General features: G+C 30.2%; 97 protein-coding genes and 1 riboswitch (1 of these 98 running past the window's edge). Of the genes, 47 read left to right on the top strand and 50 right to left on the bottom strand.

What is annotated here, in order from left to right; translation table 11 throughout:
- On the bottom strand, positions 1-365 hold the beginning of the coding sequence (locus EQ921_RS13515) for a heavy metal translocating P-type ATPase (RefSeq protein ID WP_128332034.1). Its footprint begins 1603 nt before the window's first position; 365 of the gene's 1968 nt are visible here — the first part of the coding sequence; the start codon lies at positions 363-365; the stop codon falls past the left edge of the window.
- Between the two features lie 174 nt (positions 366-539).
- Here EQ921_RS13515 and EQ921_RS13510 point away from each other — a divergent pair, with 174 nt between their 5' ends.
- Both EQ921_RS13510 and EQ921_RS13505 read left to right on the top strand, forming a co-directional pair.
- Entirely contained in the window at positions 540-974 is a 435-nt protein-coding gene (locus tag EQ921_RS13510) for a hotdog fold thioesterase (RefSeq protein WP_128152461.1), read from the top strand.
- Positions 974-1987 carry a chorismate-binding protein gene (locus tag EQ921_RS13505; protein ID WP_128332033.1) on the top strand — a complete coding sequence of 338 codons (1014 nt, stop codon included), beginning with the start codon at positions 974-976 and terminating at the stop codon, positions 1985-1987. The genes EQ921_RS13510 and EQ921_RS13505 overlap by 1 nt, the downstream gene beginning before the upstream one ends.
- A gap of 308 nt (positions 1988-2295) precedes the next feature.
- On the opposite strand, the gene EQ921_RS13500 is transcribed toward EQ921_RS13505, so the two are convergent.
- From EQ921_RS13500 to EQ921_RS13485, 4 genes are all read right to left on the bottom strand, one after another.
- Positions 2296-2808, bottom strand: coding sequence for a DUF2867 domain-containing protein (locus EQ921_RS13500; protein WP_128332032.1), 513 nt, complete (start codon positions 2806-2808; stop codon positions 2296-2298).
- Between the two features lie 9 nt (positions 2809-2817).
- Entirely contained in the window at positions 2818-3342 is a 525-nt protein-coding gene (locus EQ921_RS13495; RefSeq protein ID WP_164875645.1) for a TetR/AcrR family transcriptional regulator, read from the bottom strand.
- A 177-nt stretch (positions 3343-3519) separates the two neighbouring features.
- Positions 3520-4581: a hydroxylase gene (locus tag EQ921_RS13490; protein WP_128332030.1), complete on the bottom strand. Its 1062-nt coding sequence runs from the start codon at positions 4579-4581 to the stop codon at positions 3520-3522.
- A gap of 215 nt (positions 4582-4796) precedes the next feature.
- Positions 4797-6050, bottom strand: coding sequence for a DUF763 domain-containing protein (locus EQ921_RS13485; protein ID WP_128332029.1), 1254 nt, complete (start codon positions 6048-6050; stop codon positions 4797-4799).
- Between the two features lie 199 nt (positions 6051-6249).
- Between EQ921_RS13485 and EQ921_RS13480 the strand changes: the two genes are divergently transcribed.
- Entirely contained in the window at positions 6250-6672 is a 423-nt protein-coding gene (locus EQ921_RS13480; protein WP_128152455.1) for an Rrf2 family transcriptional regulator, read from the top strand.
- 23 nt (positions 6673-6695) lie between these two features.
- Here the strand turns inward: EQ921_RS13480 and EQ921_RS13475 are convergent, their stop codons facing one another.
- Positions 6696-7268, bottom strand: a complete 573-nt coding sequence (locus EQ921_RS13475) for a hypothetical protein (RefSeq protein WP_128332028.1) — start codon at positions 7266-7268, stop codon at positions 6696-6698.
- A 189-nt stretch (positions 7269-7457) separates the two neighbouring features.
- On the bottom strand, positions 7458-8111 hold the full coding sequence (locus tag EQ921_RS13470) for a metal-dependent transcriptional regulator (RefSeq protein WP_128152453.1): 654 nt from the start codon (positions 8109-8111) through the stop codon (positions 7458-7460).
- 102 nt (positions 8112-8213) lie between these two features.
- On the opposite strand from EQ921_RS13470, the gene EQ921_RS13465 reads away from it, so the two are divergent.
- The 4 genes from EQ921_RS13465 to EQ921_RS13450 all read left to right on the top strand — a co-directional run bounded on the left by EQ921_RS13465 (position 8214) and on the right by EQ921_RS13450 (position 13071).
- Positions 8214-10253: a TonB-dependent receptor domain-containing protein gene (locus EQ921_RS13465; RefSeq protein ID WP_128332027.1), complete on the top strand. Its 2040-nt coding sequence runs from the start codon at positions 8214-8216 to the stop codon at positions 10251-10253.
- A 14-nt stretch (positions 10254-10267) separates the two neighbouring features.
- Positions 10268-10750, top strand: coding sequence for a thioredoxin family protein (locus tag EQ921_RS13460; protein WP_128332026.1), 483 nt, complete (start codon positions 10268-10270; stop codon positions 10748-10750).
- A 65-nt stretch (positions 10751-10815) separates the two neighbouring features.
- Positions 10816-11412, top strand: coding sequence for a WbqC family protein (locus tag EQ921_RS13455; RefSeq protein WP_128152450.1), 597 nt, complete (start codon positions 10816-10818; stop codon positions 11410-11412).
- Positions 11413-11433: 21 nt separating this feature from the next.
- Positions 11434-13071 (top strand): S8 family peptidase, encoded by a 1638-nt coding sequence (locus tag EQ921_RS13450; RefSeq protein WP_128332025.1) that lies wholly within the window; start codon positions 11434-11436, stop codon positions 13069-13071.
- Positions 13072-13155: 84 nt separating this feature from the next.
- Here EQ921_RS13450 and EQ921_RS13445 read toward each other — a convergent pair whose 3' ends face one another.
- The 7 genes from EQ921_RS13445 to EQ921_RS13415 all read right to left on the bottom strand — a co-directional run bounded on the left by EQ921_RS13445 (position 13156) and on the right by EQ921_RS13415 (position 20115).
- Positions 13156-14211: an ABC transporter substrate-binding protein gene (locus EQ921_RS13445; protein ID WP_128332024.1), complete on the bottom strand. Its 1056-nt coding sequence runs from the start codon at positions 14209-14211 to the stop codon at positions 13156-13158.
- A 2-nt stretch (positions 14212-14213) separates the two neighbouring features.
- On the bottom strand, positions 14214-16259 hold the full coding sequence (locus EQ921_RS13440) for a TonB-dependent siderophore receptor (RefSeq protein ID WP_128332023.1): 2046 nt from the start codon (positions 16257-16259) through the stop codon (positions 14214-14216).
- Between the two features lie 15 nt (positions 16260-16274).
- Positions 16275-17033 carry a uroporphyrinogen-III C-methyltransferase gene (locus EQ921_RS13435; RefSeq protein WP_128332022.1) on the bottom strand — a complete coding sequence of 253 codons (759 nt, stop codon included), beginning with the start codon at positions 17031-17033 and terminating at the stop codon, positions 16275-16277.
- Positions 17034-17044: 11 nt separating this feature from the next.
- Complete coding sequence (locus EQ921_RS13430) at positions 17045-17836, bottom strand: ABC transporter ATP-binding protein (protein WP_221410500.1); 792 nt, start codon at positions 17834-17836, stop codon at positions 17045-17047.
- Between the two features lie 7 nt (positions 17837-17843).
- Positions 17844-18794, bottom strand: a complete 951-nt coding sequence (locus EQ921_RS13425; protein WP_255424498.1) for an iron ABC transporter permease — start codon at positions 18792-18794, stop codon at positions 17844-17846.
- Positions 18795-18864: 70 nt separating this feature from the next.
- Complete coding sequence (tsaA, locus tag EQ921_RS13420; RefSeq protein WP_128332020.1) at positions 18865-19350, bottom strand: tRNA (N6-threonylcarbamoyladenosine(37)-N6)-methyltransferase TrmO; 486 nt, start codon at positions 19348-19350, stop codon at positions 18865-18867.
- 375 nt (positions 19351-19725) lie between these two features.
- Positions 19726-20115 (bottom strand): SRPBCC family protein, encoded by a 390-nt coding sequence (locus tag EQ921_RS13415; protein ID WP_128332019.1) that lies wholly within the window; start codon positions 20113-20115, stop codon positions 19726-19728.
- Positions 20116-20147: 32 nt separating this feature from the next.
- Between EQ921_RS13415 and EQ921_RS13410 the strand changes: the two genes are divergently transcribed.
- The gene (locus tag EQ921_RS13410) at positions 20148-20750 is read left to right on the top strand and encodes an NUDIX hydrolase (RefSeq protein ID WP_128332018.1); all 603 of its coding nucleotides are present in this window, start codon (positions 20148-20150) and stop codon (positions 20748-20750) included.
- A gap of 35 nt (positions 20751-20785) precedes the next feature.
- Here EQ921_RS13410 and EQ921_RS13405 read toward each other — a convergent pair whose 3' ends face one another.
- The 4 genes from EQ921_RS13405 to greA form a co-directional block, all read right to left on the bottom strand.
- A complete protein-coding gene (locus tag EQ921_RS13405; protein WP_255424497.1) occupies positions 20786-23761 on the bottom strand; it encodes a DUF5686 family protein in 2976 nt (991 codons plus the stop codon).
- 104 nt (positions 23762-23865) lie between these two features.
- Entirely contained in the window at positions 23866-24528 is a 663-nt protein-coding gene (clpP, locus tag EQ921_RS13400) for an ATP-dependent Clp endopeptidase proteolytic subunit ClpP (protein WP_128332017.1), read from the bottom strand.
- 68 nt (positions 24529-24596) lie between these two features.
- A complete protein-coding gene (locus tag EQ921_RS13395; protein ID WP_128332016.1) occupies positions 24597-24986 on the bottom strand; it encodes an HIT family protein in 390 nt (129 codons plus the stop codon).
- 19 nt (positions 24987-25005) lie between these two features.
- The gene (greA, locus tag EQ921_RS13390) at positions 25006-25476 is read right to left on the bottom strand and encodes a transcription elongation factor GreA (protein WP_128152439.1); all 471 of its coding nucleotides are present in this window, start codon (positions 25474-25476) and stop codon (positions 25006-25008) included.
- A 102-nt stretch (positions 25477-25578) separates the two neighbouring features.
- Between greA and EQ921_RS13385 the strand changes: the two genes are divergently transcribed.
- The 8 genes from EQ921_RS13385 (at position 25579) to EQ921_RS13350 (ending at position 32897) form a co-directional block, all read left to right on the top strand.
- The gene (locus EQ921_RS13385) at positions 25579-26019 is read left to right on the top strand and encodes a hypothetical protein (protein ID WP_128152438.1); all 441 of its coding nucleotides are present in this window, start codon (positions 25579-25581) and stop codon (positions 26017-26019) included.
- A gap of 53 nt (positions 26020-26072) precedes the next feature.
- A complete protein-coding gene (locus tag EQ921_RS13380) occupies positions 26073-26585 on the top strand; it encodes a thioesterase family protein (protein ID WP_128152437.1) in 513 nt (170 codons plus the stop codon).
- Positions 26585-27646, top strand: coding sequence for a thiamine-phosphate kinase (thiL, locus tag EQ921_RS13375; RefSeq protein ID WP_128332015.1), 1062 nt, complete (start codon positions 26585-26587; stop codon positions 27644-27646). The genes EQ921_RS13380 and thiL overlap by 1 nt, the downstream gene beginning before the upstream one ends.
- Before the next feature lie 98 nt (positions 27647-27744).
- Complete coding sequence (locus tag EQ921_RS13370) at positions 27745-28284, top strand: 30S ribosomal protein S16 (protein ID WP_128152435.1); 540 nt, start codon at positions 27745-27747, stop codon at positions 28282-28284.
- 3 nt (positions 28285-28287) lie between these two features.
- Entirely contained in the window at positions 28288-28803 is a 516-nt protein-coding gene (gene rimM / locus EQ921_RS13365) for a ribosome maturation factor RimM (RefSeq protein WP_128152434.1), read from the top strand.
- Between the two features lie 137 nt (positions 28804-28940).
- On the top strand, positions 28941-31133 hold the full coding sequence (locus EQ921_RS13360) for a zinc-dependent metalloprotease (RefSeq protein WP_128332014.1): 2193 nt from the start codon (positions 28941-28943) through the stop codon (positions 31131-31133).
- A gap of 106 nt (positions 31134-31239) precedes the next feature.
- The gene (locus tag EQ921_RS13355) at positions 31240-32193 is read left to right on the top strand and encodes an acetyl-CoA carboxylase carboxyltransferase subunit alpha (RefSeq protein ID WP_128152431.1); all 954 of its coding nucleotides are present in this window, start codon (positions 31240-31242) and stop codon (positions 32191-32193) included.
- A 62-nt stretch (positions 32194-32255) separates the two neighbouring features.
- Entirely contained in the window at positions 32256-32897 is a 642-nt protein-coding gene (locus EQ921_RS13350) for an HD domain-containing protein (protein WP_128332013.1), read from the top strand.
- 80 nt (positions 32898-32977) lie between these two features.
- Here the strand turns inward: EQ921_RS13350 and purF are convergent, their stop codons facing one another.
- The 4 genes from purF to EQ921_RS13330 form a co-directional block, all read right to left on the bottom strand.
- Positions 32978-34432 carry an amidophosphoribosyltransferase gene (gene purF / locus EQ921_RS13345; protein WP_128152429.1) on the bottom strand — a complete coding sequence of 485 codons (1455 nt, stop codon included), beginning with the start codon at positions 34430-34432 and terminating at the stop codon, positions 32978-32980.
- A 31-nt stretch (positions 34433-34463) separates the two neighbouring features.
- Positions 34464-35180, bottom strand: coding sequence for a phosphoribosylaminoimidazolesuccinocarboxamide synthase (gene purC, locus EQ921_RS13340; protein ID WP_128152428.1), 717 nt, complete (start codon positions 35178-35180; stop codon positions 34464-34466).
- Positions 35181-35194: 14 nt separating this feature from the next.
- Positions 35195-38911, bottom strand: coding sequence for a phosphoribosylformylglycinamidine synthase (locus tag EQ921_RS13335; protein WP_128332012.1), 3717 nt, complete (start codon positions 38909-38911; stop codon positions 35195-35197).
- A gap of 53 nt (positions 38912-38964) precedes the next feature.
- Positions 38965-39062, bottom strand: a riboswitch (purine riboswitch).
- 116 nt (positions 39063-39178) lie between these two features.
- Complete coding sequence (locus EQ921_RS13330) at positions 39179-39829, bottom strand: porin family protein (protein ID WP_128332011.1); 651 nt, start codon at positions 39827-39829, stop codon at positions 39179-39181.
- Between the two features lie 174 nt (positions 39830-40003).
- On the opposite strand from EQ921_RS13330, the gene EQ921_RS13325 reads away from it, so the two are divergent.
- Positions 40004-41014 (top strand): LLM class flavin-dependent oxidoreductase, encoded by a 1011-nt coding sequence (locus EQ921_RS13325; protein ID WP_128332010.1) that lies wholly within the window; start codon positions 40004-40006, stop codon positions 41012-41014.
- A 29-nt stretch (positions 41015-41043) separates the two neighbouring features.
- Entirely contained in the window at positions 41044-41823 is a 780-nt protein-coding gene (locus EQ921_RS13320) for a nitrilase-related carbon-nitrogen hydrolase (RefSeq protein ID WP_128332009.1), read from the top strand.
- A gap of 32 nt (positions 41824-41855) precedes the next feature.
- On the opposite strand, the gene rsmD is transcribed toward EQ921_RS13320, so the two are convergent.
- Positions 41856-42407, bottom strand: a complete 552-nt coding sequence (rsmD, locus tag EQ921_RS13315) for a 16S rRNA (guanine(966)-N(2))-methyltransferase RsmD (RefSeq protein WP_128152423.1) — start codon at positions 42405-42407, stop codon at positions 41856-41858.
- On the bottom strand, positions 42404-43177 hold the full coding sequence (locus EQ921_RS13310) for a DUF3822 family protein (protein WP_164875644.1): 774 nt from the start codon (positions 43175-43177) through the stop codon (positions 42404-42406). Before EQ921_RS13310 ends, rsmD begins: the two co-directional genes overlap by 4 nt.
- Before the next feature lie 268 nt (positions 43178-43445).
- Between EQ921_RS13310 and EQ921_RS13305 the strand changes: the two genes are divergently transcribed.
- Complete coding sequence (locus EQ921_RS13305; protein ID WP_128332007.1) at positions 43446-44807, top strand: trigger factor; 1362 nt, start codon at positions 43446-43448, stop codon at positions 44805-44807.
- A 473-nt stretch (positions 44808-45280) separates the two neighbouring features.
- On the opposite strand, the gene EQ921_RS13300 is transcribed toward EQ921_RS13305, so the two are convergent.
- Complete coding sequence (locus EQ921_RS13300) at positions 45281-45964, bottom strand: hypothetical protein (RefSeq protein ID WP_128152420.1); 684 nt, start codon at positions 45962-45964, stop codon at positions 45281-45283.
- 149 nt (positions 45965-46113) lie between these two features.
- On the opposite strand from EQ921_RS13300, the gene EQ921_RS13295 reads away from it, so the two are divergent.
- Positions 46114-46470: a hypothetical protein gene (locus tag EQ921_RS13295; protein WP_128152419.1), complete on the top strand. Its 357-nt coding sequence runs from the start codon at positions 46114-46116 to the stop codon at positions 46468-46470.
- Here EQ921_RS13295 and EQ921_RS13290 read toward each other — a convergent pair.
- The 3 genes from EQ921_RS13290 to metG all read right to left on the bottom strand — a co-directional run bounded on the left by EQ921_RS13290 (position 46467) and on the right by metG (position 50300).
- Positions 46467-47423, bottom strand: coding sequence for an endonuclease (locus EQ921_RS13290; RefSeq protein WP_128332006.1), 957 nt, complete (start codon positions 47421-47423; stop codon positions 46467-46469). The two genes, EQ921_RS13295 and EQ921_RS13290, sit on opposite strands and share 4 nt — an antisense overlap.
- A 118-nt stretch (positions 47424-47541) precedes the next feature.
- Positions 47542-48096 carry a hypothetical protein gene (locus EQ921_RS13285; RefSeq protein WP_128332005.1) on the bottom strand — a complete coding sequence of 185 codons (555 nt, stop codon included), beginning with the start codon at positions 48094-48096 and terminating at the stop codon, positions 47542-47544.
- A 167-nt stretch (positions 48097-48263) separates the two neighbouring features.
- Entirely contained in the window at positions 48264-50300 is a 2037-nt protein-coding gene (metG, locus tag EQ921_RS13280) for a methionine--tRNA ligase (protein WP_128332004.1), read from the bottom strand.
- A 286-nt stretch (positions 50301-50586) separates the two neighbouring features.
- On the opposite strand from metG, the gene EQ921_RS13275 reads away from it, so the two are divergent.
- The 6 genes from EQ921_RS13275 to EQ921_RS13250 all read left to right on the top strand — a co-directional run bounded on the left by EQ921_RS13275 (position 50587) and on the right by EQ921_RS13250 (position 54908).
- Complete coding sequence (locus EQ921_RS13275) at positions 50587-50892, top strand: CD225/dispanin family protein (protein WP_128332003.1); 306 nt, start codon at positions 50587-50589, stop codon at positions 50890-50892.
- Entirely contained in the window at positions 50793-51323 is a 531-nt protein-coding gene (locus EQ921_RS15025; RefSeq protein ID WP_128332002.1) for a DUF2752 domain-containing protein, read from the top strand. The genes EQ921_RS13275 and EQ921_RS15025 overlap by 100 nt, the downstream gene beginning before the upstream one ends.
- Positions 51324-51469: 146 nt before the next feature.
- Positions 51470-52396, top strand: a complete 927-nt coding sequence (locus EQ921_RS13265; protein WP_128332050.1) for a dihydroorotate oxidase — start codon at positions 51470-51472, stop codon at positions 52394-52396.
- 68 nt (positions 52397-52464) lie between these two features.
- Positions 52465-53082, top strand: coding sequence for a uridine kinase (gene udk, locus EQ921_RS13260; RefSeq protein WP_128152413.1), 618 nt, complete (start codon positions 52465-52467; stop codon positions 53080-53082).
- 7 nt (positions 53083-53089) lie between these two features.
- Positions 53090-53449, top strand: a complete 360-nt coding sequence (locus EQ921_RS13255; RefSeq protein ID WP_128152412.1) for a septum formation initiator family protein — start codon at positions 53090-53092, stop codon at positions 53447-53449.
- Between the two features lie 364 nt (positions 53450-53813).
- Positions 53814-54908: an AI-2E family transporter gene (locus tag EQ921_RS13250; RefSeq protein WP_128152411.1), complete on the top strand. Its 1095-nt coding sequence runs from the start codon at positions 53814-53816 to the stop codon at positions 54906-54908.
- Positions 54909-54914: 6 nt separating this feature from the next.
- Here EQ921_RS13250 and EQ921_RS13245 read toward each other — a convergent pair whose 3' ends face one another.
- On the bottom strand, positions 54915-55859 hold the full coding sequence (locus EQ921_RS13245) for a DMT family transporter (protein ID WP_128332001.1): 945 nt from the start codon (positions 55857-55859) through the stop codon (positions 54915-54917).
- Positions 55860-56179: 320 nt separating this feature from the next.
- On the opposite strand from EQ921_RS13245, the gene EQ921_RS13240 reads away from it, so the two are divergent.
- From EQ921_RS13240 to EQ921_RS13220, 5 genes are read left to right on the top strand one after another with little or no spacing between them, the layout of a single operon-like run.
- Positions 56180-58933, top strand: coding sequence for a TonB-dependent receptor plug domain-containing protein (locus tag EQ921_RS13240; RefSeq protein ID WP_128332000.1), 2754 nt, complete (start codon positions 56180-56182; stop codon positions 58931-58933).
- On the top strand, positions 58866-60200 hold the full coding sequence (locus EQ921_RS13235; RefSeq protein WP_164875641.1) for a DUF4876 domain-containing protein: 1335 nt from the start codon (positions 58866-58868) through the stop codon (positions 60198-60200). The genes EQ921_RS13240 and EQ921_RS13235 overlap by 68 nt, the downstream gene beginning before the upstream one ends.
- A 15-nt stretch (positions 60201-60215) precedes the next feature.
- Positions 60216-61409, top strand: a complete 1194-nt coding sequence (locus tag EQ921_RS13230) for a DUF4876 domain-containing protein (RefSeq protein ID WP_128331998.1) — start codon at positions 60216-60218, stop codon at positions 61407-61409.
- A complete protein-coding gene (locus EQ921_RS13225) occupies positions 61402-62937 on the top strand; it encodes a DUF6850 family outer membrane beta-barrel protein (protein WP_164875640.1) in 1536 nt (511 codons plus the stop codon). The genes EQ921_RS13230 and EQ921_RS13225 overlap by 8 nt, the downstream gene beginning before the upstream one ends.
- Before the next feature lie 15 nt (positions 62938-62952).
- Positions 62953-64089 (top strand): cytochrome-c peroxidase, encoded by a 1137-nt coding sequence (locus EQ921_RS13220; RefSeq protein ID WP_128331996.1) that lies wholly within the window; start codon positions 62953-62955, stop codon positions 64087-64089.
- A gap of 154 nt (positions 64090-64243) precedes the next feature.
- Here EQ921_RS13220 and EQ921_RS13215 read toward each other — a convergent pair whose 3' ends face one another.
- Positions 64244-64699 carry a DUF4268 domain-containing protein gene (locus tag EQ921_RS13215; protein WP_128331995.1) on the bottom strand — a complete coding sequence of 152 codons (456 nt, stop codon included), beginning with the start codon at positions 64697-64699 and terminating at the stop codon, positions 64244-64246.
- 78 nt (positions 64700-64777) lie between these two features.
- On the opposite strand from EQ921_RS13215, the gene EQ921_RS13210 reads away from it, so the two are divergent.
- The 6 genes from EQ921_RS13210 (at position 64778) to EQ921_RS13185 (ending at position 72579) form a co-directional block, all read left to right on the top strand.
- Positions 64778-65950, top strand: coding sequence for a class I SAM-dependent methyltransferase (locus EQ921_RS13210; RefSeq protein ID WP_128331994.1), 1173 nt, complete (start codon positions 64778-64780; stop codon positions 65948-65950).
- Positions 65951-66073: 123 nt separating this feature from the next.
- Entirely contained in the window at positions 66074-67420 is a 1347-nt protein-coding gene (locus tag EQ921_RS13205; protein ID WP_128331993.1) for a serine hydrolase, read from the top strand.
- A 103-nt stretch (positions 67421-67523) separates the two neighbouring features.
- A complete protein-coding gene (gene asnS, locus EQ921_RS13200) occupies positions 67524-68972 on the top strand; it encodes an asparagine--tRNA ligase (RefSeq protein WP_128331992.1) in 1449 nt (482 codons plus the stop codon).
- A 343-nt stretch (positions 68973-69315) separates the two neighbouring features.
- A complete protein-coding gene (rpoN, locus tag EQ921_RS13195; RefSeq protein WP_128152400.1) occupies positions 69316-70785 on the top strand; it encodes an RNA polymerase factor sigma-54 in 1470 nt (489 codons plus the stop codon).
- Positions 70786-70991: 206 nt separating this feature from the next.
- Positions 70992-71786 carry a thymidylate synthase gene (locus EQ921_RS13190; protein ID WP_128331991.1) on the top strand — a complete coding sequence of 265 codons (795 nt, stop codon included), beginning with the start codon at positions 70992-70994 and terminating at the stop codon, positions 71784-71786.
- Positions 71787-71844: 58 nt separating this feature from the next.
- A complete protein-coding gene (locus tag EQ921_RS13185) occupies positions 71845-72579 on the top strand; it encodes a hypothetical protein (RefSeq protein WP_128331990.1) in 735 nt (244 codons plus the stop codon).
- 520 nt (positions 72580-73099) lie between these two features.
- Here the strand turns inward: EQ921_RS13185 and EQ921_RS13180 are convergent.
- On the bottom strand, positions 73100-74707 hold the full coding sequence (locus EQ921_RS13180; RefSeq protein WP_128331989.1) for a DUF4139 domain-containing protein: 1608 nt from the start codon (positions 74705-74707) through the stop codon (positions 73100-73102).
- 253 nt (positions 74708-74960) lie between these two features.
- Here EQ921_RS13180 and EQ921_RS13175 point away from each other — a divergent pair, with 253 nt between their 5' ends.
- The 3 genes from EQ921_RS13175 (at position 74961) to EQ921_RS13165 (ending at position 78619) form a co-directional block, all read left to right on the top strand.
- Entirely contained in the window at positions 74961-76748 is a 1788-nt protein-coding gene (locus EQ921_RS13175; RefSeq protein WP_128331988.1) for a histidine kinase, read from the top strand.
- 57 nt (positions 76749-76805) lie between these two features.
- Positions 76806-77561 carry a LytTR family DNA-binding domain-containing protein gene (locus tag EQ921_RS13170; protein WP_128331987.1) on the top strand — a complete coding sequence of 252 codons (756 nt, stop codon included), beginning with the start codon at positions 76806-76808 and terminating at the stop codon, positions 77559-77561.
- A gap of 221 nt (positions 77562-77782) precedes the next feature.
- Entirely contained in the window at positions 77783-78619 is an 837-nt protein-coding gene (locus EQ921_RS13165; protein WP_128331986.1) for a hypothetical protein, read from the top strand.
- Between the two features lie 71 nt (positions 78620-78690).
- Here the strand turns inward: EQ921_RS13165 and EQ921_RS13160 are convergent, their stop codons facing one another.
- Positions 78691-80199 carry a YARHG domain-containing protein gene (locus tag EQ921_RS13160; protein ID WP_128331985.1) on the bottom strand — a complete coding sequence of 503 codons (1509 nt, stop codon included), beginning with the start codon at positions 80197-80199 and terminating at the stop codon, positions 78691-78693.
- Between the two features lie 174 nt (positions 80200-80373).
- On the opposite strand from EQ921_RS13160, the gene EQ921_RS13155 reads away from it, so the two are divergent.
- Positions 80374-81330 (top strand): acyltransferase family protein, encoded by a 957-nt coding sequence (locus EQ921_RS13155; RefSeq protein ID WP_128331984.1) that lies wholly within the window; start codon positions 80374-80376, stop codon positions 81328-81330.
- A gap of 452 nt (positions 81331-81782) precedes the next feature.
- On the opposite strand, the gene EQ921_RS13150 is transcribed toward EQ921_RS13155, so the two are convergent.
- Together EQ921_RS13150 and EQ921_RS13145 are read right to left on the bottom strand one after the other, a co-directional pair.
- On the bottom strand, positions 81783-82184 hold the full coding sequence (locus EQ921_RS13150) for a DUF3037 domain-containing protein (RefSeq protein ID WP_128331983.1): 402 nt from the start codon (positions 82182-82184) through the stop codon (positions 81783-81785).
- Positions 82150-82944: a HipA family kinase gene (locus EQ921_RS13145; RefSeq protein ID WP_221410499.1), complete on the bottom strand. Its 795-nt coding sequence runs from the start codon at positions 82942-82944 to the stop codon at positions 82150-82152. The genes EQ921_RS13150 and EQ921_RS13145 overlap by 35 nt, the downstream gene beginning before the upstream one ends.
- A gap of 117 nt (positions 82945-83061) precedes the next feature.
- Between EQ921_RS13145 and EQ921_RS13140 the strand changes: the two genes are divergently transcribed.
- Complete coding sequence (locus EQ921_RS13140) at positions 83062-84189, top strand: TonB family protein (protein WP_128331981.1); 1128 nt, start codon at positions 83062-83064, stop codon at positions 84187-84189.
- 105 nt (positions 84190-84294) lie between these two features.
- On the opposite strand, the gene EQ921_RS13135 is transcribed toward EQ921_RS13140, so the two are convergent.
- From EQ921_RS13135 to EQ921_RS13105, 7 genes are all read right to left on the bottom strand, one after another.
- On the bottom strand, positions 84295-85617 hold the full coding sequence (locus EQ921_RS13135) for a glycerate kinase (protein ID WP_128331980.1): 1323 nt from the start codon (positions 85615-85617) through the stop codon (positions 84295-84297).
- A 12-nt stretch (positions 85618-85629) separates the two neighbouring features.
- The gene (locus tag EQ921_RS13130) at positions 85630-86958 is read right to left on the bottom strand and encodes a GntP family permease (protein ID WP_128331979.1); all 1329 of its coding nucleotides are present in this window, start codon (positions 86956-86958) and stop codon (positions 85630-85632) included.
- Positions 86959-87284: 326 nt separating this feature from the next.
- Positions 87285-87638, bottom strand: a complete 354-nt coding sequence (locus tag EQ921_RS13125) for a hypothetical protein (protein ID WP_128331978.1) — start codon at positions 87636-87638, stop codon at positions 87285-87287.
- Between the two features lie 63 nt (positions 87639-87701).
- Positions 87702-88361: a YiiX/YebB-like N1pC/P60 family cysteine hydrolase gene (locus EQ921_RS13120; RefSeq protein ID WP_128331977.1), complete on the bottom strand. Its 660-nt coding sequence runs from the start codon at positions 88359-88361 to the stop codon at positions 87702-87704.
- Between the two features lie 27 nt (positions 88362-88388).
- A complete protein-coding gene (locus tag EQ921_RS13115; RefSeq protein WP_128331976.1) occupies positions 88389-90401 on the bottom strand; it encodes a DUF3857 domain-containing protein in 2013 nt (670 codons plus the stop codon).
- 115 nt (positions 90402-90516) lie between these two features.
- Complete coding sequence (locus EQ921_RS13110; RefSeq protein WP_128331975.1) at positions 90517-96417, bottom strand: alpha-2-macroglobulin; 5901 nt, start codon at positions 96415-96417, stop codon at positions 90517-90519.
- A 123-nt stretch (positions 96418-96540) separates the two neighbouring features.
- The gene (locus EQ921_RS13105; protein WP_128331974.1) at positions 96541-97431 is read right to left on the bottom strand and encodes an exopolyphosphatase; all 891 of its coding nucleotides are present in this window, start codon (positions 97429-97431) and stop codon (positions 96541-96543) included.
- Positions 97432-97659: 228 nt separating this feature from the next.
- Here EQ921_RS13105 and EQ921_RS13100 point away from each other — a divergent pair, with 228 nt between their 5' ends.
- Positions 97660-98550, top strand: coding sequence for a bestrophin family protein (locus EQ921_RS13100; protein ID WP_128152368.1), 891 nt, complete (start codon positions 97660-97662; stop codon positions 98548-98550).
- 3 nt (positions 98551-98553) lie between these two features.
- Here EQ921_RS13100 and ppk1 read toward each other — a convergent pair whose 3' ends face one another.
- The 3 genes from ppk1 to EQ921_RS13085 all read right to left on the bottom strand — a co-directional run bounded on the left by ppk1 (position 98554) and on the right by EQ921_RS13085 (position 104548).
- A complete protein-coding gene (gene ppk1 / locus EQ921_RS13095; protein ID WP_128152365.1) occupies positions 98554-100614 on the bottom strand; it encodes a polyphosphate kinase 1 in 2061 nt (686 codons plus the stop codon).
- A gap of 139 nt (positions 100615-100753) precedes the next feature.
- On the bottom strand, positions 100754-102247 hold the full coding sequence (locus tag EQ921_RS13090) for a hypothetical protein (RefSeq protein WP_128331973.1): 1494 nt from the start codon (positions 102245-102247) through the stop codon (positions 100754-100756).
- 171 nt (positions 102248-102418) lie between these two features.
- Complete coding sequence (locus tag EQ921_RS13085; protein WP_128152361.1) at positions 102419-104548, bottom strand: carboxy terminal-processing peptidase; 2130 nt, start codon at positions 104546-104548, stop codon at positions 102419-102421.
- Between the two features lie 103 nt (positions 104549-104651).
- Between EQ921_RS13085 and surE the strand changes: the two genes are divergently transcribed.
- The 3 genes from surE (at position 104652) to EQ921_RS13070 (ending at position 107917) form a co-directional block, all read left to right on the top strand.
- The gene (gene surE / locus EQ921_RS13080) at positions 104652-105425 is read left to right on the top strand and encodes a 5'/3'-nucleotidase SurE (protein WP_128331972.1); all 774 of its coding nucleotides are present in this window, start codon (positions 104652-104654) and stop codon (positions 105423-105425) included.
- Between the two features lie 150 nt (positions 105426-105575).
- Positions 105576-107273, top strand: coding sequence for an amino acid permease (locus tag EQ921_RS13075; RefSeq protein ID WP_128152357.1), 1698 nt, complete (start codon positions 105576-105578; stop codon positions 107271-107273).
- Between the two features lie 401 nt (positions 107274-107674).
- Positions 107675-107917 (top strand): hypothetical protein, encoded by a 243-nt coding sequence (locus tag EQ921_RS13070; protein ID WP_128152355.1) that lies wholly within the window; start codon positions 107675-107677, stop codon positions 107915-107917.
- Between the two features lie 97 nt (positions 107918-108014).
- Here the strand turns inward: EQ921_RS13070 and EQ921_RS13065 are convergent, their stop codons facing one another.
- From EQ921_RS13065 to EQ921_RS13050, 4 genes are all read right to left on the bottom strand, one after another.
- On the bottom strand, positions 108015-109082 hold the full coding sequence (locus EQ921_RS13065) for an ABC transporter substrate-binding protein (protein ID WP_128331971.1): 1068 nt from the start codon (positions 109080-109082) through the stop codon (positions 108015-108017).
- Positions 109083-109169: 87 nt separating this feature from the next.
- Positions 109170-109745, bottom strand: coding sequence for a hypothetical protein (locus tag EQ921_RS13060; RefSeq protein ID WP_128331970.1), 576 nt, complete (start codon positions 109743-109745; stop codon positions 109170-109172).
- A 109-nt stretch (positions 109746-109854) separates the two neighbouring features.
- The gene (locus EQ921_RS13055; protein ID WP_128331969.1) at positions 109855-110277 is read right to left on the bottom strand and encodes a hypothetical protein; all 423 of its coding nucleotides are present in this window, start codon (positions 110275-110277) and stop codon (positions 109855-109857) included.
- Positions 110274-110918 carry a hypothetical protein gene (locus EQ921_RS13050; RefSeq protein ID WP_128152347.1) on the bottom strand — a complete coding sequence of 215 codons (645 nt, stop codon included), beginning with the start codon at positions 110916-110918 and terminating at the stop codon, positions 110274-110276. The genes EQ921_RS13055 and EQ921_RS13050 overlap by 4 nt, the downstream gene beginning before the upstream one ends.
- Positions 110919-111463: 545 nt before the next feature.
- On the opposite strand from EQ921_RS13050, the gene EQ921_RS13045 reads away from it, so the two are divergent.
- Positions 111464-112528, top strand: coding sequence for a hypothetical protein (locus tag EQ921_RS13045; protein WP_128331968.1), 1065 nt, complete (start codon positions 111464-111466; stop codon positions 112526-112528).
- Between the two features lie 273 nt (positions 112529-112801).
- Here EQ921_RS13045 and EQ921_RS13040 read toward each other — a convergent pair whose 3' ends face one another.
- Together EQ921_RS13040 and EQ921_RS13035 are read right to left on the bottom strand one after the other, a co-directional pair.
- Positions 112802-113977 carry a hypothetical protein gene (locus EQ921_RS13040; protein ID WP_128331967.1) on the bottom strand — a complete coding sequence of 392 codons (1176 nt, stop codon included), beginning with the start codon at positions 113975-113977 and terminating at the stop codon, positions 112802-112804.
- 87 nt (positions 113978-114064) lie between these two features.
- Entirely contained in the window at positions 114065-115294 is a 1230-nt protein-coding gene (locus EQ921_RS13035; RefSeq protein ID WP_128331966.1) for a hypothetical protein, read from the bottom strand.
- Positions 115295-115343: the final 49 nt, after the last annotated feature.

Genomic DNA, 115343 nt, shown 5'->3' with positions numbered 1-115343 from the left:
ACTGCTTCCGGATACTGTTTTATATAAAAAGCACCCACAGATGCTAAAAACATCAATGATAATTCATTGAAAAAATCGTAGTGCCTGAACTCCTGTAACATTTCTTTAAAGACAGGGTAACCTACTGGTAAATAAGCCAGAATATACCATAATAATCGAAGCCATGAGTGAAAAAAATCAACCTGTAAATAATCCATTAGTACCGCTGCCAATAAAAGAACAGCACTGATTATTGCAGGTAAAAATAATTTCATTGTACTAATATCTTTATCTATACCATGGTCATGGGAATGTCCTTCATGACTATGAGAAACTTGCTCTTTTATATCTGAACAGCATGAACAGCTATGTTTTTTAACAGCCATATCTATTAGTTTTTTTGTTTACTCTACAAAAATATTATGAGTATGTTGCAACTCAATTGCAAATTTAATTTTTAATAAAAATACGTAATAATCTTAAATACTGACTGATGAATAAATTCAAACTTGTAAACTTAAATATTTTTACATTTGTATTGAATTTACAAATACATAAAAATGAGTAACGAGGAAATAATTCAACATTTAAATAATTCTTCTAAAGATACTTTAATGGAAAACTTAGGGATTGTCTATACGGAATTTACAGGTGATACGCTGACTGCCGAACTTGAAGTTACTTCAAAAGTTCATCAGCCGATGGGCTTTTTACATGGAGGTGTATCCCTGGCAATAGCAGAAACTGTAGGCTCTGTGCTTTCATTAACGACTATTGATCCTCAAAAATATTATGTGTTTGGAACTCAGGTTAACGGATACCATTTGAAAGCGGTAAGAACCGGAAAAATCAAAGCAATAGCTAGTTTTATCAACAAAGGAAACTCTTCGCAGGTTATAGAAATCAATATTTACAATGAAAATGAAAGGGAAACTTTCAAAAATTGTTACGTAACTATGATCAATCGAATCGTTCCTATTAAAGATTTTGACTAATGATAATCAATGATGTAATTAAAGATCACATTTGTTCTGACACTCCTTTTGCTTTCATTAGATTCCCTCAGGAAAGTAAGTTTTATCTTATCATCCCGGATGAAAAAGGAGCAAATAAATATATTTTTCATTCTTTTGATTCATCAAAAAATTATGAATTCCGTTTCAGTTTTTTAACTCCGTTAAACTATTCAGAATTATCTGATCTTAACGAAATTCATTTATCCGAAAGTCTAATTGATAATTCAACAATATCAATAGATAATTATATTCAATTAATTGATAAAGCAATATCTATATTGAAATTGGGAAATATGGATAAAATAGTTTTATCCCGCGATAAATGGATTTCAAACAGCTCTATTTGTCCTCTTAAATCTTTCAGATATCTGGCAGATCAATATCCTAATTCTTTTATTCATTTAAGCTACTGGAACAAAAATGAAGTTTGGCTTGGGGCTACTCCGGAAACTTTAGGATCTTGGGAAAATTCTGTTTTTACTACCATGGCTTTAGCCGGTACATTACCCGACAATGAGAGTTCCGAATGGCAAACTAAAGAAAAGGATGAACAGCAGTATGTAACGGATTATATTTTAAAGCAACTTAAAAAATTATCTGTTAAACCTCTTAATATTCGTGGACCGGAATCTCTTCATCTGGGAATTGTTAAACATTTAGTAACTTATTTTTCTTTTCCTTTAGAGGATAAACAAAAAATAAAAGATATAATTTCCGGCCTGCATCCTACTCCTGCCGTGTGCGGACTTCCTACTAAGGAAAGCAAAGAATTTATTTTAAATGAAGAATCTTATTCTCGTGATTTTTATTCCGGTTACATTGGCATTCAAACAGAAAGTTATGAAAAATATTATGTAAATTTAAGATGTTCTAAACTTTATAATAACGGAGCTTTACTTTTTGTGGGAGGCGGAATAACTGCTCAGAGTAATCCGGAAAAAGAATGGAAAGAAACCGAATTTAAAGCCAAATTTATCAGTGATAGTTTATAGTGAGCTTATATTCAGTAATCCAAACAAACTTAGTTTAAAACAAATTAATAAACATTTTTTTTGTTAAAACTTGACTTCTATTCATTGTTAGATCTTCCACTTTGAAAAATACCTTATATTTTGTAAACTTTGTTTTTCTCTAATATTTATTTTTAATTAGGCTGCTAAAGAGTATGATTAGCCAATGATACTTTACCATTAATTATATATTTTATTACTTTCAGAATAACTCTCACATTTTTTTACTCCGGAATTTTTTAAACGTAAATAATTAATATCTAAATTAGAATACCAGATAAGAAATATTTTTATTGAACTATGGATACTGCATTTTTTATCATACTTTTAACAATGATACAATGAAAAGGGTAAATAATATAAAAATATAACCGCCCCAAGAGATTATGAAAATTAACAAGTGTGGTAATTGTTAGTTTTTTTTTATCTCCCGTTTCAGATATGATTTTAGCAGAAAAATACATAACCAGATGCTTATCGTTCATACATAATAAAGTTTCATGTATAGATTTAGCGGGAATATTTATAAATCTATAATTTTCTCCTAAACGTATGCTTTTTGCCAGTTCAAGCTTATCATTTTCATTTCCGGGTTTAATACCCAAAGGTTTTACTAATATATCTCTTAATTTGAACATTTTTTTTATCCATTGAGGAGAATTAGTCCAAAAAGCTACCTGAATATCGTCGGGAGTTATATTTTTTTCGCTGAAAAATACGCACTGTAAAACTTCTGTATAGTCAGATGGAAGATATTGTGCTATCAAATCTTTTTCAGCTACTTTGCCTGTTTTGATTTTCATAGCTTAATGTTATATTTTATCATAGAATTTTTGTAATTGCTGTAGCTCTTCCTTTGTTATATCTGGAAATAACTGCTGAATACCTATAAGAGTTGCATATTCCAACATGGCTGCATGATCGGTATTTTCTTTTGATTCTCCTTTAATTTGTCTCAATTCTTTTAGAAATGATAATCTGGAACTGTCTACTTGCTGCAAATAAAATTTTACTATCGGATTTGAATAACTCCAACCTCGAATTACCTGCTCTTTTTTATGTGATGCATTTGCTACTAATTCTTTTAAATAATAATATTTATCTAAAAAATTATCTTTAGTATTTACTTTATTTATAAAAGATAAAGTATTTTCTTCTTTCCAGTATATCATTAAAGATTCTACGTAATTTTCTATATTTTTAAAATGGTGATAAAATGAACCTTTAGTGAGATTTAATCGTACACAAAGTTCCTCAATGGTTAATTTGTTAAACCCTTTTTCCTCTAAAACTTTTAACCCTTCTAGTAACCAATCTGTTTTATTTTTTTTCTTCATACATTTACATACCATTTAGTATGGTATGTAAATGTACAAAATATATATCTTAATTGTTATTTTTCATTAATTTTATATAATTTATTCTTGATAAATTATGTCTAAACTATTTAAAAAATTATTACTATCTATCGTTTATTATTGAATAATTTTACGCAATCTGAAGTAAAAAATAGTTTACAAAAGCAAACTATGCTGACTGGCAGTCAGAATATCCCTTAGTATTCTGTTGATTTCTGTAGTTGGATTAGAAGCTAAAATTCCGAGGTATGGATATAGTTGCAGAGCCGTTTCTCTTCCTTCTTTTACAATTTCTCTGCATATAATACTTATTTTACTAAGCAGCTCGTGCGATACATTTTCGGTTTTCTCTAATTCATTCCACGAGTCTTCAACATATTTATAAAATAACGCTCTTCTCTCCTGAAAGTTATGATTTGCATTTTTAAAAAATTGAGTTCTGAATTCTTTATGTAATGGTTCCTGAATAAAGTTGAAAATAGTTTCAACTAAATCAAAAAAATGTTTTTGCATTCCCAGATGATTAACAGCGAGAGTCAGCTCTGCAAAAGTTAAAAAGGGATATTTGTAAATTAAAAGATCGATGGAACGACATTCAGCTTTTATCAAAAAAGATCGTTCTTTTTTAACGAATAAATTTTCCACTGTATACGAATGACTGGCTGTAGCTATTAAACCTATAGTGTTCCAATCTTCAATAATTTTTACTTCTTCCGGAAAAAAAATAAAAGATTTGTAAATCGGTGTACCCTTATCGCAGGTAAGCATCTTTCCATTTTTTTTAATTTGACAATTGGCTGTAAAAACGTTTACGTGGGGTATTCCTGTTACATAACTCCATTTTCCGTTAATTAAATATCCGTCTTGACTTTCTTCAGCTACACCCCCTATTTTTCCACTGCCTCCGAAACAAACTTTAGGATCCTTAAATATATTTTCTGCCAGTTTACCGGATAAATATCCTACAAAAGCATTTGCACCGCTACACAAAGTCACTGTCCAGCCTAAACTTCCATCTAACTTTGCTATTATTTCCTGTAATTGCAGACCTTCTAACAAATTTAATTCTAAACCACCTAAATACTTAGGCACAAACAAATTAAACAAATTCTGAGAATAAATAATTTCTAATTGACTATCCGTCAATTTTCTTATTTTTTCAGCATTTACAGCTTCTTCTTTAAGTTTTCCCAGTACTTCTGCAGATAAAATTCCCATAATTTAGTATGTTTAAAATTCAACAATTAATAAAACAAAGGGAAACTATACAGTTAGATAAAATCCTTTATCAGCATTATCTGATAAGTGCACAAAAGAAATACTTTTGTTGGGTATAATCTCAGCCTGCAACTTTTAAGTTAAAGCACCCCATGGTTTCTATCAAAGTTAACATTTTTATTTAATACACAACTATAAAGGTATTCTAAGATTATTTAAAATAAACTCAGCTGATCCTTATCTATTTTTTTTGACTTTGGATTAAACCTTGTTTGGGTAATTATTTTTGAATTATCAGTATTCTTGACTGCATCTCCTAAAACTGTTTTCCCTCCATATTTCCATGAATCTTTTCTTTCTTTATGTATCCAATCTTTTAACTGATAATCTGGAATAAAGTTGTTTTCCATTTGCTGAGAAACCTTTGAAAGGTTTTTTAAAGCCTCCGATTTATCTTTTTCTCCTAAACGAGATTTGTGCAACGCTATATCGAATATTTCAATAGTTTCATCATAAATATTCGTTGGAACGGGAAAAGGATGACCGTCTTTACCTCCATGAGCAAAAGAAAAACGAGCAGGATCGGAAAATCTGGAAGGAGTACCATGAATAACTTCACTTACCAAAGTTAAAGACTGAAGTGTTCTGGGTCCTACGCCCTTCAAAAGTAAAAGTGATTCAATTGAAGAGACATCTGTTTCATGAGCAAGTACTAAAGCAGCTCCCAAACGTTTTAGATTTACATCCTTTTGAAGCACTTCATGATGTTCAGGCATAAGTAAAGAAATTTCCTTCATCAATTTATCCGGATTTTCACGAGTTAAACTCAGTATTCCTTCCTTAGTCTGTTTAGCATTTTGATCAGTCAAATTTAAGATCTGCCCCTGATTTTTTCCATATATAAAAGAATGAGGTGTTTCTGTAAAAGATTTTATATTAGAAGAAAGCCAGTGATATCTTCTAGCCATTTTTTCGTCAGGATTCATTCCTTGCTGTATAATAGACCAATCGCCTTCAGAAGTAACTACAAAAGAATGCAGATACAACTGGAATCCATCTTGCACGGCGGTATTATCTACTTTAGCTGCCAACTTACTATGGGTAATCAGCTCACTGCCATTTAACCCTGTTTTATAAGCAACATCCATCAACTCATCAGGAGTTTTTCTGGAAGATTTCCCTCTACCTCCACAGATATAAATACCTAATTCCGAAGAACGCTGATTGATAGATTTTTTTAAAGCATTCATTACGGAAGTAGTAATTCCTGATGAATGCCAGTCCATTCCTAAAACACATCCCAGAGATTGAAACCAAAAGGGATCACTTAATTTTTGAAGAAAGACTTTTTTTCCGTACTCCTGCACTATTGCTTCAGTAATTGCTCCGCCTAACAAGCACATTCTTTGAGCTAACCATGCCGGAACAGTACCGTAATGCAATGGTAAATCTGCATATCCTCTCTTCATAGTGTAAATTTACGTAAATGATTTAAAATTACTTAGTTATTTATCTGTAATAATTTTTCAGTAAACAATTTTCAATTAATCAATTAGTAATGAATTAATTAAAATAATTTTTAATAACATGATATATTTTATTTAATAAAAAGACCTATTTATCTTTTTATGTTTTATATTTGAAATCGGATTGATTATTACCATTCACATGTTCACAAAAACTAGCGAATACGCAATAAAGATTATGATATATCTCAGTAAAAATAGCTCAAGAGATCATTTGTGCCAGGTAGGAGAAATAAGCCAGGCATTAGATTCTCCGGAACCATTTACTGCAAAAATACTTCAGCAATTGACCAAAGTGGATTTACTAATGTCTATGAAAGGAAAAAACGGAGGTTTTACGTTAGGCCGAGCACCTGAAAAAATAAAAATATGCGATATTGTTGTTTCTATAGATGGAGAAAAGGCTGTTAAAAAATGTATTTTAGGCTTAAGAGATTGTTCCAGTGAAAACCCGTGCCCATTGCATCATAAATATTATAAAATTAAATCAGATATACGAGACAATATTCTCAATGTAGATTTATTGTATTTAAAAGATACCTTAAAAACAATAAATCTACAGTAAGCAGTTTTTTTATTGTTTAAAATCTAAAAATTGTATCCTATTCTGAACCCATAGTCCAGCATAGCTCCAATTTTAGTCTCCTTTTTTTTCTCAAATCTATCTAATGCAAAGTTATATTTATAATTAGATTCAGAATACATAGAAACTCCAGGTCCTGCATAGAGCTCATAAAAAAAGTTTTTAGCAAAAGATCTCTTAAGTCCGTAATTAAATGACAATGAACCTTGAGGATTAATTTTCCAATTGTTAGAAGAACTGGTTAGCCAATCAGGCAAAACCGTCAATTTCAGTGATAAATAATTACCTGAATTATTAGCTGTATTTTTTCCTTTTGAAGCTCTGGATTCAAAATTATAATAATAACGTCCTTCCAAGGATAATCTGGTAGTTAACATGTAGTCAAATCCTTCATCGTAACCGTTATAATTATAACCAAAACCACCTGAATAATCAATCGTTCCTAAAGCAGTTATCTTTTCAGTCAAGGCTTTTTCATATTGAATACCTACACCTATGACGCTAAGATTAAAGTTAACAAGATCAACAGCTTTTTCCTGCGCATAAGAATGAATCTGATTGACCAAAAGTAAGATCATAAAAAATGGCATTTTTTTCATATCAATAGTATCATATTTATATTAAGATTATAAATATAATAAATACTAATCAAATTTATTACATAAATTATAAAAAAAATATGTGATTATAGTAAGTTATCTATGAGTTTAACTTTTGCATATAAATCAGAAATTATATAAAAATCTTATCTTTTAAAAGAAATCTTTTTATTTCACTAATAATTTGTCAGCAACCAGACTACTAAACACCTCTGTTCTTTCAGAATTATCGATTTTTATGGTAACACTACCATCAAACGGTTCAACTGAAAGTACTGTAAGCAGCATACCCAGACTTAAATCTTTAGAATTAAGATATTTTAAAAAATCTTTAGACCCATTAACCACAGCTGAAAGTATTACTTTCTGTCCTTCTTTACATTCGCTTAATCTTTGGTAATTAAGCCATTCAATATTTCCTTCTTTATCTGGTATTGGGGAACCATGCGGATCATATTTAGGATAATCGAGCAACTCATCCATTTTATTAAAAAAAATTTCTGAATGAATATGTTCTATTTGTTCTGCAATTTCATGAACTTCTTCCCAGCTAAACCCCATTCTTTCGACCAGATACATTTCAGTCAGCCGGTGTTTTCTAAGTATTAATGCCGCTTGTTTTTTTCCCTTATCAGTAAGTCTCAAAGGTTTATAACTTTGATGATGAACTAATCCTTTCTCAGAAAATTTTTTCATCATACTATTTACGGTAGGCATTTTAATATTTAAATACTGACTTAAAGCAAGCGTAGATACTTCACCGTTGTCATCAGCAATACTGTACAAAGCCTTTAAATAATTTTCTTCTATATACGAGTACATACACAAATATAAAAATTAAATCCAAAAAGAAAAATTCATATTACAAAATAAATTTGTTAGAATCTTCTAATTTTATAATTTTGCAAAACTAAACAACATCTTATGAAAATAAAATTTATTTTATTATCCATGCTTGTGGTTAATATTTTACCCTCTCAAATTATTTCAGATTCAATATCTTCAGAAAATGAAAAAAATATTGACGACATTGTTGTGACTGGAACCATGAGAGAAGTGAGAAGATCGGACAGTCCTATTCCGGTTGAAATTATAACCTCAAAATTATTTAAAAAAAATCCTACTCCCAGCTTATTTGATGCTGTGGGTATGATAAACGGAGTACGACCTCAAATTAATTGTAATGTATGTAATACCGGGGATATTCATATTAATGGAATGGAAGGTCCTTATACCATGATTTTGATTGACGGCATGCCTATAGTCAGCGGTTTATCAACTGTATACGGATTAAGCGGAATTCCAAATAGTTTAATTGATCGCATTGAGGTCGTTAAAGGTCCGGCTTCCTCCTTATATGGTTCTGAAGCAATGGGGGGAATCATTAATGTAATTACAAAAAATCCGGCAAAAGCGCCATTAGTAAGCGCAGACGTCTTCGGAACCAGCTGGGGTGAATTAAGTGCAGATATTGGACTCAGATTAAAACCTTCTGAAAATTTGTCCGGATTATTGGGAATTAATTACTTTTTATATAATAATCCTATTGACAATAATCATGATGGATTTACAGACGTTACTTTGCAAAACCGGATTTCTGTTTTTAATAAGTGGAATCTGAAAAGGAAAGAAAATCGTAATGCCAGTATTGGTATACGATGGATCAACGAAGATCGATGGGGAGGACAGATGAACTGGAGTAAAAAATACAGGGGAAGTGATGAAGTATACGGTGAAAGTATTTATACTAAAAGAATTGAAATAATAGGAAATTATCAGCTCCCATTTACTGAAAAAATATATACACAATTTTCTTACAACTGGCATGATCAAAATTCATGGTATGGGGATACTCCTTACATGGCTACTCAACAAGTTGCTTTTGGACAAATTTACTGGGACAAATCCTTAAAAAATCATAACCTTCTATTGGGTGGAGGATTTCGTTATACTTACTATGATGATAACACTCCGGCAACTTTATCAGCAGACGGATTACATAACGCTCCGGCCAAAACTCCATTGCCGGGAATATTCATTCAGGATGAATGGAACATTAATACAAAAAATACTTTGTTGGTAGGTTACAGATACGATCATGACAAAAACCACGGAAATATTCACTCACCTCGGGTTGCCTACAAAATTTCACCTAATAAAAACAATACCTTAAGAGCCAGCTTTGGAACTGGATTTCGAGTAGTTAATATATTTACTGAAGATCATGCAGCTCTTACCGGTGCAAGAGAAGTTGTTATTGAAAATTCTTTGAAACCGGAAAAATCGTATAATGGAAATTTAAATTATGTTCTTAAAATACCCAACGAAAATTTTAACGTTAATTTGGATGTCACAGGTTTTTATTCCTACTTTACAAATAAAATTGTAGGTGATTTTGATACGGATCCTACAAAAATCATTTACGATAACTTAGATGGCCACGCCGTTTCCAGAGGTATTTCGTTCAACACTGACTGGAGTTTTACCTTTCCTTTAAAAATTATGGCAGGTGTAACTTTTATGGATGTTTATATTAAAGAAAATGACGAAGATGGTAGTAAAACAAAAATACAGCAACTTCACGCTCCCAAATGGTCTGGCAATTTTATAATTTCCTATAATTTCCCTAAAAGCCTGACTTTAGATTTTACCGGAAACTGGAACGGTCCTATGAGACTTCCTATACAACCCGATGATTATAGAAGAGAATACTCTCCCTGGTTCTGTATCGCCAATATTCAGCTGACTAAAAAATTTCATAACGGCATTGAAGTTTACGGAGGATTAAAAAATATTTTTAATTTTATTCCTAAAGATCCTTTAATGAGACCCTTTGATCCTTTTAATAAGGATGCTGACAACCCCGTAACCAATCCGCACGGATATACCTTTGATACTGCTTATAATTATGCTTCTTTGCAAGGTATCCGTGGTTTTGCAGGTATAAGATATAATTTATTTTAATTAAGACACTTACTATGGGCAAATTTAACTTTCTGAAAAAAAGAATTATAATTATTGGTTGTATAATGATAATGCTTTTGAACTTTTCTTCTGTAATGTTTGCCCAGATAAATTTTAAAAGCTTAGATTCCTTAGTTAATAAGGAATCTAAGCCTATAATCATTTATATACATACAGATAATTGTGCCTATTGTTCAATACAGGAGAAACAACTGCTGAAAGATAATGAATTAAAAAAGATTCTGTCAGAAAACTACTACTTTTTAAACGTAAATGCTGACTCAAAAGAGCCAATAACATTCAATCATCGTTTATTTAAAAATAATAACCGAATTCATGAGCTTGCGGAATATTACACTCCGGCAAATGAGACTGTTTCATTTCCCTGTTGGTTATTTTTTACACCTGATTATGAATTAATCTTTAAATATAATGGTTTATTAAAATCTGATGAGCTATTATTTCTTTTGCAATCAACATTTACACCTGTTCATTAAAAAAGAGGACTCATCAACAATCAATATTTCAAATTGTATTAAATTTGTTGACTTATAACGAATTTATGACTGTATTACCTATTTTTTACTTTGCTCCGGTTTCGTATTTTGCATTGGCTTTACAATCTGATAAATTATTATTGGAAAAATGGGAAAATTTCCCTAAGCAAACCTATAGAAACCGTTGTATAATACAGGGTGCTAATGGTAAACTTCCGCTTATCATCCCTACCGAACATACAGGAGCCAGAATATTTAAGGATATAAAAATATCATATGCTTCCAATTGGATGAATCTACACTGGAAATCTATAAAATCGTCCTACCAAAGTTCACCGTATTTTGAATATTATCAGGACAGCCTTAAAGAAATATTTGATAAAAAAGAAACCTATCTAATAGATTTTAATTTAAAAACGTTTCAATGGATCAATGATAAAGTAAAGCTAAACTTAGATTATGACTTTACTTTGGAGTACAATGAATTTTTTGAAGGCAAAGACGCACGGGAAACCTTTAATGCAAAAAAAGAGAGTACATTTCAAAACCAACCCTATATTCAGGTTTTTTCCGATCGATTTGAATTTATGAATGATTTATCTATTTTAGATTTGGTTTGTAACGTTGGCCCGAAATGTGATACTTATATTTCAAACATTTAAAAATACTAAAACATATAATTAATGAAAAAAGTAGTATTTAGCATTGCATTAGCATTTGGCTTATTTGTAAACAGCCTGTCTGCTCAGGCAACAGATTCTTTAACTTTAAAAAATTGGTATCATCAAAATTACGAAAAGACCGGAGTTTACGGAGTGGGTACCAATGATGCTATTGAATTTTTAAAATCCAAAGGTATAAAGCCCTCCTTTATTGTGGTTGGTGTTATTGACAGCGGAGTACAAATAGATCATCCGGATTTGAAAAAAAATATATGGGTTAATCCTAAAGAGAAGCCTAATAATAAAAAGGATGATGATGGAAACGGGTATATAGATGACATTCATGGATGGGATTTTATTGGTGGTAAAGATGGTAAAGATGTAGATCACGATACTATGGAAGCGACCCGTGTAGTTGCTAAATATGAAAAAATGTTCGAAAGTGCAAATAAAAGTACCAACGAAGCTAACATAAAAAAATATCCAAAAGAATATCAGGAATACCTGAGAGCAAAATTGGTTTACGACGTAAAATTAAAGGAAGCTCAAAAAGGAATGGATAATATTTCTTCTAATCAGGAGCAGATATCTCAGGTTGTTAGCACACTTCGCGATGCTTTAGGTAATAATACGATTACAGTTGAAAATGCTCAAAAATTGGCTAACCCTAATCTAAAAAGCTATGTCATGATGCTGGCTTCCGATAGTAGCGTAAGTGGCAAAACTGTTGACGAGTTTGAGAAAATAGCTCTTGAGCAATTTAAAGAACAAGCAAAATATTATGGGGATCAATTAAAATATATGCTTAATAAAGACTATGATCCACGTGCAATTATCGGAGATAATTATTCTGATTTAAAACAGAAAAATTATGGAAATAATGAAGTTGAAGGTCCGGATGCTTTACATGGTACACACGTTTCAGGAATTATTGCTGCCGAAAGAAACAACAATATAGGAATGGATGGAATTGCTGGGGATGTTGCTAAAATATTAGTAGTTAGAGCTGTTCCTGATGGAGATGAAAGAGATAAAGATATTGCTAATGCAATTTACTATGCTGTAGATAATGGAGCAAAAGTTATTAACATGAGCTTCGGAAAAGGATTTTCCCCTGACAAAGAAAGAGTTTGGGAAGCAATGAAATATGCAGAAAAGAAAGATGTATTAATGGTACACGCTGCGGGTAACGATAATAAAAATGTTGATATAACTTTTAATTATCCTACCAATTTCAAAGATGGTGAAAATACTTCTTTTGTAAATAATTGGATAACTGTTGGTGCTAGTACCCGATACAACGATAATTTAAAAGCTTCTTTTTCTAATTACGGACAAAGGGTAGATATATTTGCCCCGGGACTTGAGATTTATTCTACAGTAACAAAAAGCGGCTATAAATTTTTACAGGGAACCAGTATGGCTTCTCCGGTAGTTGCAGGATGTGCGGCATTACTATGGGCTTATTTCCCTAGCCTAACAGCTGCAGAAGTAAAAGACATATTATTGAAAACAGCAAACAAATCAAATGTACCTCTTTTATTAAACGAAGATGTTGATACTACATTTGATAAACTTTCCGTAACAGGAGGTGTTGTAGATGTTTACAAAGCTGTAAAATATGCGTATGAAAATTATCCTTCCAAAGCTGGAAAATAATTAAAGTAAATTATTATCATATTTAATACAAAAAAAGAGGCTTATAAAAAGCCTCTTTTTTTATAAATCATAATCATTAAACTTTTAGTTTGGCTGTGGATTAATTAGTTCCGCCGCTTCTTCTTCATTAAGATTGTAATGATAAAATTCCTTAAAATACTCCTGTGTTATTTTATTTAGATTTTGGGTATATACTTCAGGATACAATGTTTGTGAAAGCCATATTATCCCAATGAGTCGGTTGATTCCCGGAGGTCTGTCTATCCAGCCAAAAGGTTTCCACGGAACCTGATATACTTTGTTTTCTTTTACAGATTTTAAATCTTTCCATAACTTATCATGCCGAATATGCATATAAGAATCTTTGGAATCATAGTTCCCGGACCATACTAAGACTATGTCTGGATTCCATAAGTATATTTGTTCAATTGAAACTCCTGTCATCCCCTTTCCCGGTAAAATATCTACCTGAGCAACATTAATACCTCCCACCAAATCAATTAGCAAACTGTGAAGTGAGCCGGATGGATCGGTTTTTAAACCTTTATTCCCCTCAGCATAGTAAACTTTTTTTCTTTTATTTTCCGGAATTTGTTTTGCTTTTATAGGAATAGAATCTACGTAAGTTCGGATAAAATTATTTAATTTCTCTGATTTTTCTTTCTTATTTAAAACATTTCCTAAAAAAGACAAGGTAGATTTATAATTATGAAAGTCGTTATCCAACAACACCACAGGTATATTTACTTTTTTCTGAAGTTGGTCTGCTTTTTTTCTATTTTCTTCTGTTAACGCTTTTGAAAACAAGATAATATCTGGCTGTAACCTAATAATTTCTTCTGCATTTTCATTAATAACCAAAGGTTTATTTACATAAAAACCTTGGGTTAAATATTTTTTTTCAGAATCATTATAGTTAAAGACTCGATTAACAGGCAACAGTGTGTCAAAAGAATAGACTAACATTACAGAATGCCTGTCAATAAAAGCAGATTGTACGTTGACAGGTATTTCTACTTTACGACCCGCCATATCGGTTATTGTTCTTGTTATTTTTTCAGAATAAACTTTATCTTTTTTACAACTTATAAGTGATAAAAGAAAAAAAATAACAACGTAAATACCAAATTTAGATTTCATACTTAAAAATTATAAAGCAATGATGTAAAAAATGTACGTCCTTCCCGTGGATAATTTTTAGATAAATAATAATTTTTATCTAACAAATTTTTAGATCCGATTTCACCACTGAAACCTTTCCAAATTTTAGAATGTACCTTAACATTGACCAAAGTAAAACCTGAAATCGTCTCTCCACCACTCGTTATATATCTGTTGCTGTTAATCTCCATATCGAGATGCAAATATGCATCCCAGTTTGTTAAATTATACTTTCCGAACATAATAAGTTTATGCTTGGGAATGTTTGTATATTCTAAAGATTTATCCTTCTTATTTTTAAGTTCAATAAAGCTATAGTTAGCACCAACGTTTATATTTTTTATGGGACGGTAATTGAATGACAATTCTAATCCCTGGAAAACTGCTTTTCCCTGATTTCTATTTTGATATATTGGATTTCCATCTTCCTGTTTTCCTACAGTAATCTGATAAATAGCATTGCTTACATTGTTTCTATAGAAAGAAAGTTCATATTGTAAAGCTGAAGATACTTGTCCTTTATAATTAAAATCAAATATCCAACTGTATTCGGAACTCAAATCAGGATTAGGAATTTGCGAGCCAAAACGACTGGAATATCTTTCTTTTTGAGAGGCAAATCTGGATTTTCGAGATGCTGATAATGATATTTCATGATGTTCTGCGGGTTTGTATATTGTTCCCAGCTGATAATTGAAAGCATTGTCTGAACCTGTAGGAAAATCAAATAAAATATTTTTTTCTCCGGTTTCATAATGTGTTCCATAATCCTGAGCTTTTATATTATTTCTATAGTTATAACTTGCACCAGCTATAATAGTAAAGTATTTATTTAAATTAAATACATCTTCAATTCCAACTGATAAAGTATTGTCCAAATATTTCTGAATTGGCTCCCCCACTATTTCTTTTTGTCCGGTAGCTAAATTTTGAGGTATTGTGGCATTATGTTCTTTATGTGAATCAAACTTTTCGTGAAAAGATAATTTTAAAATATTATTTTTAAAATATTCAGTAGATAAATTAATTGAGCCACCCAACGAATAATCATCATATATACTGCGAAATGCTTTTTTGGTATTTTGCAGAAAATATTCATTATTATCGTATTGATTCATTTTATTATAATAGTTATCATAAAAACCAGTTAAACTTAAAGAGGTTTGGGCTCCTAAATACGTGTTTGAACGATAATAAATACTGTATTTGTTATATTGAGGATAATCCCTGTACATACTTCCTTCAACCGGAGGAGCTATATCCTTTTGTGCCTCCTGCATTATAAAGTTTAATGAATATTCATCAGTTTTATTGGGCATATATCCAACTTTACCACTTAGTTTCCAGTCTCTATATTCAGAATGGTTTCTTTTACCTCCACCTTCATTAGTACCGGGTTTAAATTTTTCTGATAACGAGTTGAAATTATTTTTTATGTGTGAAACATTTCCCAGAAAATAAAATTTATTTATTCTGGATCCTATATTTAGAGAAGTACTATAATTATTGAGGCCTTCTTTGCTGAATTTAATTCCGGAAATACCTGATATTTCTAATGGTTTTATGGGTTTTCTTGATATTATATTTATTGCCCCTCCCATAGTATTGGGCCCGTAAAGAACTGATGTAAATCCTTTAGAAACAGATATTTTTGCTATATCAAAAGTAGTGAATCTATTGATATCTACATTTCCATCATAAGGAACATAAATAGGTATTCCATCATAAAAGATAGGTGTCTGAAGCATTGAAAAACCACGAAGACTCAGGTTTCCTTCCCCTCTTGCACCAAACTCAGAAATGGTAACTCCGGGTAACAGATTGACAGCATCAGTCAAAGTGTTTCTATCAAACTCACGGAGTTGTTTTTCATCTACCTGATTGGTCAATATGCGCTTAGTTCCTTTTTCAATTACATTAATTTCTCCCAATTCAAAAACTTTTAATAAGGAATCTGAAGTATGATTTTGTGCCCATATAAACGTTGTTCCTGCACAAAATATTAAGGCTGATATTTTATTTTTCACATTTATAATTTTATGTTAGTTTTTATTTTGAATTATGTTTAGCTTATCATTCAATATTTTGACATGTTTTCCTATGAAAAAGACCATCGGCGATCGTAACTGGTTAGTTTCTAAAGTTCCCAAAAGTTCAGATAGATGGGTATAAATAGCTGTTTCTTCTGGCATACTGACTCTTGACACGACAACCACCGGAAGATTCTGATCTACATTTTCTTCTTTCATAATATTAAGTATACGAGTCAGATTTTGATTAGCCATATATAAAGCTATAGTAGTACCGTATTTGAAAAGCACGGTTAAATCTCTTATTTGTGCAAAATTTTCAGGAGTATCATGCGAAATGAAATGTACTAATGCATCGCTTTCATTCAATTCTGTTGTCGGAATTGAAAAAACTGATGAGGCTGCACCAGTTGCAGTAATCCCTGGTATGACATCAAAAGGTATTTTTCTTTCTTTCAAAATTTTAGATTCGATTCCACCGCTGTTAAACATCATTGAATCTCCGGAACGTAATCTGACTACCTTTTTTCCTTCCAAATAATAATTTTCCATTATATCAATCATTTTTTGAAAAGTCATGTCTTTTTCAACAAATTCAATTTTTGCTAGAAATCTTTGGTCTTCTAAAATACATTGATTTGCTAAGCAATCATATAAAATAACATCAGCCTGTTCCAGAATTTGTGTTGCCTGAATGGTTAATAAATCCGGATGTCCGGGACCTATTCCTACTATGTTAACCTTGTGTAATGTTTCTTTTTCTTTTTTCATTGTTTATAATTTCATGATTTATATGCTGGAATACAGATTTTTCTTTCTTTATCATTGTGCTTGAGATCTATAACATCTATGTCTACTCCATAAATTTGTTTTAATGTTTCATTTGTAAGTATATCATTACAATACCCTTGTTTCCATAAGGTACCCTCATGAACAACCAGCACATCGGCATCACACATAAAAGCATGATCAGGATTGTGCGTAGCCATAAAAATTCCCATTTTTTCGTTTCTAAGATTATTGACTTCCTGAATAATTTTTATTTGATTTCCAAAATCCAGACTTGAGGTTGGCTCATCCATTATCAGAAATGAAGGTTGTTGTGCTAAGGCTCTGGCAATAATAACCATTTGCTGCTCCCCTCCACTTAAATGGGTAAATATTCTGTTTTTTAGATACATAATATTTAGTTGCTCTAAACATGCATCTGCAATAATTTTATCTTTTTTGGATGGAGATGAAAACTGTGATAGATAAGCAGTTCGCCCAAAGAGTACAACCTCAAAAACAGAAAACGGAAATGGTAGTGTTTTAGCTTGTGGTATATAAGCGATATGTCTGGCTAGTTCATTTCTGTTCCAATGCGCTATATTTTTTCCGTTTATATTTATACTCCCGGAAAGCGTAGGCAAAATACCTAATATTGATTTAAACAATGTTGTTTTACCTGCCCCATTTTTACCTAACAAACACACGGTGCTATTTGTTAACAACTCTACATTAAGATTCTTTAATACAACTGATTTTTTATATCCTAATTCAGCCTGTCTTAATTCAATTTTAATTGTTTCCATAATTATTTTACCAGGCATTTCTTGAAGAAAATTTTAAAAGCACAAAAAATAAAGGAGCTCCAATTAAGGAAGTTATTATAGTCAGAGGAATTTCTAAAGATGAAATAGATCTTGATAAATTATCTATCCATAATAAAAATGTTCCTCCCAGTAAAAATGAAGCAGGGAGAAGAATTCTGTGATTTGGACCTGTAATAAATCTTGTCATGTGGGGAATGATCAACCCTATCCAACCTATTAGACCTGCAACAGAAACAATAGAAGCTGTAAGTAGAGAAGCACAACAAATGACTACTAGTCGTAAGCGGGAAGTATTAATACCTAGTGTCTGAGCCTCTTCTTCACCTAAAGACAAAATATTAAGCTTCCATGACACTAAAAATAATGGGATAAGAGAAATAGAAACTATAGGTAAAATGGTTTTAATTTCTTTCACAGTTATTTCGGAAAGACTTCCCATGAGCCAGAATGTTATATCAGGTAGCTTATATTCCGAATCAGCGATGTATTTTAATAATGAAATAAGTGAACCAAAAATTGAACTTATAATCATACCTGAAAGAACCAATATCAAGATTCTATTATTAAACATGGAAATATAACGGCTCAAAAACACCGCCAGTAATACTGAAAATAATCCTGCAATGAAGGCCGAAAATTGTATAGCCCATGCACTCAAAGATAAAAGAATTGCTAAAGAGGCTCCAAAACCTGCTCCGGAACTAACACCAAGAATATCCGGACTTACCATTGGATTTCTAAATAATCCTTGATACGCTGCTCCTGATACAGATAAAGCTCCTCCTGCTATTACAGCTCCTATGACTCTGGGTAAACGTACCTCAAACAACAACAGTGGTAAATTTTCATCCTCAGCCTTACCTGTAAAAGTATAAGTAAGTATATCGGTAACCGATATTGGATATCTTCCTATAGTAAATGATAATATAAAACTCAATACAAAAAAAAGTAATAGAAATATCAACAGAATTACATTTTTATATTTAAAATTCATGGTAGTCATTAAATTATTCAAATCTTTTATCAGATTTTTTTTTACTTATATCAATTTTCCCCACTTTATCCAGCCAACCATTTTTTACGTTGAATTGATTGTCATAATTTCCAAAAAATGGTTTTATATCAAGTAAAGGAGTTCCATCTAGCATATCAGCCCCTTCAAAATAAACACGATTATTTTCAATTTTTATCATTTTGACTATAGACAGGCCTATTCTGTTGGGGCGCTTAGGTGAACGAGTAGCAAAAACTCCTCTCGCAACTGTATCCATAAACGGAATTATTTCTAATTCATATTCTTGTATTTGATGAAGAAGATATATTAATATAAAGTGTGAAAAACCTTCTAAGTCCTTTAAGCCTTTTAAAAATTTTTCGTCAACAATAATGGTTCCTTGTATTCCTACTGCACCTGCTGGCTGTATTGGCATACCTTCTATTTTTTTATGTGGAGTGTTTATAACACCTAAAGATTCTAATAAGATATTTTTCATAGTTTTTATCAATATGACATTTTTGTCATAACGGTAATTTAATAATTTAATTCAGCTCTAAAACATTTTTTTTATTTATTCACCAATAAATATTAATTAAATTTATACATGAAGATAAAGACTATTCCAGATCATAATCTTTATTTTAAATATTATACATTAATTTCTGAATCCATAACAAATTCAGGGTTCAAATATAGTAATTTATAAATATATCAGGATATTTGTATCTGATTATCTTTTATTTGAATCTATTTTTAATTAATAAATAATAATTAATTGGTTTAAAAGACATTAGCATTTAATAAATATCTAAAAAAAGTCTTTTTTAATAAATAAAAAAGACTTTTAAAATATACTAAGATAAAATATATATTAAATTTTAGAAATTCCTTCAGTCAAAGATTTGATAAAATTTTTGAGTGGCTTTTCCACCATGGCAGAAATAAACATATTAAATTTACCCTCAAATATAAATTGAATTTCTGAGGAATTTTCTGAAAGAGATTGAATAAACAAGGAAAGATTAAAGTTAAGCGATTCTTTAGCTGATGTGAAAACAACTTTGGAATTAGGAATTCTTTCTTCTACTTTTAATCCTATTTCCGGCATACCTTTTAATGCAAAAACAAAACCATCTTCAGTAGCTTCAAATTTATCGATATTTTCCGGCATAAATTTCTCATATTCTACGGGCTGTGATGTAATCGCATAAACTTCTTCTGCAGATTTATTAACTAATGTTTTTTCTCCGGTTATATTCATTTTTTTGTATTTTTGAAAAAATCAGTTAACAAATGTACAAAATTTTTGTCAATGACAAGCTTCTCACTATCGGTAAAAAGGAAGTTAATGGAGCTGTAAACCTGCACTACAAAACAAAAACCACTTTTGAATCGGCTTTTGATCTTCTTTTTAACACTGATAAAGAGCATATTCATATTTATCATTCCAAAAAAAATAAAGTTTGGGAAAAATTTCAAAATTTTGCGCAACCGGTTTATGCTGCCGGCGGTATTGTGAGGAATAAAGATAACAACTACTTATTTATTAAACGTAATGGTCTATGGGATTTACCCAAAGGGCATGTTGAGAAGAAAGAATCGTTTGAAAATGCTGCTGTACGTGAAGTAGAGGAAGAATGTTCAATATCGGATCTTAAACTTGGTAAGTTTGCATCCGTTACCTATCATGTGTATTTTGATAAAAGATATTATTTAAAAGTGGTTTACTGGTTCCATATGAAATATAAAGGCACTGCAAAACCTAAACCGCAAAAAGAAGAAAACATTGAAATAGTAAACTGGTTTTCTAAAGATAAAATTCCTAAGCTTATGAAAAACACTTACGGCAATATTCGCGAACTAACTCAAAATCAAATATTAAATAATAAAAAATAATAAAAAAAGGGAAATTAAATTTCCCTTTTTTTTATCTAGAATGTAAACTGCATTCCTACTTTTACACCAAATTTACTTACTTCAGGCATATCCAAATAATTACCTCTCCAGTTAAAATCAACTCTAAATATACGTAAGTTGCCAAATCCTATATTTTCGACCCCAAATCCATATTCATAATATATATCTTTGCTAGGTGCCCTGTAAGCAATACTGGAAGCATTTAACGATTTTGCTCCATCAGAGATATCTCCCCAGGCTCCTCGGAAAAATACTACTTCTCTAAGTTGTAATTTTTTTAACAAGGGTATATAAGAGAAAAATCTACCGTTGAAATGATGCTCTACATGCAATGCTGAGTAAATATCCGTAACAAAATCATAGTAATCTAATTGTGAAAATGTATTAGGAATAATTCCGTAAGACTGGTTTCCTGGTAAAACTCCTAATAAAGAAACCGGAAGCTTGTTAAATATCTTACCAAATTCAAAGGTTACATTAGTTTTACCAATAGGACCCCAAAGTATTGGCTGAGAATATAAGAGCTGAAGTTTATCGTAATTGAAATCACTATCCAAAACTCCATTGAAGCCTTTAACATACTTTAAAATAATAGTGGGTGCTAAAGAGGTATGCTCATATCTGTCTAAACCGTTACGCGAATACTTAGCCCCAGGCCTAGCCATAATACTTAAAGTAAGATGGGTATCATATAATTCATTTTTTTTGTTCCCATTTTTATCATAATAACCAATATCGAATTTTTCAGGATTTGCTGATTTTATGTATTGATAAGAACCATCCAACCTGATTTGAAAGTTTTTCCAAGGCTCTATTGATAAGAAAGCATTAGTTCTATTAACAGAACTTAGAAAATCATTATCTCCTCTGGATATGATTGATGAGGAAGCAAAAGAACGGGTCATAACACCTTCATCTTCCGTTAAGGAAACACCTAATTGAGTTATATCTCTTTTAGTTCCTAAACCGACGGTAAACCGATTAAATTTATTAAACATATATCGTGCTTCAGCACCATATTTGAATTGTTGATCTTTAAATCCGTAAGCAGTATAACCTTCCACCCTCCACATATCATTTGGAGTAAAATAAGTTCTAGCACCCGCTCTTAGTCTTAAACCTTCCACAGTATTGAACCCAAAAGACTGATATAAATTACCTATATCTACTGCTTTACCAATATTTATATATCCAGATGATATAACTTGTACTCCGTCGACAATATTTCGGAAAAATTTAGTTTTAGAGACTTTATCAACCAATTCATAAGCTTTTATCTCATCTTCACCTAAACGCTCAGGTCTGTTATCTGCCCAAAAATCATCTTTTTTATTATAAGCCCCTTGTGATATAGGATCCCATTGCCTGTTAATCAAAGATTCAACCTCCGTTTCCGGCTGATCAAATTTATAGTTTTCATACGATATGGTACGCTTGGCAAACATTCCTTTAGTACCTTCTTTTTTGGATAGCAAAGACATATCCAAAACCGTATAATTTCTTAGAGGTATAAAAATTGAATCGTTTACATTATCATAACTAAGCTCCATGTAAATATCTTTAACGAAATTTACATTTATTCCGGATGTGGATTGCATAGTCACTTCCCGGACTGCATAGGTATTTTCGGTTATGTATAAGTCTCCTTTAAAAGTTAATTCATTATCTCTTCGGGGTCTGTATTTGATATGATAACAACTGACTCCTTCCACATCTTTAACTCCTACCAATAAATAATCGTAAACAGAAAATCCTATAGTTGCAACAGGGCTTGTAAAACCTTTGTTAAAAAAGTTTAAGGTATTATCATATATATTTATGTCTTTATATAAATTTTTAACTGTATTTGCAATGATGTCGTTGTTAGGAATTCCGGAAGCTTTATTTCCTAATAAAAATTCTTTTTCTTTTTTAGACGGAACGTTCTGCCCTACAATATCTGTTATAGATTCATTTATAAAAACTGGCAAATAGGTTTTACCGTTAATGACATCTAAAGTATCAATATCCGAAGAAGTAATATTTAACTTTTTAAATATCTTCTTGCTCATAAAAGTACTATCAACATTGTTTAAGTCAAACTCTATTTTTTCGTACTCTTTGTATTGATAATTTTTAAAATTTGTAAGCCCGTTAGTTCTTCTTCTTTTCCAAAGCTCATTTAAAATTCTATATGCCGGATTTTCTTTTTTAGGTACTCTCTTTTTTGGAAAAGCAACCACTTCTATAACTCCTAATGTTTGTTCGGAAGATTGGTTACCAGAAGTGTTGTTCGGTGTCTCATTGTTATCATTAACTGAAAATTTAATTTCCATATTAAGATTATCACCTTTTTCAAGGGCTACATACTTCAAAGGAAAATCAGAAGTAGTGATTCCTAATGAATTCACCCATTCATCTGACTCTACGTAAAAATACCCTTCCTTATCCGAAGAAGCGAAATTTTGAGTATTTCCTAAAATAATTTCAGCATCCGGTATAGGTTGTTGCGTATCTGCATTAATCAATCTACCGGAAATTTTCATTTTTATGGAATCGGAATCTTTTAAAAAAGGATTCGTTTCATTTCTGCTTTGTAATGAATCTGCAAGTATTGGAGATATGGATTTAATTTCCGTTTGTGTATTTGCTGTAGTAGTATCGGAATTCTTTGCAGGTGCAGTAATCTGAGGAGCAGTAAGAATATTTTTTAACTCATCGGAAGAAAGTCCAATGATTAACCCGTTATATTCCGTTTTTGTAATAGCAATTGTTCTTAAGGGTATATCTCCCATTTTAACCATTAAAGAATCTACCGGTAAGGGAGATTCAATTTTAAAATTCCCATTTTTATCGGAAATGGTTTGAATGGATGTATTTTTCAAAGAGATTACAGCTCCGGATACCGGACGCTGAATATCCGAATTAATTACTACTCCTGTGATTTTTACCTGTGCCATTAATGAACATCCGTAACACAGCGTAGATAAAAACAGTATTTTTTTTATCATCGAGTATATTTTTAAAAAAACAAAAAACTTTCGTTTGATTATTATAAAAATAAACGAAAGTTTCTGTTTAATATTATGTTATATAAATAAAGCAAAACAACGTATTATCGTTTGTCTAAAACTTCATCTATTAATCCGTATTCTTTTGCTTCGGCTGAAGTCATCCAGTAATCTCTGTCTGAGTCTTTTTCAATTTTATCAAACGGCTGACCAGAATGATTTGATAAAATATCATAAAGTTCTTTTTTTAACTTTAAAATTTCTTTTAAAGTAATCTCCATGTCGGATGCCTGACCTTGAGCCCCTCCTAAAGGTTGATGAATCATCACTCTAGAATGTTTTAGAGCGGATCTTTTTCCAGCTGCACCTGCGGTAAGTAATACAGCACCCATAGAGGCTGCCATTCCCGTACATATGGTAGCAACATCCGGTTTTATGATCTGCATAGTATCATATATTCCCAAACCTGCATAAACTCCTCCTCCCGGAGAGTTTACATAAATCTGTATATCTTTAGATGCATCTGTGCTTTCTAAAAATAATAACTGAGCAGTAACAATATTAGCTACCTGATCATCAATTCCTGTACCCAAAAAGATAATTCTATCCATCATTAATCTGGAAAAAACATCCATCTGTGCCACATTTAATTTACGCTCTTCAGTTATATAAGGTGTCATGGAAGAAACTACATATTGGTCTACTGTGAGACTATTAATTCCTTCATGTTTCACTGCATATTTTATAAATTCTTTACCTAAATCCATTTTTGTAATTTTAATTTTCTGGTTGAGTCAGCTATTTAGATAATCTAAAACTATACCAAACAGCGATTTTATAAATAAGATTTGATTTTGTCTGCTATATCTGAAAATTCGTCCGGAGAAAGTTCAATTTTGTCAAAAAACTGCATATCTTTGGGAGAATTCAAAGGCATTAAGTGAATGTGTGCATGAGGTACTTCGAGACCTTGTACAGCTAATCCTACTCTCAAACAAGGAACTGCTTTTTCTATCGCCTGTGATATTTTATAAGAAAATGTCATTAGTTCAGTATATTCATCCAAAGGCATTTCAAACAATTTATCCATTTCTTTTTTAGGCACTATAAGAGTATGTCCTTTTACAACCGGAAAGGCATCTAAGAAGGCAAAATGTTTATCATCTTCAGCTATTTTATAACAAGGAATCTCTCCTGCTATAATTTTCGAAAAAATACTGGCCATAACTTAACTAATTTACTTATTAATCTAAGGATATATCTAATATCTCAAAGTTAATAATATTTCCGTTTGGAAGCGTTATTTCTGCTTTTTCACCCACTTCTTTACCTAAAAGACCTTTAGCAATAGGCGTATTTACAGAAATTTTACCTGTTTTAAGATCTGTTTCCGTGTCAGGAACCAGTGTATATTTCATCTCTTGACCGTTTGCAATATTTTTTATTTTTACTGTGCATAGGATAGATACTTTTGAGGTATCCAGTTGAGACTGATCTATAATTTTTGAATTAGCGATTATATCTTTAAGTTTAGCTATACGCATTTCAAGCATTCCTTGCGCTTCTTTAGCAGCATCATATTCAGCATTTTCAGACAAATCACCTTTATCCCTTGCTTCGGCTATTTGTTGCGTTACTTTAGGTCTTTCTACTTGTTCTAATTGTTCAAGTTCTTTACGCAATTTTTCAAGCCCTTCTTTCGTTACATAACTCATGATACTTATTTTTTGTAATTTTGTATTAGTACATTCTAAAATAAAAAAATAACCCGACTTATTGGGTCGGATTATCCGTATGCAAATTTAACATTTTTTATTATGATTAAAAAATTATTTCCTTATATATTGATTTTCACATTAATGACTTGCTTTTCCGGTTGCGAAAATGGGAATAAAACTATTAGTTGTTTCCCCAGCTCCTCAATCAATGTGACTGTAGATCTTAATTTACCGCAATTTCAAAATCTCGCCAGTATTGGCGGATGGGCTTATATTGGAGCTGGACCCTTATCTGGTACCCGCGGATTAGTTATAGTAAGAAAAAATCAAAATGAGTTTATAGTTTATGATCGTAATGCTCCGCATATATGCCCTACCAATAACAGCACATTAGAAGTGCGTAGCGATATTTATCTTTACTGTCCTGAAGATGGGGCAAAATGGCTATTATCATCAGGACAACCTATGGAAGTTTCTGAACGTCCTCCTAAAATTTACCCTTCTCAATTTATTGGTAATGTTGTATATATAGCCTATTAAAATAATTTTTAAATCTTATTTTATTTCATTAAATTTGCTATAAAGCCTTTTCTATGGGAGTATTTATTGAAAAATTTAATGTACGCTGGTCTGATGTAGACGCCAATCAACACGTGGGAAATTCCACCTATATGAATTTTTGCAGCCAGACAAGAATGTCATTTTTCAATTCTCAGGGTTTTGGAATTCAACAATTAAATAAAATAAATTTATCTCCGGTTTTGCTCAAAGAAAATTTCGTTTTTTTTAAAGAAATTTTGGTAGATCAAACCGTATATGTTTCCTTAGAATTTACAGCAACATCCGAAGATGGAAATATATTCGAATGTCTTCACAATATTTACGATTCGGAAGGAATTATACATGCTTCTTCTAAGGCACAAGGAGTCTGGATTGATTCTTATAGTCGAAAAAGGTGCGCTCCTACAGAAGAATTAAAATCTATTATATTAAAGCTGGCAGATTCTGAAACTATTAAAATAATAACCATTGATGATGTAAAAGATCGGGAAAAACCTGTAAATTTACCCCCAGATTACTTGCTAAACAATTATTACCAACATTAATGCTAGACGATAAAAATTTATATAAAACACCAATTTCGGAATACGGAGAATTTGGTTTAATTAAACATTTGACTGAAAATTTTGAAAACATTAATTTATCAACTTCTCAGTCTATTGGCGATGATGCCTCTATTTTAGACGCTAAAAATAAAAAAGTTGTAATATCAACGGACCTACTGATAGAGAATGTTCATTTTAATTTAACTTATACCCCTTTAAAACATTTAGGATATAAATCCGTGGTTGTGGGTATCAGTGATATTGTTGCAATGAATGCTATACCAGAACAAATAATGGTATCTATAGCAATCTCGAACCGTTTTCCAGTAGAGGCCTTAGAAGAAATTTATTCAGGGATTCAGGCTGCTTGCAAAAGATATAGTATTGACCTGGTTGGTGGGGACACAGCCTCTTCTAACTTAGGTTTAGTCATTAACATAACTTCCATAGGATACGCTGATGAATCAGAAATTGTTTACAGAAAAGGAGCCAAGGCTAATGATCTGCTTATTGCCAGTGGAGATTTAGGAGGTGCCTATTTTGGACTCCAGGTATTAGAAAGAGAAAATACAGCTTTTAAATCGAACCCTAATTTGCAGCCTGATTTGGCCGGTTATTCTTATTTACTTGAACGGCAGCTAAAACCGGAAGCACGTACTGATATTAAGACATTATTAAAAGAAATGAATATACTTCCTACATCTATGATAGACATTTCCGATGGTTTAGCATCAGAAATTTTACATTTATCAGATCAAAGCAATGTAGGATTTACTATTTACGAAGATAAAGTTCCTATGGATAATCAGGTCATTACTACAGCTGAAGAATTTGGGATTAATCCTGTAACAGGAATTCTAAACGGTGGAGAAGACTACGAACTTTTATTTACCATATCTATAAATGATTTAGATAAAATCAAAAATAATCCTAATTTCAGTATCATTGGCCATGCCACTACCGAAAAAAATAATGTTCTGATAACAAAAGGAAATACTGAATCTATTCCTCTTACTGCTCAGGGTTGGGATGCTTATTTAAAAAAGAAAAATAAAATATAGCTAATGCATTTATTTAAATTAGGTTGTAATAACCAAACAAATTAGTATATTTGCAAACTTAAGATATAACCGGGACGGGTTCCCACAAAATTAAAAATATGGCAGTAAAAATTAGATTACAAAGACACGGTAAAAAAGGAAAACCTGTATTTCACATTGTTGTAGCTGACTCCAGAGCTAAAAGAGACGGTAAAAACATTGAGAAATTAGGTATTTATGTACCTACTACTAACCCTGCAACTATTGAGTTAGATGTAGACCAGGCAGTTAGCTGGTTAGAAAAAGGTGCTCAGCCTACAGATACCGCTAAAGCAATTCTTTCTTACAAAGGAGCTCTATTGAAAAAACACCTTAATGGTGGAGTAAAAAAAGGAGCTTTTTCTGCAGAAGAAGCTGAAAAAAGATTTCAAGCTTGGTTAGAAGACAAAGAAAAATCTATTCAGACTAAAAAAGACCATTTATCTTCTTCTCAGCAACAGGCTAAGAAAGATAAACATGAAGCTGAGAAAAAAGTAAGCGAAGCTCGTGCAGCAGCTCAACAAAAAGTTGAAGAGGCTAATGACGCTGAAGAAGTAGTTGAAACTATCATCGCTCAAGATGAAGCTGCTACTGAAAATAATGAAGAAACTCAAGCTTAATACATGCAGTTAAAAGATTGTTACTACTTAGGCACAATCACCAGAACTCATGGATTAAAGGGGCATTTGGTAGTCAAATTAGATACCGATGAACCTGAAGCCTACAATAATTTGGAATCGGTATACGTTGATTTTAATGGAATGCCGGTTCCTTTTTTTATTAATGAGTGTCAGCCCCTAGGTAACTTATCTCTAAGGATTAAATTTGAAGATTCATCCTTGGATATTCAAACTATGATCGGCTGTGACTTATACTTACCTTTAAGCACTCTTCCAAAACTTGATGGCAAACAATTTTATTACCATGAAGTTATAAATTTCAATATATATGATGATGCTCATCATCTAATAGGTTCAATTATTGAAATTAATGCCCAAGGTCCACAAGCATTATTTCTTGTCAGGCTATCTGAAGACAAAGAAATACTTATCCCAATTATTAATGATTGGATTATTGAAGTGCACAGGGAGGAAAAATATATTTCCATGAAATTACCGGAAGGAATTTTAGATCTATAAAGTAACCCAATTTTTTTTATTTCTTAAAATAAACACTCTTTTATTATAATTAACTTAATATAATAATATTTTTTAGCTGTACAATATTTTTATCAAAATATTTTATATCTTTATAAGATAATTAAAATATTATATATATGAAAACTATTATTCGCTTATTATTTTCATTAAACATTTTATTTTTGTTTAGCCAAGAGGTTATAATTTCAAATAAAATCAAAGAATTGCATTCAGAAAATAAAGAGTTTATTAAATATTCTTTATTTTCTGAAAATATTACTTCTCAAAAAAAAAGTAAGTTTAAAACTGTTTCTCCTGATGCTACTATCTTATCTCTACGCGAATTCCGGTTAGAACAATTGGTAAAAGAACAACCGGAACAGTTAGAAATAGAGTTTCCGTATAATGGAAATATGATTACTGTAGAACTGTATAAAACAGAGATATTAACTCCCGATTTCTCAGCCAATACTCATAATGGAGAAAAAATAAACTATACTCCCGGTACACATTACAGAGGAATTATAAAAGGAAATGAGACCTCTGTTGTATCTTTCAGTTTTTATAAAAATGAAGTTATAGGTGTATCTTCCAGCAATGAACTTGGAAATATTGAGTTAGGTAAAATTAAAAACAGTAACGATTATATTTCCTATTCGGATCATCATCTTAAAGGAGAAAATCCTTTTAGATGTGCAGCCGATGAACTGGAGGAAAATAAAGAATATTTAGCTAAAAATAAAAGTAAATTCAATAATCTAAAAACTGATCCCACTAATAATTGTGTAAGAGTCTATTACGAAATAGCTTATAAACCCTATGAACTTAATGATAGTAATATAGAGGCTACACTTAATTGGATAACAAGCATTCATAATAATATAGCTACTTTGTATGCAAACGATGGAATTAACATCACATTAAGTGATATTTTAATCTGGACAGAGCCAGATCCCTATACAGGAAATCATACTTATAATTTACAAAAGTTTAGAAGTACACGTCCTTCTTTTAAAGGTGATTTAGGTAATTTAATAAATTCACCACTATCAACCAGCACGGCTTATATGAACTCTCTTTGTTCCACCCATAATTATGCTTACTCTGGTGTTGATCTATTCTATGAAAATGTTCCTGCTTATTCTTCGACAATTTTAGCTATGGCCCATGAAATGGGACATTCTTTAGGTTCTCCACACACTCATGCATGTGCATGGAACGGAAATAATACGGCTATTGATGGATGTGGTCCCAAATATAGTGAAGAATATAAAGAAGGTGACTGTCCTAGAGGCCCCATTCCTACTAATAAAGGTACTATTATGAGTTATTGTCATTTATTAGCCAATATAGGAGTCGGTATTGACTTAAATAATGGATTTGGGCCTCAACCGGCTGAACTTATAAGAAATACAGTTGAATCAAAATCATGTTTAGGCTCAGATTGTACAAATGAATTTTATTGTAAAAAAACTATTGATGATATTTTTATAAATAACATAAAAAAAACATCAGCAATTGTTGATATAAAAGATAATTTTTCCTCACGCTGGAAATACCGTTTATATCCGTACCCTACAGCTCAAAATCTTGCCTTTATTAATTCCGACAAAAAAACCATACATTTAGATAATTTACAACCAAACAGTTATTATGTAATTGAAATTGGAAACAGTTGCGGAGATAAATTGATTTCAGAAACTAAAAAATTAATGTTTTTAACTGATGGTGATTATTGCAAGGAAGATAAATTTATTGCACCTAAAAAAGAACCAAACTTAGATTTTGTTAAAACTTTTTATCCTAACAATCCTGATGACAAATTATCTTTAACTTTTAATAATAAATATTTTCTTAATACTAACCACTTATACATATATAATGGAGAGACGACTTCCCATCCTTTATTCTATGATGGCATTTTAACTCAAAATTATTTTATAAAATATCAACGCTATGAATCTACAGCATCCTCAGGAGCTATTACTGTTAAATTTGAGAATAATGGTTCTATTTTTAAAGGGGAGTATTTTTTTTCGTGGGATGCTACTGTTTCCTGCTCTAAGTTGAATGTTGAAGATATATCCATTGAAAATAATTCATTATCCATCACTCCTAATCCAGTAAAAGATATTTTAAATTTAAGATTAAATGAAGGAATTAATAGCGTACATTTGTACGATTTATCAGGAAAATTAATCTTAACTAAATACTATAATAACGCAACATCATTACATTTAAATCTTTCTCATCTTACTCCAGCTAATTATATATTAGTTGTAAAAAATAAGAATGACAAATCGATTTCAGCCAAAATTATTAAAAACTAAATCTATGATTTATAGGAGGTAACTAATAAAATTGTATTTCGTTAAATGAGAGAAATTTTAGTATTATCATAAAAGTTATTATATTTAGCAACAAATAAAATCTAAAATGGAATATTTAGACTTTGAAATGCCTATTAAGGAACTTGAAGAACAACTTGAGAAATGTGTTGTTCTTGGTAAAGAAAGCGGGATAAATATAAATTCTGCTTGTAAGGAAATAGAAGAAAAAATTCAGACAACCAAACACGAAATATACGATCAGCTTACTCCTTGGCAGAGGGTACAGCTTTCCCGTCACCCCAACCGACCTTATTCATTAGATTATTGTAAGGCCATCACTGATGGTACTTTTATTGAATTACACGGTGACAGAAACTATGCTGATGATAAAGCGATGATAGGTGGTTTAGGAAAAATAGATGGTAAAACATTTATGATTATAGGCCAGCAAAAGGGTAAAAATACAAAGGAAAGACAATATAGACGTTTTGGAATGCCGAACCCTGATGGTTACAGAAAAGCTTTACGTTTAATGAAAGTTGCTGAAAAGTTTAATATTCCGATTTTAACTTTAATTGATACTCCCGGAGCCTATCCAGGTCTTGAAGCTGAAGAAAGAGGTCAGGGAGAAGCTATAGCTAATAACATTTTACAGATGTGTACTATTAAAGTACCAATCATCTGTGTAGTTATTGGAGAAGGTGCCAGTGGAGGTGCTCTAGGTATCGGAGTTGGAAATAAAGTATTTATGATGGAAAATTCATGGTACTCTGTAATATCTCCGGAAAATTGTTCTGCAATTTTATGGAGAAGTTGGGAATATAAGGAAAAAGCTGCCGAAACTATGAAACTTACAGCAAAGAATACTTTGGAACTAGGGATTATTGATGGTATTATCAAAGAGCCACTAGGCGGGGCTCATTATAGTCCGGAAGGAGCGTTCAAATCTTTAAAAGAAGAAGTATTAAAGGCTCATTCTGAATTGATAAGCATGAGTACTGAAGAATTAATTGAACATAGACAAAATAAGTTCATTAATATCGGAGTATATAGTGAATAAAAAATTGTAAATAAAATATAAGGCACTAATTTGTAAGGTTAGTGCCTTTTTAATTAAAGGTTATGGATGCAGATATCATATTGAACGAAGTTCAAGGTTACGTTAAAGATCAACTTTCGGGGGATAGTTCCGGACATGATTACTGGCATATTGAAAGAGTTGTAAATAATGCAAAAAAATTATTAAACAGTGAAAAGGCAGATGGTTTTAAAGTATTGATTGCTGCCTGGCTGCATGATGTTGGAGATTATAAATTACACAATGGAAAAGATAAAACTCAAGAAATTGTATTCCCCTTACTAATTTCTTTAGGTTGTACGACTAAATTTGCAGAAGAAATCATACAAATCATTGAAGAAGTATCATTTAAAGGTGGACATAATTCCCCAACTACCTCTATTGAAGCCAAAATTGTACAGGATGCAGACAGATTGGACGCTATAGGTGCAATCGGTATTGCAAGAGCATTTGCATACGGAGGTAGCAAAGGCAGAGAAATTTTTAATCCTGATGAAAAACCCGAAGAATATTTGTCTTCAGAAGCTTATCAAAAAAATAATTCAAGCACCTTAATGCATTTTTACGAAAAACTATTAAAACTTAAAGATTTAATGAATACAGATTCTGCTAAAGAAATTGCTCATGAAAGACACCGGTTTATGGTTATATTTCTTGATCAATTTCAAAATGAAGTTTCTCATTAATTTTCCAATATTAACATTATAAAAAAGCTATCGTTTTCACGATAGCTTTTTTCAATAACAAAAATTACAAATAATTTGACTTACAAAGCAGTTATATTTACTTTGCAGTTATCTTTATCAACCGGGTATTTTTCGGTAAAACAACCAAAACAATGATTTTTACTTCCCAGTATTTTATATAGATTTTCTAACGAGAGAAAATCTAATGAATTCACTTTTAAATAATTTCTTAATTCTTCTTTAGTTTTATTGGCGGATACCAAATGTGTTTTATCGGGAGTGTCTATACCTAAAAAGCAAGGAGCTATAATAGGCGGAGAAGCACTTCTGAAATGTATTTCTTTTGCTCCGGCTTCTTTTAATATTTTTACCAAACGTTTGGAAGTTGTACCTCTAACTATACTATCATCTATAATTACTATGCTTTTCCCTTCAATCTCTGAGTGTATGGGATTAAGTTTCAGGTTAACAATTCTTTCTCTCATTTCCTGAGTAGGCACAATGAATGATCTACCGATATATCTGTTTTTAATTAACACAGGCATGAAAGGAATACCGGAAGCTTTAGAATAACCAATAGCAGCGGGTACACCGGAATCAGGAACTCCAATTACTATATCTGCCTGCACCGGATTCTGTTCATATAATTTCATTCCACTTTCTACTCTTACTCTATGAACCTCAATATTTTCAATTATTGAATCAGGACGAGCAAAATAAATATATTCAAATGAACATATTCTTTGTTTAGTGTTTCCAAATATCATTTCTGAACGTAACCCGTTCTCATCTACTATAATCATTTCACCCGGAAGAACATCCCGGAAATATTGAGCTCCAACTCCATCTAAAGCACAGGATTCTGAAGCAAAGACATACGTATGCTCATCTATAATACCAATACACAAAGGACGTATTCCATTCGGATCTCTGAAAGCAATCAGCTTATTATTAGTCAACGTAAGCACAGAAAATGCACCTTTAATATTTTTAACGGCATGTTTAATTGCACTTTCAATTCCTTTATTTAAGTGTTTCTGAATTAACCTTAGCATTACTTCAGTATCGGACGTTGCCAGAAAATTTATTCCTTCTTCTTCTAATTTTTTACGTAAAGGATCAATGCAAACCAGGTTTCCGTTATGAACCAGAGAGAGCACCGTACGGTCATATTCATTTTTAGCAAAAAGCGGTTGATAATTATATCTTTTTTTATCCCCTGCAGTTGTATAACGGTTGTGCCCTATCGCAGCATTTCCTAAATAATCTTCCGTATTTTCAACAGACTTAAAAGCATCTAACACTAAACCACTTTGTTTTACAGTTTGTATTACACCCTCTTTTAATACTGAAAATCCGCAAGCTTCCTGACCTCTGTGCTGCAAAGCAAAAAGACCAAACTGAACTAAAGAAAAGGTATCAATGTTCCGGGTAGAATATACTCCGAAAACTCCGCATTCTTCTTCAGGGGAATCGAAAGCTATCTTTTCCGCTTTTCTGAACCTGTTTCTCTGATAATAACTAGTTGATTTCATTTTGCTTTTAGTATCAGGATTTAATATATTTTTAAGATAAAACTTCTTTTAATCGATTTAATATTTCGTGATAAGCATCTTCTACTTTACCCAAATCTCTTCTAAACCTGTCTTTATCTAGTTTTTCAAGAGTATCTTTGTCCCAGAGTCTACAAGTATCCGGACTAATTTCGTCAGCCAATAAAATTTCTCCTTTTGAATTTTTACCAAATTCTATTTTAAAATCAACCAAAATGATGTTCATTTTCAAGAATAAATCTTTCATCAAATCATTAATTTTATGAGTAATCTTATAAATCTGGTTTAACTCATCATAAGTTGTAACCCCTAATGCTACAGCATGATCATTATTAATCAAAGGATCACCCAATTCATCTTTTTTGTAACATATTTCAGTAATTACAACCGGAGATTTAGTCCCTTCTTCAATTCCTAAACGCTGAGCCATACTACCAGCAATATAATTACGGATAATCACTTCTAAAGGAATAATAGAAACTTTCTGAACCAATTGATCCCTGTCATCCATTTTTTTAATAAAATGAGTAGGCACTCCGTTTTCTTCCAGATATTTAAAGACTAAGGCTGTAATTTCGTTATTAATTACTCCTTTATCTGCTATAGTTCCTTTTTTCTGAGCATTGAAAGCTGTTGCATCATCTTTATAATGCACTATTACCTTATCAATTTCGTTAGTTGTATAAATTTGTTTGGCTTTGCCTTCGTAAAGAAATTCTTTTTTTTCCATTGTCTTTTCTGGTTTTATTTTTGGTAAAGTGATTCTTCGTAGCTGTTAAAATTATTTTCACTGAGTTTCCTGAAATGATTGACTCCATTTTTAAATATATTGTGATAATTAGAGTCCGGAACATTTTTCATAAGTCCCTCAGTAAATCTTTCTGGATGCCCCATTCTTCCGTAAATTTGACCACAACGGCTTATGATTCCTTCAATGGCATAAGTAGAACCATTAGGATTGAAAGGCATATCTGATGACGGGTTACCATCAAAATCAATATATTGTGTAGCTATTTGTCCATTTTCAAAAAGCTGATGAATGTTTGATTCATCCGCATAAAAACACCCCTCACCGTGTGAAACCGGAATAGTGTATTTTTCTCCTTTCATACCCTTAAGCCAAGGACTAGTATCAGATAATACTTTAACCGTAACCATCTGCGAAATATGTCTACCGATTTTATTATGGGTCAAAGTAGGTGATTCGGCTGTCAAATCCTGAATTTTTCCGTAAGGTAGTAATCCGGATTTTACTAATGCCTGAAATCCATTACAGATACCTAATATGAGCCCTCCCCTTTCCAATAATCGATGTACAGCATTTTTAATTTTTTCATCTTTAAGTATGGAAACCATAAATTTAGCAGATCCGTCAGGTTCATCTCCTGCGGAAAAACCGCCAGGTAACATCATAATCTGAGAAGATTCCAGTTCTTTTTCAAATTGCTGAATGGAATTGTTTAGTTTAGTTAAGTTTAGATTGTTGATTATAACTGATGTTACCTCTGCGCCTTCTTTTTCAAATACTTTTATACTTTCATACTCGCAATTAGTCCCTGGAAAAACCGGAATAACTACTTTTGGATTTTGTATTTTATCTTCTACTTTTTTTGACTCTGTGATTTTTGTTATTTCTGTGAATTTTGGTAAGTCAGCTGAATTTTCTGTTATTGAAGGGAAAACAGGTTCTAAGGTTGATATATATAGTTTTTTAAGATTTGATAATTGAAATTCCTGAGCGTTGATTCTTAATACTGGTTCTGCAATAACTCTTCCTATTTTTATTAATCCGGAATGATTAAATTCTTCCTGACTTTCAATTATTAAAGAACCAACCGGATAAATTTTATCATCAACACTTACTTCGACACCCAAATCGTTACCGAAAGCCATTTTAGCCAGCTCGATTGACGGATGAGCATTTTTTATTGTCTTTACAGAAACTATCTGTTTTGTAACTATTTTCTCGTGAATCCATGAGTAAGACTCCTTTAATGTTTCATAATCAGGAGTTTCATCATCTTGTATTTTATGTTCAAATATGTAAACCCAATTTCCTGACTTTTTAAATTCAGGAGAAATTATCGTATTTTTATTTCCTACAGCACAGGCAAATGAAATTAAGGTTGGGGGTACATTTATCTCTTTGTAAGTACCAGACATACTATCTTTACCTCCGATTGCGGCACATCCGAAAGCTAATTGAGCCTGTACGGTTCCTAAAAGAGCAGCCAAAGGTTTTCCCCATTTTTCAGGTTCGTTTCCTAAGCGTTCAAAATACTCCTGAAAACTAAAGCGTACATTTTTGTAGTCTGCTCCTAAAGCAACCATTTTTGCTACGGATTCAACCACTGCATAAGCTCCTCCGTGCAATGGACTTTTTTTAGATATTTCCGGAGAATACCCCCAGGTGGCCAGAGACACTGTTGAAGTTTCTCCTTTTATCAATGGAATTGTCTGTACACTTCCCTCGGCAGGCGTTAACTGATTTTTTCCTCCCAATGGCATCAAAACGGTTGTTCTACCTACTGTACTATCAAATTTTTCTACTAACCCTTTTTGAGAACAGTGTTGCAAAGAAGACAATTTTTGCCCTATATAGTCTTCTGTTAACAAAATCTGTTCATTTTTAAATACTGATTCTTCAATATTAACGGCAGCCTCATTTTTTTTAGAAGCACCATTGGAGTCTAAAAATTCTCTAGATAAATCAACAATTTTCTGTCCTTTCCAATACATCGTCAACGTATTGTCGGCAGTAACTTCTGCAACTTCAACTGCTAGTATATTTTCTTCTTCTGCTAATTGTATGAAAGTATTTACATCTTCAGCATCTACCACGACAGCCATTCTTTCCTGAGATTCAGAAATAGCAAGCTCTGTACCGTTTAAACCTTGGTATTTAACTGGTAGAACATCTAAATTTATTTTTAATCCATCTGCTAATTCACCTATTGCAACGGAAACTCCGCCTGCTCCAAAATCGTTACATTTTTTTATGAGTTGACAAACATTTTCGTTTCTAAAAAAACGTTGAATTTTTCTCTCCTGAACAGCATCACCTTTTTGAACCTCTGCGCTCATTGTATGGATGGACTTCTCATCATGAGCTTTAGAGGAACCGGTAGCTCCTCCTACTCCATCTCTTCCTGTTTTACCTCCGAGAACAATTATTTTATCTCCTTGTTCCGGTTTTTCACGCCTTACCCATTCTTTAGGAACTGCTCCTACTACCATCCCTACTTCCATTCTTTTCGCCTTATAGCCTTCGTCATAAATTTCTGAGACATGAGTAGTTGCCAGACCAATTTGATTTCCATAAGAAGAATAGCCGTCAGCGGCTCCTTTGGTTATTTTTCTTTGAGGCAATTTATTTGCAAGTGTATCTGAATAACTTTCTAATGGATTAGCAGAACCTGTTACTCTCATAGCCTGATATACAAATGCCCGTCCACTTAAAGGATCTCTGATAGCCCCACCTATACAAGTAGAAGCTCCGCCAAAAGGTTCTATTTCAGTTGGATGGTTATGTGTTTCATTTTTGAATAATAAATACCACGGTTCTTTTTTACCGTCAACATCTACTTGTATTTCAATTGTACATGCGTTTATTTCATCTGAAACTACCAAATCTTCCAGTTTTCCAGTTTTGTGAAAATATCTAGCAACTATTGTTGCGAGATCCATCAAGCATACTGGTTTATGTTCTCTACCCAATTCTTTTCTTAATGAAAGGTATTGGGAAAATATCTTTTCTAGAGTATCTTTAAATTTCCCGGTAAATTCTACATGATTCAATTCCGTCATAAAAGTAGTATGACGACAGTGATCACTCCAATATGTGTCTAAAACTTTTAATTCAGTTTCAGATGGATTTCTTTTTAACTTCTTAAAATGGTTCTGAATAAATTGTAAGTCATCTAGACCGAAAGCAAAGCTATTTAAATTATAAAATTCTTGTAATTCTGAGAAATTTTTATCAGTAAATCCATTATGAATTTTCACTTCATCTGGTTTATCCGAAGCTGTATATTCAAGTATAGATAAATCTTTTTCACGACTATCTACAGCATTAATCAGATATTTTTTTATCTCAGATAAATCTTCTATCCCTTGAATATCAAATAGCTTACCAGTACGCACTATACAGTCAGTATTCTTAGCAAGAATAGAAATCAGCTGCTGTGCAGAGTCGGCTCTTTGATCATATTGACCTGGAAGATACTCAATAGCAAAGTTTACATGTTTTGCAGGACATTGATCGTGACAAATGTCTGTCACCTTATCTGAAAAAATAGTATGCACTACTTTTTGAAAATCTTCTTGTGAAATATTAAATATATCGTAAATCAGATATACTTTTAGTGAAGTTATAGAATAAATTTCTTTTAATTCGTGAAACAAATTTTGACTTTCAAAATCAAAATCAGGTTTCTTTTCTATGAATATTCTTTTGTTCATATTCGGTTTTCACATCTCAAACAAAAGACAGGTACTACAAAATTCAACAGACAAAACAGGCCCATTTCATTTGTAGAGACAAATTTACGGTCTGTCGTAGAAACACCCATCCTTATTATGAGCTTATACAAATGATATTAATACACAAACTAACTTTTAGTTTATGCTACAAATATACGGGTAATTTTTAACCTATCATAAATTTTTAAAAAGATAATCTTAGGATAAAATAAGTAAGGATAATTTTATCCGATATAGAAATATTGTTTATTTAATTGCTCCAGAACTAGTCCCAAATAGGTATGATACTGAAAAAGCTAAATTTGAAACTGAATTTTGCCGGGGATAATTTTTGTACGCATCTGTTAAACCATAATTATACCTTGCACTTAATTCTAATTTTCTACGAAAAGTAATACCTGCACCTAAACCAAAGGAAAAATCAAATTTTGATACACCACCGTAATACAAATCATCTGAATCTTTATTTTTTTGTTTGACCAGAAAACCCAACTGAGGTCCAGCCTCTAAGAAAAATTCATGATTAGCAGTTCCTTTACAATTACATATTTTCTTTGAAGAAAATAGAAAATCAGCAAAATAATATTTTAACATCAACGGTAAATTCACATAATCCTGAAAATATTCAATGTTAATAACATCCCCATTTTTTTCTCCTTGCCATGAATAGAGTATTTCCGGTTGAAAAAAGAAATTGTTGTTTGCATCGTTAAAAGGTATTTGTGCAATTACTCCTAAAGCAGGCGCAAAATTTCTTGTTTCGGAAAATTCATGCACATCTGTCACGTTGGTAAATTGCAAATTACCTTTTACACCAATACGAATCTGTGAATAAATGTGTGAAGATAGTGAAGTAAGGCAAATCATAGCAATTAGTAGTCGCTTACTAATTTGCATGTTTTTTAGTTTTTTTAGTGTTAATGTAACATTAGTTAATGCACAAATTTAATTTTTTTATTTAAAATAATTTATAATAAAATATTTTTTTTTCAAACTTAGATACGATTTATTAATAATTCTATAATCTTAAATGTATTTTTAATTATTAATTTAAAATAGTAACTTTATAATATGAAAGTTAAAAAACTAAAATTGAGTATTTTGGATCAGGTTCCTATAAGAAAAGGAAGTAATCCTACAGAGGCTTTGAAAGAAACTACTCATCTCGCGTCATTTTCAGATCAACTTGGCTACACTCGCTTCTGGGTTGCTGAACATCATAATATATCATCTCTTGCCAGCTCTGCTCCTGAGATATTGATTGCACACCTTGCTAATCATACCAAACAAATAAGACTGGGATCCGGCGGTATTATGCTTCCAAATCATAGTGCACTGAAAATGGCTGAAAATTTCAGATTACTTGAATCCTTAGCTCCCGGTAGAATTGATATGGGTATTGGACGGGCACCCGGAACCGATAGGCTTACAGCATCCCTATTAAATCCTTCAAACACATTTAAAGAACAAGATTTTATTGAACAACTATATCACCTTGAAGCTTTTTTTCGAAATGATCATATTGCGGGTACGTTATTTGAAAAAATTAAAGCCACTCCTTATACAGAATTAATTCCCCAACTTTGGTTATTGAGCTCCAGTGGAGAAAGTGCCTTATTTGCAGCTCATTTTGGAATGAAACTTTCTTTTGCTCATTTTATCAACGGAAATGGTGGATATGATGCTGTAAGAGAATATAAAAAACAATTTCGTCCCTCAGCCCAATTAAAAGAACCTGAAGCCAATATTGCTATTTTCGCTTTTTGCAGTAATGACATTGAAAAAATTGAGCGTAACCGGGCTTTAATGGATTACCGATTTATAGAGTTGGAAAGAAAGGGAAATTTATCCCCGGTAAATTATGATGATATTAAGGATGAACATTATAATAGTCATGAAAAACTGCGCATTGAGTTTAATCGTAAAAGAATGGTTTTCGGAACTCAGGAACAAATTAAATCGGAATTAACCGAGCTTGCAGAAAATTACGATGTTGATGAGATAATGCTTATTACGTATACTGAAAACTTAGACGATCGATTAACTTCATATCAATTGATTAGTGAATGTTTTGATCTTTAAACTGATAATTGTAACTAATTAAATTAGCTATGCTTAATAAGAATAATCTTTCTTTAACTCTAGTAGAGTTTGCTCCTGAGTGGGAAAATGCAGATCATAATTTAAATTTTTTATCCAGACTTCTTCTTGGCACCGGACCTACAGACATCATCGTACTTCCTGAAATGTTTAATACTGGTTTTAGTATGAATTCTGCTAAAATTGCTGAATGTATGAATGGCAAAACTGTAAACTGGATGAAAGAGTTTTCATTAAATAACTCAAAAGCTATTTGCGGGAGCATTGCTGTTTTCGAGAATTATAATTATTTCAACCGGTTTATTTTTGTAAATAACGGGGAAGTTTGTGCCTGCTATGATAAGCATCATCTTTTTAGTTATGGAGGCGAAAACAAAAATTATTCGTCAGGTTCCAGACAAATTTATTTTAATTTCAAGGGTTGGAAAATATTTCCTACCATCTGTTATGATTTGCGTTTTCCTGTATGGAACCGAAATACGGAAAACTATGATTTATTGCTTAATGTAGCTTCCTGGCCTGATAATAGAATTGACGTATGGGACACTCTACTTAAAGCAAGGGCTATCGAAAATATGAGTTATGTATGTGGTGTTAACAGGACAGGTATGGATTTTATGAACCTAAATTATTCTGGACATTCTTCGGTTGTATCACCAACGGGGACACTTCTAAAACTAAATAAAATAAATAATTTCTTATTTCAACAATTAATCGAAAAATCAGAAATTCATCTTTGGCGGAATAAATACAAATTCCTAGATGACAGAGATTCTTTTAAATGGATATAAATTTAAGCGTATATTTCTTAAATCTTTATAGTCTATATTTGAGAAAAAAATGAAAATGTTATATTACCGTATTTTCTTGATTCGATGAAATTAGGATGTTCTGAAAAGTTTTTTCTAGTATTATGTTCAATTATAATTTGTCCATCTTCGGATAAAAAATTATTTAAAAACAGTGAATCTAATAATTTAATGTATTCTTTATCTTCAAATTCAAAAGGTGGATCTGCAAATATTACATCATACTTTTTAAAACTTGGTTTGCTGACAAAAGTAAAAACATTTTGTTTAATTACATTTACATTCTGCTTGATTTCCAGCTGTACTAATATATCCTGAATAAATTTAACATGCTTTCCGTTAATTTCCACTGAAGTTACATCTTTACATCCTCTTGATACAAATTCATAGTCCATGGAACCAATGCCTGCAAATAAATCAAGTACAGCGATTTCTGATATATGATATTGATGATTAATTATACTAAATAGAGCTTCTTTAGCAAAATCCGTAGTTGGTCTTACATCAAAATGCTTAGGGGCCGAAATTCTTTTTCCTTTTAACTTTCCTGCTATAATTCGTATCATATAATATCTAATGTAGTGAAATTTTCTCTTTCAAATTTATCATCTGTACCGGGTAAGACTTCTCTGAAATAAGTTGAAAACATTGTCTCCTTACCTAGTTTTTCTGAAATTGATCCGTAGTAATATAAAATAGATCGGGCTAACTTTGTATCAGTTATTTTAGCTACTGTTTTTAAAAAATAAATTATATCTATTATTGAAGAATACGGATATATATTATATAATATAAGTCCATTATTTTCTACAACAGCTAACTCGAAATATTCCTGATAAAAATTTATAAAATATCCGTTTCGTCTGTTTTGATCTTTTATTTTTGATAAGAATTTAAATCCTGTATGTGAAACTCTGATTTTATCTGAGATTCCAGAAAATAAATTTTCAATTTTTTCCTGATAATAGAAAACTAATACTAAATCATACTGAGGAACAAGATTGAAACGCAAACTCATATTAGGAGCAAAAGGAACGGTTTGATTTAAAAAAGATTCTGCCAGATTTTCCTCAAAATATTCTAAAGGTATTAATGTAAATTTTTCACTGAGAATGGACAGGTCTATAAAACTATATTTATGTTGAAAAAAATTTATTTCAGACAGCTTGTCCGATATTTTTTCAATATTTGTTATTAAATTAATACTTTCTGAAGGAAAAGTTTTTTTGTTAGTTTCGTGCTCAAGTGAAGACTCAATGTATGTAAACTTTTTGTATTCAAACAAAAATGAAACAGAGTTAAATTGAGTTATATTTATATTTTTTTTTGTTCCCAAAGTGTTTGTAATCTTAATTTGTCACTAAGCAAATATATAGTTAATCGCTTGGATACACAAAATTAAAAGTTTATATTTGAATTAACAACAGCTTATTAATGAGTTTTTAGTGTGACTAAATATGTGATTAAATATCGGAATTAAAAATTTCATATTTTGCAGATTTACAATGTCTTTACATTTTTGTAGCGAGTATCCAACATCCTATTAAAAATTTCCTTTTATTAAATACTTTTCGTAAATTTGCCGGCTCATAAACATGAAATAAATGAACGTTACACAGAACAAAATAGATGATTTAAATACTATCATTAGTATCACTATTAAACCGGAAGACTACAAACCTAATGTTGAAAAATCCTTAAATGATTATAGAAAGAAAGTAAATATGCCTGGTTTCAGGAAAGGAAAAACTCCAATGGGAATTGTAAAAAAACAGTACGAAGGAGCTGTTACATTTGAAGAAATTAATAAGGTTTTAAATACTGCTTTAAGTAACTTCATTTCAGAAAATAAATTAGCTGTTTTAGGACAACCGTTGCCTGTAACTAATAATCAACTGGATGCAAATGCCAATGAGATGACTTTTGAATTTGAAGTTGGATTGTCTCCTGATTTTACTGTAGATTTATCAAAAGCTACGGCTGATTATTATAAGATTGTGGCTACAGATAAAGAAATAGATGATACTGTTAATCGTATTCAGACTCAGTTCGGAGAAGTTATTGATGCTGATGCTATTGAAGAAGGAGGAAATTTTTCAGTTAAAATTTCTCAAAAGGATACTGAAGGAAATCTTGTTGAAGGTGGTATAGATACTACAGTAACTATTCTTGTAGACGATTTAAAGAACAAAGAAATTTTCTTAGGTAAAAAAAATGGAGAGAGCGTTGAAATTAAAGCTCAGGATTTATTCAAAGACGTTCATCAATTACAACATTTTTTTAATCTGTCTCATGAAGATGCTCATCATTTTAATGATAATCTAACTCTAGCCATTGAAAAAACTTCTACCCGTTCTAAAGCTGAATTAAATCAAGATTTATTTGATAAAGTTTATGGAAAAGATAAAATTTCTTCTGAAGAAGAACTAAGAAACAAAATTAAAGAAGAAATTGAAAATTATTACAAAAAAGAGTCTGATACAAAATTTATGAATGATTCTGTTGAATGGCTTTTCGAGAATATTAAATTTGAATTACCTTCTCAATTTTTAACAAAATATATTCAAAGTTCCGCTAAAGAGCCTATGAATGATGAAGAAGCTGCTGCTGAATATGAAAAATCTGAAAAAGCATTGCGTTATCAGCTTATTGAAGGAAAAATTTTATCTGACCATAATGTAAATATTCAATATGCGGATTTAGTAGAATTTACTAAGTCTCAAATGCAACAACAATTTGCTATGTATGGTTATGTTGACATTCCTGAAGATGAATTAAATAAATATGTTGCTAATGCAATGAAAAACGATGAGCATGTAAGACAGGCTTCAGGTAATTTAATACAACAGGAATTATTTAAAATATTTGATTCTCAAATCAAAAAAGATGAAAAAACAGTTTCTATCGAAGACTTTGACAAGGTTTTAAAGGCAGAACAAGAAAAAGCAGAATCAGCAGCTAAATAAATATTTAGTTCAAATAAAAAAAAATGATTTCATTGAAATAATGAAATCATTTTTTTTATATCCAAATTTTGAGTTTTAGAGTAAAAAAAAAAAAGCCACCCACAAATCTCAATAAAGGATGACTTTTTCAAATAAATATTCAATTAGTTGTATTCTCTTTTATAAATCAACAATATTTAAAGTTTTTAGTGTTATTTCAAATTTGTTATTCTTTAATTCAAATCTTTTAGTGCTGTAATTTTTTCAGTGTTATATAACCTCTTACTCAATTATTACATTACAAATGTATAGATATTTTTCTAATAATAAAAATATTTAGTGATTTTTTTCTATAAATATTTAAAAAAATATAGACAAAAAACATAACTGTTTAATAATCAACAAATTAACTATATCATAATTAGAAAAAAAAACGACAAAATTACTGAAATGTATTTTGTCGTTACTTTTAAAAGGAAATAAAAGATTATTTTCTATATCTCATAATTTGGATATGGATCTGATTTATTTAAAATTTCTTTTTGTCTTAATTCTAAAAGCCTTTTTCCATTATGGTAAACTCTACCCGTTAAACTTCTAATCCAGCCTTTCTTTTTAAGTGATGTAAGCACTTGTCCTAAAGTTTCGATATCTCTGTGAAGTTTTACTATTTCTTCTTTTCTCATAGTTTCATCTTCGACTAAAAAAACCAGTTCTTCTTCTAATTCTTCCTTAAATTTTTCTAATTCCTGCCTGATTTTCAATATTTCTTCAGTTGTAAAATAACCATCAAGAGACTCGAACTTTTCGCAAATTTTATCTATATGCTCTTGTTCTTCTTCCATAAGACCTAAAGGTGAATTTAATGATATTTCTTTCCATATAATATCCAGCCACTGTTTTAGTTTTTCATAAACATCGGATTTTTTTGTTAATAGAAAATTTTCATGTAAAGAAAATTTTCCTGGAATAGCATCTCCAAAAATATTATATTTTTCATTATCTTTTTTTTCCCTGAAATGATTTTTATCCTGAAAAGAAATTTTAAATTTTGGCTCTATTAAATATATAATGAACAAAGTATCCTGATTGACTTCCAGCTTAAAATCAACATATTCAAATTTATCATGCTGCTTTATAATTCCAATTATATTATCTAAGAAATCATCTTTAATCATTTATCTAAAAATTATTTTTTAAAATCCAAATATAAAAATATTTTTTTTATCTTGATAATTTTCTATATAATACTTTTTTTTTATCTTTGTATAAACTTATAAGAATATTTAATTTTCTATATTAATTTATGTTATTATTTTAATCAGAAATGAAAAGTCAACCAAAAACAACTATTGACCGATTGCTGGAATTTATGGAATTTAAAGGCCTCAATGACAATAAAATCACTAAACTGGCAGGTCTATCTGTAGGGTTAATCGGAAGAGCTCGTAGAAATAAATCAGGACTGCACACAGATACTATAGAAAAAATACTAAATACTTTTAAAGAGCTTAATCCTACGTGGCTACTAACCGGCATAGGAGATATGATTTTACCTTCGTTTGAAAAAACTGACAATACCTTACCTACAAATAATGAGGAATCATTAATTGATGAAATTTTTTCTACCCAAAGAGAAGTGATTGCATTGTTGAAAAAACAGTATTTTAAATCGGATATTTAATTTTCAATTTCAATTACCGTATATACTGGAAAATGATCACTATAGCCTCCTACATATCTGTTTCCTTGATAAGTTCTCCAAGGTTTGCCTATTTTTTTTCGTTCTGGTTCCTGTAGATATGAAGCATTATATATTTGGGATTTAATAATTTTTAAAGGACTTTCCTGAGCGTAAAATGAACTGGAAGTTAGGATTTGATCAAAAAGTAATCCTTTACCTTCGTAGTATAAACTAAAGCCTCCATTTCTGTATATTTCTTCAAAAGGATTGTAAAATTCACTTGTATGTAATTCTTCTATTTTTTTTTTGACTTTTAACTCTTCATAAATATAAGGGGCAATGGGATTTTCATTAAAATCTCCCATAATTATAATGTTAGCTTTTGAATCTGTTTCAAATATTGTATTTATTTTTTTACGTAGCTCTTGTAATAAATATATCCTTTTATCTCTATTGATATTATTATTTCTTTTAGATGGTAGATGAAGCACAAAAAAATACATTATAGTATTGTGAATTTTCCCTTTAACGTAGGTTATATCACGAGTAAAATCTCTGGAACCATTGTGATTTAATACATAAAAACGAAGAAAATCTTTTTCTTCAACCGTAAAAAATTCTTTATTATAGAAAAAAGCAGTGTCAATTCCTCTTTCATCTAAAGAATCTGTATGAACATATCCATAATTTGCTTTAAATGGAAATTCTTTTAACAAATCTTCAATAACTTTTTTATTTTCAATTTCACACAAACCAAAAAATGTTGGTAATCTGTCTGTCTCGTCCTCTCCTATTTTGCTTATAGCTTTAGCAATTCGCATCAGTTTATTTTGATAACGATTTAATGTCCAGGACTTATTTCCGCTGAAGGTATATTCAGAGTCTAAAATAGAAGGATCTCGATTTATATCGTATAAATTTTCAACATTATAAAAAGCTACTGTGTGAAGCATATATTTTTACAAATTATAAATAATTTGTAAAAATATTACTTCTCTTTTAACTTATACCTATATTATTTAAAATTTCGTGCAATAAAAGTTAACAAAAAAACTCCTGCTATGCTGAAACCTAAATCATAGAGAGCCAGCTTTTATATAATAAGTAAGGTTTAAATACATTATTCTCGGTTATTTTTATCATTTCTAACGGAATATATAAGCTAAAGTCTTTACGTTCCTCTTCTAATTGATTTAATAGTCGTGAAAATTGAATTCCAGATATCAATTTTTCTCCTAAAAAACCTGATATTAAAACCGATGTTTTATAAATTATATCTCTAGAACTATTTTCTGATATGTTACTGGATTTAGCAATGATATTTATAAACAAATCTTTTTTATTATTTAAAAGGTAATTAAAAAAATTACTGTTTAAATTTTGTTCTGTAAAAGTAGTATTGTAAATTTTTGTGGCATTTAACAAAATATTAAATTCTCCCATATGCTTTATTATATATTCAAGTTTTTTATCTTTTCTTTTTTCTATAATAACATCTAATATGGATGCAACAGATGATTGAATAGCTGATAAGACATTTGAATTGTCTTCTTTTAATGTTAGGGATGTTGTATAAATTATTTCAGGTGAAATAAATTCGTGTATTGAATTAAATAAATATTTCATAAAATGTTTTTTAGTGTTGATACAAAAAGACGATAAAAATCGATAAATCAGTATTCATTATAATAGATTTTATTAATTGTGCTGTTACTAAAATCTATAAAAAAAAAAGCCTCTGATATTCAGAGGCTTACTTTAATTTTTTTAAAAAATATTACATTAATTGTAATTTATTTTACAGTTTCACCATTGTTTGTTACATGTTCAGGAACTAAAAAAGTAAATTTTCCATCTTCTTTTTGTGTTAAAAGTAACATTCCCTGACTGACAATTCCTCTAATTTTTCTGGGAGCAAGGTTTACTAAAACAGAAACCTGTTTGCCTACTAATTCTTCCGGAGAAAAACTTTCCGCTATACCCGAAACTATAGTTCTGACGTCTATACCTGTATCAACTTTAAATTCTAAAAGCTTATCTGCTTTTTCAACTTTTTTCGCTTCAAGTATAGTCCCCGTTCTAATATCTATTTTTTCAAAATCGTCAAATTCAATTATATCTTTTTGTGGCTCGGCATTTAGGTTTGTCATTAAATTTTTCTTTTTAGAATCTTTCAGTTTACTAATTTGATATTGTATAGCTTCATCTTCAATCTGCTCAAAAAGAAGAGGAATTTTATTAATTTCAGAACCAGCCTGAAGAAGTATTATTCCTTCTTCTAGATTATCCCATTCAGTATAGGATAATTGTAACCCATCCATCATTTTTTTAGACGAAAACGGAATAAAAGGTTCGGAAAGCTGCGCTAAATAAGCAGCTATTTGAGCGGCAACAAACATAGTATCTGCTGTTTCTGCAATGTCAGTCTGAATAGTTTTCCAAGGTTGTCTTTCCTGAAAAAATTTATTTCCTAAATGTGATAAATTCATTAATGCATTTAATCCGTTTCTAAATTCATATTTTTGAATATATCCTGAGATTTCTTTTGCAGTTTCGGAGAGTCTTTTTAATTCCTGAAATTCCTTTCCTTCAGTTAAAGCCGGTATTTTACCATCAAAATATTTATTAATAAATACGGAAACTCTATTCATAAAATTCCCTAAATTATCAGCCAGTTCTGAATTGTTTTTAATTTGGAAATCTTTCCAAGTAAAGTTATTATCTTTAGTCTCGGGAGCATTTGCCAGTAATACATATCTCAATGTATCCTGTTTACCGGGAAAATCCTGTAAATATTCATGAGCCCATACCGCCCAATTTCTTGAAGTGGATATTTTATCGTTTTCTAAATTTAAAAATTCATTAGCCGGAACATTGTCTGGCAGGATATATTCTCCGTGAGCTTCTAACATTGCCGGAAAAATAATACAGTGAAAAACAATATTGTCCTTAGCTATAAAGTGTACAAGCTTAGTTTCTGTATCCTGCCAGTAAGGTCTCCAGTCCTTACCCTCTCTTTCCGCCCATTCTTTAGTTGATGATATATATCCAATGGGAGCATCAAACCATACATATAAAACTTTCCCCTCCTCACCTTTCAAGGGTACAGGAATACCCCAATCCAGGTCGCGAGTCATTGCTCTGGGTTTTAATCCATCGTCTAGCCATGACTTTACCTGACCATATACATTAGGTCTCCAATCATTTTTATGCCCTTTTAAAATCCATTCTTCCACGAAAGATTGATAATCGTTAAGAGGTAAATACCAATGCTTTGTTTTTTTTAGAATTGGCTTTTCACCACTTAGCATTGAATGCGGATTAATTAACTCATTTGGACTTAAGGTAGAACCACATTTTTCACATTGATCTCCATAAGCTCCCGGATTTCCACATTTAGGGCAAGTACCCACAATATAACGATCTGCTAAAAACTCACCGGCTTTTTCATCATAATATTGTTCAGATTCTTCTTCTGTAAATTTCCCGTTTTCATATAGTTTAAGGAAAAATTCCTGAGCTGTTTCTGTATGTACCGGTAATGTTGTTCTCGAATAATTATCATATGAAATACCTAATTCAGAAAAAGTATTTTTCATCATTTCATGATATCTGTCTACAATATCCTGAGGTGTAACCCCTTCTTTTTTTGCTCTTATGGTAATGGGAATACCATGTTCATCGGAACCTCCGATTAAAATAACATCATGTCCTTTTCTGCGAAGAAACCTTACATAAACATCCGCTGGAATATATACTCCTGCCAAATGACCAATATGTAAAGGTCCGTTTGCATAGGGAAGAGCTGTAGTAACAGTATATCTGCTCATAAAATAATAGTATGTTTAATTTGAATTTTTACTTGTTTTTTACCATGCAAAAATACAAAGTAAGAAGTTAGCAAAAAAAAATATCTTTATTTCTTAAAATTTTATATTAAACCCTAAAGATCATTATCTGCATTGTATATGCAATCTTGACGATATAATTATAATATTTAAAATGGGTGATTTATTTTCAATAATTTAATTATAAGAATCGAATAGTACACTTTTACATATAAAAATTTTCTTTTTTCAACAATAAATATATATATTAGCAAAAAAAACGTATTTTATGGATTCAAATTTTAATGATTCTCAACAATCACAATTTAATCAAGAAACAGTACCTGATAACAATTTGGTATGGGCTATTTTATGTACTGTTTTGTGTTGTCTTCCCTTTGGAATATATGCTATTATTTGCTCTACAAAAGTTAATAAACTTTGGTTAGAGGGAGATTATGAAGGTGCTAAAAAAGCTTCTGCTGATGCAAAAAAATGGTCCATTTATGGAGCAGTTGTAGGAGTTATTTTTATGATATTATACTTTATATTTATGATGGTGGTTGGTGTAAGCTCATTTTCAAGAGGTTATTAACTATTAAAAATATTTTAAAAAAATATAATCCAATTATAAAACTATTCCTGATACTTTGTCTAGGAATAGTTTTGCTTTCTTTATACTATATTATCAATCCTACGGACGGAGATTTCTTTCCTGAATGTCCTATTCATAAATTTACCGGTATATATTGCCCGGGATGCGGCTCACAAAGAACCCTTCATTTTTTATTGCATTTAGACCTATACAATGCATTAAAATATAACCCGTTAATAGTAATTCTTTCTCCTTTTCTTTTGTATATTTCATCGGTAATGATTTATAATTTTATATTTAATAAGCAGTGCAGGGTAAAAATATTATATAATAACACTTTTGTTATTTTCTTTTTTTCAATGATTCTAATTTATACAATTCTGAGAAATATTCCTTGTAAACCTTTTTGCTATTTAGCCCCCTCTTTCTGATAAAATTTTATTGTGAACATATAAATACGTAAGATTTTTTTATTGAAAAAAATATATCTATCGGATAAAATTAAAAAAATTATTCTACATTTTTTCACTTAAAATACTAGGAAAAATTCAGATATTTGTAAAAATTAAAATCAATGATATCTTTAGAAACTTCAATTTCCGATAAATCGTTTACTAATTGTTTAATGAATGCTTCAGGGGCTAAGTGTATGACTCTGGAAGAGCTAACAAATTTAAAAAACGCCCCATGCGGAACCTGGATAACTAAAAGTTGTACTATAAATCCACGGGAAGGAAACCCGTCTCCAAGATATGTTGATTTAGCATTAGGAAGTATAAACTCTATGGGGTTGCCTAATCTTGGTTTTGATTTTTATTTAAATTATGTGTTGGAAGAGCATTTAGATGGAAATGATGACTTGTTTTTTTCGGTTGCCGGACTTACTTTAGAAGAAAATGTGGAAATGTTGCATAAAATACAAAATTCTGATTTTTCAGGATGCGTAGAATTAAACTTATCTTGCCCAAACATTCCTGGAAAACCTCAGACAGGTTATGATTTTGAAAGAACTCATGAAGTTCTGACACAAGTTTTTTCATTTTATAAAAAACCTCTGGGTGTTAAACTTCCACCATACTTTGATATGGTTCATTTCGAAATGATGGCTGAAATACTAAATCAGTTTCCAATTAAATTTGTAACTTGTATAAACAGCATTGGAAATGCGTTATTTATTGATGATGAAGCAGTGGTTATAAAACCTAAAGGAGGTTTTGGTGGTATTGGAGGTGCTTATGTCAAACCTACAGCTCTGGCTAATGTAAGAATGTTTTATAAACTTTTAAGAAAAGATATTGCTATAATAGGTTGTGGCGGAGTAGAAAATGGAAGAGATGTTTTTGAACATATCTTATGTGGTGCATCAATGGTACAGGTTGGAACGCAACTTATGAAAGATGATATTTCCGTTTTTTCAAGATTATTAAATGAACTTGAAGAAATTATGAAATTAAAAAATTACCATTCCATTAATGATTTTAAAGGTAAACTTATTGAGCTTTAATTTAATTTCATATTATTTTGGAAAATTATCAATTGATTTATAACTTTATAAACAAATTATATCACTAAATGCTAACCATAGGTATTGCCGGAGGAACAGGTTCTGGAAAAACAACTGTTGTAAGTAATTTACTTAAACAGCTGGATTTTGACAGGGTAAATGTATTGACTCAAGATAACTATTATCATTCTAATCCTGATTTATCCTTTGAAGAAAGAACAAAACTAAATTACGATCATCCCCGTTCCATAGATTTTGAACTTTTAATTGAACAAATAAAAAAACTAAAAGCAGGTATGCCAGTGTATGAACCTGTATATTCATTCATTACTCACTCTCGAACAGAAGATTTAACTATCATTCAACCCAAAGAAATATTAATTGTTGAAGGAATTCTTGTATTAGCAAATAAAGAACTAAGAAAAGAATTTGATGTAAAAGTATTTGTAAATGCAGATTCTGATGAGCGGTTAATAAGAAGAATCAGAAGGGATATTCAGGATCGAGGAAGGGATCTTGAAGAGGTTATACACCGTTATCAAATGACTCTCAAACCCATGCACGAAGAATTTATTCAACCCTCAATGGCTTACGCAGATATCATTATTCCCACAATGAAAAAAAATACAGTTGCTATAGATGTATTAACCTCTGTAATACAAAACACTCTAAAAACAGTACATTAATAATTAAATGGCTCGAGAAAATAAAAAAATAGTAAAAGAAAAATCTATATTTGAAAAACACTGGTATACGAGCATATATGTTATTTTATCAGTAATTTTTATAGTTTGGATGATTTTTTTCGATACAAATTCTTATCTTACCCACAGAGAGTTAAATAAAGAAATTTCAAAATTAAGGCATGAAAAAGAGCATTATAAAAGCAAGCTGGATTCAGAATACATTCAATATAATAATTTAAAAAATAATAAAGAAGCCCGGGAAAAATATGCTCGGGAAAATTATTTTTTCAAAAAAAACAATGAAGATATATTTATTATAGTTACCAAAGAAGATAGTGTTAAACCTAAATTAAAAAGTCAGAACTAAATTAATTGATGAAATCTTTAAATTAAGACTACAATTATGTAACTCATAACTATTCAAATTATGGGGATGTCGGAATTTAAAGAAAAAATATTGAATTTGTTAGATGGATTAAGCAACTATATTTAGGTTTGATTGATTTATATCTATACATTAAAAATCTTTGTGAAAATTTCTGTAAATATACCTTGAATTAATGCTAAATTTGATAATCTCTTTAACTGATGTAATTATTTTTTTGTAATCAATTCTTTTCACATCAGAAATAATTATATACCAAAAAAAAAGAGTTTCAAACTAAAGAAAAATTAAAGAAATAATAAGACATCTGAATTTTTTAGATGATGTTCAATTTAATGTAAAATTGATGAATTATAAAGAAATTAGTAAGGGTATAATTAGTGCAGTAAGTATTATAGCATTCACTATTTTAATGTTTTTCCTGTTATGGAAAGTACGATTCGTTTTAGGATATATTTTTATTGCTTTTGCATTATCATTGATGGGTAGACCTATTATGTCATTTTTAAATGAAAGATTAAAAATTACTAAAACAATTTCTGCTTTTATAACTTTATTTTTTATGATTGGAGGTTTTACAGCTTTATTAAGCTTAGTAACACCTTTAGCTATAGAACAGGCAGGGAATTTATCTCTTTTAGATACTAATAAATTACAAGCTTCAGTAACTGAGCAGATTAAGTTTATTGATGAATCTTTAAAGAGTCGTCATATTTTTATATTTGATGATAACTATGCACAACTGTTAACTCCTAAATTTAATTTTAAGATTCATCAGGATACTTTACAAAGTGGATTTTCGATTTTAACAGAAATTGGAATATCTATTTTTTCAATCACTTTTATAACTTTTTTCTTTTTACGGGAAAAAGATTTATTCAACCGTATGATTATAGGCGCGGTACCTACTAATGATATAAAAAAAGTGATTCAGGTTCTTTCGAATATTAAAGATTTGCTTACCCGTTATTTTTTAGGATTATCTCTTCAGATTTTATCTATGTTCATTCTATACCTTATTATTTTAGGTTGTTTTGGAGTAGATAATATGCTGGTTATAGCTATGTTTTGTGCTTTTTTTAATCTTATTCCTTACTTAGGTCCAATGATAGGATTTTTAATAATTAATTTGCTTAGCATGAGTAGTATGTTTTATCTTGGAATGGATTTCAATGATCAGATATTGCCTAATATTCTTTGGATAAGTATTCTTTATTTAATTGCCCAGCTAATTGATAACGCTATATTTCAACCGTTAATTTATGCTAAAAGTGTAAAATCTCATCCGCTGGAAATATTTTTAGTGATGCTTATTGCCGGAATACTTTTCGGAGCTTTAGGTGTTATATTTGCTATTCCTGGATACACAGTTATACGAGTAGTACTTAAAAGCTTTTTCAACCGATTCAAAATTGTTCAGGCAATTACCAAAAATATGTAATTTCAGTTATATTTTTCTGGGGATAATTACTCTTCTTATATTTAAATTAAGATAGATAATAGAGCTTAATAAAATAATTACTGCTCCTATCTGTACAGGACTTAAAAAGTGCTTGTTGATAACTACATCAATAAAAACAACTGTTAGAGGATATGTTAATTCAAAAATCGAAGTTAACAAGGCTGGTGTATTTTTAAGACCTGAATAATACACAAAAATTTCTGTAACACCCCATAATGATGAAAATATTGCAAATACAAGTAAGTAGGGTGTATTAACAAATTGTTGTACATTATTTACCAGATTACCCGAAAAAACCACTACAACACCCATAATTATAGATGTAAATAAAAAGCGATAGAATGTACCGGTAAAAAAATCGTATTTATGCAAAACTTTTTTACCAAAAACTAGCGAACTGCCATAAGAAAATGCGGCAAGAACAGAATATCCTATTGCCTGAAAATTATTTTTTTCAAGCATCATCGGGCTGGAAAAGCCAAAAGCAAGAAAATAACTGGAACAAAGTGCAACGATAGCTACAATGAAAAAAATATATCTGGGTTTTTCTTTTAAAATTATCATAGACATTATTATTGCAAATACAGGCTGTAATTTTTGCAATAAAATAACAATACTTACTTTACTAAATCCGCTGAGCTGTAAAGCTTTAACTATAGATAATGTACCTACTGTGCCTCCTAAAAATGCTATAAGTAAAAAATAGATGTAATCATTAAAATTAAAAACTTTTAGCATTTTATATTTTTTGTAAAAAAATAGAGATAAAAGTAGTGTAGGAATAAAATGAGCTATAAATACAATAAACTTAACATCATAAAAATTAAATTTTTTATAATATAAACCTATTAAAATACCTCCATCAATTCCCAGCATAACTGATGCCAGTATTATGTATAGAGAACCTAAATATTTATTACTATTCCCCATCTAATCAAAAAAATGAGTGCAAAATTACTTCAAATATTTGTATAAAGATATTTTATTCATGTTTTTATAACACAATTTCTTACAATCAATCATTTTTCACAAAAAATAATTGTAACATAATTAATTAAATTCATATAAAAAAATATACAATACTATTTTTCTTATCATAATTAGAAATATAACCATTACCAGCTGTTATTAATATTATTTTTATAATTTCCTCATAAATTATTTCTTTTTAATTTTTTTTTAACATTATTAATGGTTTAGACAGTAATATTTATATATTTGTTAACTTTATTTAGACTAAATAAAAATTAATGTGTTATTTAAAATATATTTTATTATTCCTGTTTATATCAAATATATCTTTTGCTCAAAAAAAATATTTTGATATAGTATTTATAATTTATAACTACAATCATGAACCAGTTGAAAATGCAGTTATAACACTTACCGATACAGCTTTTAGCAAACATCATTTATTAACAGACAAACAAGGAAAGGCCAAAATAGAATTAATACCTGGAAATTATACACTTACTATATCACATCCACAGTATTTCACATACGAAGAACAAATAAGCTTTGTTCAGTCATTAATCAAAACAATACACTTAGACACCAAGGAAAACGAACTTCAAAATATAATTGTTACAGCCAAAGAATCTAAAGGTGTAACTACCCAATCAATCATAGATAAAAAAGCAATTGAACTTTTACAACCTTCCAGTTTTACAGATATACTGGAACTTTTGCCTGGAGGCATATCCAAAGATCCCGATCTTACTACTGTAAACCCTATACGTTTGAGACAAGCAGGCAGTGTTAGCGGATATAATACCAATTCTTTAGGAACAAGTTTTATTATTGATGGTTCTCCAATTAATACCAATGCAAATTTACAATATTCACCCGATCCAAGTCAAAGACTCAACGGGCAGTCGGATAATAAAAAAAGAACAACAGCAATTGGTATAGATATGAGATCTATTTCAACAGATGATATTGAAAAAGTTGAAATTATAAGAGGTATTCCTTCTGTTGAATATGGAGATTTAACATCCGGAGTAATAAATATTATTAGAAAAAGCGGTGGAAATAAACTGGAAGGCAGATTTAAAGCTGACGGTTTTAGTAAACTTTATTATATAAGTAAAGGAATTGATTTTGATAAATATAATTGGAGTATTAATACCAGTTTGGATTTGTTAGACGCAAAATCCGAACCCAGAAATAACTTCGAAACTTACAAAAGATATACGGCTTCTATACGGAGTAGAAAATTATTTTTATTCAATAATTCGGATTTGTGGTGGAATGTTAATCTGGATTTTACAGGTACAACCGATGAGGAAAAAAAAGATCCGGATACAGGATATGATAAAGTTGATCATTATAAATCTTCTTACAATAAATTAGGAATATCAAACTCATTAGAACTCAAATTAAAAAATAAGTGGATAAAAAACATAAAATTCATTTCATCTTTAAGACAAGAGACTGATAAAATAAATCAAATTAAATATGTGCAACTTCCTACAGTTGCAGCACTACCTGTATCAGAAATTGATGGTGAATATGATGGAATCTATCTTAATAAAGACTACATTTCAACGGTTAAGGTAGAAGGCAAACCTCTGGATATATTTTTAAAGCTGACATCCAATTTATCTGTATCTACCTCCAGAGTAAATCATGACATTCTTTTAGGTACCGAGTGGACATACTCTAAAAATAATGGTAAAGGTCAGGTATATGATCGCTACCTGCCACCTAATTTATCGATGGGTTCATATCCCAGAGCCTATAAAGATATTCCTGCTTTGGCTAAATTATCTTTTTTTGCAGAAGATAAAGCTAAAATCAGCATCGGTAATCATAACCTTATTTTAGCTATGGGTATAAGAACTTTCAAGATGACTAATATGAACAAAAGTTATAAACTTGCACGTTCATTTTTTTGGGAACCTCGCATGAACCTGCAATGGTCTCTTCCTAAATTGTTTATAAACAACAGAAGTTTGGATGTAGACATCACGCTCGGATACGGGGAACACAAAAAAACTCCTACTCTTAATATACTATATCCGGATTTATATTATGTAAACTACAACCAGCTTAACTACTATCATAACAACCCTGATTACAGAAGAGTTAATTTCCAAACCTATACTTTTTCTCGTGAAAATAGAGATTTGACCGTAGCTAACAATATAAAAAAAGAAATCCGTCTGGATCTTGGATATAATCAAAACAACTTTTCATTAACATTTTTTGAAGAAAGAATGACTTCTGGTTTTCGAAGCATGACTTTTTATAAACATGTTACATACAAACGATACAACACCGATGAACTTGATCATTCCACTATTACCTCTCCACCGGATTTAAATCATTTGAATTATGAATTGAAAAATGACTTTGCCACCTATAGTAAAACAGAAAATGGCAGTACAACGGATAAAAAAGGTATTGAATTTCAATTTTCATCTAAACGATTGGAAGCTATTAATACTCGATTGACTTTCAACGGTGCCTGGTTTCAAACTAAATACAAAAACAGTAAACCCATTTACAAAAGTCCGGATGCAATAGTTAATAATCAAAAACTTCCTTACGTAGGAATTTATAAAGATGATGAAGGGTATCTCATGGAATCTTTTACAACAAATTTTATAGCTGATACTTATATACCTAAGTTAAAAATGAATTTTATGTTAGCAATTCAATGTTCATGGTATAATTTAACCCAATACATGAAGAAGGATCGATATCCTTTATACTATATGGGCTATGACCAAATCATTCATCCTTATACAGAACAAGATAAAACTGATACTTATTTACAATGGCTTTACCGAAACCACAACGATCTTGACTCTCGTCGTGAACCACTTTCACTTGGAATAAATCTAAAAGTTTCTAAAAAGATGTATAATGAAAAAATTACGCTTTCTATGTTTGTAAATAAGCTTTACAGCTATAATCAAAAATATGTCATTTATGAGGTGGTTCAGAGAAGGACTTCCTCCCCCCCTTACTTTGGAATGGAAATTAATTTTAAATTATAATCTGATGAATAAAATAACATTAAAAAAAGGAATTCCTGTATTTTTCCTTTCAATACTTTTAACAGTTTATAACTGTAGCGGAGACGATACTTCATATGAAGCAGAACAAACTCAAACTACTATGAATCTGACTTACCCGGACCAAGTGGTAAGCTCTGCGTCAGGTGAATTTAAACTGACATTAAAAGAAAAAAACTCAGGTGCTATCTATACTTTTGAAAAAGAAAAAACAAAAACTATTACTAAAAAAGTAATCACTGGTACGTATCAGATAAACGTAGATGGATATATTGTTTCTGATAATGATACACTACAAATATATGGTCTCATTGAAAACACTTCTATCACACCAGCAAGTAGTCAAATTACCATCCCTCTACATTTGAAAGTAAGTTCAAAAGAAGGATATTTCTTAATCCAGGAGGTATTTTTTACAGGTACTGTATATCCCGTAACTGGAAAAGTCTACAATTCCGGAAAATATTTTAAAATTTACAACAATAGTAATCGGATACTTTATGCTGATGGGCTTTTAATTGCACAATCTCAATTTAATACGACATTAAAGCATAACATAACCCCTAATATTTTTTCTACTGATTTTCCGGTGCAAGCTATTTTGCAGCTTCCAGGCAAAGGCAGTGATTATCCGGTGAAACCAGGACAATCTATAGTTGTTTGTGATAATGCTATAAACCATAAACAAACCAATTCAAATGCTTATGACATGACACCTTCAGCTCTTATTGGAAAAGATGGTACCCAATATGTTTTTGAATATCCTAATACAGCAAATCCAGCTTTAGGTCAAGTGGATAATCCAGAAGTTCCCAATGCCCAGGTTATCTTTTCCACATTAAATTATAATATGTTTTTTTTACACAACGGAGGTGCTGAAGCTTATGCAATAGCCCGTTTAGATAAAAATACCACTCTTGAACAGTATTTAAGCCAATATAAATACGACTATTCATATGTAAATGCTGCAGGTACAATTACTAACAGATCAACCTACAAAATTCCAAATTCATGGATTACTGATGCTGTTAATGTCAGTATAGAAGGAAAATATGAATGGTTGGTAACTTCTACTTCTCTAGACAGAAGCTGGACCTATTGTTCATTAATTGCAAGCGATAAAACAAGATATGACAAATGTATTAAACGAAAAATACAAGGAAAAAATGATAAAGGAATAGATATTTTACAAGACACAAACAACTCACAAGAAGATTTTATTCCAAGAGCCCCACTATTTATTCAATAATTTAAATCTGATCAAATGAAAAAAATAAATACATTTTTAAACTATATACTTATACTTTTTTTTACAATATCCTGTTCTAACGATGATAGCTATGATGTTAATTCATCAAATTTAACCAGTGTAGAACTAAAACTTTTGATACCCGAAGATGAAAAAACCTATGAAATTGAAAATTTGGAGGTTTATTTTAAGGAAATCAATTCCGGGATTGAAACTAAAATAGAATCAAAATCTCTATCAATAAAAATAGATTTAAACAGCGGAAATTATAAAATTTCAGTGCAGGGATCAATTAAAAAAGAAAACAATCTGATAAAATTAACCGGAATTCAGGAATCCGTATTGATATCCGGAACCCATCAGATCATAACTTTGCAACTTTTAAAATCTATCATATCAAACAACGATTTATTAATTGAAGAAATTTATTATACCGGAAGTAAAAACTCTCTCACCGGAATTCCTTATTTTGGAGATAGATATTTTAAAATCTTTAACAACTCGGATCAAATTGTATATGCTGATGGTTTATTACTTGCAGAATCAGAGTTTACTACTAATGATAAAAAAGATTATTCTCCTGATATTATGAATGATGCGTTTGCTGCCGGAGGAGTAATCATTCTTCCCGGCAAAGGAAAAGAATATCCTATACAGCCTGGTACATCTATTATTATAGCTGAAAGTGCAAACAATCATAAAAGTATAAATTCCAACTACATAAATCTATCTTTTGCCAATTTTGAAATGTATAACCCTTATGATGATGAAACTGTTGATAATCCATTGGTTCCTAATACGGAATTTTTATTCAATTCTGTTTCCATTGATAAAAAAGGAGTAAGAAGTTATATAATAGCCCGGTTGCCGTCAACTGTTTCAAAAGAAAAATTTTTAACGGATTATAGATATCATTATACTTATAGTGAATGGGGATATCCAATGGAGGGTGATGCCATGTCTATACCTAATGACTGGATTATTGATGCTGTAAATTTAAGCAACGGTAAAGATCCTGACTGGATTTTAACCTCTTCTTCTCTTGATAATGGATGGACCACATGCAGCCTGCATGAAGGTGACGAATCCAGATATGGTAAAAGTGTAAAGAGAAAACCAATAGACTCTCAACCTATAACTAAACTTAAAGACACAAACAACTCTAAAGATGATTTTGAGGCTGTAACTCCCTCTTTAAAAAATGAGTAATATGAAGAATGCATATGTAAGCTTCCTGATTATACATCTTTTTATTTTTGGCCCGTGTTCAGGCCAGGAAATTGATAGTTTAAACATTATTTTACTTGATAAATACAATTTCAATTCCACTATTTTCAGAGATGAAATTGCTCTAAATCCTGCAAACATGTTTTATTTCAGGCAATTTTCATCTTCAGAAATATCTATAGATTACAACTATGAAAAAAAGAATGGATTTTACGATTACACAAAAGGAAGCGGAATCGAAGGAGTAAAATTTAATGCTGAATCATTTCAAATACTTACTCCTGACAAACATGTCGTATGGGGCAAAGCTTATTATTCAAAAGTAAATCAAAAAAATGTTACTTTTAATGAATCTTCAGATATAGAAAACATTTACCCATATATCTCTGCGGACAGTATTGGAGGTACTTTAAAAAGTGAAACCTATTTTTTTGAAGGAGGATATGCCTACCATTTCAATACAAACAAAATTGGTATATTGGGTAGATACAGGGCTCAGCTGGATTTCAGAGATGTAGATCCCAGACCTAAAAACCTTATTTCTGATCTCGATATTAAAGCTGGATATAGCAAACAGCTAACTAACCAATTTTTAATTTCGGCAAATATTGATTTTAAAAATTATAGCCAATCCAATGATGTGAAATTTGTTAGTGAAACTGGTCATCCTGTTTTATATCACATGCTGGGATTAGGAAATTACAGCTATCTTTTTACAGGTAATATTTATAACACCAATTATAACGGAAACGCTTATAAAGCTGGATTACAATTTTTTAATTACAAAAAAAGCAATTTTCTTTTCTCTCTTGCATTTGAAAAATTTAACAATGAAAAATCTGAAAAGGATAGTAATAACAAATTACCCATGTCGAAATTAAACAATAAAAAATATCAATTTAACCTGTATAAAAAATTTAATTTAACTCCATCTTCATCATTTAACATTCATATAAACGGATTCTTCCAAAAAAGAACCGGAATTGAGTATTATTATTCATCTAATGGGTCTGTTAAAGAACAAATTGATAAAAAGAAACAATATTTTCGAACACAAAAAGGAATTAAACTTATACTTAATTATGTATATAAAAAGTATAAGAGTAGCTATACAATCTCTTCTTTTACAGATTTTCAATCTGATAACGAGAAATATATTCGACCTTACTCTTCTCAAAAATTTACTTATCTGTTTTATGGGGTAAATCTGGGGTGGAATCAAGTTTTATCAAACCAAACACATTTGCTTTTTACGACAACGATAGGATGGAAAAAAACATTAAATCATGAAAATAAGTTATACACTTTGGGTCTAAAAAAAAGCTTAACAGAGCAGCTCAATCATGATTTTGATTTAAAAAAATCAGAATATTTCAACACTCAAGCTAATATTAAACTATATTTTAAAATTTCAAATGTAAACCTGTTTATTAATCAGACGTATCAATCTGAATTTTATACCGGTAAGCCAAATTATTTATACACTTCAGGTGTAGGAATACTGTTTTAATTTAAAAACTAACACATGAAAAACAATAAAACTTTCCTGTTAAAAATTGCTGCCATTATTTTTTCTCTAGGTATTTTTCTTAATCATACTGATCCGGAAGAAGATTTAAAAAATATAATAAATAGTTATAAAAAACCATTGGAAAACTGGCCTTCACCATTTGTAGACAAGGGTATTCCCTGGCAAGAATTTGAGCCTCTGGAAGTAGATTCTCTTTATTATGAAACCCAGGAAAAACCAGAGGTTATTTTAGGTAAGATGCTTTTTTTTGATCCCAAACTCTCATCATCTAATCAAATTTCCTGTAGCAACTGTCATGATCCGGAACTTGGATGGACTGATCACCGTACGGTTTCAATCGGACACGATCATCAGCAAGGAAAAAGAAATGCTCCATCGTTATATAATGCCGCATTCCGGGATAAATTATTTTGGGATGGTAGGGCTTCCAGCCTTGAAGAACAAATAGCTGGCCCTTTAGAAGCTCATAACGAAATGAATATCAGCAAAAAAGAAGTTGTAGAAAAACTATCTAAAATTAATGGCTATAAAAAATTATTTCAAGATGCTTACGGTTCAGAAAAAGTTACTTATGACAAAATAGCTAAAGCTATTGCTACATTTGAAAGAACTATTAAAAGCCAGCCCAGCAGATTTGATAAGTTCTTAAAAGGAAATTATTCATCACTTACAGATAAAGAAATATTCGGTATGCATATTTACAGAACTAAAGCCAGATGTATGAACTGCCATTATGGGAAATATTTAACCGATGAAAAATTCCATAATATCGGGCTAACTTATTACAAAAGAGAATATGAAGATTTAGGCTTATATGATACTACTAAAAATCCTTTAGACGTTGGTAAATTTAAAACACCGTCTCTAAGAGATTTATTACTTACACGTCCGTGGATGCATAATGGACTTATGGATGACTTAACCGGAATAATTAATATATATAATATTACCTTACGTATAAACAATCCATCTAAAGAGCAAAAACTCAAAGACCCTTTACATCCAGTAGTAGATACGCTTGTTGTACCACTATCTTTAAAAATTAATGAAATTGATGCATTAAAGTCTTTTCTTGAAGCTTTGTCAGGAAGCAGATATAAAATGAGTCGACCGGATTTTCCAAAAAATTAATATTTTAATATATAAAACATCTTTTTCATAATCCAAATAAATTTTTAACATTTTGTAAAGCCTGATTTTTCAGGCTTTATGAGTTTATCATACTATATGTAAAACAGTATCAGCAAATAATCACAAATATTTAAGTTTACATGACAACTTAATATTAAATTTCAAAGGCTTCTTTATAGGTATTCCAGAAACGATCTAAAGCAATAAGTCTAACTTTAAAAAAATCTATCACATCTTTCCAATCACTTTCTCTGAAAATACTTTTATTTTCAAAATGTATTCCTATTGTACATACGATCTTACCCTGTTCATCGTAAACTTTTTTATTCCATATCCAATCCTCTCCTACTTCATCTGCTAATAAACCGGAAAACATTTCGAACTTCTCATATAATAATTCTTGAATTGTCAAATCTTTTTGAGCCAGCTCTATATTAATCCAGGCTGATTTATTATCAAACTGGGTTCTAAAATATAAATCTTTAACTCCGGTCTTATAGTTTAACCAATTTATCCTGTTTCCTTCAGACGAAACCTGTAAAGCCATATATTGACCCAATGAAACCCAAAACTTTTTTTTTATTTGAAATGCTTCTTCTTTTGAATACATAAACTCGATCTTTGTAGTATCCCGCAAAATTATTAAATTATAACTAATTTTAGCAACTCTAATTATAATTGATACAACGTGATTAACCAGGAATTGTTAAATAAAAATGTACAAAAATTTATTACTGATAACCTAAGAGCTGATCTGGTTTCAATGCGTATGAAAAAATCTCCATTTACAGGAATATCATCATTGGAATTGACACAACAAATACAAGGAAAAAAAATAGCTGAATCTAAATTTCCCTTTCTTACTAAAAACGATGAAATTATTTATCCCCCTCATTTAAATTTAGAACAGGCCTCTTCAGAAATTACTGCAAAATTTAAACAAACTTTCATATCAGGTAAAAAAGGGATTGATTTAACCGGAGGAACTGGTATTGATAGTTTATTTCTTTCTCAATATTCTGAAATTTTTTATTACGTGGAACCTAGTAAGGAACTTCTTGAAATAACCTGTCATAATTTTCAAAAATTAAATAGAAATTTTATCCAGTCTTTTAATCAAACAGCAGAAAATTTTTTATCTGAAAATGATGAGTTTTTCGATTTTATATATATGGATCCTTCTCGTAGAGATTTTAATAAAAATAAGAAATTTTTATTAGAAGACCTGATTCCAAACATCATAGAACTTCAAAAGGATTTAATATCAAAATCTGATCAGGTCTATATCAAATTATCTCCGCTTATGGATATTCAACAAACCATTGAAAAAATTAATGTTTCTGAAATTTATCTCATTTCGGTTAAAAATGAAATGAAAGAATTATTGGTAAAATTAACTAAATCTGATAGGAAAGAATTTAACCCTACAATTCATTGCGTTAATTTAGAAAGTAATCAGCCAGATTTTTCTTTTCAATGGAATGATGAAAAAAATTCTGTAACCCCTATTTATAGTAATCCTGAACAATATTTATTATTTCCTAACGCTTCAATAATGAAAGCTGGAGCTTTTAAACTTATCAGTCATCAATTTAAATTGAAAAAATTAGAATCTAATACTCATATCTACACCTCGAATATAAAATTTGAAAATTTTCCAGGCAGAATTTTTTCAATAATAGATTCTAATTTTAACGTTAAAAAGTCAAAAATTAAAACATTTAACATTATTTGTCGAAATTACCCGATAAAGATTGAAGAAATTAAGAATAAATATAAGCTAAAAGAAGGTGGAGATAAATATTTGATTTTTACACAATCTTTAAAGAAAAACCTTTGTATTTTAGCAGAATTAAATTAACATAAAATATAATATTACATTTTTTAAATTGTTTTTACAATTTTATTAATAAAAAATTAACACTTTATATTATAACTTGCACACCTTTTAAAAAATTAACCTTTAGCTAAACTTTTATTTATAATGTATTATCTATCAAAAATCTTAGTAATTATTTCTGCATGGGCTTGCTTATTAAATTATGGTTGCAAAAAAGAACCTAAACAAAACGATAATAAAAATAACAAAGTTAATAGAGAATTACCTGGTTTTTATGATATAAACTTTAAAACTATATTTTCATACCAAGACAATCATAATGAACATGATGAACAGATAAAGAAAAAACTTAATGCATATTATAATCATCTGTGGAAGGACAAAAATTTAAGTGGAGGTATATTAGTAGCACGAGGTAATAATATATTGCTTGAAAAATATACCGGCTATTCAAATTTTGAAAAACTAACTCCCATTACTTCTACAACCCCTGTACATGTTGCATCAGTAAGTAAGATATTAACTTCTTTAATAATATTGAAACTGGTTGAAGCAGAAAAAATTCAGCTGGATCAAAAAGTCAATACCATTTTAACCTCATTTCCATATCCGGATATAACTATTGAGAATCTGCTTACTCACCGTAGCGGACTGCCGAATTACGCGTATCTGGCTGATGAAAGTAAATACTGGGATAAAAGCAAACGAATGACCAATTCTGATGTTGCCAATCTTTTTTCAAGTTTCGACCCTCCTCTCCTATCTAAACCGGGAACGCACTTTGCCTATTGCAATACAAATTTTGCTTTGCTGGCTTTAATTGCTGAGAAAATTTCAAAAAAATCTTTTCCTGAAACTGCCCGATTAATGGTTTTTGAACCTTTAAAAATGAATCATTCCTATATTTTTCAAGAAAAAGATATGGACAGAGCTACTCCTTCCTATTATCCTCAAGGAAAACCTTATGCCTACGATCATCTGGATTTAGTTTATGGAGATAAAAATTTATACACTACACCCAAAGATTTATTTAAACTGAGCCAAGCTATGTATGCTCCTAATTTTCTTCGAAAAGATCTATTAAACAAAATGTTTACCCCATATAGCAATGAAAAACAAGGGGTTAAAAACTATGGACTGGGTATGCGAATGATGATTTTTGATAATGGCAAAAAATTAACTTACCATACGGGCTGGTGGCATGGAAGCAATACTATATTTGTTCATTTATTGGATGAAAAAGTTACAATTATTGCTTTAGGTAATAAGTTTTCTAAAGTAATGTATTCTGCTTTAAGCCTTTCTTCTTTATTTGGAAATTATCCTTTACATAATCAGATTGCAGATTTAAATGAACATGATACAACAACTTTAAATACAACCAATAAAATTCTAGATACTCAGTCAACAGAAAGTAAGTTAATTACAGATAGCCTGCAAAAGGTAAAAAAAACAAAAAAATCAGAAACTGTAAAAAAATCTAAACTTTAGTTTTTTCATACTCTTACAACCCTGTTCAATACATTAGGCTATTTTTAGACAGTTTTACCCAAAAAATAATTATCTTTGCTTTCGTTTAAAAAATGAATTATAAATGAAAGTGTATAGTATTAAAGAACTGTTGTCTAAAGGTAAAGATGCATTACAGGAAGAAGTTATAATAAACGGATGGGTACGATCTTTTCGTTCCAATCAATTTATTGCATTAAATGACGGATCCGGACAAAATAACGTTCAAATAGTTATAGATTATAATAATTTTGATACAGATACTTTAAAACAAATCACTACGGCTTCATCCCTACGAGTGGAAGGAATAGTTGCTGAAAGTAAGGGTGCCGGTCAGGACATAGAAGTTATTGCTAAAACTATAAAAATATATGGATATGCACATCCGGACGATGTTCAGGAAACTATATTACAACCTAAAAAGCACAGTCTTGAAAAATTAAGGGAACAAGCGCATTTACGATTCAGAACCAACACTTTTGCAGCTGTGATGAGGGTTAGAAATGCTTTAAGCTTTGCAATTCATCAGTATTTCAATACTAATGGATTTTGTTATATTAATACCCCTATTATTACTGGCTCTGATGCAGAAGGTGCGGGAGAAATGTTTACTGTTACAAATTTTAATCTGGATAACCTGCCAAAAAATGAAGAAGGTCATACAGATTTTACTCAGGATTTTTTCGGCAAAAAAACTAATCTTACCGTTTCCGGTCAGTTAGAAGGAGAGACTGCAGCTATGGGCCTTGGCAAAATTTATACATTCGGTCCTACTTTTCGTGCTGAAAATTCCAACACTTCAAGACACTTAGCCGAATTCTGGATGGTAGAACCTGAAATGGCATTCTATGATTTAGAGCAGGATATTGATTTAGCCGAAGACTTTTTAAAATATTGCATTCAATATGTAGTAGATCACTGCAAGGATGATTTGGAGTTTCTTAATAAACGTTTTGAGGAAGAGCAGAAACAAAAGCCTAAAGAAGAAAAATCTGAACATAATCTACTTGAAAAATTGGACTTTGTTCTATCCAATAAATTTGTAAGACTAAGCTACACCGAAGCTATTGAGATATTAAAAAAATCCAAACCTAATCAAAAAGGAAAATTTAAATACCCGATAGAGGAATGGGGTGCTGATTTACAGTCAGAACATGAAAGGTATTTAGTTGAAAAACATTTTAAAACTCCTGTTGTATTATTTGATTATCCTTCAAAAATTAAAGCATTCTATATGCGTTTAAACGATGATAATAAAACTGTTAGAGCTATGGATGTTCTTTTTCCTGGTATTGGGGAGATTATTGGCGGCTCTCAGAGAGAGGAACGGATGGATGTGCTTAAAATGAAAATGGAAGAATTGAATATTGATGAAAAAGAACTATGGTGGTATCTGGATACTCGTAAATTTGGAACAGTACCGCATTCTGGATTTGGATTAGGGCTTGAAAGATTAGTTTTATTTGTAACAGGAATGGGAAATATTCGTGACGTAATTGCTTTTCCGAGAACTCCCAACAGCGCAGAATTTTAAAATATATTTTTTTTAATAAATTAATTAAAGAAGTGTTCAAAAAACACTTCTTTTTTATTTATTTTAAATCTTTTAGTATTGTATTTGTGAAAATCATGAAGAAATTTAAACATTTAGTATTTAACTTTCAAAATAATATATAATAAATAATTAATTTATTAGAAAAAAATACAATAAATAATTAAATAAATTAAAGTTAAATAATTTTTATTTTAGTAGATTAGGGATAAATTTGAAAAGGCACCAAAATTTTATTTTGCAAAAATTGTGCCTAAATTTGTATCTTATAATTAATTAGTGTAAATTTGAATCATCTAAAACATCTATATAAAAGATAAAATTTATGCTAAAACAGGATTTAAGGCTCAAACAATTATTAAAACTTTCTCCCCAGCAGATTCAGCTAATGAAGTTAGTTCAGCTTCCTACGCTGGCTTTTGAGGAAGCAGTTAAACAGGAAATTGAAGAGAATCCTGCATTGGAAGACAACTCCCATGAAGATTATTATGATTCTGCTGATCCTTATGAAACTTCAAGTGACTACGATGATTCCAACGATAATGAAATCATAGATGCCTCTGACATTAATATTGATGAATATTTAAGTGATGACGAAATTCCTAACTATAGAACACAGTCTAATAATTATTCTGATGACGATGAAGAAAGAGAACTTCCTTTTGCGCAATATGAGTCGTTTCATGAACATTTAAGTAATCAGTTGCATACTTTCCGACTTAATGAGGAAGAAAGCGAAATAGCCGATTTTATTATAGGAAATTTGGATGATGACGGATATCTTCGTCGAGAAATACCCTCTATAGTTGATGATTTAGCTTTTACTCAGGGAATTTATACAGACGTAAATACAGTGACTCACTTGCTCACTGGTTACATTCAAAAATTAGATCCCACCGGTGTAGGTGCAAGAGATTTGCAGGAATGCCTTTTACTCCAGCTAAAAACCAGAAATAAAACGGAAGCTTCTGAACTGGCTTATAAAATAATTGATGAAATGTTCGATGCTTTTACCAAAAAACATTATAACAAAATTCAACAAAAATTTTCCATATCCGAGGAAAAACTTAAAGAAGCTGTTTATGAAATTGAAAGATTAAATCCAAAGCCGGGTAAAGCATTTACTAATAATTCAAAAAATACGGAACAAATTATTCCGGATTTTACTATCAAAATTGTTAATGGTAAACTTGATCTTACTTTAAACGGAAGAAATGCTCCGGAGCTGAAAGTATCCAGAGAATATTCCGAAATGCTTGACACATATAAAAATACGGAAAATAAATCTCGTGAACAGAAAGATGCTGTTATGTTTGTAAAACAAAAACTGGATTCTGCCAAGTGGTTTATAGATGCAGTTAAACAACGCCAGCAAACTCTTTACATCACAATGAAATCTATCATGGATTATCAAAAAGATTATTTTTTATCCGGCGATGAGGAACAAATTAAACCTATGATTCTAAAAGATATAGCTGAAATTACTGGCTTAGATATATCAACTATTTCCCGTGTAGCCAATAGTAAATATGTGAATACTCCTTACGGAACATTACTTATAAAAGATCTATTTTCAGAAAGCTTGACCAATTCAGATGGTGATGAAGTTTCAACCCGAGAAATTAAAACAATTCTTCAGGAAGTAATTGAAAATGAAGATCCAAAAAAACCTTTAACTGATGATAATTTAATGAAGATCTTAAATGATAAAGGTTACAATATTGCCCGCAGGACTATAGCCAAATACAGAGATCAATTAAACATACCTGTAGCCAGGCTACGTAAAAAAATTTAAGTCTTTTTTGCAAATTTATATTTTGCTTTATTTCCAAAAGATAGTAACCGGTAAATATTTCATTTACCGGTTTTATTTTATAATTAAAATAATCCAGTATTCAGATTATTTAAAAATACATATCTCTTATAAACAAATATATTCATCAAGAGAATTATATTTTCAAACAAAATACTATAACTTTGCATTGTCGAAGAAATAATCGTATGAAAGCTTATCAAAATTTATTAAATTATATCCTGCAAAATGGCACTGAAAAAGAAGATCGCACCGGAACAGGTACTATTAGTACCTTTGGTTATCAAATGAGATTTGACCTACAGGATGGCTTCCCCTTAGTAACCACTAAAAAATTACATCTTCGCTCCATAATATACGAATTACTCTGGTTTTTAAAAGGGGATACAAATATTGCTTATTTAAACGAACATAAAGTTAAAATATGGGATGAATGGGCCGATTCAAATGGTGATTTGGGACCAGTATATGGTCACCAATGGAGAAGCTGGGGCACTCCAGGAGGAGCTCATATTGATCAAATATCAGAAATTATAAATCAGATCAATACCAATCCTGATTCCAGAAGAATTATTGTTTCTGCCTGGAACGTAGCGGATATACCCTCAATGGCATTGGCTCCGTGTCATGCTTTATTTCAGTTTTATGTAGCCGACGGTAAATTGTCTTTACAACTATATCAAAGAAGTGCCGATGTTTTTCTGGGTGTACCATTCAATATCGCTTCCTATGCTTTGCTTTTACATATGGTCGCACAGGTATGTAATCTGAAACCTGGAGAATTTATACACACTTTTGGAGATGTGCATATATATAAAAATCATATAGAACAGGTAAAATTACAGTTAACCCGAGAGCCTAAAACATTACCTGTTTTAAAAATTAATCCGGAAATTACAAATATATTCAAGTTTAGCTATGAAGATTTTTCAATTGAAGGGTATGATCCTCATCCGCACATTAAAGGAGAGGTTGCTGTATAACTTAAGTAACTTTGAGAACTTTATAATGATTAATTAAAAAACCTTATAATTTCATACTATGCCCAAATTTTTTTATCTATTCTTTGTCTTTTTATTTGCATCGTTGTTAACTAAAGGGCAAGTAGTATCTTTGGATGATTGGGACGAAATTGCGAAAACGGATGTACGTTTACTTCCCAAATATGGTAATATTAAAAAGAATAACGACCAAAAAAATATTGATTGGGAATTTATCAAAGAGGTTATGGAAATTGATGCTTTTAAAGGAAACCGTAACTTAGCTTCTGATTATTATATACAACTCGGTTTTGAACAGTTATCTAAAGATGATTTAAAAACTGCCATGTACAGATTTAATCAAGGCTACCTATTAGATTCTCTCAATTCAAATATATATCTGGGTTATGGTGCAGTTTTTTTAAAGGTTAAAAATATTGAAAAAGCTAAAAATGAGTTTCTGGCAGGTTTACATATTAATTCTGAACATCCGGATTTATTGGCTAACTATGCAGACTGTTTAATTCATCAGTATTTTCTTATTTCCGATTTTCCACTTAGTCAGAAACAAAGGGAGAATTCATTTCTTTACGTAGATTCCGCTCTGGACTACCTCAATCGTTCTTACCAGATAAATCCTAATAATTCTTTTACCTTAAGCAAATTAACCATGGCGTATTATATAAAAGAAGATTGTACTCAATCTCTTAAATTTTACGATGAGTATAAAAAAAGCAAGCAAAAATTTTTAGATTCTGAGTTTATAAACATATTAGAGAAGACTTGTATTAGATAGTTAATAAACTATTAAAAAAAATAGAAAAAAGACGACTTCGTTACATAAATCATAAACATTAAATTAATTTTACTTTAATTTAAAAACATTTAAAATCCTGTTTATATTATAAATATTGTAGTTATATATTTTTTTATACAATATATATTAGTTAATAAAAAATTATATCTTTTCCAGTATACGTAATTATATAGACAAATAAAAATTAAATTTTAAAAGATTTCTATATTTTTTTTTTATTATATCATTAATTTGTGTAATTTAGCAGTGTTAATATTTTCTTAATTTATTAGATAAGCTTAATATTAATTAAGTTTAACCTTAGACTAGAAAATATTAATTATGAATTAAATTGCATTTTAGTAAGTTTAATTTAAAAAGACTTATTTAAATCGAATACGTTCAAATAATAAGTTAACATTAAAAAATAATAAAGAATATTAATTATTAAAACTAACTTATTATTTCTCATAAATAAAGTCAATAAATTTAATTATTTATTGACTTTTTAAATTTTTACTTACAAGTTTAACACTTTATCTTTGTGATATTTTATTTTATAACTAACTCTTACTTTTTTAGTTTCATTGGGTTTCAGATTAAGTATCCATGTCAGTACCCCCAATTCTTTATTGTCATTAGCATGATCTGTTTCTAACAAATCAATAGTAATATCATTAGAACTACTTAGTGGATATTGATCTTTTAGTTGTACTGCTATTTCAGTATTTTTATTGTTACGAACTGAAATATCATAAGTAAATACACTCTCATTATACGAGGAAAATAGTTTGGTTGATGTTAATTCTTTAACCTTTTCTCTTTTAACATTGACTCTTTTATCTTTCCCAATGCTCAGATGCAATACATCTGAAATCTGATTGGGATCAATAATAGTTTTCCCAACATAATCTCCATTAATCGTAATATTAGCTTCTCCTCTTAAAAAGTAATAGTTGGAATACTGACTGACTTCGGCCATTAAATATACTTCTGAATCTAATTTTGGAACTGCATAGTATTTATATGTAGCAGGCATTGAGTTTTCCGCCAAACGAATATTATATGGTTTCCCATTAGACGCTATAGTATATGGGATATCGGCATCAAAAGAGATATTTAATTGGTTTTCATTTATACTTGTATTTATATTGTATTCTTCGTTTTTTAAATTAGTCTCACCTATTATAGATTGAATTGTATTTAACTTCATAACCTGATCTTTAAAAGCCCTTTGTAAAGATTTTAAATATTCACTGTCTACATATTTTAGTATCCAGGCTTTAAGAACTGGTGCTTGATTGTATAAATCAGGATTCCCACTTGAAAAAGTAAGTTTAACATTATCCCATTCAATTCCGGTTTTTTGAGCAACTACTGCTTTATAAACCAAATTTATTGGCTTATTGGTTTCTTTAATCTCCAAATCATACATGGGATACCAAGAAGCATTACTTGTTAAATATTTAATACCAACCGACACAGTTTCAGCTTTTGATGATAATAGTTGGATAATTAATTTACCAGTTGATTTTTTATTTTGCTCTTCTGGATTTAATTTTCGTTTTTTTATTAATTTATCTAAAGTCAGAACATATTGTTCTTTTTGTCTGTCTATTAAAAATATTTTATCATTTAATTCGATTCTTTTCGTATTATAATAATCTATAAGTTTTATTAAACCAGGTACATCCAGTTTAATTCCTTCAGTAGTTGATATTTCATACGTTGCTTTGTTTTTATCTAACAATTCAATAGTTTTTAAATAAGTAGATTTGGTGATATCTAATTTATCTACTATATCCTCTATTTCTTTAATGCTATCTTGAATTTTCATTACCGCATCATTGCTCTGATTATATTCTTTTCCATAATCTGTAGTATATTGTACTGAAATTATTGATGCATTTGATGATGGAGATAACTGGATTGATTCCTCCATCAATTCATTGGAAATATTATTCACTACTATCTCAGATATTCCTTCGGGTACATCTGTTTTAATTGTCTGGTAAATTTCTGCTACGTTATAATAAACATTTACTGATTTTACCGTAGCCTTTGTAAAAGTATTCTGGCCGTACATTAATGCTCCTGTCATAAAAAATAAAATTTTTAAATATTCCATAATTTTAAATTATTAAAAATTGTTTTACTATTTTAGTATATCAATATATTTATCTCGATTCTACAGATAATTTAACTTAAAATTATTCAATGAAAGAGATTTAAAATAATTTGATAACAAAACAAAACTATTAGTTTATTTTTTCCTTTTTATGCGCTAATGGGTATACTAGAGATATGAATGGGTGAAATGTTAAAATAAAATGATCAAATTTATTTTAATTTACATTGAAAAATATATATATTAAATAATTATGAATTTAAAACTCATATTTTTTATTACTATTTTAGGATATTTTAATTTTAGCTACTCTCAGGATTCCTTATATCAAAAAAAGTTATTAAATGAATCTGCTAAAAAATTATCTAAAGTATTAACGAACAATTCCGATAATAATCGAATTGCAAATGAATATGAAAATCTAGCTAATGAACTTGAAAAAACTAATGATTATGCAAAGGCTTTAAATTATCTGGAAAAAGCTAGAAATCTATATTTAATTAATAAAAATAATATTAAAGTTTCTGCTATAAGTAGAAAAATGGCTCATATTCTTGAACTAAATAAAGATAATACTAAAGCTATTAATAAATATGAAGAAGCCGGAAAATATTCCTCAGACAATATTACACAGAAACTAAATATTAATGATGTAAACCGATTAAAAGAAACCGGGAACCCTATGGCTCAAAAACAATTAATTTTAGATAATATCGTATTAGCTGAAAAAGGAAAGTTATTTGAAGAGAAAGTTAATTCCTTACAACAACTCGCTAACATAAATCTGAAAGAAAAAGAGAATAAAAATGCTATTGTAAATTTAGAAAATGCTCTTAAAAGTACTACGAACAGTAAAGAAGCTTCCAAAATCAAAAGAAAAATATCTAATATATATTATATTGATAATCAAATAAATAAATCTATTGAAATAAATTTATTATTATTAGAGGAAGCTCTTAAAGATAAAGATACTCAAACAGAGATTGAACAAAGAAAAATTTTATCAGATTTATATATTAAATCCGGGCTAGTTGCAGAGAGCGAGAAACAGCTACATCAAGCATTTGAAATTGCTATGCAAACTGGAAATACTATCGAGGCGGGAAACTGTGCTGAAAAACTTATATCTATCTTTAAAACGCAAAATAATTATAAAAAAAGCTATGTATTATTTAGTGATTTTCTCTCAAAATTACCACAGCTAATTGCTATAGACAGTTCTTTAGTTGACAACAAATTATTCGAAGTAAATGAAACAAAAATTCATCAGCTCGAAAAAGAAAAAGTCTTAAAAGATAAATTAATTAAACAAAAAAACCTGCTTACTTATATTTTGACAGGAATTTTAGTGCTTGTATTTATTTTTACTTTTTTCATAATCAAAACACTATTTTCTATTAAAAAAAAGAATAAAAAAATTGCATTACAATCTTTGAGACGAGAGATGAATCCTCATTTTATATTTAACAGTTTAAATAGTATTAATTTATTTATATCTGAAAATGATGAATTAAAGGCTAATAAGTATTTGACTTCATATTCTAAACTTATGCGTACAATAATGGATAATTCAAATAATGATTTTATTAAGCTTAGCCTTGAATTAGAATTAATTAAAGAATACCTTGATTTGGAAAAGCTTCGATTTTATGATAAATTTTCTTACAAGATAAATATTAGCCCAACATTAGATACTGAATGTATATACATTCCCAATATGATAATACAGCCTAATCTGGAAAACTCTATCTGGCATGGATTACGTTATAAAGAAGGAAAAGGTTCAATAATCATTACTTTTACTTTAAAAGATAATCAACTTGAAATTAAAATTCAAGATAACGGTATAGGTCTATCAAAAAGCAAATCTCTTAAAACTGAGAATCAAAAAATATATAATTCAAGAGGATTAAATAATATTATGGATCGCATTAAATTGTTAAATGATTTACACAATAGCAATATTCAAATTAATATTTATGAAAATGAAGTACTTACAGGTGTAACCACAGAAATTACAATACCATTAATAAAGAAATAAGTATTCTACACAATAAATTAATGGCTAAATTTTTTTAATATAATAAAACTTTATACTATGATTTCGACTATTGAAAGTGTTATTGTTGAAGATGAGATATCAGCTCAGGAAGTTTTAAAAAACTATTTGTTTAAATACTGTCCACAAGTTAAAATTACAGGTATTGCAAAAAATTGTTCAGAAGCAATATCATTGATACATGAAATTAAACCTAAATTGGTATTTCTGGATGTAGAAATGCCGTATGGAAATGCTTTTGATGTTTTAGAAGCATGTAAAGAACTAGTTTTTGAGACTATTTTTGTTACAGCCTTTTCAGAATATTCATTAAAGGCATTAAATCAGAGTGCTGCTTATTATCTTTTGAAACCAATAAGTATTGATGAGCTTATACAAGCCGTTAATAAGGTACAGAACCAAATCATAAACCAGGAAATTTTCAACCGAAATAAGATTATTGTAGAAAACTTTAAAGAATCTAAACTAGAAAACCATCAAATTATACTTCCTACATTGGAAGGTTTTGAAATAATTAAAGCCGGAAATATTTTACGTCTTCAAGGTAATGGCAATTTTACTGATATTTACCTGTTAGATGGCAGCAAAAAAATGGTCTGCAGATTTTTAAAACATTTTTCAGAAATTCTTTCCTATCCTTTTATAAGGGTTCATAAGTCACATATAATCAACTGTAATTTCATTAAATCATATCATAAATCTTCGGGAGGATATATAACTTTAAATGATTTAACTGAAATTGAAGTATCATCAAGCTACAAACAATTTTTTCTAGATTTATATAAAACCAAATAATACTATATACAACTAAATATGATAGTTAAAAAATTGAGAGCATAGAATATTTATTACTAATATATTTTTTATTTATAGCTGAAAAAATTTATATTTAATTTTTTAATTATCTCTTAACTATTTATTATAATATATTTTTATATCAAAAATAAAATAATTTTGATTTATATTATAATAAAAAATTAATATATTTAAGCATTTAATTAGTAAAATAAATTAACATGAAAAAAACTTTATTCGTAAGCACCTTTTTGGTGTTTACAACTATTCTGTACAGCCAGGTAGGAATTAACACAGACTCTATCACTCCTGGTGTTATGCTGGATATTAACGGAAGAATCCGTATAAGGGATTATTCATCCCCCACATCTGAAAATTCCAGATTTAAAAGCTCCGAACCTACGTATACCAAAATAATGGTTATGGGTGAAAATGGCCTCGTCAGTGCTCAATATAGCTATAAAGTATTGAGACAGAGTGACAGTACAATAATTAATATTGTAAAAAAAAGTGTTGATATAACTAATCATATAAATAATCTGATTGATGCTAAAATTAATTCGGAAAAGGGTCTGAGCTACGTAAGAGGAAGAGGAAATACAAAAACAGCCATTTTATCTGGATCATTAAACCTATTTCCAAACTGGAAAAAAATAGCTTTTGACTTTGTCGACCTGGATAATAATAACGACTATAACAGCACCAATTCTCCAGATTCCGAAAGTTATTGTTTTACTGCTCCTATGGATGGTATTTATGATATTTATGTACAATACGAACTAAATACACTATTAAGTGCACAAAGCATAGGGGTAGGAATTTTTAAAATTGATAAAAATAACGTTCTTACTCTTTTAGCAGAAAATACATATCAAAGCATAAATATAAGTTTGTTAGCTTTAAATGTGGATGTTTCTCCTCCTACCAGACAAACAAAAACATTAGTCAGGCTTGAACAGGGAGATAAAATTTTCTTTGCACTACAATCCACTGTAACCATCAACTTACTAAAAAATTCATCTACAAGTACCTTTTTTACTATAAGCCAGGTACGCTAAACAAAAAGCAGGATTACAATAAGTAATCCTGCTTTTATTTCATTTTAACAGATATTCTATATACCTTATATTTAGTAATATTTTATCTCAGTCACAGAAAAACCATATCTATTATTTTCTACCTCTGAAAGCTTGAAAGAAATAACTTTTCTTTGTTTACCGCGTAAAGTTTCCAATACATTCCTTATTGTTTTACTTCTTAATAACTTTTCTCCGTTAACCTTTTTAAAACATTGAGTTTCAGTAATAATATCTTTTTGATCATTAAAGGAATATTCACATTCTATATCATTATTACGTAAAAAACCGGTGTTGACATTATCTGAATCATAAAAATATTCAATCGGCATCTGCTCATTACCTTTTTCATCCTTAAAATACTCTTTTACTAAATTCCCTTCTGAATCATAATCATAATATACCGTGCTATTGTAATCATTGTTTTGATAAACTTCTTTTTTAATCACATTATCTTCAGAATCATACGTATAAAGGCATTCTTCAGTTGTACCAACCTTATAATCAAGCTTTACCGTTTTATATGGCAGGCCGTTTTCCTGATAATAAAAAAAGGTATCATTTAACTGATCTATATTCTGCACAACCATTTCGTTTTTAAAATAATTGACGTACTGATTTTCATTAATCATACAGTTCTGTTTGGCTATTGCAATCCCTTTTTTATTGTATTCGGTAAAAGTACATTTACTTCCTACTACAGAATCTTGTTTCATATATTTAACACTTTTCAGTGAGCTTGCATCGTACAATGTCTGGCTGGAAGTCTCAATAGGAAAAATATGCCCATAAGAACTTTTATTCAGATTTTTATACTGAAAATTTCCCTCAAAAAGAGAAATCATACTCATGTTATCTTTTTCTAAATCATTAAGCTCTATAAGCTTATTATCTACTATAGGTTCATACCAATTCTGACTAAAAAAATATTTAGCATCCGATTCTTCTGAAAAACGATATCCATACCTGGCTAAAATTTCCTTTCTCATTAAACTCAATTCTTTCGGTTTTTTATCTTTTAAGTCATCATACCCTAAACGAATAAAAGCTGTCTGTGGATATTTCCCGGCAAACTCCTCCGGAGTTATATCCACATCATCATCATTAATTCTACATGTGGTTACATTGTTTTTACCTGTAGAACACATCATTATTTTAATAGGAGGTTTAGATTTTCCATAATTAACCTCTTTTTCTTTTAGATATACAAAGGAAAGTTTTTTAAGCTGATCTGATGAAAATTTACCATTTTCAATTTTTATATTAGTCAGGTTCTCAACCTTTCGATGAAGATCCCCTCCTTTTTTACTGTTAAAATCCAGAATTACATATTCACTTATTCCTTGTGCATACGTTTTACCTTCTAAATTTAAAATTTTGATAAAAGTACTTTTCGTGTCATTTTTAAATTGGAAAATTTTATTAATACGAATGCTGTCTCCAACATTTTCATCAATTAAACTTACATCTATTTTCTGACCACCTCTTACATATACTTTCTTTTCCTGTGCAAAAAGATGAATTTGCATCAGACATATTAAAACAAAAATTATATTTTTCATAAAAAATAAGTTTCTTTATACAAAAATACATAAAAAGTTAAATGATTTACATTTTAATCAGCTATGATAAATATTTCAAATAAGACGTAACCATTATTTTTTGTGTTTTGTAATAGGATTTTTGTAATATTGTTTCTCATTTAAAAAAATATAATTTATATTAAATATTAAAACTTGAAGAGAAATTTAACTTTAGACTACTATAAAATCATCCTGAGCATATTGATTATATACCTACATTTTATAATTCCTATAATATACGATAATCAACATTATTCAGAATATATGTCAAAAATAAGTTATTTTTTTATTTGGCAATTATCTGGAATAGCTAAATTAGGTGTACCAGCTTTTTTTATTATTAATGGTTATTATTTATCTATTTCAGATGATAAAAAGACTTTTAAATACATCTTTCGAATATTTAAACTTTATATTGTATGGACATTATTTTATCTCCCGTGGATGCCTTGGAATGATGAACCCAATAAGCTTCTGCTTATTTTAAATCTTATATTCGGTTTTTATCATTTATGGTATTTATCTTCTCTGATTGGAGCTATTTTGATTCTTTACTTAATCTGTAAATGCACAAAAAATGTTTATATAATAGTAACTATAATTAGTATTCTTTTTATTACCGGTTATCTTATCCAGCTTAAGTTTGGAGCTGGAAACTTAGTATTGGTTTATATTTTCAGGAATTCTCTTTTTTTTGCTCTACCTTATGTTACATTAGGATTTTTAATACGTAAAATAAATATTAAAAATTATAAAATAATATATTTGTTAATTATACTGTGCCTTATTTTATTAATTATAGAAACGTATTATTACACAACTCTAGTTCAGTATTACGATATCTATTTATCTGCATTCATATTATGTCCTTTAATTTTTATTCTCTTATTGAACAAAGGCAAAATTAAAACCGTGGATAAAGAATATAAATTAAATGATTTATCCTCTGCTATTTATTATATACACCCTGCCATACTTCTACTAACAAACAGACTTATATCTATAGATAATCAAAATTTAATTTATTGGCTCCCTTTCCTTGTAATTACAATAATATTCTTTTCCTTTACCATTACAGGAGTAAATAAAATATTTAAATTTTTCTTATAGCAAGTATATAGTTAAAAATAAATACATATTATATATATACGATTAATTGTATACCAATATCAAATTAATAATTGAAATTTATATCTTTACGTTTAGAAAAAATAAAATTTTATCATATTATTCTTTTTATTTTAAATTAAATTATTATTTTTGCTTTATGGTAATCTTATTTAAATAAATTAGATTATTATGTTATTTCCAATAATAACTGTTTAAACCTTTAAAAACCTTAGGTCTTGTTTATTTTAAACAAGGCCTTTTTTATTAAATAATTTGTAACAAAAAGTGTCTTTACTATTTATAGTTTAATTGAGCATTTACTTAAATTATTATTAAAATTTATAAATAAAATGACTATATTTGAATACGAGAGTAAATTGTTGTTTAAGGCCAACTCTTAGGGTTGTCCTGAAAAGTTAAGTCTTATAATTAAAATATAAGACTTAATTTTTTTATAAAACTAATTCTGAAAATAAAATATCAAGAGTTTTTTCCAGATTCTCAGAAAATCCGGGATGTGGCCTAGAAGTTTGAATTGTTGTACTTCTTACAGAAGTTAGCCATCTGAATCTTTCAGGGACTGATAACTGAGCAATTTTTCCTCCTTTTCTATTTCCTTGACTAATTAGTTCGAATGCATGCAACATAGAATAAATTTTGCTTAAGTCTAATTTTTCTATAGTTGAAAAATTCTTTATTCTTTCTTCGTTTACCTGATATTTAATTCTGATATACCCTGTTTGCTTGGAAAATAAAATTACACCGATATTTATAAATTCTTCACGTTCTACTAAAGGTAAAAAACGTATGGTCGCATATTCATATAAGTGCATTTCTTGATTTTTTTGCTTCATTTATAAATACTTCTGAATTAGATAATCTACTGGTAAGAAATTGTAAATACGTATTTCTTATGTCTTCTTTTGTCTCAATTTCATCATCCCAATCCAGCCAGGAATCAGGTAAAAGGGAGAGTATTTCTGTAAAAACATTTTCACTAAGAGCTTTTTTGTACTTTTCGTTTACTGTTTCCAAACAACTTGCATAAGGAAGTAATACATGATCTTTAATTTGAGGAAATGAAGTTATTGCAAGTTTTTCCCAGTTAATCCAGGAATGATGAAAGTATAGACCTGCTCCTTGATCTATTAGCCATAATTCTTTATGCCACATCAGCATATTCGTATTTTTGACCGTTCTATCTATATTAGTTAAAAAAGCATCCAACCAAACTATTTCAGAAGCAAGTTTCTCATCAACTTTAAATGCTGCCGGATCATAGGTAAGAGCACCTGATAAGAAATGTAAACCCAGATTTAATCCACGACTTGCTTTTAGTAAATCCTGTATTTCCTCATCTGCCTCTGTTCTTCCAAAAGCTTCATCCAGATTGGCAAAAACAATTTCGGGAACACGTAAACCCAAATACCGGGCAATTTCTCCACCAATTAGCTCTGCAATTAAGGCTTTACTGCCATGTCCTGCTCCTCTGAATTTTATAACATATTTAAAACCATCATCTGCTTCTGCCAAAGCAGGCAACGAGCCTCCCTCTCTTAAAGGTGTTACATACCTGCTAACATTTACTGTTCGTACATCCATTTTACTATTCATTTAGTGATTGTAAAATTACATTTTTCTTTTTTATGTATAAATGTGTAGATTCTAAGAGAGTACTAATGTTATAAAACGATTTATATTTATAATTTTACTAATAAATTAAATTTACTTATGAGATTATTACACTCTTTTTTTCTTGCCTTATTGCTTTCCTGTATAACTTATGGTCAAAAGAATACTTTTGATAAGTATGATGTTATAATCAATTATAATTCTAAAAAAGGAAAATACGGACTTATTACTCATAAAGATAAAATAATAATTTCTCCTACGTATGATTATATTAAATATTTTGCTGATGAACAGGTTGCTTTAGCAAAAAAGAAATTTAAATGGTGCTTTATCATTCTCCCCGCTAAACAAAAAACATTTCTTTCATATGAAGAAATTAAACATTTTAATGGTCCTCTTTTTATTGTAGTTAAAAAAGGAAAATACGGGTTAATAGATAAATATGGAAAGGAGGTTTTATCTCCTTTTTTGGATAAAATTTACAATCCTTCTTATGGATTAGCTATTACCAAAAAAGATAATTTTTATGGATTGTTAAATCTCAATGGAGAAATTGTTGCTTCAGCGAAATATGATAATATTCAATTATTAGATGATACTTCTTACCTAATAGTTGTAAACAACAAATTTGGAGTAATAAAAGAAAATGGTTCTATTTCTATTAATCCTCAATTTGATAATATATATAGTTTTAATAAAAATCTATACCGTTTTATAAATGGAGGAAAGTACGGACTGATCAGTAAAGATGGGAAAGTGTTTGTTCCTGCAAAATACGATCTAATATTTTATAATGAAAATAATGATACTGCTTACGCCTCTTTAGATGATGAGACAGGAATCATTTCTTTGTTAGATGGTAAATTTACAAATATCAAAGATATCCCTAGTTCAATACCCATGGTTAATATTCATGATAAAAATAAAGTTTTTACTGGAGTTGCAAATTTAGAAGGCACCAAGGCTTTTCAAAATTTTATAGAAATGAATTTAAATTATCCTATAAAAGCTATTGAAAAAAAAACTAAGGGTACAGTCCTTGTCAAGTTTGTAGTTGAGAAGGACGGAACTATTTCTAATATTAAGATAATTAGGGATATTGGAGATGGGTGTGGAGAAGAAGTAATAAGAGTTTTAAAGCTAATAAAAAAATGGAAACCCGATACAGATAATGGTAAAGCTGTCCAAACTCATTATAAAATCCCTATCCGTTTTAATACTTATTAATTACTAATTTATTTTAACTTCAATACAAAAGCCCCCTGGAAAATATTTCAGAGGGCTTTATACACAAAAGATTTGAAAAAATAATTGAACTTTAAGATTCTAAATCTATTGAGCATTTATCAATACTACAATCAAATCCATAACGTTAGTAAGTGTGGAGCCAGTGACTACCTGTCCTCCAACTTCTTTGAAAAAATGATAGGAATCAAAATTCTCTTTATAATAGTTTATATTTACTTTTTTTCTACCTGCATTTTCAACGGTTGTATAATCAACAATGGCTCCGGCTGCATCAGTAGGTCCATCATTTCCATCAGTACCTGCAGAAAGAATAGTTATTCCTTTTTTACCGGATAATAATATGGTTGCACAAAGTGCCAGATGCTGATTTCTTCCACCCAGCCCTTTTCCTTTTACCTGAACAGTAGTTTCTCCTCCATAAAGTAAAACTTTTCTTTCCCCTTTAAGCAGTTGCTTTTGTACTTCCAATGATTGGTTAACAATTTGCTGAGCTGCTAATTCCGCATCTCCTTGTAATTCAGAGGTAATAATTTCTGCATCCAGACCAAGTTCTAAACATTTTTTATAAGCAGCCTTTAAAGCCAGTGTATTACTACCTATAATAAAATTGTGTACATTTTGAAATAAAGCATCTCCTTCTTTAGGAGTTTCCTCTACTATTCCTGCCAATCCCTTTTGAAGATAGTCTTTCAAGGAAACAGGTATTTCCTGTACCAAATTATATTTTTCAAGAATTTTCCATGCATCTGAAAAAGTTGAATGATCTGCACTAGTAGGGCCAGAGGCTATAATATCTAAAGAATCACCTATTACATCTGATAAAATTAAACTTACTAAAGTTGCTGGAAATGCTGTTTTGGCTAACTGACCGCCTTTTACCTTAGAAAGATGCTTACGTACCACATTCATTTCATGTATATCTGCACCGCTGATCAATAAAAGCTGGTTAAGTTTTACTAAATCTTCGGGTAATGCTCCTTCGGGACAATCAGCCAACAAAGCAGATCCTCCTCCGGATAATAAACAGATTATTAAATCTTCTTTCTTAGCCTCATCTAATATTTTTACAATTTCCTGAGTAGCCTGAAATCCATTTGCATCCGGCACCGGATGACCTGCTTCTGTTATTTGACCATATTGAAGATCACACGAATGACCATATTTAACTATAATATGCTCTGCAGATATTCTCGACCCTAATTTTTTTTCTATTTCTTTAGCCATTAAAGCACTTGCTTTACCTGCTCCAATTATATAAATGTGTTTGAAATTAGAGAGGTTAATCGTTAAATCCGATACGTGCATACGCTCATTTTTAATCCTTACGGAATTCGTAAGCATATGATCGGGTAAAACACTTTTAACTCCTGAATCAAATATTTTTTTTACTATAGTTTTTGAATCCATAAAATCTTAGTTTTAAATTACACACAACGATACCAGCCAAATACAAATAAACACAGTGATTCCCATAACAAGAGTAGCTGATGTATATACTTTTAGTGAAACATCCGTATCAATTTCAGAAAATTTAGTTACTACCCAAAAATATGAATCATTAGCATGGGACACTACCATTGATCCAGCTCCCATGGCTAAAGTAGCAAATAATCTACCTAGTTCCGAGCTTAATCCTAAGGATACCAGCATAGGTTCTACAAAAGATGCGGCTGTGATTATTGCAACGGTAGACGAGCCCTGGGCTGTTTTTAAAAAAGCGGCTATAATAAAAGGAATTAAAAGTCCCAAACCTTTATCTCCTAAAATTTTTCCAGCCTCGGTTCCTATTCCGGTTTCTTTTATCAGTAAGCCAAACATTCCTCCTGCTGCCGTAATAATTAAAATGGGACCAGCTTTCTCAATTGCTGATTCAAACACTTCATTTAATTCATTTATTTTTTTATTTTTTAATAAGAACAGTGAGCATATTACCCCTATGAGCAATGCCCATACAGGTTGCCCCAATGTATGAACTATCTTTAAAATCAAATTTTGATCTTTAAATTCAAATATTTTCAGTAAAGAAGAAACAGCTATTAAAATTAATGGCATTACTATCGGAAGTAAGGATAAAGTAACAGATGGTAGTTTATCTACTGAAACTTCTTCATTTTCATCAGCATGATACGGTTTATATCCTTTACCTTGTGTCATAAATTTTATCCAGAAATAAGCAACTAAAGCTCCGGGTATTGCAAATAAAATACCGGCAAGGATAAAATAACCCATATTTACTTTCATAGATTCGGAAGCTGCCAATGCTCCGGGATGAGTGGGTACCAGACAATGAACGGCAAATAGAGAACAACCCATAACTGCAGCTATAAAAGGCATTGATATTTTAGTTTTAGCACTGAATGATTTTGCCAATCCACTTAAAATAATGTATCCTGAATCACAAAATATAGGCAATCCTGCAATAAAACCTGTTAATCCCATGGCAGCAGGAGCTTTATCTTTTCCTGTTTTCGAATAAATGTAATTTGCAATACTTAATGCTCCTCCACTCTTATCCATAACTATGGCTACAATAGCTCCAAATATGATCAAAAAACCAATGGACGCCATTGTGGTTCCAAAGCCGTCTTTTAATGTTTTGAGAATATCAGTATCAGGTAATACCGTAACAGCAAGAAACAATGATACCAGAAAAAGTGAAACGAAAGCATTCAATTTAAGCTTTGAAGTAAGATAAATAATAGCAATTAAACTAAAGAGCACAACAAATGTAACAGCAATTAAACTCATAAATTTATTTTTGTAGTTAGAATTTTAATCATTACATAATGATTTCTTAAAAATACTATTTATTTTTGTTTTATGTTGTTTTAGAGGTATGATTTTTTCACATACGAAAGCTATCGAAATTTGATTTTTTGATTTATATAATTTTTTGAAAACTTACAACTTTACTCGTTGTTGGAAAATAAATTTATTTTTACATAAGATATAATTAAATCAATACAGCATATTGTCTATTAAAAGGCTTTAATAAAATTAAATATATTTATTTTATCTGTACTAATATAATTGACACAAATTTCTTTATTAAGAAAGCATATTTTTCAAAATTTTCATGATATCCAGCTCAACATCTGTTTTATTTTAGATTTGTCAATATCTCTATTTGACCATCCTTCTTGAGCTACCATTCTTTTTATAACCCAAGGTTTGTATACTTTTTTTAGTCTCCAATTTGTGATATGATTTGCAGGAATAATTATTGTAATATTTTTATTACATTTTCTATGTTTACCTAAAACTTTAATTTTTTTGTATCCATCTCCCCATTTTTCAGGAAAACAATATACTCTAGTTCCTGAAGAAAAGTGTTTAGAACCCTTTTCATTATCTCTAATATTTTCTTTTATATTTCCAACCAGACACCAGATAAACGGCTGTAGAAAATTTATTTTCGCATCGTTCAATTTGCCTGATTTTTTAAAAAATGATATAATTTTCAACACTATATATTGTGGATAAAAAAATTATTATTGATAAAAATAAACAATGTTTAGTACATCGGATTGAGACATAGCTCCCGGGTTTATACCCCATTCTCCTTCTGGAACTGGAATTCCCAAATTTTTAAAATGAGAAATCCAAAAGGAATTAAATTCACCGTTTTTCGAAGACTTAAAAGTCATTTTATTTAATGGAAAAACAGCGATATGATTGTTTGCACAATAAAGAACCTTATAAATTAATTCTGAACAATAATATTGATCATTTGAGAGATCAAAAGCGTCATCGTATTCTTTACCAACGAGTTGTAAAGCTTCTTGAATTGCCTGAGGAATAATTGGTTGATACGTTTCTTTTAAACGACCTACAACAGATCTGGGAGGACAATTTATTTTTTCTTCAGGTACTAAATAATCTTTTAATGCTGTAACACGAACTTTTGGATGCGTTGCTTCAATAACAAAAACTTCATGTGAATAAGGGTTTATCCATACCATTCCGACATGTGTAAAATTATACCCATCTATTCCTTGAGTTACTTGCTTAATTGCTTCTCCCATACCGTTATCACAGGATTCCTGAAAAATTAAATCTCCATTTTGAAGCTCAAAAAATGCATCAGGTTTAATCTGTGAAAAAGAATTGACATAAATAATAAACAATAAAATAAAAAAATATCTGTACATTTTAAATTTTATATTGTTGCTGAATGATTATTTTTTGAATAATGAAAATAATCCATTCATAAATCCCTGATTTACAATATCCAAACCTAAACCGAAATTACTATCTGCTATGGTTTCATGATCTTTACGATAGCTTTCAAATTCATCTGGCTTTAATTCTAAATTTGTAACAACATTAGATTCTATAGTTACTGTTCCGCCATTTTTACGAATATTTTTTTTGCAGGTATAGTCCAAGTATTTATTGTGTATTTCTGCTTCCTGTATGGTGTATTTTTCTTTCGTATCAATCTTTACATCTGTTTCAATTGAAATTTCATATTTTTCAGAGTCTGCACCTATCCAGAATGGTATATCTTCATGAACATAATCTCTTACCTGATTTTTAACTATATTATAATCAAAATACATTAAAAACCGGTTATTTTTACTGTTTACATAGTACGGATCAGCTATATCTGACTGATAGCATATTTTAAATTCGTTTGCATCTTTGTCATCATTAATAATATCTATAGATGCTGTCGTGAATATTTTTCGGGGATCTGTTCCTTTACGATCGTTAACATAATTAAGCGTATAAAATAAAAAATTATTCCAGCTATCAATAACTTCTCTTTTATTGGTATTTTTAAAATATTTACGCATCATGTTTGCTCTATTACCCCAATATTTTGTATTTATAATTATATTTCCTTTATTTTGGGATACCTTAAATTCAACAGTTTCTTCAATGCAGTATTTTTTAAATTTATGAGAAGTCCTGGTTTTAAGATCCTGATCAGGATTTATTTCCAAATAATATTTGAAATATAAAAATCCACGGTTTTCAATAGTTCCGTATTCATCTCTCGTTGTTGCATCTATAAAATATTCTTCTCCTTTGTAATTTACTTTCACTATAACATGATTGAATGTAAGTAATGAAGGCAAATAATTTCTAAAATAAAAATCTACATTGTAATTTATTAAAATAACTGACGATTCTATATCCAGATAATCCAAAATATTTTTTAACAAAACGCACTTAGCCTTGCAATCTCCTTGCTTAGTGAAGTATGTAATTTCCGGTTCCTGAGGTTTGTGACCGTTCATATCAACTGCATTAAAGATATAATTGATATTATTTTGAACATAGTCTATAGCAAACTGTAGCTGTTTATCCTTATTATCTAATAAATTTAATTTCTCAACCAGCTCCGGAGCATATTCTTCCAATTTCTTTTTTTCATAAACTTCTTTGTAAAAAGGATAGATATAATTGGATAGTTCTTGCCAGGTGCTTTGGGTTGACAGATCAATAAATGGAAATATCTGCCGGCTTGAATCTACCGAATTAAGATAATCGGTATGATAAAATTCATATTTCTCCCCTTTATTAATGCTTACTATCTGATTAGATTCCAGAGTATTCTCTTTATTTCTGAAATAATTCTTCTTTACCTCTACCGTTTTTTCACATTCATTGATAAAAGTAAATTTATATTGTCCATATGCCCAGTACAAATCCGGACTTACCCATATATATCTGAAAAATTCTTTTTTAATAAAATCTTTATCTGTTAATATTTTCCGCTTTGTGTCTTCTAAAATTAAAACATCATACAAACGTAAATCTTTAATTGTAATATTAATTTTTTTCGCACTGCTTATTACTCCACCTCCACTATTATTTTCGTCGTCGAACTCTTTGATTTTAAGATCGGGTATTTTATCTATTAATTGTCCCTCTCTGATAACACTTATGCGATGTATTACATATTCCTCATTTTCATCAAGATTAACTTCATAAATCGAAGCTTTATCTAAATTTGCTGATTCGTTTAAGGTATATATAACACAACAATATTCGGAAACTTCTTCTTGACTGGCATAAACAACTTTATCCAGAAGATAGCAAAAATCTCTACCTTCATTTAACCATTTTCTTGAAAATTCACTATCAACTACAAAAGACTTGATTTCATCATCCGTAAATTGTCTGGCCCATAGTGATGGTTTTCCTATTTTGTAATTTTCATTTCCTACTGAAGGTTCCATAGTTTATTATTTATATTGCAAAATAAGTATAAATCTCTGAATTATTGAAGTTTTGTTTAGTTTTTAATAAAAAAATGCCTGAAAATTCAGGCATTTTTTAATTTATTGTATTAGTCTATTGAATATCAATACGTATACCTTTACTATGGGCAGACATTTCTGGAGCATACATAGATTGTAACTGAGTAATTCCATTAGAAAATTCTCCTTTATTATTGGCGCGTACATCATATTCAAAAACATAGGTTCCTTTTCTTAGATATTCAAAGAAAAAGTTAGTTGCTGCATCTCTGGTACTTTCATAATACCCGGCTCCATTCTGAAATTTATATCCGGAAAGTACGTTTACTGGCTCAAATCCTGAAGCTCTCATATCTTTAATGTGAATATACTGTATATCTCTGTCAACCTTGATAATCAATTTAACTGTGACTAAATCTCCAACTTTAATTGATTGTTTATCTGAAATTTCTTTTAGCTGCTGACCATTATCTGTATTTACTTTTAAAAATAATTGCTTCTGCATTTTTATATTTGAATCTGCCTGAGTTATTTTATCCAAATTTTCAAAATATTGCCAATATAATCCTCCCCAAGCTACTCCCGGAGAAGTTTTTTCTATTTTTACCAATCCCATTTCTGAATTTATCTGATCTGCATTCCATGATTTTTTGATGTATCCGGATGCTTGTTCGGCTGAAGTATCCTTAGATGGTACAAATTGGGTGTTTCCTACAAAAACGTTTACTCCTTCTTCTGCATTAGACCAGTCTTTTCCAAAATTCATCAAGGCATATACTGCATTTGTAGTTGCTTTTGTTGAATTCCATGAGTGAGTCTGACGGTTTTTCAATAGCCATACTTTCATTTCTTCCACCAATTTAATGTCCTGAGGAGTTATTTCTGCAAAAGCTTCTATTACTTTTGTCTGCGATTCTACCGGTGTCTGATACCAATGCCATCCCGGAACATTACTTTTCCAGTACATTCCCATTTCATCGGCTTCTACAGAAGTTTCTTTAAGATTTTTAATTACGATCTGGGCAGAGTTTTTATAACCGTATCTGTTTAGTACTATTGCTGTCATTGCTTTGTTTTGCATATCATAGTTAGTAAAATAAACAGAAATATCTTTATGGATATCACTTAGATATTTTGATATTTCAACAGGTAATTTATATTGGTCTTTCCAAAAACTTCTTACATAATAATAGTGCATTAAGTCTTTACCATCAATCTTATTTTTATTTTTCTTCTGTTTTTTTATGTATTCTATGGTTTGACTATCTGTATACTGAATTGCTTTTTGTATTATATTCTGAAGATTACCATTCAGATATTCTGACGATTGGTTTCCTAACATATTTTTTAACTGTCCAAAACCTAAAATTATAGTTTCTGTGATATATGAACTGGAATTTCCTCCTTCAAACCAGGCAAAGCCTCCATCGGTATTCTGACGTCTTATCAGTTTATCCTGAGCTTGTGTATTTTCCTGTGACATTTTATTTAGATCAAATAATAAAGCAACTCTCTTTCTTTGTTCTGTTTCATCTTCAGCATTACGTACCCAAGGTGTTTCCTCCAAAAGAATATTTTTCAACTCCTGATTTTTTTCCAGATTTGATAGATTTACACCTTGTAAGTTCCAATTATCAAATACTTTTTTAATTTTTGGTGAAGAGTTTATAATATAGGTAGAGAGGATATTTCCATACAATCTGCTGAATAACTGCTCTGAACATTCGTATGGATATTCTCTCAGGTAAGGAAGTGAGAAAACAGCCAGCCAAAGAGGGTTAGTTGTCATTTCCATACTTAAATTAAAGTTCTGTAATGTATTGGATTTATTATCCAATAATTTGTCAAACTTAAATTCTTTTTTCTGATTTTCTTTGATATATATAGGAAGTGTTTCGGTAACCAGCATTCGATTGGTTAATACAGGCAAAACACTTTCTTCTCCATCAGAATAGTTTCCTGATGTAGCTACAATTCGATAAATAACAGCCGGAATATCTGCCGGAACTTTAATCTTCCAACTTACTTCAGTATTATCGGAAGACTTTAAACTAAATAGCTGCTGAGATTGCTGATTAAAAAATTCTGTATCAACTGGTTTGTTGGTTACGGCATCAAATAAAAACAATTGAGCATGCCCGTTTAAGTTTTTATCTGCCAGGTTATTGATTTTTGTACTTATTATTAGTTCATCTCCTTCTCTTAAAAAACGAGGGACGTTTGGAACTACCATTAACTCTTTTTGGGTTTGTGTATAAAACTGGGCCGTTCCCGAATATAGATCCTGAGTGTGTGCTAAAATTAGTAGTTTCCATTGAGTAAGAGCTTCTGGTGAAGTAAAACTAAACTTGACTTCACCATTTTTATCCGTATATAAATTAGGGAAAAAGAAAGCCGTTTCTCCTAAATTTGTTCTCGCTTTTATCGTTTCAAGTTCATTTTGTTTTAAATTTTTTCTCCCAGTATTTGAAACATCAAGATTAGCTTCTAAATATTCCTGATTTTCAGATTGTTCAGCCAGAGGTGCCATGCCAACATCGTCAGTTGTCATAATTTTAGATGAAACAGGACTTGCCGACATTCTTACAAGCTCTAAACCATTCATAGCGTTTCCAAAAACTATGGATATATCTTTTAAATCCGTTTTTTGAGGATATTTATAGCTACGATAGTCCACCTGCTGGCATAAACTTGAGTATACCGGATTATATCCGATTATTCTATTATTATGGTATAAAATTCCATACGCATTATAGGACCATGGGGAAAATGTAAATGAGTTAGATTTAAACTGATCTAATGATGCATCATAAAGAGTTGCAAGAACTTCAGCTGTAATCTTATCTTTATCTTTTCCACTTATTGTAAGCTCCCAGGTTTCTTTTTCTCCAGGTCTTATTTTATCTCTGAAAACTTTAGTTGAAATTTTCAGATCTTTGGGTTCTTCTGTTACATTTATCTGAAATGCAGAGGCTTTATAACCATTTTCACCAATCAAATATGAATATGCAAATAATCCATTTGTTATTAACTCCTTTTCTGCTATAAGTGTATAGGTTGCTTTACCATTTTTAATAGGAATCACTTTGTGTAAAATCCATTGTCTTCCGCTCTCTAAATGAAGTACAGCTGTTGCTTCTTTCAGATTGGAAATAAAATTGATTTCAATTTTTTCTCCCACTTTAAAACCAGGCTTGGATGGTAATACTGAATAAAATATATTGTTTGCAGATTTTAAAGTATTATTTTCCCGGATTTCAATAACTTTTTGAGTCTTAATTGAGTCCTGTCCGAACATAGTATAAGCTTGCACTAAATAAAAACCATGAGCCAGCGAACCTGATAATTTGATCGAATCTGATTGATGGGTATCGAAATTATAGACTACTGATTTGTCTTTTTTCCAGAATTGAGGATTTTGTTCTTCTTTAGAATAAGGTAAATAAGGAAAATACTGATTAAACAAATTAGGATCATATAGCTGATAATCAGGAACAAAATCTACTTTATTCGGCAAAATAATTTTTGAGGGTGACAGTAGTCTGGTTACAGTAACTTTTCCCTGAGCAGGAGATTTTCCCCCGTTTAGATTCATAGAGCTTATACCAATACTAGTAAAATCTTTTTGTAGTGATACTTCCGGAAGGGTAAGAACTAATTTTTTAGGTAAATCGCCTATTGTAACTCTGGATTCTCCCGTATGCGTTTCTCCGTTAACATCCGTTACATCCGCATAAAGAATATAGGTATAAGTTCTGTACTCCTTCGCTTTTTTTAATTCCTTGGATTTTGCTAAAAATGAAATTTTAAAATTTCCTTTGTCATCAGTTTCTGTTTCTCCTTGTTCTATAGTTTCCGGTTGAGAACGATAAGGGATAAAATAGCCTCTGAAATATGGGAAAATTTCTTCTCGTTCAATTCTATATACTACTTTAGATCCTGAAATAGGAACTCCGGCAAATGAAAGAGCCTTACCCTCGATTCTTACCTTATTATCCAAAGTATAATCTCCTGCCAACGGCTCTATAGTTACTTGAAATTTAGGTCTTTTATACTCTTCAACTGATATATTTTGTGTATTAAAGCCATAATCGGATTCTAGAAAATAATTACCTGTAATACCACCTTCGGGTATAATAAACTCCCCAAAAACACTCCCGTACTCATTAGAGACCAACTGCAACGATGCTACTTTTTCAGAGTTTACATTATGCAAGGATATGGTAACTTGTCTATTGCTAGCTATAAGAGATTGTTCTTTTTTCTGGTTATATAAAATAGCTTTAAAGTATACTTTTTGCCCCGGACGGTAGATTGCTCTATCGGTAAAAATAGTACTTTTTTTAGTGATGGTTTCTTCATCTTCATCTGATTTACTTCTCCATCCGTAATAACCTGAATTAATTTCAATAAAAGAACCGGATTCCGGATTCAATAGATATCTGTTGTTATAATTTTGAGCTTTCAGTGTAAAAAATCCATCTGTATCGGTTTTTACATTTTCGGATTTTACAAGTTTTTGAGAATTTTCCAAGCTATAAATAGAAACAGATAAATTTGATAAAGGTTTTCCTGTTTTCCGATTCAGCAGCTGGAACAGAGATACCGATATTTCATTTAATCTCACCATGGTCCAGTCGTGTACCATAAAATATATTTTTTCCGGATGTACGTCATTTTTATCTTTTTTTGTAAAATCCGGATAGAACGAATATTCAAGCTCATAATTTCCCTGAGGCAATCCATCTAGCTTAACAACCGTTGAATGGGATTCATAATCATCAAATGTTTGTAACTCCCATACTCCTTCTCGAATTTGTTTATTGCCTGTATAAGAAAAAATCCCATTATTTTCAATTACCCAATCATCTTCTTTCTTATTTTCATACTCTTTCAAATCAGCTTTACGTATTCTATAGTAAATTTTACTAACGTTAGTAGCTCCGACCTTAAGCGGAATATATTCATCAGGTAACAATTCAGGATCTAAGGTCAGGTTTACTGCCTTTCTAGTAATGCTTTCCTGAAGACTTTTGCAATTAGTATTCCAACGGTTTTTATGGGATAGATTTATATTACTGCATATTTTCAATGCTTTCTTTTTATCTGAACCCACAAATAATTGAGCTGCTGAATAATACAAATAAGATGAATATTCTTCAGCAGAATATAATTTAGCCAGTTCAATTAAATCATTGGCTTTTTGTTCTAAAGTTCTATCAGAGCCGGATAATTCTGTTATTTCTATTCTTTTAAAGTTTAAATAGGCAGATTTATCTGTATCATTTTGATGAAATTTTAATAAATCAGAAATAAGTTCCTGCTGAGTTTTTTTTAAAGAGTTATTTTTCGAAACAGAGTTGTAATATATAGCATCCCGATTGTTTTCGCCAAGTGCTTTTATATAACGACTCATTAAAACATCATATAATGTAGGATACAGGTAAAGGTCCTGATCCGTAGTTAGCAATCTCTTCCAATTTTCTGTTTTCTGATTTTGCAATAGCTGTTTGTTTTGAATTGACTGTTTATATAAACTCAAACTTTCTAACTCTAATTGCTTTGGACTCCAAGTACTTATATCATCAGATTTTGTTTCTGCTTCAGTTATATTTTCTTTACTTCCTTGTGTATTAATCTTGTATTTATAATATGTTTTTGCCAATAATGATTTTAAGATGTCCTTAGCTAACTCCGATGAAGAGTTCATTTCTGTTTTTAATTTTTGTATAACTAAATAATAAGGATCTTCCCATTCGTTATCTTGTGTAACCGATAGTATTTCACATTGTTTGGAAAGTGAACTGATCATCTCTACCACATTATTATCTTTTTTAGCCTGAACATAAATTTCATCTAATTTTGGCTGCAAAGATTTAAATTCTCCTTTTTGGGATAATTTATTTATTTCTTTCCATTTCTGGTCGTAATCAAACTTTTGTGACATAGCAATATGTGTTACCAATAAAAGTGTTAATAAAAGAATACGTTTCATATTATTTCAGTTATATATCAAAGTTAAACATTTATCTCTTTTACTATAGATTAAAAATTTTTAATATTCCATAAATAAAATGTATGTTTATAAAAAAAGCCGGAATATATCCGGCTTTTTTAACTATTGATTTTTATTTCTTTTATACATAAGGTTAATCATTCCATCAGCAGCACCTATTTTGGGAATATGTACCCGGGTAGCATGTGCATATTTCATCACTGAATCATAAATGAGTAAAGCAGGCACAATAACATCTGCACGGTCGGGCTTCATATTAAATGTTTCAATTCTTTCCTCGTAACTAAGATTTTTTAATAATTCATATTGTTGATGAATATATGAGTGAGAAAGAAATTTCCCTTCTTTTTTGCCTGAATTTTTAAATACATAATTAATATTCCCTCCTGAGCCTATCAACTCTACATGTTTATCTGCAGTAATTTTAGTAACCCAGGGTTTTACGGTCTCGTGTAAAAAATTCTCACTAATTTTGCCGTCCAATAATCGCACAGTACCTATTGGAAATGACTGGCTGTTTAATACTTTTCCTTTATTTAGCAAAGAAATTTCTGTGCTACCTCCACCTACATCAACAAATAAATAAAAATGATCGGACTCTAAAAAATTTTTAAGTTCTGAACTAAAAATGATTTTTGCCTCTTCTTCACCTGATATCACTTCTATTTCAATACCACTTTTTTCTTTTACAGCTTCAATAACTTCTTTTGAATTTTTAGCTTCTCTCATTGCTGAAGTAGCAAACGCTCGATAGCAGTCTACATTATACACATTCATCAGTAATTTGTAAGCCGTCATAGCCTCCGATAGCCTGCCTATAGTCTTCTCGGAAATTTTTTCATTAGTAAAGACATCTTCTCCCAATCTAACAGGTACCCTTACTAAACTGGTTTTATTAAATGTTACCGTGTCCTGTGTTTCGTAGATTGTGTTTATTAACAATCGAACGGCATTGGAACCGATATCTATAGCGGCATAGGTATAAATATTCATTACTTGGCTGAATTTTAATTGTTACTATATTAAACAAAGATAACGAATAGTTATATATTCTTTTCATAAATTATAATATGGGTATGTTTTTTGTATTGACTTTAATAGATTAATGTTTTTATTTTATTTTGATAAGTTCCGCTTTCTAATAAACAAATATTTATTCATTTATCAAACAGTATTTAGCAACTGAAGAACTATTTATAATTATACACTTATCTATCATTCATGCTTTTAAATAAAAGAATTCCCTTTTCCTATATTGTCAGTAAGATAAAAATGGAAATTATTTATGTATTTATTGTGGGTTGTATTTCTCACTATTTAACTATTACATTTTTTCAATCATTACCTAAAATGCCTTTAACAATACCTGCGTTTCTGGGGACGGCTATTTCTATTCTGTTATCATTTAAAATGAGTCAGTCTTATGAAAGGTGGTGGGAAGCCCGGAAGGTTTGGGGCGCAATTGTCAATGATTCCCGAAGCTGGGTAATTCAGCTTCAGACTTTTATAGAGAAAGATGAACCTGCGGTACATCAAATGGCTTACAGGCAAATCGCCTGGTGCTATTCTTTGGGACAAACATTACGTGGATTAGATCCTATGAGTAACCTTAAAAGATATATTTCGGAAGATGATATTTTACGTTTACATAAACACAATAATATACCATTGGCTATTATCCAACTAAATGCACAGGAAATTAAACGTTTACGTGAAAATCAAAAGACTGATATTTTTAGCCATAAACAATTGGATAACACCTTAGTACGTCTTTGTGACTCTATGGGTAAAGCTGAAAGAATAAACTCGACAGTTTTTCCTGTCACCTATCGTAAATTTTTACATTTTGCCATCTACGTTTTCGTAATAGTACTTTCTATCTCTTTAGGTGAAATTAATGCTATTTTTGAAATACCTTTATTAATTATTATTTCATCAATTTTCTTTTTGTTGGAAAAAACGGCTTATCATCTTCAGGATCCGTTTAAAAACCGCCCCAGTGATACATCTGTAACCACCATTGCTCAAACTATTGAAATGAATATAAAAGATTTATTAAATGAGGGGAAAACTGAAAAACCAGAACCAAAAAACGATTTTTATATTCTCTGATTCTTATTTATTCAATTCTTTAATATATTCATAAATAGTTTCCTGAGATCTATTTTTCTTTTTTCTGTTTTTCTGATATGGCTCTTCCAGACCTTCTTTGATAAGTCTGCCTTTTACATTGTCTTCGAATCCCAGTTCAAAGGTGTGCATAATTTCCTGTTTGTTTTGAGCATTTAGTACTGGACAGGCGACTTCTACCCTATGATCTAAATTTCGTGCCATTATATCGGCAGATGAAATGTAAACCATATCGTCTCCTCCATTCTTAAACCAATACATACGCGGATGTTCTAAAAATCGATCTACGATACTTACAATTTTTATATTTTCACTTAATCCGGGAATTTGAGGAACAATGGAACATATTCCCCTGATAACCATTCTCACCTCTACGCCGTTTCTACTCGCCTCATATAAGTGATCAATAATTTCTTTATCACAAATACTGTTAACTTTCAAGTTAATCTGTGCCGGTAATCCCAGCTGTTTATTCTTTATTTCTCTTTTAATTCCTAATATTAGTTTCCTTCTGATTCCCCAGGGACTTACCGCTATATCTTTATAATGCTTGACCAGATAGTTTGCATTAAAAAAACTAAAAACTTCATCTACCTGATTAACTATACTTTCGTTGGCTGTAAAAAGAGTAAAATCTGTATAAACCCGAGCTGTTCCTTCATGAAAATTACCAGTAGAGATAAAAGCATATTTTTCTGCTGCTCCTCTTTGTGGATCTCTTTCGACTATTCCTATTTTAGAATGTACTTTGAGTCCGGGAACTCCGAATATTACTTTTACTCCTTCCTCCTGTAAAGCTTTTGACCATTTAATATTATGTGCTTCATCAAACCTTGCTCTTAGTTCCAAAACAGCTGTTACTTCTTTTCCATTTTTAGCAGCATTAATTAATGCGCTTAAAACCTGAGAATTATCCGCCACTCTGTAGATGGTAATTTTAATTTTCCTAACTTTCGGATCAATAGCTGCTCCTCTCAAAAATTTTAGAAAAACGGAATAATCATAATAAGGTGCATATAATAAGGTATCTTCTTTAGCAAATGCTTTAAAGTAATTATTTTCGTCTTTTAGAATCTTAGGTATTACCGGAACTATTTTTTTGTATTCCAAATCTTTCCTTCCTAAAGTAGGAAATTTCATGAAATCTTTTTTGTTGTGATACTTTCCGCCGGGAGCCAGGCTGTCATATTCATCCAAATCAAACATCCGTTTAATAAACTTCAATGTTTTTAAATCTATGGTTTTATCATAAACCAGACGAACCGGAAGACCTTTATGCCTTTCTTTTAAAGCCCCTGCAACACTTTCCATGAAACTTACCTGCACATCGTTATCTATGGATAAATCTGCATCTTTAGTCAATTTAATAGATTTTGCTTCAATGGTTTCAAATTTAAAAAACTGAAAAATATCTTTCAGGTGATAACGTATAACATCATCTAAAAATATAACATGATGCTTATCATTGATATCCGGTAAAACTAAAAAACGGGAGAAACGATCAGTTGGAACTTCGATAAGAGCATATTGCCGGTTATCATTTTTCTTAAACATGGTAACTATAAGATAAAAAACGTTATCTTTTAAATTAAGTGTCTTATCTCCTTCTTTCCAGTAAAGGATGGTGAGTGCATGACTTAGTTTATTTTCAAAGAAGTCCTCAACAAAAGGTTTTAAGGTATCAGGCAATGTTTTATCATCGACAAGTAAAGTCTTTTCACGTGCCAGCTCTTTAATTATCTGTTCGTACAGCCTGTCATATTTTTGTTGCTGATGGGCTACCGTCTGGTTAATTTCTTCAAGCAATTCGGTATCTGTCTGCTCTTCTACAATATTGTTGTATTTACGGTTAAACTGAACCATTCTGGCAATATATGCATATCTGACTTTGTAAAACTCATCCAGATTATTTGAATAAATACCTAAAAAACGTAATCGCTCCAACAAAGGATTTTTTTTATCCATTGCTTCCTGAAGAACTCTTGCATTAAATTTTAACCAGCTTATTTCTCTATTTATATATCTGTTATTCTCCGCTCTTTTCATAGCCCTTAATCGTTTATAATAGGTATAAAATTACAATTTATTTTATTCAAAGGAGTTATTTTATACTTTTATTTAGGTCGTACAGGCAATTCTTAACAATTTTGGAAAATATATGGTGATGAGAATTCTTAAACTATTTTTATTCAGCCATTCGTTTATATAGATAATAATCTCTTCCTGAAGGTTTTAATTTATATATTTTGTCTAAAATATAATTATCGGAATGCGAAACGGATGAGATATGAAATTCTTTAATTAATTTGTATTGTGATGATACAGCAGAATCTATTCTGCCTTTAAACATAGGCTTGTTATCTTCCAGAATATAATCCGGCTTTAGCTTCCTAAGAATAGTCTGATCCACATTAGGATCTCCTTTTTTAAATTCCTCAGATACTCTTTTGTCGACCAATCCTACATAATCTATTGCTTTAAGTTTAGAAAAATAAGGAATATAGCCGGCTGGCTCTAAATAAATTGTTTTTGTTTTGTCTGGTTCAATACTATCAATATAAAGTCCTACTTTTCTATTATAATTCCATTCTCCGTGACCGGTAGCAATGGAATGTACGGCTTGATATGAAGCCATGGGAATGAAAAATATTATTAAATACGACAGGGTTTTAAATGTCGTGGGTTGATAAACGAAAATTATGATAATCGGTATGAATATAAATATTTGAGGATTCCAGTAATACCAGTCGAACCAACTGTTAGCAAAGCCAAAAACCAATATACGAACCACTGCGTAAGTATATAATATGTATAAAACAAAAAGTTGCTGTTTAGTTATCTTTTTTGAAATTCTTACCAGACACAGCAAAGACAGAACCAATGTGATAATGAATACAAAATTAAATTGAGATATTGAAGACGGAATTTTAATTACTGAGAAAAAATTCGTGTTTTTAAGCATTTCATCGATTCTGATACCTATACCATCTACCGGTTTTGCATAGGCTAATTTTTTTGCAACAATTGTATTATTTATTATTTCATGAAAATAAAAATAATTAAATCCTACTATGCTGATTATACTTAAAACTCCACCTAAAATAAAGTAATAATTTATTTTCTTATATTTAACTAGATCAAAAATAAAAGTGATCAACATAAACAAAGCCGCATCTAAACGAGTCCATAGTATTAATAAGGGGAATAAAACAAAAGCCCAATTCTTTCTATTTACTAATGCATATTTTAAAAATAAAGTGTATAAAAAGAAAAGAAGTCCAAACTCCATGCCTATTGTAGATATTTTTAATGCCGGAGGTAAAAAATTAACAAAAAGTATAAAAAGTATTTTAGATTTATCTTCCTTTAATAAAAGATCCGATAGAATTTTGGTTCCGAATGTAAATACTATATTATTGAATATCAATAATGGATAGATGAAATTATCTGAAAAAATATATTTGAATATAACACTGACTAATACGTATAAATGAGTAGTAGATGCCGATATTCTTTCAGCTCCGTTATATCCGTATACCCCATAATCCAATATGTTTTGGGCCACTCTCCAGGTAATAAATGCATCTTCCTGAATGTGTCGGGTCAATAAAAACAGTAATTTGAAAATGATTATGGCTATAGTGCATAATAAAACACTATTCTTTATTTTGTTGTACATGCTCGCTTAGTAAAAGACAAAAGTATTATTATTTATTAAAAGTACAAAACTCACTCGTTTATAAGAACATATATTTTACATTAAAAAAAGAATTAACGGGAATATATATGTAAAAAACGCCTGTTTAAACTTATTTAAACAGGCGTTTGTATGGATAAAATACTTATATCGTTATTTTGATTTTATCATGTCATTCAGGACATTAACAGATTCTTTCAGATTAAAATCTTTTTTCATGCCTTTATACCAGTCTTCTCTTTTTGCTTTTAAAACCGTATCGGATTTAAATTTGACCAACTCATACGTAGGTGCTTCCACTTTCAATTTAGCATCAAAAGTAGTTTCTTTTTCATATTTTTTCCCTTGCTCTCTTCTCTTATTCATTTCCGTCATGAATTTTTCATATTGCAAAGGTATTTTTTCAATTTTATCTAATTCCTGAGTCCATTTTCCAGCAGACTCAATCGAAGCTATATATGAATTACCTTTTAACCTTTCATTACTTCTGGCTTTTAAATACTCATAGTTTATTTTAGGAGTTCCCTGCCATTCTGTATATTTCGTAGCTGTAATCTGATCCCAAGGTAAGGCATAAGGTTGCGATTTTTCAAAAATATCCGAATAGGACATCAATCCGGGTATTACAATATCTGAATTAACACCTTTAAGCTGGGTAGAACTACCTGTAATTCTATAGAATTTTTGAATGGTAACTTTTAAAGCTCCGTATTTGTCATCGGCTAGGCTAAACCGGTCTAAAGGAAATATGGTTTGAACTGTCCCTTTACCGTAAGTTTGAACCGGCCCGACAATTATGGCTCTTTTATAATCCTGCATAGCACCCGCAAGGATTTCTGAAGCTGAAGCAGAAATCTCGTTAGTCATCATAACTAAAGGTCCGTCCCAGACAACATCTTTTTCTTTGCTATCCAATACCTTTATCTTACCGTTTGAATCTTTTATTTGTACTACAGGACCATTTCCTACAAAAAGACCGGTAATATCTACAACTTCTGATAAAGATCCTCCACCATTACTTCTAACATCCATAATCAGACCTTTGATATTTTGTTTTTTTAATTCGTTGATTTCTCTTTTAATATCATCTGAACAGTCTCTTCCTTTAGAGTTGTTTTCTAAGTTGACATAAAATTCAGGTAAATATAAAATTCCGTATTTATTGCCGCTTTCATCGGTAATAACAGCACTTCTAACAAAAGTTTCCTGTATTTCTATTTCTTCACGTACGAGGGAAATTATTTTAGTTGTACCGTCTTTTTTCTCAACGGTTAAAACTACAGTAGTTCCTTCTTCCCCTCTTATTAAACGAATTGCATCGTCCAGCAACATTCCTACTACGCTTACCGGATTCCCTTTTTTTCCTTGTTGGACTTTTATAATCTTATCTCCGGACTCAATCTGTTTAGATTTCCAAGCAGGCCCTCCTATAACCAGGTCTTTGATTGTCGGATATCCTTTATTATCCTGTAAAGTGGCTCCAATTCCTATGATTTTACCACTCATAGTAGTGTTGAAGTTATCTTTATCTTTTGGAGAAAAGTAAGTCGTATGCAAATCAAATACTTCTGTATAGGAATTTACGAATATTGAAAATAAATCAGATTTTTTTCTCAGTTTAATCTGGCGAAAATATTCAGTAAGATTCTCCTTAATTTTTTTAGTAGCATCAGCTTTGATTTCATCCTGAGTTTTTACCTTTTTTATTGCACCGGTAAGAGAATCTTTTATCTCTTTATTCTGAGAGATGCTATCTTTATTTTTTTGAGAGTTAAACATTTCCTGAAGAATGCTGTACTTTATATAATTTTTCCAGTACGCTTTAGCCTGTGACTGGTCTGCGGGAAACTCTCTTTTCTTTTCGTCTGTTATATAATAATCATCTTCTGTAAATGTAATAGGAGCATTAAATATTTCATTTACATATCCTTCGGTTTCATTAATTCTTTTATAAAGACGATCAATAGTTAAATGAAAAAAAGAAACATCCGTATTAATGAACATATCGCTCATTTTATTCTGATATTTGTTAAACTCATTAATATCCGATTTTAAAAAATATCGTTTAAATGGATCCAAGTCTTCCATGTATTTTTTGAAAACATCTTTCGAGTATTCTTCGTTAAGGGATTTAGGCGCATAACTTGTATATAAAAGAGTTTCTTTGACTCTTTTAAAAATTTCCTTTTCCCTGTCGTCCTGAGATGAAGAATTGAAACAAAATACGAGAAGGCTCATGGAACATAGGGACAGAAATATCCAAGTTTTTCTTAAATTTAACATCTTGAAATCTTTTTAGGAATTAAAAAAAATAAGCTCAAAGGTAAGATTATTTTTAATATAAAAATCTTAGTTTTGCTTTAATTTGAAAAAAACAAAAAAATAAATGAAAAAGCCTTTAATCTTAGTTACGAACGATGATGGAATAACCGCTCCGGGGATACGAGAGTTAATTGATATCATGAACGGAATCGGCGAAGTTTATGTGGTAGCACCCGATAAACCACAAAGTGGTATGGGACATGCTGTAACTATACATTCTACATTAAGAGTTGAAAAAATAATTATAGATAAAGGACCACAAAAAGAATGGGCTTGTAGCGGAACTCCGGTCGACTGTGTAAAACTGGCGATGGATCAATTGCTTCCCAGAAAACCCGATTTATGTGTTTCCGGTATCAACCACGGTTCCAATTCTTCTATTAATGTTATTTATTCCGGAACCATGTCTGCTGCTATTGAAGGCGGAATTGAAGGAATACCTTCGGTAGGTTTCTCACTTTGTGATTTTTCATACAGTGCTGATTTCAAATCTTCCAGAAAGTATATCGAACTCATAGTTAAAAACGTACTTGATAGTCCTATGCCTGAAGGAGTGGTATTAAATGTCAATATTCCAAAGGCTGAAGAAAAAGAACTTAAAGGAATAAAAATTTGTCGTCAGGCAAATGCTCTTTGGGAAGAGGAATTTGATAAGCGTATCGACCCTAAAGGTAAAACTTATTATTGGATGACCGGTAAATGGGTAAATCATGATAAAGGTGATGATACTGATGAATGGGCATTGGATAATAATTATATCAGTATTGTTCCCGTTAGATTTGATTTAACTGCATATCATGCTTTAGAAAAAATCAAACAATGGAATTTTATCATCTAAGCTAGCATATTTTTAATTTTTTATATCAATTAACTAAAAATTATATCTCATTTTTCACTTAGGTGTAAAATGTATTAAATTCTGTTAATAATTACGAATCAGAATTATTTTTTTTTATAATTTAGCCACCGTTTAAAAAATTACATACATATGCTATTTAAGAGAAAACCTATTGAACATATTATTGATGAAACAGGTTCTAAATCAAGTTTAAAAAGAACGCTGGGAGCCACAGCTTTAATTGCTTTAGGCGTTGGTGCTGTAGTAGGAGCCGGATTATTTTCCGTAACCGGAAAGGCTGCCGGCGATTATGCAGGACCCGGCATTATGATTTCCTTTATTCTGGCAGCCATCGGCTGTGCATTTGCCGGCCTTTGTTATGCAGAATTTGCATCTATGATTCCGGTAGCCGGAAGTGCTTATACGTATTCTTATGCTACCATGGGAGAATTTATTGCCTGGATTATCGGCTGGGATCTGGTGCTTGAATATTCGGTAGCTTCTGCTGCGGTAGCTTCTAGCTGGACAGGATATTTTAACCAGTTTTTTCTAAGCTTTAATATTCATCTGCCTCCTGAATTGCTAAAAACTCCTTTTGAAAGTGTAACACTTGCTAATGGTGATGTTGTTCAGGGAATCATCAATCTCCCTGCAGCCGTCATAGTTTGTCTGATGTCTTTAATATTAATGCGTGGAACCAAAGGTTCTGCTTTATTCAATAATTTTATTGTTATATTAAAAGTTGCTATTGTACTTATATTTATAGCCTTAGGCTTTCAATATGTTAAACCTGAAAATTTAAGTCCTATTGTTCCTCCGAATACTACAGGTACATTTGGAGAATTCGGATGGTCGGGTGTTTTCAGAGCCGCAGGACTCATGTTTTTTGCCTACATTGGTTTTGATGCTGTTTCCACAGCTGCACAGGAAGCTAAAAATCCCAAAAAAAATATGCCTATCGGTATCTTGGGTTCTTTATTAATTTGTACTATATTATACGTAACGTTTGCTTATGTAATGACAGGTGTTGTTAATTACACGGAATTTGGAAAAAATGCAAATTCAGATTCTTTGGCTCCTGTGGTCACTGCTATCAGACACATGGGCACAATAGGCGCTGACGGAACAATTATTCCGGCATATCCCTGGTTAAATGTTTTTATAGTGGCTTCGGTACTTTTGGGTTATTCCTCCATTATTCTGGTAATGCTTTTAGGACAAAGCCGTGTTTTCTTTTCTATGAGTCAGGATGGATTAATACCTAAAATGTTTTCCGATGTACATCCTGAATATAAAACTCCAATGAAATCCAACACCATCTTTATGATTTTTATAAGTATATGTGCTGCTTTTATACCCGGAGATGTGATTAGTGAAATGACCAGTATCGGTACACTATTCGCTTTTGTTCTAGTTTGTATTGGAGTTGTCGTGTTGCGTAAAAAAAATCCGGATGCTCCCCGCGGATTTAAAACCCCTTGGGTTCCATTAGTACCTATTCTGGGTGTTCTATCTTGTCTGGGACTGATGGTTTCTTTACCGTTAGACACCTGGATCAGATTGGTTATATGGATGATTATCGGTCTTGACGTATATTTGTGGTACGGAATCGTTAAAAGTAAAATGGCGGTTAACGATACACTTTCTGACAGAGCTCAAAGCTATAGAATAACTTCAATTACAGGTCTGGTTCTTTGTTTTATATTAGGAGGCCTTACGTATGCTCACCACATTTGGGGTGATGGTAAAGATTTTATCCTTGTTTATTCATCAGCCATCCTTTGTATTTTGAATTTTTTCCTTTACATTTACTATATTCTTAAAGCCAAAGCTTTGGTTAAAAATTAATGAATAAGTATGGGAGTTGTTATTGGAATATGCATTTTTGCTATTTTGGGACTGATTTTATTTTTTTTTCTTGATAGCAAAAAATAATTTAGAGATTTAGTTTATTTATTTTTAAATATACTTTAAGAAAGTAATTAAAATAGTAATTAAGTTAATTATAGTTAAACTATTTAGACTTTTTTATGATTTATTTTAATTACTTTCTTTATTTTTTGTTAATTCTGTTAAATATCAAAAAATAATAATTGTACTTATCAAAAATAAAACACTATCAATCAATCAATTATACAATTTTAACTTTCTTATTATCTATACCGACATCTAAATCTATGGTATAATTATTGTTTTTACATAGAAGTAATAAATTATTTTTAACCTTAATAGATCAAATGATGAGCACCATGGACATAAGTAAAATAGACAATGAGATCAGTGTTTTTAAAAAAGCAATTGTAGAGTTCGCAGAAACGATAAAAAACGAGATACAGCTTAATAAATTTATTGAAGAATCCAGAAGTTATATACAATTTCTAATCACATATTACCTTCGTTTAGGACGTTTAGAATCCGTCAATGAACAAATCAACAGTCTCGATTTAGCACTTTTGGATGAAGTAGAAAGAATTAATAAACGAATAAAATAATATAATAACATATTATAAAAAACCATTTTCCTTAAAAGGAAAATGGTTTTTTTTTATCTAAATATCATCCGAATTAAATTAAAACGCAGTAAGACAGCTATTCCAGTTTTTTAATATATTCAAATTGATACTCAGGGATTAATTGAGGATGTAAGATTTTAATAATATCAGCTAGTATTCTATCAGCATATATAGTTCCTGATTCGTAATAATCATTTGCTTTTAACTTATTTTCTCTTTTGTTAAAAATATATATTTGATTATTTTTATAAGCATCAAACCATTCGTAATTTGAATTAGAGGCCAGCATTTCTTTTTTTGTAGAATAATTACTGGCTCCTATCCAATAATCTGCATTTTTTGCTTTACTGAAAACTTCTTCAAAACTTAACGGAATACTGCCCGAGTCGGAATTATCTTTCCAAATATAATCAGCACCTGCATCTTTAAAAAGCTCGGCTATAAAACTTTTGCCTCCTGCCATATACCAGGTGTCTCCATACATCATTCCCGTTAAAACCGAAGCCTTTTTATCTTGTATTTCTACCTTATTTTTTAACGTTATATAATTATTCTTTATTTTATTATACAAACTATCAGCTTTAGCCGACTCAGAATATAATCTTCCAAAAAGTTTAAGATATTCTGTCTTTCCCAAAGGATGCAATTCCAGATATTCTTCAATATAAATTACTTTAATTCCCTGCTTTTTAAGCTGGTTTAAAACCTTCTCATAGGAATGATTGTGAGTGGTAAAAATAATATCGGGACGTATAGCCATAATTTTTTCAAAGTTTAAACCGGCATCATTTCCTATATCCTGTATTTTACGATTTACAATTCCGGCATTTATTTCAGTATTATAAAAATAGTGGGGAGAGCATACTCCCGCAATAGTATGAAGTTTTCCTAATGCCTGAATATAGGCAGAGGCCGATGTATGGGTAATAACACATTTAGTAAGCTTAAAATTTACCGGCAGTAATACTTTTTCACCTGCTGAGTAAATTTCAATCTGATCATTTTTATCCTGAATTGAATAATTTTTTGCATATTCATTTTTTTGATTCTCAGAAATATGATTATTCGACTTTTTACAGGAAAAAAATGTAAAAGCTATTATTAGTGCCAGAAATTTATACTTAAAGTTTATCGTATTCGTCATGTGATTTTATTTAAAATTCAAAAATACATCAATTTTAATTAGCTTATAAAAACGGATGTTTTGTTTTTTACTAGTTTTAAAAAAATATCAGTTCAGCTTATTTTTTATTTTAATTTTAATAAATATATTATTTCCTTTATTTTTACTACTATCTCTGTCTCTGTTTTTGTCCCTTTTAGCTTCTCTTCCTCTGTCTCTGTTCTTATCTCTCTTTAAATCTCTGCTTCTATCCCTGTTTTTATCACGGTTATTGTCTATATTTTTGCCTCGATTGGCATCCCGGTTATTGTCTACATTCGTCGTTTTACTTGTATCCAGATTCAAAGTTCCATTTTCTGCAGTTGTTTCCTGCTCCATTTCACTCTGCGGTTTATCAGATGTTATGGAAACAGGTTTCGTTATAAATATTGAATCTTTTTGCTGAAAAGGATAACTTGTATCCGATTTTTCTATACAGGTTTCCGGTTGTTGTTCTTTTATGGTGATGGATGTTGAATCAATTTGTATACTATTACCTTCTGAATAGCTTAACTGAATTTTGAAGTTTTTCAAACCCGATGAATTATTGTCGGAATTGGTTTTAGTTTTTGTTGCTTGTGCATATAAAATACTATTAATGCTAAGGAAAATCATGCTTAAATACATGCATGCAAAGTTTTTCATGATAATTATTTTTATCACAAATATAAAGTGAGTATTCCCTAATTTTTTTTTCTAAAAATTTACTACTCAATAAAAATAAACAAAAACCTAATCTTCATGCATTTATAAACTAAAATGCTAAAGATTTTGCCCAAACATACCAGTCGATAGCCACCCACTGACCCGAATCTCCCCTGTACCAGATCGTATAGTTATTCTCTTCGTCTTTTTCCCAGGTTACTTCTTTAATCGGCACAGGCTTTTCCCTGTCTTTTCCTTTAAAAATATTATATAATCCTATTCTGAATTCATTAATTAATACGATATCGTTTAATAAGAAATCTTCTTCTTCTATAGGCTTATATTTATGTTTTATTTGTTCGAGTGACCAGTCTTTTACTTCTTCAACATTAATATATTTATGCTGCAACTTATTTTTCCCCCTGGTTTTATTCTCCTTTTCCTTCTTTTTATTGTTGTTGAAAACAGAAACCCGGTGTTCCCGACAGCCTAAAACTATAATTACGAATAAACAAACATATAAAGCTTTCATAAAAAATAAAATATGGTGTTTACTAAATCACTGTTTAATTGAATCAACACATAATCAATATGTCGAAGACGCAATTGTTCTCCGATATTTATAATACTATAATAATCCGATTTAAATCCCGGATTCAAGCTATAATCTGTTTGATAAGATTCAGAACGAGGTAGTTTAAGATTACTTATATTTCCCAGTGTACGACCAAACATATGCGCTACAGGCAACTGCTGGTATTTAACGCCATTTCTTACCCTAGTTACAATTTTAGTATCTTCCGTATCCAGATTAATCACCCGTGTATTCCAGTCTATAGAACTTTTTTCAAAACCGCCGGGCGCTATTTTTTTTACATTAACAAACCAATGGGGATTATCAGACACCCATTTTATATCGAAATTAACGACAAAAATAGTATCTTTATGTCTCTTAGCAAAATCAGATTTACCTTTAACCTTTAATTTATAAAATCCCCCCCATTTTTTCCAAACAATATTGTCTATTAATTCATGAAATTTTCGTTTTTCTTTCATGGTCCAAGGTGATAAATCACTTAGCCAATTATATTGCCATCTTTCCTGCACCAGAATACTTTTCTTACCTTCATCTACGAAGATATCCATCCTTTCTGTTTTCTTACTAATAGACATAATTAAAAATTAAATAATAAATAAAAACCACACAAATATACTAATTTTATCTTTTAAAAAACTAAAAAAAAGATTTATAAAAATTTAAATGAGATAAATTGTTTAATTATCATTACAATTTTTGGTATTTAATAAATATTTTTTAATAAAAAATCAATCTGACTAACTCATTAAAAGAATAAAGAACAACATAACCTAAATAAAACATTCAAAATAATATAATTTTTTTTTATTATAAAAAAAAACAATAAAATTTAAAATTATATTAATTTTTATATATGTACTTGTTTTTTTATAGATATTAAAAAAATATTGTTACTTTTGCTCATTATTATTTTTCATCAAAATAGAATTAATTTGTTTATTATTTATATTTAAAAATTATTTTATTTATAATATTTATGCATTTGTTTTTACAAACAAAACATTATATGTAATAATGTTATAATTAATATTTAAGATATATTATAGAAAAATTACAATCATTCATATTTTTGAAATAATATTCGATTATTAATTTTATCAACATATATAATTTAATATTTATGAAAAAAAAGATCATTATTATCACAATGTCACTTTGCTTTAATTTATTTTTTGGTCAAGTAGGGATTGGAACATCCAATCCAGATTCTTCAGCTCTTTTGGATATCAGTTCTAGTAATAAAGGAATGCTGATTCCTCGTATTGCACTAACTTCTAATACAGACCAAAGTATTGTCGGAGGCAACGCTGCAACCGGCTTAATGGTTTATAACACAGGAAGTAATACAGGGTTTCCTATTGAAGGATTTTTTTTCTGGAACGGTGCTTCCTGGAAAAAACTTGATGATAGTGAAATAATAACACCTTCTATTAGTGACCTGCAATGTACAAGTGCAAATCTAACACCCATGGAACTTACCAGCGGAACACCTTATACAGGTACCTTATCCGTTCCCTATATAGGTGGTAATGGAGGTTCTTACAACACTGGTAGCCGCCTGGGCCCTGTAAACGGCTTATATTATACTCTACAGGAAGGTAAATTAGCTATAGGAAATGGAGAAATTAAATATTTAGTAGAGGGTACCCCGACTATTACATCTCCCACCACTATGGACTTAAATATTTCATTTTTAAATAAAAGCTGTAAGGCTACTATTGGGGGAACAAATAAAATACAGACTATCAAATATGCACGTACCAATGTATCACCCATTGATGCTAATACACCTACCAATTCTGTAACTAGTATTGGAAATATAAGAGTTAGATATAAAGCCGTAACTCCCTCAGCTTCAAACATCGAATTTTCTCCTACCGTTGCAACACATGTTAGTTTTATATATCATAAAGCTGGTGCTGGTGGTATCAATTTAGAGAATTATGGTCAAACAGCTTCTGTTCCTGGAATTTGGTACAGCTTTGAAAAATTAAGCAGTTCTTCAGGAAATGCTACAGCCGATTTAAATGCTCAAAACAGAGACGTAGGATATGCTATAATTGTTCTGCATAATACCAAAGAGGTATACAGAGTTAGTATTAATGCTAATGGAGATATTGCTTCCAGTGGTGGAGTTCCTGCTGTTACCTCCGGAGTTACTTTGTTTGTTGAACAATTGGAATAATAATACAATTATTTTACTATAATTTACGCTTAATTAATCTCTTGCCTCTAATTGCTTTTTTGATTAGAGGCTTTTTTAGTAAACATATTTTGACTTGTTATAAGAATAAGATTGGTTTAAGAACTCACAATCATCAAATTCAATTTCTTTATTTTAATGCTATAGCATAATTTTCTAAAAAAATTTATAAATTTCGCTCGCAATAGCAGGTTCTTGTCTTTTTACTTTCTCTCCGTTCTACTTATAAATGATGGTTTCTGATATTGCACTCTATTAATCTGGGGAACCTACTCCATCAAATTCTTCCGCATATTCAATTAAACTTTTCAAATGAGGTAAATTGTAATAGTTATTTAAAACAAATTCTTTTTTTAGTTTTTCCCAGTCTTCTTCTGAACTATTATAAAAATAAGAACCTAGCATATTCCACCTTCCTCGATTAGTGGTTCCTAAAAAACTATATTTTCTAAATAATTGATCGTAGGTATTGGCAGCATAAGCAAATATTTTATACTTTTCTTTTTCATTAAATATTGACGTTTCTTTATCATTATATGGATTAAATAAAAAATAAGTATATCTATATAAAGCTTCAATATAATCAGTTTTTTGTTCTGTTGTTGTTTCCTCAATATATTTTAATATATCCTCCCGTATTTCTAAATTACCCTTACAATCTTTAACAAAAACATTATTTTTAACAAAATCGCCGGCTTTGGAATAGTTTTTTTCCATGACCCATTTTAATAACTTTTGATCATTTGTATATCCAAAAGTGGTCACTAATGATTCCATAAAATATTCATCATTAGAGATTAACCAGGCAAATTGACTTTGATCATCGTTAAATAAATATTTATTGCGAGATATTAATAATTGTTGATTGAAACGTCTTTGATTCGATAAATCTTTTACTTCTCTCCATAACTTAAGATTAATTTTATAGTCATCTTTAACAAAAGATTTATTTATTTTATCTTCTACTAATGCTGTTTTAGGGTAATCTTTTTGATAATCAATTAACTGGGGGAGTAATAATATAGGAAAAATAATTTGTTTATTGGGTATAACACATATTTGTGCAGATGGAAAATCAAAAATATCATGATTAAGTTTAGTATTTATATTACATTTACCTTCAAGAGTATTGATATAAAAAGGATTTATTTGTTTTGCACCAAAAATCTTTGTTATTTTCTCATTAAATTCATCCTGATTAGCTTTATAGCCATTATTGTCTAATATTTTTCTGATTACAGTAGATTCTACATTAACATCTTCTTCGGTAAATATATAGCCTGTAGGAATATCTGTAACCTCATTTTCTGCCGAAGCACCATATTCTAATTGTTTACTCAGTATTTTTTCAATATTGACTTTCTCTTGTCCTTGACTAAAAAATAAGGACAAAGTGAAAAAATACACTAATATAAATAAACAAATTTTCATTTTGAATATGTTTTTGAAGTACCTAACTTTATAACTACATTCTGCTCTAACAACGCCAGTAAGATAACCTTTAGTGATTAATTTCTACTAATCTGGATCTGCAGGTTCCCAAGGGCATGGAGTTATTGCTAATTCCGCTTTTAAATTGGGTAATCCATAATATTTTTGACTTATGATATAGTCTTTTAACTTATCATCTTCTGCACAAAGATTCTCTAAAATAGTACTTGGATCCCAAGTTGCTTTTCCTTCATGTTTTACTATATATCTATGATATAATGGTGCATAGGTATTAAGTATATAAGCTACTATTTTCTTTCTTTCTTCTAATGTAAATTGTTTTCTGTATTCATAATCTTTATATGCATTAGAATACATATAGTAACCTATTTGATTTAAAGCACTTAACCAATCATTATTATTTTCGGAAGTATTATTAGATAACGTTTTTAATAAACCTTCTCGTATATGCATTTTACCTGTACAATCTTTATTAAAAAATAAATCTTCATAAACACTAATATCTCTTCTTTTTTCTATATATAATGTATAGACATATTCCAGAACAAATTGATTTATTTTATCGTCCTTATCATATCCAAAATCTCTAACAAGACTTATTAAAAATTCTTGATCATTATTCAGCAACCATGGTAATTGACTCTTATCATCATTAAATAAATATTTATTGCGAGAAATAAGCAATTGTTGATTATTTCGTCTTTCTTGAGATAAGTTTTTATCATCTTTCCATCTTGATACCTCTATATCTCCATCAGCGGTATTAATTGTGTATGGTTTTTCTTCATACTTTGAAACCTCAGGATATATTTTCTGATAATCTAATACACTTGGCAAAGAATAAAAAACCGTAATAAAATTATTATTTTTTACTACATAGATATAATCCAATCCTGTATAAAAGGGTTGATAATCCATTCCCTTATCACATTTATCATTTTTATAAATTTTTAAATAAGAATTTTTAGATTGATTATCAATAATCCTCCCAAAAATAGTTTTAATTTTTTGATTAAAAATATCTATTTCTGGAGTTTTATATCCATTATTTTTTAAAATAGTATCTTCTATTGATACCAACGCATCTAAGTCTTTTTTAGTGTAAAGTTCGTCATCAACCCAATATTCCGGACCTGGACCTGATTTAATTTGTTTAATCAGTATATTCTTTATTTCAGATGTTTCCATTTTTTTCTCTGTTGTTTTTACGTTAATCAATCTGTCTACTTTTTTTTCCTGACAATTGGTTAATGAAAAAGTAGTGATTGTGCTTATGAGTACTAATTTTGTTTTCATACTTTTATTTTATCTTGAACTTTCCCCTTTATTGGTATCTTGTGTTTTT

Origin of the sequence: Apibacter sp. HY039 (genome assembly GCF_004023655.1) — a bacterium.
GTDB classification, from domain to species: Bacteria; Bacteroidota; Bacteroidia; order Flavobacteriales; family Weeksellaceae; genus Apibacter; species Apibacter raozihei.
The sequence above is the reverse complement of the archived record's forward strand: the minus strand, read 5'-3'. Positions and strand labels throughout refer to the sequence as shown.

Bases quoted from the DNA above. Each gene is read 5' to 3' on its own strand.
- EQ921_RS13510 (WP_128152461.1), top strand. From the start codon at position 540: ATGAGTAACGAGGAAATAATTCAACATTTAAATAATTCTTCTAAAGAT.
- EQ921_RS13505 (WP_128332033.1), top strand. From the start codon at position 974: ATGATAATCAATGATGTAATTAAAGATCACATTTGTTCTGACACTCCT.
- EQ921_RS13500 (WP_128332032.1), bottom strand. From the start codon at position 2,808: ATGAAAATCAAAACAGGCAAAGTAGCTGAAAAAGATTTGATAGCACAA.
- EQ921_RS13495 (WP_164875645.1), bottom strand. From the start codon at position 3,342: ATGAAGAAAAAAAATAAAACAGATTGGTTACTAGAAGGGTTAAAAGTT.
- EQ921_RS13490 (WP_128332030.1), bottom strand. From the start codon at position 4,581: ATGGGAATTTTATCTGCAGAAGTACTGGGAAAACTTAAAGAAGAAGCT.
- EQ921_RS13485 (WP_128332029.1), bottom strand. From the start codon at position 6,050: ATGAAGAGAGGATATGCAGATTTACCATTGCATTACGGTACTGTTCCG.
- EQ921_RS13480 (WP_128152455.1), top strand. From the start codon at position 6,250: ATGTTCACAAAAACTAGCGAATACGCAATAAAGATTATGATATATCTC.
- EQ921_RS13475 (WP_128332028.1), bottom strand. From the start codon at position 7,268: ATGATCTTACTTTTGGTCAATCAGATTCATTCTTATGCGCAGGAAAAA.
- EQ921_RS13470 (WP_128152453.1), bottom strand. From the start codon at position 8,111: ATGTACTCGTATATAGAAGAAAATTATTTAAAGGCTTTGTACAGTATT.
- EQ921_RS13465 (WP_128332027.1), top strand. From the start codon at position 8,214: ATGAAAATAAAATTTATTTTATTATCCATGCTTGTGGTTAATATTTTA.
- EQ921_RS13460 (WP_128332026.1), top strand. From the start codon at position 10,268: ATGGGCAAATTTAACTTTCTGAAAAAAAGAATTATAATTATTGGTTGT.
- EQ921_RS13455 (WP_128152450.1), top strand. From the start codon at position 10,816: ATGACTGTATTACCTATTTTTTACTTTGCTCCGGTTTCGTATTTTGCA.
- EQ921_RS13450 (WP_128332025.1), top strand. From the start codon at position 11,434: ATGAAAAAAGTAGTATTTAGCATTGCATTAGCATTTGGCTTATTTGTA.
- EQ921_RS13445 (WP_128332024.1), bottom strand. From the start codon at position 14,211: ATGAAATCTAAATTTGGTATTTACGTTGTTATTTTTTTTCTTTTATCA.
- EQ921_RS13435 (WP_128332022.1), bottom strand. From the start codon at position 17,033: ATGAAAAAAGAAAAAGAAACATTACACAAGGTTAACATAGTAGGAATA.
- EQ921_RS13430 (WP_221410500.1), bottom strand. From the start codon at position 17,836: ATGGAAACAATTAAAATTGAATTAAGACAGGCTGAATTAGGATATAAA.
- tsaA (WP_128332020.1), bottom strand. From the start codon at position 19,350: ATGAAAAATATCTTATTAGAATCTTTAGGTGTTATAAACACTCCACAT.
- EQ921_RS13415 (WP_128332019.1), bottom strand. From the start codon at position 20,115: ATGAATATAACCGGAGAAAAAACATTAGTTAATAAATCTGCAGAAGAA.
- EQ921_RS13410 (WP_128332018.1), top strand. From the start codon at position 20,148: ATGTACAAAATTTTTGTCAATGACAAGCTTCTCACTATCGGTAAAAAG.
- EQ921_RS13405 (WP_255424497.1), bottom strand. From the start codon at position 23,761: ATGATAAAAAAAATACTGTTTTTATCTACGCTGTGTTACGGATGTTCA.
- clpP (WP_128332017.1), bottom strand. From the start codon at position 24,528: ATGGATTTAGGTAAAGAATTTATAAAATATGCAGTGAAACATGAAGGA.
- EQ921_RS13395 (WP_128332016.1), bottom strand. From the start codon at position 24,986: ATGGCCAGTATTTTTTCGAAAATTATAGCAGGAGAGATTCCTTGTTAT.
- greA (WP_128152439.1), bottom strand. From the start codon at position 25,476: ATGAGTTATGTAACGAAAGAAGGGCTTGAAAAATTGCGTAAAGAACTT.
- EQ921_RS13385 (WP_128152438.1), top strand. From the start codon at position 25,579: ATGATTAAAAAATTATTTCCTTATATATTGATTTTCACATTAATGACT.
- EQ921_RS13380 (WP_128152437.1), top strand. From the start codon at position 26,073: ATGGGAGTATTTATTGAAAAATTTAATGTACGCTGGTCTGATGTAGAC.
- thiL (WP_128332015.1), top strand. From the start codon at position 26,585: ATGCTAGACGATAAAAATTTATATAAAACACCAATTTCGGAATACGGA.
- EQ921_RS13370 (WP_128152435.1), top strand. From the start codon at position 27,745: ATGGCAGTAAAAATTAGATTACAAAGACACGGTAAAAAAGGAAAACCT.
- rimM (WP_128152434.1), top strand. From the start codon at position 28,288: ATGCAGTTAAAAGATTGTTACTACTTAGGCACAATCACCAGAACTCAT.
- EQ921_RS13360 (WP_128332014.1), top strand. From the start codon at position 28,941: ATGAAAACTATTATTCGCTTATTATTTTCATTAAACATTTTATTTTTG.
- EQ921_RS13355 (WP_128152431.1), top strand. From the start codon at position 31,240: ATGGAATATTTAGACTTTGAAATGCCTATTAAGGAACTTGAAGAACAA.
- EQ921_RS13350 (WP_128332013.1), top strand. From the start codon at position 32,256: ATGGATGCAGATATCATATTGAACGAAGTTCAAGGTTACGTTAAAGAT.
- purF (WP_128152429.1), bottom strand. From the start codon at position 34,432: ATGAAATCAACTAGTTATTATCAGAGAAACAGGTTCAGAAAAGCGGAA.
- purC (WP_128152428.1), bottom strand. From the start codon at position 35,180: ATGGAAAAAAAAGAATTTCTTTACGAAGGCAAAGCCAAACAAATTTAT.
- EQ921_RS13335 (WP_128332012.1), bottom strand. From the start codon at position 38,911: ATGAACAAAAGAATATTCATAGAAAAGAAACCTGATTTTGATTTTGAA.
- EQ921_RS13330 (WP_128332011.1), bottom strand. From the start codon at position 39,829: ATGCAAATTAGTAAGCGACTACTAATTGCTATGATTTGCCTTACTTCA.
- EQ921_RS13325 (WP_128332010.1), top strand. From the start codon at position 40,004: ATGAAAGTTAAAAAACTAAAATTGAGTATTTTGGATCAGGTTCCTATA.
- EQ921_RS13320 (WP_128332009.1), top strand. From the start codon at position 41,044: ATGCTTAATAAGAATAATCTTTCTTTAACTCTAGTAGAGTTTGCTCCT.
- rsmD (WP_128152423.1), bottom strand. From the start codon at position 42,407: ATGATACGAATTATAGCAGGAAAGTTAAAAGGAAAAAGAATTTCGGCC.
- EQ921_RS13305 (WP_128332007.1), top strand. From the start codon at position 43,446: ATGAACGTTACACAGAACAAAATAGATGATTTAAATACTATCATTAGT.
- EQ921_RS13300 (WP_128152420.1), bottom strand. From the start codon at position 45,964: ATGATTAAAGATGATTTCTTAGATAATATAATTGGAATTATAAAGCAG.
- EQ921_RS13295 (WP_128152419.1), top strand. From the start codon at position 46,114: ATGAAAAGTCAACCAAAAACAACTATTGACCGATTGCTGGAATTTATG.
- EQ921_RS13290 (WP_128332006.1), bottom strand. From the start codon at position 47,423: ATGCTTCACACAGTAGCTTTTTATAATGTTGAAAATTTATACGATATA.
- EQ921_RS13285 (WP_128332005.1), bottom strand. From the start codon at position 48,096: ATGAAATATTTATTTAATTCAATACACGAATTTATTTCACCTGAAATA.
- metG (WP_128332004.1), bottom strand. From the start codon at position 50,300: ATGAGCAGATATACTGTTACTACAGCTCTTCCCTATGCAAACGGACCT.
- EQ921_RS13275 (WP_128332003.1), top strand. From the start codon at position 50,587: ATGGATTCAAATTTTAATGATTCTCAACAATCACAATTTAATCAAGAA.
- EQ921_RS15025 (WP_128332002.1), top strand. From the start codon at position 50,793: ATGGTCCATTTATGGAGCAGTTGTAGGAGTTATTTTTATGATATTATA.
- udk (WP_128152413.1), top strand. From the start codon at position 52,465: ATGCTAACCATAGGTATTGCCGGAGGAACAGGTTCTGGAAAAACAACT.
- EQ921_RS13255 (WP_128152412.1), top strand. From the start codon at position 53,090: ATGGCTCGAGAAAATAAAAAAATAGTAAAAGAAAAATCTATATTTGAA.
- EQ921_RS13250 (WP_128152411.1), top strand. From the start codon at position 53,814: ATGAATTATAAAGAAATTAGTAAGGGTATAATTAGTGCAGTAAGTATT.
- EQ921_RS13245 (WP_128332001.1), bottom strand. From the start codon at position 55,859: ATGGGGAATAGTAATAAATATTTAGGTTCTCTATACATAATACTGGCA.
- EQ921_RS13240 (WP_128332000.1), top strand. From the start codon at position 56,180: ATGTGTTATTTAAAATATATTTTATTATTCCTGTTTATATCAAATATA.
- EQ921_RS13235 (WP_164875641.1), top strand. From the start codon at position 58,866: ATGAGGTGGTTCAGAGAAGGACTTCCTCCCCCCCTTACTTTGGAATGG.
- EQ921_RS13230 (WP_128331998.1), top strand. From the start codon at position 60,216: ATGAAAAAAATAAATACATTTTTAAACTATATACTTATACTTTTTTTT.
- EQ921_RS13225 (WP_164875640.1), top strand. From the start codon at position 61,402: ATGAGTAATATGAAGAATGCATATGTAAGCTTCCTGATTATACATCTT.
- EQ921_RS13220 (WP_128331996.1), top strand. From the start codon at position 62,953: ATGAAAAACAATAAAACTTTCCTGTTAAAAATTGCTGCCATTATTTTT.
- EQ921_RS13215 (WP_128331995.1), bottom strand. From the start codon at position 64,699: ATGTATTCAAAAGAAGAAGCATTTCAAATAAAAAAAAAGTTTTGGGTT.
- EQ921_RS13205 (WP_128331993.1), top strand. From the start codon at position 66,074: ATGTATTATCTATCAAAAATCTTAGTAATTATTTCTGCATGGGCTTGC.
- asnS (WP_128331992.1), top strand. From the start codon at position 67,524: ATGAAAGTGTATAGTATTAAAGAACTGTTGTCTAAAGGTAAAGATGCA.
- rpoN (WP_128152400.1), top strand. From the start codon at position 69,316: ATGCTAAAACAGGATTTAAGGCTCAAACAATTATTAAAACTTTCTCCC.
- EQ921_RS13190 (WP_128331991.1), top strand. From the start codon at position 70,992: ATGAAAGCTTATCAAAATTTATTAAATTATATCCTGCAAAATGGCACT.
- EQ921_RS13185 (WP_128331990.1), top strand. From the start codon at position 71,845: ATGCCCAAATTTTTTTATCTATTCTTTGTCTTTTTATTTGCATCGTTG.
- EQ921_RS13180 (WP_128331989.1), bottom strand. From the start codon at position 74,707: ATGGAATATTTAAAAATTTTATTTTTTATGACAGGAGCATTAATGTAC.
- EQ921_RS13175 (WP_128331988.1), top strand. From the start codon at position 74,961: ATGAATTTAAAACTCATATTTTTTATTACTATTTTAGGATATTTTAAT.
- EQ921_RS13170 (WP_128331987.1), top strand. From the start codon at position 76,806: ATGATTTCGACTATTGAAAGTGTTATTGTTGAAGATGAGATATCAGCT.
- EQ921_RS13165 (WP_128331986.1), top strand. From the start codon at position 77,783: ATGAAAAAAACTTTATTCGTAAGCACCTTTTTGGTGTTTACAACTATT.
- EQ921_RS13160 (WP_128331985.1), bottom strand. From the start codon at position 80,199: ATGAAAAATATAATTTTTGTTTTAATATGTCTGATGCAAATTCATCTT.
- EQ921_RS13150 (WP_128331983.1), bottom strand. From the start codon at position 82,184: ATGAAGCAAAAAAATCAAGAAATGCACTTATATGAATATGCGACCATA.
- EQ921_RS13145 (WP_221410499.1), bottom strand. From the start codon at position 82,944: ATGAATAGTAAAATGGATGTACGAACAGTAAATGTTAGCAGGTATGTA.
- EQ921_RS13140 (WP_128331981.1), top strand. From the start codon at position 83,062: ATGAGATTATTACACTCTTTTTTTCTTGCCTTATTGCTTTCCTGTATA.
- EQ921_RS13135 (WP_128331980.1), bottom strand. From the start codon at position 85,617: ATGGATTCAAAAACTATAGTAAAAAAAATATTTGATTCAGGAGTTAAA.
- EQ921_RS13130 (WP_128331979.1), bottom strand. From the start codon at position 86,958: ATGAGTTTAATTGCTGTTACATTTGTTGTGCTCTTTAGTTTAATTGCT.
- EQ921_RS13120 (WP_128331977.1), bottom strand. From the start codon at position 88,361: ATGTACAGATATTTTTTTATTTTATTGTTTATTATTTATGTCAATTCT.
- EQ921_RS13115 (WP_128331976.1), bottom strand. From the start codon at position 90,401: ATGGAACCTTCAGTAGGAAATGAAAATTACAAAATAGGAAAACCATCA.
- EQ921_RS13110 (WP_128331975.1), bottom strand. From the start codon at position 96,417: ATGAAACGTATTCTTTTATTAACACTTTTATTGGTAACACATATTGCT.
- EQ921_RS13105 (WP_128331974.1), bottom strand. From the start codon at position 97,431: ATGAATATTTATACCTATGCCGCTATAGATATCGGTTCCAATGCCGTT.
- EQ921_RS13100 (WP_128152368.1), top strand. From the start codon at position 97,660: ATGCTTTTAAATAAAAGAATTCCCTTTTCCTATATTGTCAGTAAGATA.
- ppk1 (WP_128152365.1), bottom strand. From the start codon at position 100,614: ATGAAAAGAGCGGAGAATAACAGATATATAAATAGAGAAATAAGCTGG.
- EQ921_RS13090 (WP_128331973.1), bottom strand. From the start codon at position 102,247: ATGTACAACAAAATAAAGAATAGTGTTTTATTATGCACTATAGCCATA.
- EQ921_RS13085 (WP_128152361.1), bottom strand. From the start codon at position 104,548: ATGTTAAATTTAAGAAAAACTTGGATATTTCTGTCCCTATGTTCCATG.
- surE (WP_128331972.1), top strand. From the start codon at position 104,652: ATGAAAAAGCCTTTAATCTTAGTTACGAACGATGATGGAATAACCGCT.
- EQ921_RS13075 (WP_128152357.1), top strand. From the start codon at position 105,576: ATGCTATTTAAGAGAAAACCTATTGAACATATTATTGATGAAACAGGT.
- EQ921_RS13070 (WP_128152355.1), top strand. From the start codon at position 107,675: ATGGACATAAGTAAAATAGACAATGAGATCAGTGTTTTTAAAAAAGCA.
- EQ921_RS13065 (WP_128331971.1), bottom strand. From the start codon at position 109,082: ATGACGAATACGATAAACTTTAAGTATAAATTTCTGGCACTAATAATA.
- EQ921_RS13060 (WP_128331970.1), bottom strand. From the start codon at position 109,745: ATGAAAAACTTTGCATGCATGTATTTAAGCATGATTTTCCTTAGCATT.
- EQ921_RS13055 (WP_128331969.1), bottom strand. From the start codon at position 110,277: ATGAAAGCTTTATATGTTTGTTTATTCGTAATTATAGTTTTAGGCTGT.
- EQ921_RS13050 (WP_128152347.1), bottom strand. From the start codon at position 110,918: ATGTCTATTAGTAAGAAAACAGAAAGGATGGATATCTTCGTAGATGAA.
- EQ921_RS13045 (WP_128331968.1), top strand. From the start codon at position 111,464: ATGAAAAAAAAGATCATTATTATCACAATGTCACTTTGCTTTAATTTA.
- EQ921_RS13040 (WP_128331967.1), bottom strand. From the start codon at position 113,977: ATGAAAATTTGTTTATTTATATTAGTGTATTTTTTCACTTTGTCCTTA.
- EQ921_RS13035 (WP_128331966.1), bottom strand. From the start codon at position 115,294: ATGAAAACAAAATTAGTACTCATAAGCACAATCACTACTTTTTCATTA.